Raw genomic sequence first — 115343 nt, 5'->3', positions numbered from 1 at the left:
GGAAGACGCTAATCGCGTGATTATTGTGCCGGGTTATGGCATGGCAGTCGCACAAGCGCAGCATTCATTAAAAGAGTTAATGGAGCTGTTAGAAGCGCGAGGTGTTGAAGTCAAATTTGCCATTCATCCCGTTGCCGGACGAATGCCCGGACACATGAATGTATTGCTTGCTGAAGCAGATATTCCGTATGACCGCGTATTAGAAATGGATGAAATCAATCCTGAATTTCCGAGCACTGATGTAGTGTTAGTTGTTGGTGCAAATGATGTCGTCAATCCGGCAGCTAAAGAAGATAAAAGCAGTCCCATTTACGGAATGCCAATTCTGGAAGCTGGTCGCGCTCGCCAAGTTTATTTCCTGAAGCGGTCAATGCGTCCGGGCTATTCTGGTGTTGATAACCTACTGTTTTATCAAGACAACACCTCGCTGGTGTTCGGTGATGCAAAAGATACCATTGATGGTATGAATAGCGCATTGAAAGGCAGTGGACACTAAGGTTTAGACGATGTTGTTATCGCTCCCCACTTGGTTTATTCATCTTTTTACAGTCACCGAGTGGGGCGCAGCAATTGGGTTGTTTTGGCATTATGGAACATTGATTCAACGGCGGGAATTACATGTTTTTGCAGTGTGCATGATGCCGCATTTAATTGGTGGGTTGTTGATTTTGCTATTTCATCTCAGCGGAGATACGCAACGAGTTTTACTCGATTTAGCGCGACTAATGACATTTTGCGGCAGCCTGCTGTTATTATTCGCAACTTTAACGATGGTGCTCAATCAATCGAGCCGTTGGCTTTGGCGTAGTGTTCCAATAGGGTTAATGGTTGGTGTGCTGGTGTTAATTTTAGACAACCACAGCACGATTTTATTGCAGGCAGCGAATTTGTGTTATCTGTTATTTTTATTAACGTTGCTGCTAGTTTATCGCAGCGATCAGCAGCTTTTTTCACTGCTTACGATTGCCGGTTTTTGGTTTCTGCTGGTATTCGTTGCGGCGACAATTTTTAGTATCCATATCGCAACAACGATTCAGGGTTTGCCCAGTTTATCTCACAACGATTTTTTACATGGGTTAAGTGAAAGTTTACTATCTTTAAGTAATTTATTGATTGCAACTGGTGTAGTGTTGCGCATTAGAACACACGGCAAAAATTAGGCGTCAATAACACAGTTGAATCGTGTTATGTTATTGGTCAAATGAGTACCAATAAACCATTCGATGATCGTCATCACATAGGTAAAGCATGGATAATTTTCGAGGTACAACAATTCTTTCAGTGCGGCGCGGTACTCAGGTAGTCATTGGTGGCGATGGTCAGGTTTCACTCGGATCAACCATAATGAAAGGCAATGCCCGCAAAGTGCGCCGTTTGTATCGGGGACAGGTATTGGCTGGCTTTGCTGGAGCAACTGCCGATGCGTTCACTCTCTTTGAACGATTCGAGGGTAAATTAGAAAAACATCAGGGACATCTCACGCGAGCAGCAGTGGAATTGGCAAAAGATTGGCGCACTGATCGTATGTTGCGACGATTAGAGGCGCTATTGTGTATTGCGGATGCCAGCACCTCGCTCATGATTTCCGGCACTGGTGATGTGATTGAACCTGAACATGATTTAATGGCAATTGGTTCTGGTGGTCCCTTTGCGCAAGCAGCAGCGCGAGCATTATTAGAAAATACCGATTTGAGCGCCCGTGAAATTGTCGAAAAAGGTCTGCATCTTGCCGCTGATATTTGCATTTATACCAATCACAATTTAGTGATTGAAGAATTGGAAGTAGCAATTTGAATGGCAGTGCTGATGCGCTCCATTAAGAATTTTCTGTTCGCCTTGCCATTATTGAATGGATGATTTATGTCAGAAATTACTCCCCAGCGTATCGTCGCAGAACTCAATAAACACATCGTCGGTCAAGATGATGCCAAACGCGCAGTGGCCATTGCGCTGCGCAATCGCTGGCGACGTTCGCAAATCGCCGAACCAATGCGCTCAGAAATCACGCCGAAAAATATCCTGATGATTGGTCCGACTGGCGTGGGTAAAACCGAGATTGCGCGGCGGTTGGCGCGATTAGCCAACGCACCATTTATTAAAGTGGAAGCGACCAAGTTTACTGAGGTTGGTTATGTCGGGCGCGATGTGGAGTCGATCATCCGTGATCTTGCTGACATCGGCGTCAAGATGGCGCGAGAGCAGGAAATGATCAAACTCGCCGATCAAGCCGAAGCTGCCGCCGAGGAGCGCATTCTCGACGCACTGTTGCCGCCGCTGTCTGGTTTTGAGGAAGACAGCAACGCTTCGGTGAGCAATGCCACGCGAGAAAAATTGCGCAATAAACTTCGCGCTGGTGCGTTGGATGAACGTGAGATTGAGATTCAGGTGGCTGCTGCGCCGGTTGGGGTCGAAATCATGGCACCGCCCGGCATGGAGGAAATGTCTAATCAACTCCAAGGCTTATTTCAAAATCTCGGTCAAGGGCGCACTAAACGCCGTAAGTTGCGCATCTGCGAGGCTCGGCAATTGCTCAAAGATGAAGAAGCGGCCAAGCGCGTCAATGATGATGAATTGAAGCTGCGAGCAATTGAAAACGTTGAACAAAATGGCATCGTGTTTCTGGACGAACTGGACAAAGTCACCAAACGCGGCGAAGGCATGGCGGGCGCGGATGTGTCACGCGAAGGTGTGCAGCGCGATTTGCTGCCAATTGTCGAAGGCAGCACGGTTTCGACCAAACACGGCGCAGTGCGCACCGATCACATTTTATTTATTGCCTCGGGTGCATTTCATTTATCTAAACCCTCAGATTTAATTCCCGAATTGCAGGGACGTTTGCCGATTCGCGTTGAATTAAAAGCTCTGACCACTGAGGATTTTGTGCGCATTTTAACCGAGCCGGATGCGTCATTAACCGATCAATATCAGGCACTCTTAAAAACGGAAGGAGTGACACTTGAGTTCACCGATGATGGTATTCGACGGCTGGCAGAAATTGCATGGCAAGTGAATGAACGGACTGAAAACATTGGCGCACGGCGACTGCATACGGTGATGGAGCGATTATTAGAAGATGTGTCTTATAACGCTTCTGAATTGGATCGCGTCACGGTGACAATTAATGCGGCTTATGTCGATCAGAATTTAGCGGGATTAGCCGCTGATGAAGATTTATCGCGGTATATTCTTTAACGCAAATAAGAGCACCGCCAAACGCGGTGCTCATTCAGGATTAATTAACGTTCCCAAGGCTGCCGCACTGCGCGATCACGACCATCAAAAGAATCTGGATTGCCGTGCCAGCGATCATTATAACGATCATTATCTGGTTGAAACCGGTCGCCACGATCATTATCGCGCATTGCTCTTTTCAATCGCCGATCAATGCGATCCAATCGTGAATCCAATACTTGCTGCCGTTCCATCCGCGATGCACCAGAATCACGCAAACTTCCTGCTATTTTTCGTAATTCGCGTTGTTCACGGCGAAAATCCTGCGCTTCGTGGCGCGTCAATGCCCCAGTTTCAAGACCGCGTTCAATCATCATCTGTTGACGTTCAATTCGATCACGAATGCCCTCTGCCTGCGCCGGCAACGTTGCAATTAGCCCGACCGCAGCTAACAATAATGCCGTCATGGTTTTTTTCATGCGCTTTGCTCCTAACAAATTGAATTATAAAAACATGCTCAACGCAAACGCGCTGGATATTGTTCAACACGCAATTGATCGTACCACAATTGCTTGCTGGCAATTCAGACCGCAGCCAGTTGATCGAGTAATGCAAATAACGCTGTTTCCATTTCTGCATAACAGACTGCATCTGCTGCCAATAACTGCGCTTCGGTTTGCACGAAACGCGCTGGCTGCAATTCATCAGCACAATGCGCAACAATTGCAGCAACAGTTGCGGGCGTCGATTCGAGATGACATTGCAAACCAATCACCCGCTCGCCGTATTGAAAAATCTGTTGTTCACACGCAGCACTGCGGCGATTTGAATGGCATTTTGTGGCAATTCAAAGGTATCGCCATGCCAGTGAAATACTGGCAATGTCGGTGGCATTCTGTTGAATAAGTGCGCCTGTTTTCCTGCGGCGGTTAATTCAATTGGAAACCAACCAATTTCTTTAACAGGATTGCGCCGGACTTGTGCTCCCAATGCGGCGGCGATCAATTGCGCACCTAAACACACGCCAACCACCGTTTTATTCGCAGCAATTGCCGCAGCGATCAATTGTTTTTCTACCGCTAACCAAGGATAAAGTGCCTCATCATTCACACTCATTGGTCCGCCCATGATCACCAGCCAATCAAACGTTGATAATTCTGGAACTGCTGCGCAGTGTAGAATGGTGTTAAATTCAATGTATGACCACGCTGCGCTGCCCAATCCGCAATTGCGGCAGGGTCTTCAAAAGGAACATGCGTAAACGCTTGGATTTGCATAATGAACAGCCTCAAATAAAATACCACTGATAACTTGAACTAATTTGGTTGCAGCTTCTATACTGTTTTACCCTTTCCACTATTCAATTGTGCGACTTGATTTTTATGTTTCAACATCAGCAATCCACCGTGTCATTTGGCGAACGTCTATTTGTCGCATTACAACATCTGCTTCCGCAACATCAGTTGTCATTATTGATGCACCGGCTGGCGCGAGTGCGATGGAAACCGCTAAAATCGTTGTTAATTCAAAACTTTGCGCGGATTTACCGTATTGAAATGTCGCTGGCAGTGGAACCGAATTTAGCTGCGTATCCGCATTTCAACGCTTTTTTTACCCGTGCTCTGCGTCCCGAAGTACGTCCGCTCGATTCCGATCCGCGAGCAGTGTTATGTCCAGTAGACGGCGCAATCAGTCAAATTGGGCGAATTAACGCTGGGCGCGTGATTCAAGCAAAAGGACAGGATTATGCCGTTGCCGAATTGCTGGGCTTGACGGCAGCGCAAGCGGCGACATTTGAGGGTGGCAGTTTCATTACAATCTATCTCTCGCCGCGTGATTATCATCGAATTCACATGCCGCTGGCTGGTGCATTAACTGCGATGACTTATGTGCCGGGGCGTTTATTCAGCGTCAATCACAGCACGGCAAAATTGGTTTCGGGATTATTTGCACGCAATGAGCGCGTGGTGTGTCACTTTGACACTGCGACGACGGAACTGGCGCTGGTATTGGTCGGCGCGATTTTTGTCGGTGGAATTGAAACGGTATGGGCTGGCGAAATCACACCGCCGCATTCGGGTCGCGTGTTACAACGCTGGGATTATGCGACCTCGCCGCTGGCGTTGGAACGCGGCGCAGAAATGGGACGTTTCAATCTCGGTTCTACCGTTATTCTGCTGCTGCCTCCGAACGCAGTGACTTGGGAAAGCGGATTGACCGCTGGTGATTCGGTACGTTTAGGACAACGTTTAGGTCGGCTGAGTTGAGGATCGCTGGGTGTTTGACCACGCCTTGCCGATCCCCAAATGGGTAAGTAACAGCTTGCAATAATCTATACATATCTACTATAATCTATTCTTATGGAAAAGAAATGAGTAAAGATAGGTGAAGCGGCAAAAATTTGGGAAACGTGTCTAAATACATTGCGTCGATGGGAGCGTCGGGCGAATGAGTCCCAACGCAAAAAACGCAAGGTGGAACACGTTACTACAGCGTTGCCAAATTGATGAACGTAGGTGAAATACGGTGTGTTACGCTCGTGTTTCAAGTCACGACCAAAAAGAAGATTTGCCGGCTACGTTGAATAAATTTTAGATGTGTTGATTGAGATTAGAAACCATGTTACTGGCACACAAAATTGAATTGCGCCCCACACCTGAACAGATGGTGTATTTGGATCAAGCCTGTGGCTCCAAACGCCATTGCTATAATCAATTGCTCGCGCATTTTTCAAAGCCAGAAAATAAATGGTCAAAAAACGAAGCATATCGGCATTACATTAACGTACTTCGTAAAGAATTTGACTGGTACAACGAAGTTTCCAGTCGTGTCACCCGCAATGCAATTGATGATTTAGATAACGCTTTTAAGCACTTTTTCAGGCGCGTCAAAGCCAAACAAAAAGCAGGTTTTCCACGCTTCAAAAAGAAAGATTTGCGTGATAGTTTTGCGTTGCGTGAATCGGCTAAATTTGATGTTATCGGTCGTGAATTGCGGATTGAAAAACTCAAAACTAAAATTGAACTGCGTCAACCGTTACGTTTTCAAGGCATCGCAAAACAAGTCACGATTTCTAAACGCGCTGGAAAGTATTTTGCTTCAATTTTAGTTGAAACAGAAGACTACAATCCCACGATGTTGATCGCCAACACTCAGTTGGTGTTGATTTTGGTATCAAATCACTTGCCGTTTTAAGCATAGGTAAAGTGTTTTCTGCCAATCAAAAGTTGAAAGCCAGTTTGAAAAAGTTGGTAAAACTTCAACGCAATTTAACCAAGAAAGTGCAGTGGTCAAACCGTCGAGCGAAAGCCAAGCTGGCAATTGTAAAACTTCATTTTCGTATTGCACGACAACGACAAGCCTTGTTGCATGAATTGTCGGATTATCTGACTAAAAACTTTGACGTGATTACGATTGAAGATTTAAACGTTAAAGGCATGTTAAAAAATCGAAAACTCAGTCGCGCTATCAGCGATGCTGGTGTTGGTTATTTACGGCAGATGATTGAATACAAGGCTCAATTGAGAAATTGTGTCGTTGTTGTCGCAAATCGATTTTTTCCCAGCAGTAAAACATGTTCATGTTGTGGAAAAGTTAAAACAAATTTATCACTTGCAGATCGAACTTTTACCTGTGAGTGTGGATTTAGCGCGGATAGAGATTTGAACGCCGCGCTCAATCTAAATCAATACGGTCTGGACACGTTACAGCCTGACCTTAAATGCACACCAGAGCAAAGTTAGACCATCGTTTCATCATGGCTTTTGCGTTGACGGTGTGAATATATCAAAGCTAGATTTGTACGCTTTTGTATAGATTTTGTATGGATATTTAGTAGCGGTTGCTAGATTAGCTGTCCTATTCTTCCTAATAGCGACTTACCAGTCACTGCACCAGCCGCATGTTTCACGCCATCATTGAGCGCCCAACGTTCCCTATTTCATTGAAGGTAATGACCTGATGTTTTTCCGACGTATTCGCGGGATGTTCTCGAACGATTTATCAATCGACTTGGGAACTGCCAACACTTTGATTTTCGCCCGCAATCAGGGAATTGTCCTGAATGAACCTTCAGTGGTTGCCATTCGCCATGAGCGCAGTGGCGGCGGTAAGTCGGTCGTCGCCATTGGTGAAGAAGCCAAGCAGATGCTGGGACGCACGCCGCAAAGCATTACCGCAATTCGTCCGCTGAAAGACGGCGTGATCGCTGACTTCACGGTGACTGAAAAGATGCTGCAATACTTTATTCACAAAGTGCACGAATCGCGGCTGCTGCAACCCAGTCCGCGAGTGCTGATTTGTGTGCCCTGCGGCTCCACGCAGGTCGAGCGGCGAGCGATTAAAGAATCTGCGGCAGGCGCTGGAGCGCGTGAGGTTTATTTAATTGAAGAACCGATGTCCGCCGCGATTGGCGCGGGATTACTGGTGCACGAGCCACGCGGCTGCATGGTCATTGACATCGGTGGCGGCACTTCGGAAGTCGCAGTGATTTCGCTCAACGGCATTGTTTATGCGCAATCGGTGCGCGTTGGCGGCGATACTTTTGATGACGCCATTGTCAATTACGTGCGCCGCAATTACGGCACACAAATCGGCGAAGTCACGGCCGAACGCATTAAACACACCATCGGCTCGGCATTCCCCGGCAATAAAGTCTTAGAAATTGAAGTGCGCGGACGCAGTCTCGCTGAAGGAGTGCCGCGCAGTTTCACCTTGAATAGCAATGAGATTTTAGAGGCACTGCAAGAACCGCTGGCGATGATCGTCCACGCCGTCAAGATGGCGCTGGAGCAAACACCGCCTGAACTCGGTTCCGATGTTGCCGAGCGCGGTATTGTGTTAACCGGCGGCGGAGCGTTGCTGCGCGATTTTGATCGGTTGATTGAAGAGGAAACGGGATTGCCCGCGCTGCTGGCAGAAGACCCGTTAACCTGCGTGGCGCGTGGTGGCGGCAAGGCATTGGATATGTTGGATGCACGAGACAGTGGTTTATTTGTCATGGAATAACGCAGCGGGCGCTGGGTTTGACCGTCAACACGATGAACGCTTTTTTTGAGGAATGCTGCTATCAAACCGCTGTTTGTTCGTGGTCCCTCTGCCACATTTCGCGTGATCATGGCGGTGATGCTGGCGCTGGGCTTGATGGTCGCAGATCACCGTTTTCATCATCTGGATGTCGTGCGGTCAACTCTCGAAGTGGTGATTTATCCGATGCAATATGTTGCGAGTCTGCCTGCGCAATGGCTGCGTTCAGCGCAGGGACATTTGGATAATGAAGTTGAGTTGCGCCGCGCTAACGATGATTTGCAGCATGAAAATCTCGTGCTGAAAGGACGGTTGCAGCAGTTTGAATCATTGCGGGCAGAGAATATGCGGCTGCGTGATTTGCTTGGTTCTTCATTCGATGTTGGCGAGCGGGTATTAATCGCCGAAATTCTCGCCATTGACCTCGATCCCTATCGCCAGCAAGTCATCATCAATAAAGGCACCAATTCCGGCGTATTTGTCGGACAACCGGTATTGGATGCGCAGGCAGTGATGGGACAAGTGATTCGCACCAACGCGCTGTCATCAACGGTGTTGCTGATTACCGACGCGAACCATGCACTGCCGGTAGAAGACAATCGCAACGGATTGCGCACCATCGCTGCGGGCAAAGGACCAAGCCAAGAACTTGAACTGCTTTACATTCCCAAAAATGCTGACATTCGTGCGGGCGATTTAATGGTGACTTCCGGCATGGACGAACGCTTTCCGCCCGGCTATCCCGTAGCGCGAGTCAAAACAGTGCGCCAAGACCCAGATAATCCGTTTACGACCGTGATTGCTGAACCCACTGCGCGGTTGGATCGCAGCCGCGAAGTGCTGCTGGTGTGGTCGCTCAATCTCAATCCGGTTCCGCCGACCACTCCGCCAGCACTTGCGGTCGATGCGCCAGCGCCAGCTGGCAATCATTGATGATTTCCCAGCAATCCATGCGTTGGATGGTTTTAATCAGCCTGATGTTGGCACTGTTTTTAACGATTGTGCCGCTGCCGCCCGTATGGGACGACTGGCGTCCGCAATGGGTAACGCTGCTGCTGATTTTTTGGTGCCTGACACTGCCTGAACGGATCGGCGTGTTCTGGGGTTTTGGTGCGGGTTTAATGCTCGACATGTTCACCAGTGGTTTGCTGGGACAACAGGCGCTGAGTTTGTCGTTAGTGGCTTATGTCACGATCACCCTTCATGCGCGAGTGCGGTTATTTCCACGCTGGCAACAGAGCTTTTTCGTGTGGATGCTGTTGTTGGCCGAGCGGCTGCTAACCCTGTGGATTCTCGGTGCAACCGGTCAACCGATGCCAACCTTGGCGTATTGGCTACCAACGCTCGTGGGTTTGGCGTTATGGCCTTGGTTATCAAGCAGTTTAACTTGGTTAGGACAGCGCACGGGGGCGTTATGAAGCCTCAGTTGACTGTCGGCTGGCAGCAAAAGCGCGTGCACGCAGTATTGCCAACTGACCACTTCTCATGCGTTTAACCAGTTTAGAAGAGCGCCAGCGCGAGCAGCGTTTGGTGGCAAGCCGCGCCTTGGTTGCTGGGGCGGTGGTTTCTATCGGACTGCTGCTGTTGAGTCTGCGTTTGCTGCATTTGCAAGTGGATCGTCACGAACACTTCTCTGTGTTATCAATGGAAAACCGCGTTAAAATTCAACCTGTTCCGCCCACGAGAGGGCTGATTTACGACGCCAAAGGCGTGCTGCTCGCCGACAATAATCCGACCTTTTCGCTGGAAATTACCATCGAAAAAGTTGACAACCTTCCCGCCACGATTGACGCGCTGGCGCAACTGCTGCCGATTGATGCCAACGACCGCGCCCGTTTTGAACGTCTCAAGCGCCAGCGGATGCGTTTTCAAAGTGTCCCGATTCGTCTGAACCTCACGCCGAAAGAAGTCGCCCGTTTTTCCGTCAATAGCTACCGTTTTCCCGGTGTCGATGTTCGCGCCGAATTGATTCGCACCTATCCGCTGGGCGCAGCCACTGCGCATGTACTCGGTTATGTCGGACGCATCAATGAACGCGAAATGACGCAGATTGACACCAGCAGTTACGCGGGAACCCATTTCATCGGCAAGGGCGGTTTGGAAAAAGCCCACGAGGCAGTGCTGCATGGCAAAGTTGGTTATCAGCAAGTTGAAGTGAATGCGCGTGGACGGATTTTGCGCACCTTAGAAAGTACGCCGCCGATTTCGGGTCAGGACGTATTTTTGTCGCTCGATTTGGGTTTGCAAAAAGCCGCACTGGAGGCACTTGGCGACCGCCGTGGCGCAGTCGTCGCCATCAATCCGCGTGACGGCAGCGTGTTGGCAATGGTCAGCAACCCCAGTTTTGATCCCAATCTGTTTGTTGAGGGCATTAGCGGCAAGGATTACAACGCACTGCTGCATTCACCCGACAAGCCGCTGTTTGACCGCGCCGCTCGTGGCCAATATCCGCCCGGCTCCACCGTCAAACCATTTATCGGGCTGGGCGGGCTGGCAACCGGCTTTACCAGCGCCCACAAAACCGTGTTCTGCTCCGGCGCATTCACCTTGCCCGGACAAAGTCATCGTTTTCGGTGCTGGCGCAAAGGCGGTCATGGCACAGTGGATTTGAGTGCCGCAATCACTGAATCCTGCGATGTTTATTTCTATTCACTGGCAAATCAAATGGGCATTGATCGGCTGCATGATTTTCTCAGTCAATTCAGTTTTGGCAGCCGCACTGGAATTGATGTCTCTGGTGAATTAGCAGGTTTATTGCCATCGCGGGAATGGAAACAACGGGTGCGGCGACAAACATGGTATCCGGGCGAAACGCTAATTGTCGGAATTGGTCAAGGCTCTTTTTAGCCACGCCATTGCAATTAGCCGTCGCCACCGCAGCAATGGCAAATCGTGGGCATTTCATTCAACCGCGTTTAGCACGAGCCAGTCGTTTTCCCGGCGCAGAGAGCGAAACATTATTTCCGATTATTTCACGGCAAATTAACGTTGGTGATTCCCACTATTGGAATCAAGTCATTGCAGCCATGACGCAGGTTGTTGAAAGTCCACGCGGAACCGCTAAACGCATTCGCAGTTCTGAATATCGTATTGCAGGAAAAACCGGCACATCGCAGGTTTTTACACTCGGACAAAAGCAAACCTATAACGCCGCCAAAACCCCAGAACGAATGCGCGATCACGCGCTGTTTATTGCGTTCGCACCAGTGGACGATCCACGCATTGCCGTTGCCGTGCTGGTCGAAAACGGCGGTCACGGCGGTTCGGATGCTGCACCAGTTGCTCGCCGCGTAATGGATGTGTATCTCGGCACCAAAACCACCTTGCCACCTGATGAGACCACTGATGGCGATTAAGCCTTATCGCCCAGCTCAATGCGGAAGCTGAAGCCGCAAATGTCGGATTATTTCAGCGGTTACATTTAGATGCGCCATTATTGCTGGCGCTGCTGATGCTGTGCGGTTTTGGGTTATTGGTGGTGTATAGCGCCGGCGATCAGATTTTGAAATTGTTGAACGTCAATCCGTCCGACTGCTGCTGGCATTTGGTTTAATGGGTGCAATTGCGCAGGTGCCACCGCGTATATTGCGGCAATGGTCGCTGGGACTGTATTTATTTGGCGTGGTCATGCTCATAGCAGTGCTGCTATTTGGCGACATTGGTAAAGGCGCACAACGCTGGCTTGATTTGGGCGTGCTGCGTTTTCAACCGTCGGAATTGCTCAAGCTGGCCGTGCCAATGACGATTGCGTGGCTATTATCACTGCGCCCATTGCCGCCGCGCCCCGCATGGATTTTATTAGCGGTCGTATTAACGCTCATTCCGGTGTTGTTAATTGCCAAACAACCGGATTTAGGTACGGCACTATTGGTCGTCAGTGCTGGCGTGTTAGTGATGTTCATGGCTGGATTAAGTTGGTGGATGATCGGCGGGCTGGCGCTGGTGGTCGCAGCAGTAACGCCAGTCATTTGGTTTTTAATGCACGATTATCAACGCAATCGCATCTTTACTTTTTTAAATCCAGAATCCGATCCGCTGGGTACCGGCTATCACATTATTCAATCGCAAATTGCGATTGGTTCCGGCGGTATTTCTGGCAAAGGCTGGTTGAATGGAACGCAATCACATTTAGAATTTTTACCGGAACGGCATACCGATTTTATTTTTGCAGTGATCGGTGAAGAATTTGGTTTTGCGGGAATTTTAGCGTTGTTGGCGCTGTATCTATTTATTATTATGCGCGGATTATTAATTGCCGTGCGCAGTCAAGACAATTACGGAAGGTTATTGGCTGGCGGATTAACGCTAGTATTTTTTGTTTATGTGTTTGTGAATACCGGCATGGTGACAGGTTTATTGCCAGTGGTCGGCGTTCCATTGCCGCTTATTAGTTACGGTGGAACCTCAATGGTCACATTATTAATTGGCTTCGGCATGATTATGGGCGTGGAAACGCATCTCAAAAAATCAACGCGCTAGAACTGAATTGTCACGGTTATTGCATTTTACTGGTTATTCACAACCTAAAAATGGCCAGACTACATCGTGTTTTATCATCACTTTCAATATCTTATCTCTAAATCTATTTTCCAGTCTGTCATTATTTTGACGCTGGCGCTGTTGGCTGGTTGCAGCAGCGAACCGCTGATTGACGGAATTCCGGCGCACATTGCCCGTATTCCAGACGCAGTGCCGAAGGTGGAACCGCTCGCTAAATCCGGCAATGCGCCCTCTTACGTGGTGCGTGGTCAGCAATATCATGTCAAATCAAATAGTCATGGTTATATCGAGCGCGGTCTGGCGTCGTGGTACGGCGAACCTTTTCACGGACGCAAAACCAGTTCCGGCGAAATCTACGATATGAATGGAATGAGTGCGGCGCATAAAACGTTGCCATTGCCAACTTATGCGCGAGTAACCAATCTTGCCAATAAACGCAGCATTGTGATTCGCATTAATGATCGCGGACCATTCACGAATCACGGTTAATTGATTTATCGTATACCGCCGCAGTCAAGCTCGGCGTGGATAAAAAGGGCACGGCATTGGTTGAAGTTCGAGCGATTGATCCACGTCCACCTGAAGATGAAAATGTATTTTTCGCTGCGCTTTCTAAAACCAAAGCCATTGCGCAGGCGCTGCTGCCGTGACGAATCAATTGCGATCCAATCGCGCTTATCTCGCGCTGGGTTCTAATATCAACGCTGAATACAACATTTCTCGCGCTTTAACCTTGTTGCAGCAGTTGCCGAATTGTACAGAGTGGGTGAGTTCTCATTGGTATCTAACGCGCCCATGGGGAATGACGGCACAAGCGGATTTTATTAACTTGGTGGTCGGCGTAACGACGCATTATTCTGCGCTAGAATTATTCGCAGAGATGCAGCGAATTGAATTGGCGTTGGCGCGGTGCGAGCAGAGAAAAATGGCCCGCGCACCATTGATCTTGATTTGCTGTTATTTGGCGATGCAGTACTCAATACGCCGAGGCTACAAATTCCGCATTTAGGATTAACGCAGCGTGATTTTATGTTGCTGCCGTTATTGGAAATTGCGCCAGAAGTGCAACATCCGGTATTGCGCATTCCGCTCGCTACGCTGGCACAGGATGTTATTGATCGCCAGATTATTCGGCGCTGCGACACTGAATAGAAATGACGCAGCTTTTTAGTTGTCAGTTATCAGCAGAAAACACGCTCGTCACTGACAACTGACAACTTCTTTCTAGGCGCTGGTTCCGCCGACCGTCAACGCATCAATGCGCAACGTCGGCTGCCCCACGCCAACCGGCACACTCTGCCTTCTTTGCCGCAAGTGCCCACGCCGTCATCCAGCCGCAAATCGTTCCCGATCATGCTGACGCGAGTGAGCACATCTGGGCCGTTGCCGATGAGCGTCGCGCCCTTCACCGGACGACCAATCTTTCCATTTTCAATGAGATAGGCTTCGCTGGCGGAAAACACGAATTTCCCCGAAGTGATGTCCACCTGACCGCCGCCGAAGTTGGCGGCATACAGCCCGTGCTCCACCGACGCGATGATTTCAGCGGGATCATGGCTGCCCGCGAGCATGTAGGTGTTGGTCATGCGCGGCATCGGCAAATGCGCATAGGATTCGCGCCGCCGTTGCCGGTGGACACCGTGCCCGTGAGCCGAGCGTTGAGTTTGTCCTGCATGTAGCCGCACAAAATTCCGTCTTCAATCAACACGTGTGCTGGGTCAACGTTCCCTCGTCGTCCATCGTGAGCGAACCGCGTCGCTCCGGCAGTGTGCCGTCATCAACGACGGTCACGCCCGCTGCGACCCGTTCGCCGATGCGCCCAGCAAATGCCGAACTGCCTTTGCGATTGAAATCACCTTCCAAACCGTGCCCAACTGCTTCGTGCAAGCAACACGCCGGCCAGCCAGAACCGAGCACCACCGTCATCGTGCCGCGGGCGCGTCTTCGGCATCCAGATTCACCAGCGCCAGCCGCACTGCTTCACGCGCATAGTTAAGCGCCCGTTCCTCGGCGAGGAAATAACCCAAATCGGTACGCGCTCCGCCGCCACTCGCGCCCTGCTCGCGGCGTCCGTCCTGCTCCACAATCACACTCACATTCAGGCGAATCAGCGGACGAATATCGGCATTCAATTGTCCATCGTCACCGAGCACCAGCACCGTGTCCTGCGCTGCCGCCAAACTCGCGGACACTTCACACACTCGCGGATCAAGCCGCCGCGCCTCCGCATTCACCTGATGCAATAACGCGACTTTTTCCATATCGCCGAGCGTGTCAATCGGATTGTTTGATCCGTAAAGCTGGCGCTGCGGCTGCGCCGAGCGAATACGCACCTGCGCCGATTGACCGCCACTGACGATGGAGCGCGCTGCCTGCGCTGCCTGCAACAGCATTGAAAATTCCAATTCATCGGAATACGCAAAGCCGGTTTTTTCACCGCTGACTGCGCGTAAACCCGCGCCCTTTTCAATACTGAAATTGCCGTCTTTAATAATGCCGTCTTCCAGCAGCCAAGATTGCAAACGACTGGATTGAAAATAGATGTCGGCAGCATCCACTGCCGAATTGGTTAAGCATTCCAATAGCTGTTCCAAACTGGAATCGGTCAAACCGGCTGGAGTCAAAATCGTGTCTCGCGCAATCGTGATCGGGTCATTCATCTAAAAATAGTCTCGGTGTGAGGAGCAAAAGTGCTGGGCAGAATGATGAGCAGTTTAGCGATGTTGGGCGTTGAGAAATGCCGTCAATTTGTTGTGTCAACGCGACTGGATTCGTGCTCAGTTTCCACGTTGGCGCAACGATCAACCCCGTGCTAACGTTGATCGGTCTTCATTTCATTGGTCAGTATTGTTAATCACTATATGCCGCATTTTACGACCGTCGGCATCATTGCCAAATCAGGCGACCCGCTGCCGGTGCGCAGCACGCTCAACCGACTCGACACCCATCTGCGTTCATACGCACTGGAGCGACTGTTTGATGCCGAAAGTGCCCGCCTGCTCGACGTACCGCCCACCACTACTGCATCACTTCCCGAACTTGCCGAACGCTGCGATCTCATCATCGTCGTGGGCGGTGATGGAACGCTGTTACAGGCAGCGCGGGAAACGGCAGCGCACGGCGTTCCGCTGCTCGGCATCAATCTCGGTCGGCTGGGTTTTCTGGTCGATGTCTCGCCCGAACACATTGAAACCGTGATTGATCAAATACTTGCCGGTGATTATCAAGCAGAAACGCGCAGCCTGCTGCGAGCGACGGTGATGACCGAACAGGGCGCTGGGCACACGGCAACGGCGTTCAACGATGTCGCCATTCATAAATGGAACACGGCGCGAATGATTGAATTTGAAACCTATCTTGATGGCGTGTTTATCAACGCCCAGCGTTCGGACGGGTTGATTGTTGCCACGCCAACCGGCTCCACCGCTTATGCGTTATCCGGCGGCGGTCCGCTGGTTGATCCGGCACTGGATGCGACTCTGCTCGTGCCGATTTGTCCCCACGATCTCAGCCAGCGCCCGCTGGTGATTCCTGCCGACCGCCGCGTCGATGTGCGTATTTGTGAATTAAATCAACAACAAGTGCAAATCACCTGCGACGGACAAACTGCGCTACCGCTGCCGGTGGATGCGTGGATTCGCATTGAGCGCGATTCCCATCGTGTGCGGCTGCTGCATCCAATCGGTCACAACCATTATCAAATCATGCGGGCCAAACTGCACTGGGGCGGGCCTCATGCCGCCATGCGAGCGCCAGCATGTTGACGCAATTACAAGTCCGCGATCTCGCCATCGTCAGCGAGCTGGAACTCGAATGCGCGGCGGGCATGACCGCGCTCACCGGCGAAACCGGCGCGGGAAATCCATTTTGATCGACGCGCTCAGTCTCGCGCTGGGCGACAAAGCTGAAGTCAGCATGATTCGTGCTGGCAGTGAACGCGCTGAAATCATTGCGATTTTCGACCTCAGCGCCAGCACTGAAGCGCGGGACTGGTTGCTGGCGCAGGAATTCGCCGATGATGAGCCGGAATGCGTGTTGCGCCGCGTGATTGTGCGCGAAGGACGGTCTCGCGCTTACATCAACGGACGCGCTGCAACCGGCGCTCAGTTGCGCGAACTCGGCAATCTGCTGGTCGATATTCACGGGCAACACGCGCATCAATCGCTGCTGCGCCCGATTGCCCAGCGCGATTTGCTCGACGCTTACGGCGACCATTTGCCGCTGGCGGGCGCAGTCGCTGGCGCATTTCGAGAATTTCACAAAATCGATCAACAGCTTAAAGCACTAGAAGCTGCCTGTGTGGAACGCGCTTCTCGCTTGGAATTGCTGCGGTTTCAGGTGCAGGAATTGGACGCGCTTGGCATGACTGCGGTTGAAATCGAGGCGCTCGATCAAGAGCAGCGGCGGTTGAGTCATCTCGGTCGTTTGCAGGAAACCGCAGCTCGCGTGTTGCAGCTGCTCGCAGAAACCGAGCCATCGCTGGAGGATCATCTGCGCGGCGCGACTGCCGACATTGCGGAATTGGCAGTGATTGACGCCGGATTGAGCGCCAGCCGCGAATTGCTCGAAACGGCGACGATTCACGTCGGCGAGGCAGCCGCCAGTTTGCGCCACTATCTCGACGGACTTGATCTTGATCCGGCGGCGCTGGCAGCGGTCGAAATCCGGCTGGCGCAGGTGCATGATTTAGGTCGGAAATATCGCGTATTCCGGTGCAATTGCCCGATGCGTTGGAAAACCGCCGCGCCGAATTGATCGCGCTGGAGCAGGCGGATGTGACGTTGGGCGATTTACACGCTGCCCGCGACGCAGCATGGCAACGGTTTCTCACGCTGGCGCAGCAGTTGAGCGCCGCTCGCGCAGTCACTGCCGAACGTCTGACGGCAACCGTCACTGCGCGATGCAGCAGCTCGGCATGGTCGGCGGACGATTTGCGGTAGACATTGAACCGCTGGCGCTGGAACGGGCGAACGGCGGCGGTTTGGACGGCTGAATTTTCTGGTCAGTGCCAATCCCGGACAGCCGCTGCAATCGCTGATTAAGGTCGCATCCGGTGGTGAATTGTCGCGGATTAGCCTTGGAATTCAAGTTGCTACTGCAGAATGCGGACGCATTCCGACGCTGGTGTTCGATGAAGTCGATGTTGGAATCGGCGGCGGCGTGGCGGAAATCGTCGGGCGCTTATTGCGACGGCTGGGCGCAGCGCGGCAGGTGCTGTGCGTGACGCATTTGCCGCAGGTCGCTGCGCAAGCGCATTGGCAATTGCGGGTGCGTAAAGAAGCAATTGATGGTCATACATACACGCGAATTGAACCCTTAAATGAAACGCGCGAATTGATGAAATTGCGCGAATGCTCGGCGGTACAGAAATCACCGTTCGCACTCGTGATCACGCCAGTGAAATGCTGAATTGGCGGCAGGGTTAAATGCAATACAACAGGAATTGAAATCAAGATGAATAACATTCGCATTGCGGTTGCTGGCGTTGGCGGACGAATGGGACGCACGCTCGTTCAGGCCGTCACCGAAACCACAGGTTTAACGCTCGGCGCAGCAACTGAACGCGCTGACAGTTCGCTGCTCGGCGCAGATGCCGGTGAACTTGCCGGAGTGGGGCGGTTGGGCGTGACCGTGGTCGCAGATTTGGCGACGTGAGCGCCGATTTTGACGTGCTGATTGATTTCACTGCGCCGGTTGCCACGCTCGCCATTTGGATTGTTGCCATCGCGCCGGAAAGCGCATGGTTATTGGCACGACGGGCTTAAATGACGCACAACGCGCCGCAATTTCAGCAGTGGCAGCCAACATCGGCATCGTGTTTGCGCCAAATATGAGCGTCGGTGTCAACCTGTGTTTCAAATTGCTGGACATCGCGGCGCGAGTGCTCGGCGACGAAGTGGATATTGAAATTATTGAAGCACATCATCGACATAAGGTTGACGCGCCGTCAGGAACTGCGCTGCACATGGGCGAAGTGATCGCCGCAGCGTTGGGGCGCGATCTCAATAAAGTAGCCGTGTATGGGCGCGAAGGACAGACCGGCGAACGACGCCAAACCATTGGTTTTGAAACGATTCGTGCTGGCGATGTCGTCGGCGAGCACAGCGTCTGGTTTGCGGCAGATGGCGAGCGGGTGGAAATTGCGCATAAAGCCTCCAGCCGAATGAACTTTGCGCGGGGAGCGGTTCGTGCTGCCGGTTGGATTGCTAAACAAGAATGCGGGTTATTCGATATGCAAGATGTCTTGGGATTGCGCTCGTATTAAATGCTGATTAAAACCTATTGCCATTAAAACCCATCGCCAATCCATGTCACCCATTCCACCATTTCCCATTCACGGCATTCGCCCGACATTAAAAGAATTGATTGCCTTGCGCGAACAAGCGCGGCTGCTTGATCTCGCGCCGCGTGGTCGCGTACTCGCCACGCGCAGCGGCGGGCATTTATCGCGGTTTCGTGGGCGCGGCATGGCGTTTGAAGAATCAAGGGTTTATCAGCCCGGCGACGATCCGCGTCGCATGGATTGGCGCGTCACGGCGCGAACCGGCACGCCGCACATCAAATTATTTCAGGAAGAGCGCGAGCGTCCGGTCTGGCTGCTCGTCGATCAAAGTGCGTCGATGCGTTTCGGCAGCCGCGTCGCGTTCAAATCGGTCATCGCAGCGCAGGCAGCAGCACTGCTCGGCTGGGCAGCAGTGGATCGTGGCGACTGCGTTGGCGGATTGGTGTTCGATGAAACCCATTATTTACAACAACATCCGCGCACCCGCAGCGCGGGATTATTGCCGTTGTTGGAGCGCCTGAGCACTGCGCCAGCGCCGTCCGAACGCAGCGGTTGTCCATCGCTGCCTCATGCCGCAATGCGCCTGTGTCGTCATTTGCGCCCCGGCAGTTTGATCGCAGTGATTAGCGATTTTGCCGGCATTCAGCGCGAACAGAGCGGCTGGCTGGCGCGACTGGCGACGGGTCAGGAACTGCTGTTGATTATGGTGAGCGACCCGCTGGAAGCAGAACCACCGCCGCCCGGCCAATATCCCGTGACCGACGGGCAACGCTGGCAGCGACTGAATTTAACCAATGAGAAACAACGCATTGTTTATCAAAGCGTGTTTCAACAACGCCTCGAAACCGTGCAGCGTTTGGCGCATCGGCATCACGCCCATTTATTGCGTTTGACCACGCCGCAGCCGGTGGGCGCGGCGCTGGCGCAGGGGCTCGGTGCACGACTCAGCGTCATGCCCGGTTGGATGCCGCGATGACCACGCCCGCAGTTCCGCTCAATCTGCGCGATTGGCATTTGCCTGATCCAGTGTCGTGGTGGCCGCCAGCGCCCGGCTGGTGGCTGCTCGGCGGAATCGTGCTGCTGACGTTACTGCTGTTTTATCTCGGCTGGCGGTGGTGGCGGAATCGCGCCAGCACTCGTGCGGCACTGCGCCAGCTCGCCGCGCTGCAAACCATTCTCGCGGCAGATGGCGATGTGCGGCAATTTGCGATTGGCGTGTCGCAACTGCTGCGCCGCTTGGCATTAACGCGCTTTCCACCCTTTGAAGTCGCCGGCTTGACCGGAACCGCTTGGCTGGCATTTCTCGATGCGACTGGTGGCAATGGCGGATTTACCGGCAGCGCTGCCGGACATTTACTGATTGAAGCTGCGTATCGAACCGACGCAACCGGCGATCCTGAACCATTGCGCCAGCTCGCCGCAGCGTGGATTCGGCAATCTCGGAAATCGCCACGATGATCACGTTTGAATGGCCGTGGATGTTGCTGGCATTACCGCTGCCGTTGCTGGCGCGACTATTACCACCAGCGCCGTCGTCCATTGGCGCGGCGTTGCACTTGCCGTTGATGGCGGAATTGCCGCTGGCAGCAGATGCGCCAGCAGTTCGCCCACATTGGCAACATCTGCTGATTGCAGTAGCAGCGTGGACGCTGTTGGTCATCGCGGCGGCGCGTCCGCAATGGCTGGGCGAGCCGATTGGTTTGCCGGTTGCTGGGCGCGATTTGATGTTGGCGCTCGATATTTCCGGCAGCATGGAGCAGGAGGATTACGAAGTGAACGGGCGAGCGGTATCGCGGCTGGCCGCAGTGCAGGCAGTGGCGACGCGGTTTGTGGAGCGCCGCAATCAGGATCGGCTGGGATTGATTGTGTTTGGCAGTCAAGCGTATGTGCAGACGCCACTGACCTTTGACGGCGCAACAGTGGCGACCATGCTCAATGAAGCAGTGATTGGATTGGCGGGGCGCGAAACCGCAATTGGTGACGCGATTGCGTTGGCGATCAAACGGTTGCGCGAGCAACCCGATGGGCAACGGGTGCTGATTTTGCTGACTGACGGACAAAACACTGCCGGAACGCTCGCGCCATTGGATGCCGCCAAACTCGCCGCTCAAGCCGGAGTCCGCATTCACACCATCGGCATCGGCGGCGGCGAAGTTGGCATTCGTACTCCATTCGGAATGCGGCTGCTGCGGCAAGGCAGCGATTTTGATCCGGCGACGCTCAAGCAGATTGCGGAATTGACTGGCGGACAATTTTTCACTGCAACCAACCGCGAGCAGTTGGAGGCGGTTTACGCCCAGCTCGATCAACTGGAACCGAATGAACGCGATCAACGCACTTTTCGCCCGCAACGTGAGTTATTCGTCTGGCCAGCCGCAGGCGCGTTGTTATTGACGGTTGGGCTGGCGCTGGCAGCACTGAGGCAGCAACGATGAAATGGATAATCGCCGTGATTGCGGCACTGACGGCGTGGCGGTTGAGCATCGCGGCGCTGCTGCCGGTGACACAGGATGAAGCCTATTACTTTGATTGGGCGCGACATTTGGCGTGGGGTTATTTCGACCATCCGCCGGGCGTGGCGCTGCTCGGCGTGACAACTTGGTTGGAATCGGGTTCGGCATTTGCGGCGCGGCTCGGTGGAATCAGCGCCGGATTGATCACGCTGCTGGTGCTGGCGCGGTTTTATCGCCGGTGCGGTTTGAGCGATGCGCGGGATGTGGCGCTGGCGCTGCTGCTGGCAGGAACGACATTGATCGGCTTGATCGGCGGCGTCATCACCACGCCAGATACGGCATTGATGCTGGGCTGGGCGCTGGCGTTGCACGAAAGCGAGCGGGCGCTGGCGGGTGATCGACGACGCTGGTTGACGGCGGGCGCAGCGATTGGGCTGGGGCTGCTCGGCAAATACACGATGGTGTTGATCGGTCCGGTGGTGCTGTGGGCGATTGTCCGCAGTGATTGGCGGGCGCTGCGTACGGTTTGGCCGTATTTGGGCGCGGTGCTGGCGCTGGTGGTGTTTGCGCCGAACATCATTTGGAACGCCAATCACGACTGGTTGACGATGCGCTTTCAATTGGGTCACGGGTTATCGACTGATGTCGGCGTGGTGGCAACGTTGCCGCCAGCGGCGATGGCGCTCGGTGAACGGTTCGCCAGTGTGACCGGATATTTGGCGACGCAATTGGCATTTTGGGGCTTGATCGCGCTGGCGCTGGTGGTGCGCTTAAATTCCAGTTTCTTTGATAAATCCCCCCAACCCCCCTTTTTCCAAAGGGGGGAAAAAGAACCGCCCTCCGGTGCAAAAGGAACGCTCGAAAAGCCCCCCTTTGCAAAAGGGAGGTTGGGGGGATTTAAGCGCCACGCCCAACCGCTGTTAATTACAGCAACGCTGTTTCCATTGGGATTTTTTGCAGTCATCGCCAGCTTCAGCGCAGTAGAAGCGAATTGGCCTGCGGTGTATTTGTTGACGGCTGCGCCATTGTTGTCGGCGTGGTTGCGAAACCAGCGGCGCTGGCTGATTGGCGCAGCGTTGGCGAATGTGCTGCTGGTGACGCTGTACGCAGCTCATGCCGCGACTGGTGCGTTGCCGCTGCCGGATGCGCTGAATCGGATTTTGCGCGAGACCCACGGGTTTGCGGAGTTGGCGCAGATTGTCAGCACGCTGGATGCGCCGGTGTACGCGGATCGCTATCAAACCACGGCACTGCTGCGTTTTTATCAACCACAACAAGAGATTAGCCAGTGGCCGGAGTTGAGTCGTCCGTCAGAATATCTGCGTGGAGAAATTGCGCCGCGAGTGGAACCGGCGACGATGCAGCAGCCATTTTGGTTGGTGACACGACGGATGACGCCACCAGCGTTGACAGGTTTTGGATGCACGACAGCACGTCAGATTTTTGATTGTGCAACGCTGCCAGTGCAGGAAGCGACGGTCGCGCCTTGTTCGCAACCGTTGCACATTTGGCAGTTGTATCGTTACGAGCCATCCGCAATCTCCGTGCCTTAGACGAAAAAAAAGGCGGTATCACCGCCTTTTTCAGACCGCTTGCGACGAATCTAATCCTTAACCCATTCACCAAAGTTCTCAGTGTTTTTTTCTTCGCCGTCGCCATAGCCCGCTTCATAGGCGTCGGTTAGACGTTGCTCTTCGCGTTTGGGATTCTGGAGAAAGCCACATTGCCAACCTTGGATGTATTCGTCATCGACACCGAGTTGCTCCATCTTGGTCACGGCGTCGTAGTAAAACTGGTTCATTTTCCGGTCTCCGCACAATTTTCGATTGTTGTATGTGATCGACGCATAAGAATACAGCGTTAATCTAATAGGCGACAAGCCGACTGCGGTCGCCGTCAATCCATATCAAAACGTTGCTTACGGAGCGCCACATGATTCTCAACGCCATTATCGACGACATCACCCATCAGATTCGCGTCCCAGATGCACTTCTCAATCAAGCGGAAGATTTTTACACGCAACTTGACCGCGATATGGCGGGCGGCTGGCAGATGAGCCGAACGTGGGTGAACACGCCCGCTGCGCACCAACGTGCGCAAATTGTGGCGGATAAGCTGTTGACTGCGCTGGAAGCGGGCAATGAAAAACTGGGTTTGTTAATGGCGGGTTATCTGCTGGCGCGACTGCCGGGCTTGGTCGCAGTGGCGTTCGATACGCAGGGCGACATGCACAATCATCAGTTTACGTTTGCAACGACGGATGAAATCACCGATGACGCGGTTGCGACGATGCCCGCTGCGCCAGAACGTCGCGCTGGATTAAGCAAAATCGAAGCGATGGCGCAGGCAGGACGTGAGGTGACACCGGTATTTCGCGTGGGACGCGGCTGGCGCTTTTCGGTATTCGATCACATAACGCAGTGTTGGCAAGATGCGCCGCTCACTGCGACCGAAATAGAAGCCAATACGCTGCGACAAACAGTATTTAAGGCGCGTTATGACACCTTATGTCAAGAATAAAAACGGATCGCAGAGATGACGTTTTCATTTTGGCAATGTTTCGTTTAATAACCAAAGTGCCATTTAGCGCATTGCTAATCAATACGAGTAAAATAACGTGATGATGTCAGTCAAGTTGATTTGGTCACCCGTTGTATTATTGATTCGGCAGTGAGTACTGATTATTCTGAACTAATTGAAGTGTTAACGGATAAAGTTAGAATTATCCGTATTGAAGCAGGTCCAGAAGGTTATATTCAAAAAGAATTACTTTGGGATCATCTCGACAGTTTTGTTGATCGCTTAACTGCCTTTTTACATGAACAAAAGCGTTGGCCAACAATTATTCACAGTCATTACGCTGATGCCGGTTATGTTGGCGTGAAACTCTCTAATCTCATTGGTGCGCCCTTGGTTCATACCGGACACTCTTTGGGACGTGATAAACGCCAGCGGTTATTGGCAATGGGATTAGAGAGTGATCAGATTGATACGCAGTACAATATGCTGCGACGAATTGATGCTGAAGAAACGGTATTAGCCAGTGCCGAATTGATTATTACCAGCGCTTATAATGAAATTGAAGAACAATATAGTTTATACGATTATTATTTACCTGAGCGCATGAAAGTCATTCCTCCGGGAACTGATTTACAGCAATTTTATCCTCCCAGCCCGCATGACCCGCCGATTGCTTTTGCCGCTGAAGTAGCGCGGTTTCTTGATGATCCTGATAAACCGCTCATTCTGGCGCTATCTCGCGCTGATCAACGTAAGAATATCTTGGCGGTATTAGAAGCCTATGGCAGTAATTCACGTTTGCGCGAATTGGCAAATGTATTAATTGTTGCTGGCAATCGGGATGACATCCGCGATCTCGATGAAGGAGCGCGTACCGTATTAACCGATATTCTTATTACATTGGATGCCTATGATCTTTATGGACAAGTCGCATTGCCAAAACATCATAGCGCGAATGAAGTCGCAGAGATTTATCGTTTAACAGCGCGTTCTGGCGGTGTATTTATTAATCCGGCTGTGACCGAACCATTTGGATTAACGCTATTGGAAGCTGCTGCCAGCGGGTTGCCAGTGGTCGCCACAGAAAACGGCGGTCCAGTCGATATTATTGGCAATTGCCATAATGGGTTATTGGTTGATCCGCTTGATCATCACGCAATTGCCACTGCGTTATTGCGCATTTTAGAAGATCGCGCTCTTTGGCAACGCTATGCAGCGCAGGGTTTAGCTGGTGTGCGCCAGCATTATGCGTGGGCTGCTCATGCTGCCACCTATCGCGCTTGCATCGCGCCACTGGCAGATCATCACGAAACTATTCCCGGCACTCCGCCAATGCGCCGCAGTTTGGTGTATAGCGATCGAGCATTATTTACGGATTTAGATCGCAGTTTATTGGGTGATGATGAAGGTTTAGCGCAATTGGTGGCATTGATGCGTCGGCATAAACGCTGCGCTAATTTCGGTATTGTCACTGGGCGTCGCCGCGATTCGGTATTAACTGAACTTAAGCGTTATGCGATTCCAGTGCCGGATGTACTCATTACCAGTTCCGGTACAGAAATTCATTACACCAGCCGACTTGTCCGTGATGATTATTGGGAAGATCACATTGATCATCTGTGGAAACCCAAAGCAGTGCGCCAAGCATTAGCCACTATTTCGGGATTGACATTGCAGCCGAAAAGCGAACAAAGCCGCTTCAAAATTTCCTATCACTACGATTCTAATATCGCGCCACCACTTGATGATCTCGCAGCATATTTACGCACCCGTGAATTAAGCGTCAATCTCACTTGTGCTTTTGGGCAATTCCTTGATGTCGTACCGATTCGCGCCAGCAAAGGATTAGCAGTGCGATACGTTACTCATCGTTTCGGCATTCCATTGGGACAGGTATTGGTAGTTGGCAGCTCGGGCGCAGATGAAGACATGCTGCGCGGTAATACTTTAGCCGTCGTGCTGGATAACGGGCGAGAAGAATTGGCATATCTCTCTGATTTAGAGCGTATCTATTTTGCTAAACAGGGATTTGCGCAAGGCATTTTAGAAGCCATTGCGCATTATGATTTTTTTCACACTTGCAGTGTTCCAGCACCTCAGCCATGAATACATCATTGTTATTGTGTACGGATTTAGATCGTACACTTATTCCGAATGGAGATGCACCGGAATCACCAGCGGCGCGGGGATGGTTTCATCAACTCGTCGCTTCACCAAACGTCATTCTCGCATATGTCAGCGGACGTCATCGCGCTCTTATTGAAGCAGCGATGATTGAATACGCTTTACCGCTGCCGCAATACGTCATTGCCGATGTTGGAACAACATTGTATTCCGTCACAAATGATGGCTGGCAATTGCTTTGCGCATGGACAGACCAACTCATTCCCAATTGGCCTGAACCGGCACTGCTGCAACAGTATGTGCAGTTTTTTCCTGCACTTACATTACAACCCACAGCCCAGCAAGCGCCGTATAAAGTGAGTTATCAGTTGCCTGCTGCCTCAGTAAACGATGCGGTATTTTGCCAAGCAGTTCAGGATTATTTAATCGCAAAGAACAGCAATGTTCGTCTCATCTGGAGCTGCGATGATGCCACCAATACCGGACTGCTAGATATTGTACCAATCGCTGCTTCTAAACGAACAGCAATTGAATTCTTACAGCAACTTCCCGGCGTAAACGCAACTAAAACTGTATTCGCTGGCGACAGTGGAAATGACCTCGATGTTTTAGTCAGTCCTATTCCTGCTGTACTGGTTGCCAATGCCACAGCAGCACTGCGCACCAGCGTACAGCAACAAGCCGCAGCATTACATTGGAATGCACAATTGTATTGTGCTCAAGGCGGTTGGGCTGGAATGAATGGAAATTACAGCGCAGGAATTATTGAAGGCGTGGCGCATTTTTATCCAGAAATGACCGCACATCTATGGTAATGATGCACTAAAGCGCCGCATTCAATTCAGGCGAATAACGACAGAGAATAGTATTATGACATCATCAACAGTAGCTATTTTTGGTGAAGTTTTATTCGATGTATTCAGTGACGAATGTCAAGTATTAGGTGGCGCACCATTTAATGTTGCTTGGCATTTATCCGCACTTGGCGTAGACCCGCAATTGATTAGTGCCGTGGGCGCTGATGCAGCTGGAGAACAAATTCGCACCCACATGACACATTGGGGTTTAAGCACTGCAACACTACAACTTGATCCTGTGCATCCAACCGGAACCGTGCACGTTGAATTACATAATGGTGAACCGCAATACACCATTACTCCAAATTGCGCTTATGATTTTATTCAATTCCCCAGTAATTACGCGCCAGTGCAATGGTTATATCATGGCACCTTAGCTGTGCGTAATTTAGTGTCTGCTACAACCTTACAGCACATAAAACACGGCGGAGTAGAGAACATTTTTTTAGATGTTAATTTGCGTGCGCCTTGGTGGTCACTTGGGAAAACTATTGCCCTACTTGAAGAAGCACATTGGGTTAAACTCAATCGTGATGAATTATTGAAATTATCAGCACTGACGCTCGATAACATTACCCCACCATTAGAAACTGTTGCGCAGCATTTTTTACAGCAACATCAACTCACAGGACTCATCGTTACACTAGGAAGTAAAGGTGTTTTAGGATTAAATCAAGATGGAGCTTGTATTCAAATTGAACCGCCACCAGCCTGCACTCTGGTTGATACTGTTGGAGCAGGTGATGCGTTTTCTGCCGTTGCCTTATTTGGTTTAATGCAGCAATGGGATTTCACCACGCTATTAAACCGCGCTCAACAATTTGCGACCCATATTGTGGAACAACGCGGCGCAATCAGTACTGAACGCACCTGGTATCAAACCATGCTAAATCAATGGAGTTCTCATTGATTCAAAGATAGCGATGAGTGCTCATATTTATTAGTGCTTTCATCGTTAGTTGCCACTTTTAATTGATAATTCCTGCCATGTATGAACAAGTTTCTCACGCTTTATTAAACGACATTCTTGATGATCTTAGCCATCAAGTGGTTTGCGCAGATTTGCGCCATTTTTATACACGTTTGGGGGCAAATTTTTACGCAATTCATTCACTTTTTTCCCGACTGTATGGTCAGCGCCCGGATTTCAAAGCGCAACTCACGCAATTAACGGAACGGCTAGCTCGCGCATATATTGCACGCCCTGAAGTATTGCGGGTAATTGATATGGAGCGTGAGGAAAATTATAACTGGTTTATGAGTCAAGAATGGGTTGGGATGGCATTCTATTTAGATGGTTTTGCTGGCGATCTTAAAAACCTATTGCAACGGCTGCCATATTTACAAGAACTCGGAATTAACATGATCCATATCATGCCAATTCTGCGTTGTCCTGATAACGCCAGCGATGGCGGTTATGCAGTGAGTGATTTTCGCAATCTCGATCCGCGTGTTGGTAATGTAGAAGACATTCGTCTTTTATCAGAAGCAATGCGTGCGCGTGGCATGTTATTAACGCTTGATGTAGTAGTGAATCACACATCAAACGAACATGAATGGGCACAAAAAGCGCAGGCAGGCAATAAAACGTATCAAAATTTTTACTATACCTTTCCTAATCGGGATATTCCCGATATGTTTGAAGAAACGCTATTAGAAGTTTTTCCAGAAACAGCGCCGGGTAATTTCACTTGGAATCCTAAAATGTCACAATGGGTAATGACCGTATTTAATCATTACCAATGGGATTTAAACTATTCTAATCCTAGTGTTTTTATTGAAATGCTAGACATTATTTTATTTTGGGCAAATCAGGGAGCAGATATTTTACGTCTTGATGCCGTCGCTTTTTTATGGAAAAAAATAGGAACGCGCTCACAAAATGAACGCGAAGCACATTTAATTCTACAGTTAATGAAAGATTGTTGTCAGGTGGTAGCGCCCGGCACATTATTTATTGCAGAAGCAATTGTTGCTCCTTCTGAAATCGTCAAGTATTTTGGTGAGGATGCAATTATCGCTAAAGAATGTGAGATTGCGTATAACGCCACTTTTATGGCGTTACTGTGGGATGCAGTAGCCACAAAAAACGCAAAATTACTTAATCGTGGGATTAAAAATTTACCCACTAAATTAGATCGCGCAACTTGGTTAAATTACATTCGTTGTCACGATGATATTGGACTGGGTTTTGATGATGCAGATATTCGTGCCTGTGATTATGATCCCTATGCCCACCGGCATTTTTTAATTGATTGGTTTACCGGAAACTTTAAGGATTCACCGGCACGAGGACGAACTTTTGGCTTTAATCATAAAACTGGAGATGCGCGAATCGCAGGCGCTTTAGCATCATTAGCCGGATTGGAAACAGCGTTAGAGGCAAATGATGAAATTGCAATAAAGATAACGATTGATCTTATTCTCATGCTGCACGGCATGATTCTTTCTTTCGGCGGTATTCCGCTAATTTGGTATGGAGATGAGGTAGGAACCTTAAACGATAATTCTTTTTTAAGTGATGAAAACAAAGCTGGTGATATGCGCTGGATTCATCGTCCCCATCTTGATTGGCAACGCCTTGCGCAACGGCATGAAAGTGGTAGCGTTGAACAACGACTATTTTATGGTCTTAAACGTATGATTATGGTGCGTAAAAATACGCCAGCATTTGCAGATTTTAATAACCGTGAATTAATTGATCTTATTAACCCACACTTATTTGTCTTTCTGCGTAGTCATCCAACAGCATTGTCAAGTTCAGTGTTAGTAGTAGCAAACTTTGATGCAACACCACAATATCTGGATTTAGAGGAAATTAGCGCAAATGCGCGAGGGATATTTCGTTACGGGCAAATTCAAGATTTGATTTCTGGTGAATCGCCAGCACTTTTTAATCAACGGATTGTCATCCCGCCCTATCACTTTTATTGGTTGAGTAATCAGTTTAACAACCATTGACTTTACAGTGATCAGTGCTTTTCAACCAAGAAGCGTCATCTCTTACAGTTGGAGATGACGCTTCAATTACTTAATAACTATGAAAACACCAAATCTGCCTGAATATCTGCGATTGCTTCCAAGCCAACGGCAATCCGAATTAATCCATCGCCAATACCCGCAGCAGCACGTTCAGCAGGAGTTAAACGTCCGTGCGTGGTGGTGGCTGGATGCGTAATTGTGGTTTTGGTGTCACCGAGATTAGCCGTAATTGATAGCATTCGCGTTGCATCAATTAATTTCCAAGCTGCTGCCTGACCACCGCGCACATCAAATGCAACAATACCGCCACCAGTACGCTGTTGATTGCCAATTAGTGAATGCTGCGGATGCGTCGCTAATCCCGGATAATACACGCGCTCAATTGCTGGTTGTTCATTCAACCATGCGGCAAGTTGAGCGGCATTCTGTGAATGCGCCAGCATCCGCAATTCCAACGTTTCCAAACCTTTTAGAAATACCCACGCATTAAATGGACTTAATGTTGGTCCCGCAGTACGCAATACACCATAAACCTCTTCACCAACCAATTTATGATTGCCGACTACTGCGCCGCCCACACAACGTCCTTGTCCATCAAGATATTTCGTTGCGGAATGAATAACAATATCTGCGCCCAATTCAAGCGGTCGTTGCAGCGCGGGAGTGCAAAAGCAATTGTCCACTACCAGCACACAATCGTGACGATGCGCAATTTCTGCTAATTGACGCAAATCAACCATTTCCGTCAGTGGATTCGATGGCGTTTCACAAAACAGCAGCTTTGTATGCGAATCAATCGCTGCTTCCCATGCAGTTAAATCACTTAACGGAACGTAAATGGTTTCAATACCAAATCGGGTTAAGTATTTATTAAATAACAGCGTAGTACTGCCAAATAGACTGCGCGAAGCAATAATCCGATCGCCGCTTTTTAATAGTCCCATACACACGGCTAGAATTGCGGCCATTCCCGATGCAGTAGCCACGCAGCGTTCGCCACTTTCTAATGCGGCTAATCGCTCTTCAAAAACGCGTACAGTGGGATTCGTAAAGCGTGAATAGATGTTGCCAATTTGTTCGCCAGAAAACCGCGCTGCGGCTTCGGCAGCACTGGCAAATACGTAACTGGAAGTATTGAAAATAGGTTCGCTGTGTTCGCCTTCAGCAGTACGCAAATGACCAGTACGAATTGCACGAGTTGCAAAACTAAAATCTTCCCTATTCAGTGATTCTAAAGAGACCATTTCTAATTCCTAATTGACGTTGTAAAAAAGTATTTTGCGCAGATGTAGCATCAGTCGGAGTTATAGAGATCAAGGGCGCTCTCACTACTGATTAAATGATGTTGTTTTGCACGATCATTACGTCGTGTTTCTAAAGCCTGTAGATATTCTGGCGTTACGTCACCAGTCACATAAACGCCGTCGAATACCGAGGTATCAAAGCGATCAACGTGACTTTTTCCTTTCTTTTGCACTGCGCTAATTAAATCGTTGAGGTCTTGAAAAATTAAACCATCAGTACCGAGTTCACGCCCGACTTCTTCTTCAGTACGTCCGTGCGCAATCAATTCGCTGGCGGCTGGCATATCAATACCGTAGACATTCGGATAACGCACTGGTGGCGCAGCAGAAGCAAAATAAACGCGATGTGCGCCAGCATCTCGTGCCATTTGAATGATTTGTTGCGAGGTGGTTCCGCGCACAATGGAGTCGTCAACTAATAACACGTTCTTTTTGCGAAATTCTAAATTGATGGCATTGAGTTTTTGGCGTACTGATTTCTTGCGCACTTTTTGCCCGGGCATAATAAAGGTGCGTCCGATGTAGCGGTTTTTAATAAATCCTTCAGCGTAGTTAATGCCGAGATGGTTGGCTAATTGCAATGCGGCAGTGCGACTAGTATCGGGTACTGGAATGACGACATCAATATCGTGATTTGACCATTCACGTTTGATTTTCGTGGCGAGTTTTTTACCCATGCGCGACCGCGCTTTATGTACTGAAATGTTATCAATAATTGAATCGGGACGGGCGAAATAAACGAATTCAAAAATGCAGGGTGAAAGCACGGGCTGGGTCGCGCATTGATGCGTGTAAAGTTGACCATCCACAGTAATTAACACTGCTTCACCAGGCGCGACATCAGCGATAATTTTAAATCCGATTGTATCAAGCGCGACGCTTTCAGAAGCAATCATGTATTCAGTGCCGTCAGCGGTTTCGCGGCGACCATAAACTAATGGACGAATACCATTGGGATCACGAAAACCGAATACACCGAAACCGGGAATCATTGCTACTGCTGCGTAACCGCCGCGACAACGCCGATGCACTCCAGAAACAGCATTAAATACATCTTTTTCATCAATACGCAATTTGCCCTGTTGTTGCAGTTCGTGGGCAAGGATATTCAATAGAATTTCCGAATCTGATTCGGTATTGAGATGACGTAAATCATCCACAAATAAATCACGTTTAAGCGCATCGGCATTGGTTAAATTACCGTTGTGCGCCAATACGATTCCATAAGGCGAATTGACATAAAACGGTTGCGCTTCGGCGGAACTCGCTGCGCCAGCGGTCGGATAACGCACATGTCCAACGCCGGTATTGCCGCGCAATTGAATCATGTGCCGCGTCTGAAAAACATCGCGGGCAAGCCCATTATCTTTGCGCAAAAACAAGCGTTCACCCAGACAGGTCACAATGCCAGCGGCATCTTGTCCGCGATGCTGTAACACCAGCAACGCATCATAAAGTGATTGATTGACGGGACTTTTACCAACGATACCAACAATGCCGCACATGGTTTCGGGTTCTCGCCATCAACGCGGCGTTGAGGTGCTGCCGACGCGATGGAGGTAGGTGATGGGAAACGAATCAAGGTAACGCAGAATTGTTAAGTGGGCAATTGAAGTGGAGGTGCGTTGATTTGCCAACGGCAACACCCGCACCTAGGATGACATCCAACCCGATTAAAACATAACGACATTCGGCGTGACTGGGTTTTATGAATGTGAAGCAATTGATCTTGTTATTTATTTTAGATGCAGTGCTCGCATTTTATGGTGGGCTATGGTCAGCATCTGCATTCGCCAGCTCATCTGTCACCCTCACTACCGAAGAACTGGCATTTATTCAAGCACATCCAATCATCACGCTTGGCACTGGCGATGCGTGGGAACCTTACGTCATCGTCGGTGATGATGGTCAAATAAGCGGTTATGATTTTGATATTATTAGTAAAATACAGAATTTAACCGGTCTTGAATTTCGCCTGCTGCCCGGTGATTGGCGGCTGCGTCAGGACCAAGCCCAACGGCGCGAAATCGACGGTCTTAGCACCGGCGCTATTCACCCTGAACGCCACGTTTATCTCAATTTTTCAGACCCTTACATTCGGCTTAACAAGTTTGTTCTCGTCACTAAAGGCAATCCGCTCAACATTCGCAGCCGCGCCGATTTAGATGGACGCACCATCGCTATTCATCGCGGCAATCTGTCCGATGAAAAGGTCGCACAAGGCTTTCCGCGCTCGCACATTATGCTACTTGACAGCGTAGATGCCGTGATTGAAGCCGTCTCTACTGGGCAAGCAGATGCGACTTTCGACAATGGTGCAATGCTGTATCGCGCCAATCGTATTGGTAGCCCTTATTTGCAATTTGCTTTATCTATTAACGAATCCCTTGATCTTGTATTTGGCGTTCGCAATGACTGGCCAGAAGCCATTAGCATTATTAATAAAGGATTACGCGCAATCACTGAAACAGAGCGCCAGCGTATTCAGGCGCGTTGGTTTCTCGCTCCGCTCACTAATAGCGAAGCAGCGAACTATCAACCATTGAGTCTCAGCACTGAAGAAAGTGATTTTCTGAATCGCATTGATCCAATTCGACTATGCCTTGATCCGAATTGGATGCCGTTTGAGTCATTAACGCTAGACGCTCATCCACAAGGGATTTTTATTGATTTTGTCGCCATACTCATGCAGCGACTAGGAAGCAATACCCAATTGATCTATACCGCGAATTGGAATGAATCGCTCGCTACGATTCGCGCTGGACGTTGCGACATGATTCTGGGTGCAGCAATCACACCAGAACGCAGCGAATATCTCAATTTTACTCGTCCACTGCTGAGTGAACCGCTCGTCGTTACCATCCGCACCGATAACACTTTTAATGGCGATCTCCATCACTATTCCGATCAAACCTTTATGATGGTTTCCGGTCATGCCGCTATTGAATTATTGCGTCGTCAATATCCAGCAATGCGCATCATTGAAGCCAGCGACATAGCGACCGCACTCCGCGCTGTTGCCGCGGGTAATGCGTTTGGTTATATCGACTTAATGCCAACGATTGCGTGGACGGCACAGCACGAAAACATTCTCAATATCAAAATTGCTGGCAATCTTAGTGAACGCTACGATTTGGCAATTGGAGTGCGCAAAGAATTACCACTATTGTTATCAAGTTTATCCAAAGCAGTAGTCAGTCTGCGCCCCGAAGAAATTAAAACTGTTCACGATCGTTGGACATCAGTGCGCTATGAACAAACAGTCGATTATCGTTGGCTGTGGCCATATTTTAGTGGCGGTATTTTGTTATTGCTTACAATGTTATTTTGGAATCATCGCCTCACGCGTTTTAATGAAGCGTTGCGCAACGCCAATGCGCGTATCGTATTATTAACGATTACTGACGAATTAACCGGATTATTTAATCGCCGTTATTTCCATGAAATTATGCCCCGTGAATGGCGACGCGCATTGCGCGAACAGCGTCCGTTACATTTGTTATTGATCGATATTGATTATTTCAAACTGTATAACGATGGTTACGGACATCCCGCAGGTGATGTAGTGCTTCAGCGGGTTGGTGCGCTATTACGCGAGCATACGCGCCGAGGCGGTGATTTTGCTTTTCGTGTAGGTGGCGAAGAATTCGCTGTGTTATTAACTGAAATCAATCATAGCAACGCACTCAAATTTGCGGAAGAATTACGCATTGCTACCGAACAACTTGCTATTCCGCATACAGGCAATGCAGTCGCGCCAGTGATCACGCTATCACTTGGTTTACTCTGTGTTCCAGCAAATGCGTTTGATCACGCCAATGCAATACCGTTAAGTTGGGAAAGCGTTTATCACCGCGCTGATGATTTATTGTATCAAGCTAAAAATGAAGGCCGCAATCGTGTTATCGTTGGCGATTGGCAACCACCCGCACTAGAAACATCAATTTAATTTAATCATCACTTGCCGAGGTTTATAATGGGCAAATTACTCCGCATTACCGGATTTTTATTTTATATCGTCATGATTTTTTTGAATGCTTTTGTGGATTTGGGGCATAAAATTATCATTCAAAATACGCTGTTCAAAACCTATGACGGTGACGCGCAAATCTTATTAACTGCCATTGTTAATGCGCTCATTCTGCTACCATTCGTTTTATTATTTACACCGTCGGGATTTCTCGCTGATCGCTTTCCGAAAAATAAAGTGATGCGTATTAGTGCATGGATCGCGGTTGCACTCACGCTGGCGATCACGCTATTTTATTATCTTGGTTGGTTTTGGCCGGCCTTTGCGATGACTTTTTTATTGGGTGCGCAGGCAGCAATCTATTCGCCAGCGAAATATGGCTACATCAAAGAATTGACCGGAAAAGAATCACTGGCTGCCGCGAATGGCTGGGTGCAAGCGACCACAACCACCGCCATTCTCGCGGGCATTTTCGTATTTTCCATTCTGTTTGAAAGCCAACTCACTGCTGCATCGTTTACCACACCCGGCGAAATCATGCACCTGATTGCACCGCTCGGTTGGCTATTGGTGCTGTGCTCATTGATTGAAGTCACGCTGGCGTATCAATTGCCGCAGTTGGCAACAGGTAATTTATTGGCATTTGATTGGGCAGCTTATCGCAGCGGACGTTATCTAACTGATAATTTTAGCGCCGCGTGGAATAGTCCAGTGATTTGGCGTTCAATTGTTGGCTTGGCGCTGTTTTGGTCAATTTCGCAAGTGTTGTTGGCAGTATTTCCCGCTTTTGCTAAAGATTCGCTTGGCGAAATGAATACGGTGGTGATTCAGGGTATTTTAGCCTGCGCCGGATTGGGTATCATTATTGGTTCAATGATTGCTGGGCGATTATCGCGGCAGCGCATTGAAACTGCATTAATTCCGGTTGGCGCAAGTGGAATTGCGCTGGCGTTATTCATTATGCCGACATTGCCCAGCGCCAGCGCACATGCTTTAAACTTTTTAGCACTTGGCGTATTGGCGGGATTGCTGCTCGTACCACTGAATGCGTTGATTCAACTAAATGCGCCAGCAGTTGAATTGGGGCGGATTCTTGCCGCCAATAACTTTGTTCAAAACAGTGCAATGCTGATCTTTCTCGCATTAACGGTGGCAGCCGCTTATTTTAATCTTGGCAGTTTATCACTCTTGCTGGCGCTGGCATTCATTGCGGGAATAGGCGCAATTTATAGCCTTGCGCAATTGCCGCAGCCGCTATTGCAATTCGTGATTGCGCGATTGATGGCTGCGCGGTATCAATTGACGATTATTGGAGCGCAGCATCTTCCGACGACCGGCGGCGTATTGCTGCTGGGCAATCATGTGAGTTGGATTGATTGGGCGATGTTGCAGATGGCCAGCCCGCGTCCGGTGCGGTTTGTGATGGAGCGGGCGATTTATCAACGTTGGTATCTGCGCTGGCTGCTCGACGCGGTTGGCGTGGTGCCGATTTCCCGCGACGGCAGTCGGCAGGCGATTCGCACCGTTGCGGCGTGGTTGGATGCGGGCGAAGTGGTGTGCGTGTTTCCAGAAGGAACGTTGAGTAAAAACGGGCAGTTAGGCGAATTTCGGCGTGGATTTGAATTGGCGGCGCAGGCGGCTAGCGCGGGCGTGATTGTGCCGCTGTATCACTACGGATTGTGGAGCAGTCGGTTTTCTGCTGCGAATCCGACGCTGCGACGCAATCGGCGCAGCATGGCGCGGCGCGAGGTGATTGTTGCTTTTGGACCACCGCTGCCATTGCACACCCGCGCCGCCGTGGTCAAACAGCGCGTGTTTGATTTGTCGGTGATCGCGTGGCAAATCCACGTCACGCGCTTGCCGACGCTGCCGCTGGCGTGGTTGACCACTGCGAAACGTCGTCTCGGCGCAGTGACGATTATCGATTCCAACGGGATGGTGTTGACCAATCGGCGACTCATTACCGCCGTCATGCTGTTTGCGGAGTGGATTCGGCAGCGAGTGCCAGAAACGCGGATCGGCATTTTGTTGCCGACGAGCAGTGCTGGCGCAATTGCCAATCTCGCGGGACTGCTCGCCGGAAAAACGGTGATCAATCTGAATTACAGCGCCAGCGCCGAGGCACTGCGGGCGAGCGTGGCGCAGTCAGGAATTGCGCATGTCATCACCGCCGAGCGGTTTATCAACAAGTTGGCGCAGCGCGGGATTGATGTACGGGTGATTTTGGCGGACGTGGCGCTGCATCCGATGGAAGACATTCGCGCCGGAATCAGTCGCGGTCGCGCCGTAACGATGCTGGCGCGAGTCAGTGTGTTGCCGACTTGGGCGTTATTGCGGCGGTTTAATCTGCCGAGCACGACGGAGGCGACGGCAGCGATTCTGTTTTCCAGTGGCAGCGAAGGCACGCCGAAGGGCATCGAACTCACGCATCGCAATCTCGTCGCCAACGTGCGCCAAGTGGCTGATGTGCTCAACGTCGAACACAACGATCGGATTTTAGCGAATCTGCCGTTATTTCATGCGTTTGGCTTAACCGTGACAACGTTTCTGCCACTGCTCGAAGGCATCCCGATGATTTGCCATCCTGATCCAACCGATGTCGTCGGCGCAGCCAAAGCGATTGCGCGGCATCGCGCCAGCGTGTTGTTTGGCACGGCGACTTTTTTACGGCTCTACGTTCGGCATCGTCGCGTCTATCCGCCAATGCTGGAATCATTGCGATTGGTGGTTGCTGGCGCAGAACGGCTGGGACCAGCGGTGCGCGAAGCCTTTGCGTTGAAATTTCACCAACCGATTTACGAAGGCTATGGCGTGACCGAAACCACGCCGGTTGCCAGCGTCAACGTGCCGGATGAACTGGACACGGAAAACCTGAAAATTCAAACCACTGCTCGCGTTGGCAGCGTCGGAATGCCGTTACCGGGAACCAGTTTCCGCATCGTCGATCCCGCCACTTTGGAACCGCTGCCGTTCGACACCGACGGGTTAATTTTGATCGGCGGGGTGCAGGTGATGCGCGGTTATCTCGATGCGCCAGAAAAAACAGCCGCAGCGATTCTCGAACGCGACGGAATACGTTGGTATAAAACTGGCGATAAAGGACATTTAGATGCAGACGGCTTTTTAACGATTGTGGATCGCTATTCACGCTTTGCGAAACTCGGCGGTGAAATGGTGAGTTTAAGCGCTATTGAAGAGCAGGTGCGGCGGGTATTAGAACAGCCGGATTTAGAATTGATTGCAGTGAATATGCCGGATGAACGCAAGGGTGAACGTATTTTATTACTCGTCGCTGGCGAAATTGATGCTGAAGAATTGCGGCGGCGCTTATTAGCCGCAGGCGTTCCGGCATTACAAATTCCTGCGTTTATAAAAACAGTGGCAGCAATTCCCAAACTCGGCAGCGGTAAAACTGATTTCGGCGCAGCGCGAATGTTGGCGGCTTCACTTTGAAATCGTCTTAATTCCTCTATTTCAAACACACCATATAACGCCATGAAACCAGAAAACACTGAAGAACTCTTTAATGCGCACCTTAAACAGGGTGAACAGGCTTTTGTGCAATTAAGAGTATGGCGAGTGATTGATACAACAGCGGAACATCATGCACATTTACGTTATCGACTGGCTTTAATTGTAGGTGGTGTTTGCGTATTGCATTTTAATAATGCGCCGGATAAGAAAGGCAGTAGGGATCGTCTCAACACTGCAGCTGATTCAATTCAGGATATTCCGGCGCTATTGACTGAATTCTGGCAACGTGTCGATGATTATCATGGAGAAAAACAATGAGTACAGTGACTATTGGCGTTCTCAGTCGAGATACGCTTAATTCCCGATTTTTGAATGCACTCAATGGTGAATTACAGGATAACTTTCGGGGATTTGAAACGCTTGAAGACCTGTGGCAAACCCTAACACCGCGCCGCTGGACAATTCTCGGTGCAATTACTGGATTGGGTCCAGTGAGCTTGTGCGAAATTGTGCGGCGTGTGGGTTGTCATGTCAAAGCAGTACACGAAGATGTTCATGTATTAGTCAATGCCGGTTTATTAAATCGGCGCGAAGATGGCGCAATTGAATTCCCATTTGATGCAGTGCACGTTGATTTTATGCTGCGTTCACCGCTGAAATGACAATAAAAAAGCCCCAGTTTCTGCGATGAGAAACTGGGGCTTTGCGGTTAACTAACGCAATCGTTACACGCGAATTCCACGCGATTTTAATTGCTCACGCAAAATCGGATCGGTGCGATTTTTCGAGGTCGCAGCCTTCATAAAAACCACCACGCGATCAATATCACGAATGACACCCAATAACGTTGCGTCATCTGGATACAACGTGACCAATGAATCGAAAGCAACTGTCATTAAATGTTCATCGGCGCGGGCAATGCCAATCGCATAAGCGATATTGCTACCCAGTCCCTGACGATGATGATGAACACGATCAGAAAAATTCCGCCACGCTTCAATCCAACCATTCCATTCCATAATAGAAATGCTGTCGTGGCTGGTGCGCAAGAATAAAATGAGTTTGACAATTTCACCTTGCCAATCCCAATCGGGACAATTCGATTGTTCACGCAGCCGCGCTACCGTGCGCCCATGATATTGATGACAATGGTCGCATTGATAATATAGCGCCAACGCATACGCAATATATTCACGATCCAGTTCACTCAAGGTAAACGGATCGGATTCTCCCGGAACACCGCTAAAAGTGTGCGCGTGTAATTCGTTTAGAACATCATTAAAGGGTTGTCCCTGAACTGATGAACGCAATGCTTTTTCCGCCACTTGAACCTCATTAAAAACTACTGTGATGATCTATCAATTCACAGAATAGCAGAATTGATATTTTATTGGGTTATTGCTGTCACGCCATTAACACTGTTTGGCTTAATGCCGCAAAATCATCGGCAGCGAGCAAGCGTTTGGTAGCAAATGCCCACAAATCAAAGTGTTCTGGACGCGAAATGACGCCAACGCGCCCATATCCCGCAGTCGTCAGCGCAGCGGCGAGACTGTCGCGGGTGAAACCGCTGCGCTGCGCCATGCCAGTGTCACCGGCAGCGATTGCGGCTTGATGACCGAACAGCAGATCAAGCGCAGTGATCGCGCCAGCGGTGGATTGATACAGCGGCTCAGTGGCGCGATTTGCTGCGATTAACCCGCAAATTGCCTGCAAATCGGCGCTGATGACGACAATAAATCCATCCGGTTTCAGGACGCGCCGCGCTGCTGCGAGCAGTCGCGCTGCATCGTGAAAAAATAGATGTTCGAGCGCGTGGCTGATGTACACCGCGTCAACCGTTGCATCGGTAATGTTGTTGATTGTACTGAGAATATCGGTTGAAGCAGCGTTGAGATGACACTGAATTTCGCGCCATTGCTCGCGCTGAAAAATCGGCAGCGTGTCGGTTTGATGCTGCGGTGCGCAGAACACGCGGAGAAATTGGCGCTCGCTGGTGGTCACGTCTGGCGTGATTTCCGGCAGCGCGTCTGCGCCCAACCGTTCATGCAGCGCCAGCCGATACAGCGTTTCCAGTTCGCGGGTGCGCGTGGGCATATCGAATAAATCCTGCTGGCGCAACGCAGCGACCTGTTGCCGCAGCGCCAGCCGCTGCTCTGGCGAATGCGCAAAACTGACCGCTTTCTCTTCATAATCATGCAGATCGGTGCTAATCAGCGCATCAAGTCCGGCAGCATGAAGCAGACTGCCGGCCATCCGCGAGGCAAAAGCGCGTCCGCTGTAAGTCAACACTGGCAATCCCATCCACAGCGCATCGTTGGCTGTCGTGCCTGCGTTGAACGGAAAAGTGTCTAAAAACAAATCCGCCAGCGCGTAACGGGCGAGATACACCGACGGCGCAACCCGTCCGGCAAAACGCAGTCGCGTTGGATCGATGCCGTACTGCGTGGCTTCTCGCGTCAGATTGAGCGGCACTTGCGGATTGTCCGCCAACAGCCACAACACGCTGTCCGGCACACGCTGCAAAATCCGCATCCACACCGCAAACACGTCGGGCGTGATTTTATAAGTGTTGTTAAAACAACAGAATACGATCGCCTCGTCCGGCAGTTGGTACGTTGCCCGCTGCAACGGCGCGGCTTCTTCGCGCTGGCGGTCGCTGACTTGAAAACAGCGCGGCATTCGCAGCGGTCGTTCGCTGTAGTGCACGTGCTCAGATTCCGGCAGCAGATAATCGTCGCCCAATAAATAGTCGAGCGCGGGATGACCGCTGGTGCCGGGGAATCCGAGATAACTGATTTGTACCGGCGCTGGGCGTTGCACCAAAATGTTGGGACGCGCTCCGCTGGTTAAGCCTTGTAAATCAATGAGAATGTCGATTTCTTGGGCGCGAATACACTGCGCCGCTGCTTCATCATCCACATTGCCGATCTGCGTAAATTGATCCATCGCGGCGATGATGCGCCGCCGCAGCAGCGAACCGTCATCTCGCGTCCAGCAAAACCCGTGCACGGTGAATTGCTCGCGGTCATGCAGTTCAAATAATTCCACCGTGAGCAGCGCGACCGGATGCAGACAGAAATCCGATGACAAATAACCAATGCGCAGTTTGCGATGACCATAACCGCCGATTGGCGCGAGTGGCTCCGTCAATGGCTTGACTTTTTCGGTCACGAATCGCTGCGCCACTGCTAACTGCTGCGCGGGATCGTCGGTCAACGCCAAAGTGGAAAGTGCCGAGGCAGCGGCGATCATTTGTGCTGGTGACACGCCGGGCAATTCGGCGCACAGCGGCCACGCGCATTGTTTTTGCCGCAGATGTAGCCAGTGTTGCAACGCTTTCGGTTGATTGGAATCGAGCGTGAGACTTTGCGCCAGCATCGCCTCCGCTTCGGGATATTCGCGTTCAATTTCGAGCAGCCGCCCGAGATTATTGAGCGTGAGTGTGTGCAGCGACAGATCGGCGAGCAGCACCGGTTGCTGCTGCGCGAGAATGTCGCGCCACTGCGTCAGCGCCAATTGATGTTGACCGAGTTGTTCTAATTGCGTGCCGAGATTGAACCGCGCTGGCACAAAATCGGCTTTAATGTCAATGGCTTGTCGATAAGCAGCAATTGCATCGTGAGGACGTTTTAAGCTCGCCAATTCCACGCCCAGATTGAACCAAACTGCATACGCCGTCGGCGAATTCGCTGCCTGCGCCAGCCAAACGCGATAACGGGCTAACGCAGCTTCGATGTGCCCAGCAGTTTTAAGCTGCTCAATGGCATTGAATAAATCAGTCAAAGGTTCAAGCTGGGACGTGGTCACAATGAATTACTCAGAATTGCGGACGTGGTGTCGTTGCAGTTTCTACTGGCAACATTGGATAACTGATGTTGGTCAATTTGCCGGTTAAAGAACCTAAAAAGGTGGCGATTTTGCCAGCTTCTGCATCATCAATTGCCACGCCAAGTTGTGCTGTGCCCATTATTGCGACCGCTTGTTTTAAATCCCAAACTTGACCGGAATGAAAATAAGGCGCAGTTAAAGCGATATTGCGCAATGGTCCAGCGCGGAAAACGTATTCATCGGCTGGCGCTTTGGTCACTTGAAAACGCCCTTTATCCGTTGGTGGCAAAATATCCGCGTCAGGACGTTTAATTAAACCAAAGGGGAAATACGCTTGACCACCGATATTAACGCCGTTATGACAAGACGCGCAGCCGCGTTGAATAAATAGCTCCAAACCTTCTTTTTGCTCGGCATTCATAGCCTTATTATTGCCGTTCATAAACCGGTCAAAAGGCGCAGAAGGAGTGGTCAATGTCACTTCAAAGGCTTCAATCGCTTTCGCCGTATTGTCGAAAGTCACTGGATCAGTTTCATTCGGGAAAGCACGTCCAAAGCGTTGCACATATTCAGGCATACTTTTTAATGTAGCGACGACCTGTTCCGGCTTATTATTCATTTCCACGCCAGCCTGCACCGGACCTTTTGCCTGCGCTTTTAAATCCTCGGCGCGACCATCCCAGAATTGCGCTTTATTAAACACAGCATTAAATACCGTTGGCGAATTACGCGGACCGCGCTGCCAGCCGTGACCAATTGAAGTTGGCAAATTATCATCGCCACCAGTGCCGATGTTGTGACAGGTGTTGCAGCTGATCACACCACTAGCCGATAAACGTGGATCAAAAAACAGTTTTTTTCCCAGCGCAATTTTTTCGGGATTCATGGGATTATTTGCTGGCGCGGGCGGTGCGGATGGCAACGCTTGTAAACCGGCAGCAGTCGCTTTAGCGCGTAACTCCTGATCGGTGACCGCAAACGCACTGGTTGAGGCAATCACTACCGCAACCGTGACGAGCATGAGAAATGATTTTGACATACGCGGATCGCTCTGAAATGCAGAAAAGGAATCATAATAGTAGCGCGTGAGTCACGGTGAGACTAGCGTTTGCTGGGCTAGATTTGCGATCAAACTAATTATTAAAGAATTTACATTAATAATACTGGCAATGACGCAATTAAAAATGACTGTCAGCAATCATGATTTTTTACTGACAACTGCGTCACACCTAAACATCTCATCATGTTAATGGAAATTTATGAATGAAAACAAATTATGTGTTTGTGGACTATGAAAACGTCCCACTAAAATCGCTTGAACGTTTGGAAAGTGAACAATTTAATGTGCGCATTTTTTTAGGTCCCAACAACACAAAATTGCCAATCGAAATAGTACTTGCTGTGCAGAAAATGAAAGAACGTGCAGAATATATTGTATTGGAAACACCCGGCGCAAATGCGCTGGATTTTCATATTGCTTATTATCTTGGGATTGCCATAACGACTGATCCTTCAGCGTTTTTTCATATCATTTCAAAAGATACCGGTTTTGATCCGTTAATTAAACATTTGAGAGCAAAAAAGATCAATGTTTTTCGCGCAGCATCCGTTGAAGAAATGTCGTGCTTTAAGCAGGCAGAAAAACCCGTGGTTGCGGTCGTTCCTGTCACTCCATCGCTAACTGATATGATTAAAATCGCGGTTAATTGGTTGGTTAAACAAAAGCTGGCCAAACCCAGCACTAAAAAAACGCTGCTCAATACACTGGAATCAATCACTAAAAGTTATCCGTTAATCCGTCCAGAACAAGTTTTTGAAGGGCTGTTAAAAGCAGGTTATATTAGCATTTCAAGCGATGAAAAAATCACCTACAAATTACCCAATCTATCTTAGTGCGTTCTGAGCCTTTTACTTGCAATCGCGGAGAAAACTAATGTTCTTTAAGTTCGGAAAGAAAAAAGCAGATGATGATGCAACAGAAACTGCGCCAGAGAATGAACTCCTAAAACACGGTCAACTCAGTGTGCTAATGAATTCATCCGGTCGGGTTAATTTACAAATTTTGGAGAGTTTAGCAACAAACTGTAGTCAAACCGATTTCGTGCGTTTTCTTCAGCATCCAGTTCTCGCGGGATCATCTATTCAAGCTGGTGAATTGGCACTGCGGCGTAATTTGAAAAATCAAGAGGTCAATCAAACGTTCATTTTTCAAAGCGATGTCAATGAAGAAGATACAACCGCATTGTCCGAAGCATTAAAACATGCGATTTATCCGCTGGTGAAAGAAGAGGGAACACATCAGGCACAGAATATCTTTACTGTCGGACGCATTAACGGCAATGATTTAATTATTCCCGACATCGCCATTTCTAAACGCCATGCCATATTGGAAATTAAGCAAGGCAGTTTTGCAATTCGTGATTGTGATTCGACCAATGGCACTTTAATCAATGGAGCGCGTATTGGCAATAAACTGCAACAAATCCGCGATGGCGACATTATTTCTTTCGCTCGTTATGAATTTACTTTTTTATCGCCGAGTTCGCTGTATAAACGTTTGACTGAAGACGAATAAATCGCCAAGGTTTAAATTAAAAATCCCCCGTTACTGGGGGATTTTCATTTCAAACAATAGACCATTAACGATTAAGCGGCTAAAGCACGTTGTAAATCACCCAGCGCATCATTGCCGGTCAGCCGTAAATCAAAACGCTGTTGCAGAATCGCAAACACGTTCGGCGTCACAAATGCTGGCGGATTAGGGCCGAGGGTAATTCCTTTCACGCCGAGACTCAGTAGCGTTAACAACACTGCCACTGCCTTTTGTTCAAACCAACTAATCACCAGCGTTAATGGTAAATCATTGACTCCGCAGTCAAAAGCCTTGGCTAAAGCCACTGCAACGGCAATTGCGCCATAGGCATCATTACATTGCCCCATATCCATTAAACGTGGCAGACCGAGGTGTTCACCGTAATCGTAATCACGAATACGGAATTTGCCACAGCCCAACGTTAAAATGAATGAATCTGGCGGAGTATTTTGCGCATAATCGGTGAAATAGTTACGACCTTTTTCTGCGCCGTCACAGCCGCCAATGACAAAGAAGCGGCTGATTTTTCCTGCTTTTACTGCATCAACAATCACTTGCGCATGATCAAGTAATACTGTGCGATGAAAACCAACAATTGATTGACCAGTAATACAGTCTTCACAGGGTGCACAACGCAATGCTTCGGCAATCACGGGTGCGAAATCTTCATCCAATCGTTGTCCACCAGGCACTGCAACGGTGCGCATCGTATACAGCCGTCCTTGATAACTTTCTGGCGGAATCAATACGCAATTGGTCGTCACAACCACTGGTCCTGGAAACGCGGCGAATTCCTTTTTTTGATTCTGCCATGCGCCGCCATAATGACCAACAAGATTGGGATGTTGTTGGAACTTTGTATACATGTGCGCTGGCAGCATTTCGCCATGCGTATACACTTTAATGTCAGTTCCCGCAACCTGTTCTAATAGATTCCATAAATCCAGTAAATCGTGACCAGAAACTAGAATTCCGTGACCTGCTTGTGTACCTTCTTTTACGGTAATCGGTGCTGGCTTGCCAAAATGTTCAATATGCCCTGCGTCGAGTAATTCCATGACTCGCAAATTCATTCTTCCGCATTCAAGACATAATTCAAGCAGGGTTTCAACGTCGAAATTGACATTGGTCATGGTAGCGAATAACGCTTCTTCAATAAACGCACTGACTTGTTCATCAAACTTGCCTAAACGTCGCGCATGATGCGCATAGGCTGCCATTCCCTTTAAACCAAATAACAAGGTTTCTTGCAGCGATTGAACATCAGCATTTTTACCGCAAACGCCGGGCGAATTAACGCAGGCAGTTTGATGAAAGGTTTGTTCACATTGATTGCAATACATAGTGACCTCAAATAAATGATACAACCGTGATTTAGTGTGAACGCAGCGGCGCGATTCAGCCTTGACTTGAGTCAAGGCGCTGTAGCGTTAGTGAAGCATATCGCTAGAATCTGCTAATCTCAGTTCACGTCTGAACTGGACGCAATTGCAGCATGAAACACGCTGCTTCTTCAAAGTCAACAGCTTAGAGAAATTTCATGTCCGAATTCAGCAACGTCAACGTGACCAAACGCGCTAATCTTTATTTTGATGGCAAGGTTTCTAGTCGTACCCTGAGTTTCCCGAATGGATCGACGAAAACACTTGGCATCATGCAGCCTGGCGATTTTGAATTCACCACTCAAGCACCAGAAAAAATGGAAATTATGAGTGGTGAATTGGATGTACTGCTTCCCGATTCGGATCAATGGCAACGGATTTGCAGCGGAGAATCATTTGAAGTGCCCGCTGAAGCACGATTCAGTGTGCGAGTTTTACAACTGACTGATTATTGCTGTTCATTTCTCGATTAAACCGTTTAGGCGCGACGCAGTTAATTTACGATGCGTGATTAAAAATTAGCGGTTTGTATTTTTAACTGCGTCACTTTTTATTCATTAAGGAATTCAACCATGAATACGACAACTCGAATGTTTGCGCGTAGTTTTGCGATCGCCACCATTTGCGCGACTGCGCCCGTATTAGCGCAACCGCCAATGTTTGGACCACCGCCATTTGCGGTTTTCGATCAAAACGGCGATGGCGCGATTACACCAGCGGAATTTGCCGCCACGCACCAGCAGCACATGACTGAACGCGCTGCCGCAGGAATGCCGATGCGCGGCGCAGCGAATCCACCCAATTTTGCGGACTTTGATACCAATGGTGATGGTCTTCTGCAACCTGATGAATTTGCGGCACTTGCGCAGATGCGGGGACGTGGCGGAATGCCAGCCAGCGGCGCACCTGCGGCGGATTTGACCGAGCCGGAATACAACGCACATCTCAACGCGCACCAAGCTGCGGGAACGGCGATGCGCGGCGCAGCGCAGCCACCTGCGTTTGCTGAGGTGGATAAAAACGGCGACGGTCATTTATCTCCTGATGAATTTGCGGCTGCGCATCAAATCCCAGTGCAGAATCGCCCCGGCATGGGCATGGGGCGCGGTATGGGACGCAATATGCCGAGTTTTGCTGACTTTGATCTTAATGGTGATGGCAGCTTAACGGAAAAGGAATTTTATGAAGCACGCGCCAATCGTATTAAAGAACGTTCTGAACAGGGCTATCAAATGCGCGGTCTCGCCAATGCACCCACTTTTGCCGAACTTGATCGCAATGGTGATGGGCGCGTTGATCCGCAAGAATTCGCTGCTGCGCAAATGCAACATCGTCAATCAATGCCACGTTAATCAATAAACTATTTTGTAACCGCTTGAACTGGTGACGCCATTGTGAACACTGCATCCAAATCTACTGCCAAGCAATCTTCTATTGAAACTGGGAACCTGCTGCGATTAGCAACCTATGCGTCAGTCGCAACTGCAAGCCTGTTAATTGTGGCAAAGTTAATTGCTTGGCTATTCACTGGTTCAGTGAGCGTATTGGCGTCACTGGTCGATTCCGCAATGGATGTTGCCGCCTCGTTAATTAACTTATTTGCGGTGCGTTGGTCATTATTGCCGCCAGATGCAGAGCACCGTTTTGGTCACGGTAAGGCGCAGGCGCTGGCGGCACTCGGTCAAGCGATGTTCATTGCAGGATCGGCATTATTTCTGGGTTTACAAGCCTTAGATCGACTGGTACATCCGCGCCCAGTAGCAGAAATCGGTATTGGTTTAATTGTCATCGGATTAGCGATGGTAGCAACCTTGCTGTTATTAGCAATTCAGCATTACGTCATTCGCCGCACCAATTCGCCAGCCATTCGCGCCGATGCGCTGCATTACGCCACTGATTTAATTACCAACGCTGCAACATTAGTGGCGCTGGTGCTGGCAAATGCCGGTTGGTCGGGATTTGACCCGTTATTTGGTTTGGCAATTGGCGGTTATATTTTGTATAGCGCCGCGCAAATTGGTCTTGAAGCAGTGCAATTGTTAATGGATCACGAAATCCCTGCCGAAGAACGTCAGCACATCGTCGCCACTGTACGTTCAGTTCCGCAGGTGCACGGTGTCCATGATTTGCGTACTCGCCAATCGGGGCAAACCCTGATTATTCAATTGCATTTGGAATTGGATGATCAATTGCCGCTGCTGTCTGCCCATGAAATCGCAGATGAAGTGGAAGAACGGTTGCGAGCAATTTATTCCGATCTTGACATCACTATTCATCAAGACCCAATCAGTTTGGTGGGACGTGAAACATCAGCGAATGGATTAACGCCGTGGTTGTCTGAATAATTTGCTCGCGCCGTTGTTCATTCGGCGATGTGCGCTTTTCGCATAACCATCGACATCGCAAATCTGTTGGCATTTCAAAATCACAATGGCTGGCTCCGTCAATGTGAATCACGCGAGCGAATGGATTCGCAGTAAATACTGACAGACCATTATTTTGTGCATTGCACGGTGAGGGATCACCGACTAAACCAATGAATGGCTGCTTAAAATCACGCGCTGCGGACACACCGAGATGCTCGGCATCCACCAAATCCAATGTCACTACTCCGACCGTATGTGCATCGCTCGCACCCGCAATTAACGCTGCCAGCGCCCCCGCAGAAAATCCCGCGTAAATCACTCGCTGCGCTTTAAGCGCCGTTGCCACTGCAATTAAATCCTGCGCATTACGGCGATGCGCACCATTCCACAGGCGCATATTGCAAAAATCCACAGTGACTGCATTCATTCCGGCGGCGGCAATTGCTTGCGCCAGTCCGTGCATTCGGGTTTGATTACGCAAAAAGCCGTGACCAATCACTACCCATTCATCTGTTGCAGCAATTGCAGCGCGAAACATTGTGTAATGAAGAATGCAGCCAGTTTCTGAATACAATCGTGTCATTCCTGCTGCGCAACCAGTAATGATTAGGCAGATAAATAAAACCAGACTGTGCTTAATTTTTTGATGTCCTGTCAATAGGATAAAATTAAAGCATTGCTATAATTGATTTGAAATTAACACGCCGTAATAAATTAACAACAGATATTCAGCATTGATCCTTGTTGATATAATTTTCCTGCCAGTTACTTACAGGGTAATCAATTTGATTTGGTTGTGGAATTGCTTTGGTTATTTTCCCGACTTCTAAAAAACTTAATCCGTATGCCACAGTTAGACGATCAAAGTCTTCACGCTGAAGACCCGGTGCGTTGAGCCTCTTGGGACATTCAATTCGGTGAGGAATTGCACTGAGCCAACTACAGCTGGGATCCGAATGTAATTGGTCATGTAGACGTTGATAGAAAGGCATACGCATTCCACCGCCACAGTAGAATACAGGAATTCCCTGCAATTCTGCCTGCTTTAGAAGCCGGCTCTTCCAAGTTTTCCAGTAAGTTTTTCCTTTTACCTGCTCACGAACTTTTCCGAAAAAAATATTATCTGGTGTTTGCTTATCATCAGCAAACCCAACGCTGATTCCCTTAAAATAATCCGAATAGTAATCAGGAATTGCGACCTCGCGGTCAGTTTGAAATTTTAGTTTTTCCAATGACTGGAAAAATCTAATATCGCCATTTTTTTGTAAAGCGGTCTGCCACCACTTGACACGATAGCGATGCAGATTCATAACGCCGAGAGGCTCAACAACTGACGTAAAAAATTCAAAGTCACAGCGTCCAGCTTTTGCAGACCTGACTTGAAAAAGTGATGAATCTACTGTGCCGGCACCAACATCCACCATCAGGTAAAGATTCAAGGCGCGTTTGTCGAATTGGTTGGATTTAACGAAGCCATAAATCTGCGCAGCAATTTCAGGCACTACTTCAATTTCAATATCTTCTTTGGTTGGCACATTACAAAGTACTCTGGCGGAATCAATAACAGCAGTTGTGATTTCTCCTTGTGTATTCGCTACAAGCCAAGCAATCAAACCACTCTGAGAAAAAACTTTTGAGAGTGATTGATCGAGATGATGCGCAACCGGAAGACCAATTTTTAGCTTCCAAAAAATGCGCGTGTTGCAGTATTTATCTGCATGTTCATGGAACAACCAAGAGCGTGTATAGCGGATGACAAAGGCGAGAAAAGCGATGACATTTTTCTGCAGTATTAAGTTTGTTGGATTGGCAATCAAGGATAGTTTGAGATCACGATAATCTTGCTCCCCTTGTTGCAGCGAGAAAACGCCTTTAGTTTCATAAACATGAGACGGGAGAAGATAACGCTTAATACCATTTTCTGCAGTGAATGGAACCGCAAATGCTATTCCTAAAGTAGAGTCGCCAATCACAACTTTCATGCTGGAAGTACCAAAATCCAAACCCAACACGATTTCGCGCTCATCATTTATTGCGCCATGACATTGAGTGGCATGACCTTGAATAAAATTAGCATTGAGCAAACAAGTTTGTTTCTGTTGATCATCCGCAAATATTAGTTTTGCTCCATGGGTTATATTCAAACGATAGTCATCTGTTGTCGGTTGCGATACTGGACAAGCCGTTGCTCTTAGCTTAGGTGACTGAATGGTTGGAACATCAATCAGTTCCTGCAGTATTTTGGATGACAGTATAGGATTTATTGGTTGATTAGTAGAACGACTAGACTTGGATTTACGAAATGGTTGTTTGTTTTGATGGTGAGGAGCATTTGGTTTGTTATTGGGTTTCGATGTTGGTTTAGCTAATGCAACATTCAAGTTTTTCTGTGTTGGCAACAATTCGCTGGGCGGATCATTAACCATGAGTTGGTTAATCTGATCCTTGGGCAAATTGTCGACCTGCAGGGCGTTTGGTTTGGGTTTCGAGCGTGGTTTGGCTGACGCAACATTCGAGTTTTTTTGTGTCGGTAACTCTAAACCTCGATTAGCGTATGCTTTACGCATAGCGTCCTGTATTGAATCGACCATATTTCACTTCCTTTTGTGTAAAGATTTAAATCACTCTAATAACGCCACCGGACACCATACTGTCATGCGCTGTAACACTTTCTTTGAGCTGTAGTTCCTTAATTTTTAACTCGATTTTTTGTTGCAGCTTATTCAATTGTCCTTGTAAAGCCGGAATAATACGTCGTTGTCGTTCGTTATTAGCTAACTGGCAGTTTTGAATACGTTCATTGAGTGCGCAGCGTTTTTGGTCGAGATGGTGCTGTAAGGTATTAACCATCAAATGAATTCGGTCATGATTTTCGCGTGATTGTGCTGCGTAAAAAGCATGAAAGCGGCGTTCCAATTCGGCACGACACTCGTCTAATATTGCAGCAGTTTGAATATGATTGAGGCTGGTCATAGCCCCCAACCAATCTTTTCCTTTCAGTGCAGCGGTATTCACAAGAAATTCAGCTTGTTCTCCGTCAAACATCGAATTATCACCGAGTCGCTGCACCAGATATTCAAGGCGTTCAATGTCTCGCGCTCCCGACACCGTCCATCTTACAATGACGTACACATAAACCCCAGATTCATAATGATCGATGACACTACCGAATAACTCTACTGCCGACACTGGATAATAAAGCGAACCATGACCAGCGAGTCGCAAACGCTCAGTTACAAAACGCACTAACGGGTGATCCTGATTGATACGCTCAACGTTCGCTGGATTTCGACCAAAGCAATTTTCAAAAAGTAAACGAAGCGGAGAGCTGTTGAGAATGCGCGTTCCTGATAAACGGTGAGCATTCAGAAATTCACTGAAAGCAACACGCGCATCAATTGAAAGTTCAAGTATTTGTTCTAATGGATTGTTATCCGCTTCCAGCAAGCGCGTACCCGGATAATCACGCTCCAAAAAATCCCGCACATAAGCCAGCAGGTCTTCACCTCGTACATAACGCCCCAACTCGCGGGCAGCGCGTACCTTATTCTGAATAAAATCGCCATGCGCAATGAGCTGGGTGGCTTCTTCTTCAAGTTGTATCTGTAATCGGTTGACGTTTTCAATCACTAGCCGCGCTTGTTCAATCTGTTCGTTTTCTTGTTCTGGCGTTAGCTTGTGTGATAGTAACTCATAGGTCAGTTTGTGTATCTCTTCGCCGAGAATTGCTTCTAAGCTACCCAACGCTTGGCGAAACACATCTAACCGTTGCAGCAGGCGTGTATAAATCCGTTCGTCGATAGTCTCGCTGTAAATGAAATTCCAGATCAAAATTTTTGGCGCTTTTTGACCGATACGGTCAATACGACCGATACGTTGTTCAATACGTGCTGGATTCCAAGGTAGATCGTAGTTAATAAGCAGGCTGGAGAATTGGAGGTCTACACCCTCCGCTGCTACTTCAGATGAAAGCAGGATATTTAATCCATTGTCTGACTTAAAACGTTGTAATGCAGCTTGTTTATCCATGCCGCCGTGAAGCGTTACAGCAGCAATGCCATCATCTTTAAGTCTTTTTTTAAGGTAATGCAGGGTATTACGATAAAAGGAAAAGAGAATAATTTTTTCACCGGGGTAGTCTTGCCAATAGCGTGTGAGATTCACTAGCAACCCTGCATATTTGCTGTCCTCGGCATGAAGTGTTTGATAATCACCAACCCGCCGTGCAATTCCAACCAGCGTGACCAAAAGTGGTCCTAAATTCGGTCGTTTAGTTGATTCGTCCATATCGCTTAACGATTCAAATAATATCTCTTCCAATTCGTCATCATTTAGTTCACCTGCTTTTTCAATCCAGCCTTGACACGCTGCCGCCAAACAACTCGACATCTGCCGTTGCGGGATAGTTAGCATAAAGCCTTCAGAGACGGTGAAGCGGGCACAAAAATCACGCACGGCTTCAGTCACTTGAAGATAAAACTCGCGTTCAATTGGTGTCATGTCTACTCGAATCGTTACCGGATCGCGCTTCACGCGATTTTCCTGCACATCACGCTTCAAAGTGCGAGTTATGACTTTTGCTAACGGATTGATTCGATCAAGTTGCTCACTGATTTCTGCTCGCCCGCGTGGTAACAACAATTCTTCATTGCTTGGCGGATGCTGGAGTAAATAATTGAGCTGCTCATTATCGCCAAAGATGCGTTGTTGGCTCGCGTCCTGTAGTGCCGCTATAAAATCTGCTTGGGTAACTTGTCCATTCAAAATGCGGTCACGCAACGCTACTACCGGCGCATTGGCACGCAAGGTGCGCTCAAATGAATTCTCATAAGGAAAAGCATCTTCATCGAGCAGGTGAAGCAAATTGAAAAGATCGCGGTTACGCAATTGGATTGGAGTTGCCGTCAGCATAACCAAGTTGTGAGTAACTGGTCGTAATAAACGCACGAAGCGATGCGTCAAGGTTTCCGCATTGCACAGATAGTGCGCTTCATCGACGATCACTAAATCAAGCAAAGCATCGTCCAGCATAGCTGTGGCAAGGAAACGTGCCAGTTGTGCAGTGGGAGCTTGGGAAGGTTCTGTAGCATCGTCGGGGTTCCAGTTTCGAGGTGGGCGTGTGCCCTGCATACTGGCAATTAAAGCGAATTGTTGCTGTGGTTGACGTTTTAGCGACTCCAGTTTATTCAGCAATGTTTGAGCATTCACGATTTCCGCTTGAATACCAAAACGATCAAGCAATTCTTGCTGCCATTTTTCCTGCAACATCGCCGGACAGATCACCAACAAACGGCGGGCATCGACTCGCGCTCGCAATTCCGTCCAAATTAAACCTGCTTCAATGGTTTTACCGAGACCCACTTCATCAGCAATTAAAAGTCCATTACAGGGCGATTCCAGAAATTGCAAAACTGGTTTAAATTGATAGGCATAAAATTCGGTGTTAGTGGTGTTGAGGCTATAAATTAAATTCGCTAGTCGTCCACTCAACCGGTAATGAGTAATCGCACCACGCAAATCAGCAATCCGACCATAACGACCCGCTTTCATTATGGCGTAAGCCCCAACGGGTTCTTGTTCCACCTTTTCCAGCGCTCCTTGCAGGATAAATTGCTCATCACCATCGAAAAAATGCACGAGTAAACGGGGGCGATGTAGTGGACCATCAGTTTCATTGCCGAGAATGCCTACGCGCCCCGGGTTTACTTTCAGTCTGATTTTATCGCCCGGCTTCATTGCCACACCTCAATCCGCGCTCGCCAATCAATTTCAAGTTGTGCAGACGTTATCGAGCCTATGAAATGCGACATGAGGAAATACTCAAGGCACCTTTTTCAGCTCTGGTTCTTCGTCGCCTTGATGCGCCAGCAGCATCGACGGTTGCGGATCATCTGGCGGCACGTTGAAAAAGCGTAACGCTCCTTCCATCACTTTTTGAAACACCGGCGCAGCCACCAAACCGCCGTAATAATCCTTGCCGCCCGGTTCGTCGATCATCACCACCATCACCAAACGCGGTTTACCGGCTGGCGCAAATCCCGCAAAAACAGATTGATAGCGTTTGACACCATAACCATGTGCGCTGGCTTTTTTCGCTGTGCCGGTTTTACCGCCGACGCGATAACCGGGAATTTTGGCTTTAACCGCAGTGCCTTGATCAGACACCACCGTTTCCATCATTGCCCGCAATTTGCGTGTGGTATCGACACCGAGTACGCGCACTGATTTTCGTTTCATCGCGGTTTTACCTGGTTCGCGTTTAATCAGCGTCACGGGATGCTTCATCCCATCTGCAGCCAACACGCCGTAAGCCTGCGCCAGTTGCAGCGCAGTAACAGAAAAACTGTAACCAAATGACATGGTTGCATGTTCAAACGGTCGCCAACGTGAATGATGCCGCAGTCGCCCAGTACTCTCACCGGGAAAACCCACGCCGGTTAAATGCCCAAAACCTAGCCGGTCGTATAAATCCCACAGCGCGGCGTAATCCATTTTTTGCGCAATTTTGACCGAGCCGACATTGCTGGATTTCGTAATGATTCCAGTCACATCGAGATTGCCGTAGTTGTGCGTATCGCGCACGATGTTTTTGCCGATTTTGAGCTCGCCACCACTGGTGTTAAAGCGCGTGGTCGGCGTGATGATTCCACGTTCCAGCGCAGCTGCGACGACAAAAGGTTTTGCTGTTGAACCGGGCTCCATCACATCGGTCAGAGCGCGATTGCGCCGACTGCCGCCATTTCCGCCGCGTTCGTGTTCCACATTGGGGTTGTAGCCGGGCTGATTAACCATCGCCAATACTTCGCTGGTGTTCACATCAAGCACCACCAACGTGCCACCTTTGGCTTGATTTTTTTTCACTGCGATCATCAGCTCGCGGTAAGCCAGAAACTGCAACCGCCGATCCAAACTGAGCACCAAATCTTGACCTTGACGCGGTGGACGAATTTGTTCGATTTCTTGGACGATGCGTTGGCGTCCGTCGTGGAGCACCTGCCGCAACCCCGGCTCTGCTTTCAACTGGGTGTCATACGCCAGCTCCAGCCCTTCCTGCCCGCGATCTTCGATATTGGTGAAACCAATGAGATGACTGAAAACTTCTGCGCCCGGATAAAAGCGCCGATATTCCGTTTCAAAATCAACGCCTTCAATTTTATGTTGCGCAATCGCCAGCCGCACTTCTCGCGCTTCATCGAAACTGACGCGCCGTTTGAGATACAGAAAACCGCGCTCTCGATTGGCGTTGATTTTCTCGCGCAATTCAGCGGGATTCAGTCCCAGCGCCTTCGCCAAATCCGGCAGCGCGTCGGGCTGCGTGACCAGTTTGCGCGGATCAGTCCACACCGTTTCAACTGGCGTACTCACTGCCAGCGGTTCGCCGTTGCGATCCATGATGACGCCGCGCCGCGCTGGGATTTCCGCCATGCGCAGATAACGCCGCTCGCCCTGCGTTTGCAGAAAATCAGTCTCAATCACTTGCCGATAAAACACTGCGCCGCACAGCAGCACGAAAGCGCCCGATAACACGCCAACAAGTAAACGGCGACGCAGTTGAAAATCGGGTTTAGCTGGCGGAGGCGGAGGTGCGGGGCGCACGCGGCGCGGTTTGGGTTTATCGGCCATGACTGCCATCCTCGATGAAAAGCACGTCGCTAAAGCGAGGTGCAAACATGTTGAGTTCATAACGCGCTTTGCGTTCAACGCGAACGTGCGTGGACAACGCAGCTTCTTCTAAACGCAGGCGGTTCCATTCAATGTCAATGGCATCGCGCTGGGCGCGTAAATCCTGTAACCGCCCGAAATGTAAGCGAGTTTCATATTTGATGTACACCATCGCCACCGCCGAGACGATCACCGCAAGCGTCAGCACTCCAACCAACCAAAAGCCGCTGCGCATCATGGCAACCGCTCCGCAATACGCATGATGGCGCTGCGGGCGCGAGGATTGGTGGCAAGTTCAGCTGGCGCAGGGCGAATAGGTTTACCTATAGCGCGTAACCGTCCTTGCGTTACAGCGTATTGAATTGGTAAGCCTTTCGGGAATACCGGACCTAATGCTTCACGACGAATAAACTGTTTCACAATGCGATCTTCCAGCGAATGAAAACTAATCACCACTAAACGTCCGCCCGCAGTTAATTGCGCAATACTCTGATCTAAACATTGCTGCAATTCATTTAATTCATCATTGATGTGAATACGCAGTGCTTGAAAGGTGCGTGTGGCTGGATGTTTGCCCGGCTCGCGGGTGGGCACGGCGCGAGCGACAATTCTGCCAATTGTCCTGTCGTTGACAACGGACGTTCTAAACGCGCTGCAATAATGGCGTTGGCGATGCGTTTGGCAAAGCGTTCTTCACCAAAATCCCGCAATACTTCAATGATTTGCGTCTGCGTTGCTCGCGCCAGCCATTGTGCAGCAGATTCGCCGCTGCTCGAATCCATGCGCATATCGAGCGGACCGTCTGCGCTAAAACTGAATCCGCGCTCGGCAGTGTCCAGTTGCGGCGATGACACACCCAGATCAAGCAAAACGCCGTCCACTGGTTGCGACAAATGCGTAGATAACGCACTGAATGGACTGTGAATTGCGGTGAAACGAGAATCGGTTGCAGCGAGCGTTTGTGCAGCAGCGATGGCTGCAGGATCGCGGTCAAATGCGAGCACACGTCCCGCTGCATTTAATTGCGCCAAAATTGCGCGGCTGTGACCGCCGCGCCCAAAGGTGCCGTCAACATAACAACCGGCGGGGTTGTGCACCAACGCGGTCACACTTTCTTCTAATAAAACAGGGAGGTGCATCGGTTTGTCCTAGTTTAGCGCGGGGTAGCGGGCAGCGGATGTTTGGCGTGATGTGAACCATGCCGGAATGGATTCCACGCCACAAATTCCGTATTGATGATGCGGTTTAATCGTGTCGTGGTGTGGATTGGAATCAATTAAAGAATACAGATGAGAAGAGGTGGCGGAAGCGAGAGTTTTCGTATGCCGGTTATCACTAACAGATTATTGGAATTTCGCACTGTTCCGATCAAGATGGTTAATCTCACATTTCTTTTAATGCGAGTTGTAGTATTACCGCAACATTAACGGCGATCTAGCGCCTCCAATGCTTCCATCATCGAAAACGCTTTCCAGCCATTGCTGCGTGCAATTTCAAGATCATTAACAGAAATCGCGACACCAAATTTTGTCGATGGCCAAGCAAGTTCGAGTTGCGCAACAACAATACCATTTGCATCTTGAATCGCGTAACCCACTATAGGTGGAGGTCTCTTTTTTGAGCGACACAAGTGTAGAACACCGTGAACACCGGTATCTGCCATATTAAAAATATTATCCCAACCTAGACCTTGGTTATCTTTTTTCTGTTCTTGACGCAATCGCGTAATCAACTGCATATCTTCATGGCGTACAAACATCTTCCCATGACTAGGTTGTTTTTTATGGCAATCAATACAAAGTGCTTGTAAATTAGAATAATGATTATCAGTTTTTACACCATTTTTATGGTGTGTATGAAGCAATCTTGTGTGATTAGAAAGATCGACACTACAAAACTCGCATTTAAATCCTTGTTTAGCCCGATATTGCTTTGAAATAACGAGCCAATCCGTCGTGTAATCGCCATCATCTTCGCCTGCTTTTCTTTTCGGCATATTAGAAAAAAAAGAGCTGTAAGTTACAAAAAAATCTGCAATTGAAAAATTAGAAAAAATTTCAGTTTTGTTACTCTGTTGATAACCTTTATAGTTTAGGTAGTGATCATATTTATAGGATAAAATTAAAATACCGCTATGTACTTCAGTTGGAGTTATTTTTATGCACTGTCCTAAATGCCACTCTCAATCTCTCGTCAAAAACGGTTTTAATGCTACCAATAAGCAAATGTACCGATGTAAAGACTGTGGACGGCAATTTGTATTAAACCCTGCTAAGGGCGAGATCTCTGATGAAAAGAAATCTTTGATTGATCGCTTACTTTTAGAGCGGGTTTCTTTAGCCGCTATTACTCGAATCGTTGGCGTCTCAAAATCTTGGTTGCAACGCTATGTCAATGAAAAATACGAATCAATTCCACGTCACGTTGAAGTGAGTAAAAAACGCAGGGGACGACTCACGATTGAGTGTGATGAAATGTGGTCATTTGTACATAAACTCAAGAATAAACAATGGCTTTGGTTGGCGATCGATACTCGCACACGTGAAATTGTTGGCGCGTACATTGGAGATAGAAGTGAAAAATCTGCACGTGGATTATGGAATTCTTTGCCTCCTATTTATCGCCAATGCGCAGTAAGTTATACCGATTTTTGGGCAGCTTATGGAATGATATTTCCATCAAAACGCCATCGTGCTGTTGGCAAAGAAAGCGGACGAACAAATCATATTGAGCGATTGAACTGTACGTTTCGGCAGCGCATCTCTCGATTAGTGAGAAAAACCCTATCATTTTCTAAAAAACTTACCAACCATATCGGAGCAATTTGGTATTTCATACATCACTATAATGCAACGCTATCAACCAGAAAATAGGTAGAGTTCGCAAATCTACCCTATAAATAGGATCACTACCAATCGGTATCACTGCCACCATTGGCATTAGCCGGGCGTATCTAACGGCAATGACACTCGCACGAGCGCAATCAGTCGGCTAGATTGCGCTTATGCCTTGAGCAGATTGAGCTGATCGTCGAGCGTCCGAATGACGCCATGGGTCGCCTGCGTTGCTGCTTCAGAGACCTTTGCCAGATGCGCCAAATCCTGCGCAGCATCGCCAATTGCGGTAATGCTGCGATTGATCTCTTCACTGACTTGGCTTTGCTCTTCAGCAGCGGTAGCCACCTGTAGCGCATGACTGTCAATTTGCCGGACATCCAGAACGGCACGATCAAGCAATTCGGAACTGCGATGCGTAAAGGTCAGGGTCTGCTCCATCTCGCTACGGCTGTCGTGGAGGAGCTGATCGGCACGTTTCACATCATTTTGCAGCCCTTTAATCAGGTCATCTACATCCTTAGTCGAGGCCTGAGTACGCATGGCCAGATGGCGGACTTCCTCAGCAACAACGGCAAATCCCCGCCCCTGTTCACCGGCTCGTGCTGCCTCGATTGCGGCATTGAGCGCCAGCAAATTGGTGCGCCCAGCGATTTCGCGGATTGTTACCAAAATGCCGTCAATTGCCTGACTGCGCTCGGCAACTTGCCGCATTTGGTTGGACGCATCTTCAACCGAGCGTGAGAGCAGTCCCACCTTGTCTTTCGTACCGTTAAGCGCTTGCTGGGTCAGATCAATATGTTCTGCCGCCGCCTGCGAGGTCTGTGCCGTCTGATGCGCAAGATTCGCCACTTCGCTGGCGGTGCTCGACATCTGGGTCATAGCGGTCGCGACGCTGTCGATCTGCGTATTCTGAGTCGCCGTGGCCTGTCCGACCTGGCAGGCATAGTCGCCCAAATCGGCGGAATGACCGGACAGGGTTCGGCTCTGCTCCTTCATGACCAGGATCATCTGGCGCAGCTTGTCGACGAAGCGATTGATGTTTTTGCTCAGTTCGATCAGTTCGACGTGATGACGCACCATGACCTTGGCGGTCAGGTCGCCTTCCGCCGAGGCCAGCGCCCGCATCCCCTGGGCAAGCTGCGCCAGCGGGTGGGTGATGGTGCGCATCAGGATCACCATGACCAGGAGCCCGAGCACGGTCATGAACGCGGCCCCGCCAGCCAGTTTCAGGAGCGACGTGCGCAAGTTAGCTTGGAGTTCCCCCCGCAGCGCGTTGGCGGCGGCGAGGATGTCGGCCTCCGGCACCGAAATGGACAGCGTCCAGGAGGCGTTGGCGATGGGGATCGCCAGGCTGTGGAGCCAGCGGTCGCCGCTTTTGCCCTGACCGGGAACCGCAACGGCGGTCGCCAGTTCCGGCGCGACCTCGCTCAGACGCTGGCCGAGCCGCTCAGGGAAGCGCGTCGAGGCGGCGATCAGCCCATCCTGACTGACCAGGATCAGATCGCCCTTGTCGCCAAACAGCCGCTTGGCGATCGCCTCGGCGGCGGTCTGGAGGGCCGAGAGATTGATGTCCATGCCGATCACACCGATGAACTGACCGGAGACGACGAGCGGCAGGGTCATGCTCGTCATCAATTCTTTGTGGCCCGGGCTGATCTCGAAAAGGTAGGGATTGACGATGCAGGTCTGCTGGCGCTCCTTCGGGCAGAGATACCACTCGGACTCGCGTTGACCGTAGGCGTTGCGCGTTTCGTCATATTTCCAGCTCGCGTCCGGGTTTTCGTGAAAGACGAACCGCTCGCCCTCGCGCGTGAAATAGATCTCGATGGTGCCGCTCTGCGAGCTGTGGGACAGATTCCCGGCATATTCGCTGTCTTTGCCGTCATAGCCGTTCGGCTCGAACTGCGCATAGGTGGCACTGACGAAGGGATTGCTCTCCAGGGTATTGAGCACCAGGCGTTTCAGTTGCTCCCGGTCGTAGGGGGGCATCTCGCCCGCGCCGAGCGCCGAGCGCGCGATCTGCTGCTGCATGACCGAGGCGCTCGCGAGGGTCACGGCCAAGAGCCGACGAACCTCCTGGCTGGTGCCGAGCGCCGTCTCGGTCATGATCCCGACGGCTTGTTGCGAGAGGTTGGCGGTCATGGAGTCGGTGGCGGTCTGGATCGTGTCGCGGAAGATCAGCGTGGCCACCGCGATGATGGTGCCCGCCGTGAGGATCAGGATGATCCCGGTGGCCAGCAGCAGTTTTAGGCGCAGGCTAAAGGTTCGCCCGTCCTGGGGATTTTTTGGCATAGAATTCCAACCACGAAATATTTGGCGCACTGTGTGTAAGCGCGGTTAACCGAACACAATCGGATTGACACTATTCTAAAGACCCCTGATGACCATCTAAATTCCTGATGACCAATTTTTGACGTGACGCTACGCAGTTTCAATCCTTGTTGTAATGGATTTAGCGTTGCAACCACCAGCTTGTTGATGTTGCTCCTAAACGCCGCCGGGTTTCAATCCTTGTTGTAATGTGTCATGAACCGTATGATTACTGACAACTTCTGCTCAGAAATTGCTATTTCCCCGGACGCACCAACGCACCCAGCCCAACGCTGTCCAGCGCATCCAGCAGCAATCGGCGCACCGAACCCGAATCTTCACATTGCAGCGCCACTTTCAACACTTCACGAGCGCGAGCGCGACTGATACTGCGAATCACGCGCTTGACCCGCAGCAGACTTCCCGCGCCCATGCTCAGGCTGTGCACGCCCATTCCGAGCAGCAGAAAGGTTGCCAGTGGATCGCCAGCCATTTCGCCGCAGACGCTCACTTCGCGCCCGTGCACGCGAGCGCCAGTGATGATTTGCAGCAGCGCCCGCAAAATCGCTGGGTGAAATTCATCATATAATTTAGCGACATGCGGATTATTGCGATCGACCGCCAGCAGATATTGCGTGAGATCATTCGTGCCGACGGATAGAAAATCGACGCGCCGCGCCAGCGCCTCTGCTTGATACACCGCTGCTGGCACTTCAATCATCACGCCCACTGGCGGCATTTTCACCTGATAACCTTCTTCCAATAATTCATCGTGTGCGCGATGAATTAACAGCAGTGCATCGTCTACTTCACCAACATTGCTAATCATTGGAATGAGAATTTGCAGATTATTTAATCCAATCGCTGCCCGCAAAATTGCGCGTACCTGCGTTAGGAAAATCTCAGGATGATCGAGCGTAATCCGAATGCCGCGCCAGCCGAGAAAGGGATTGGCTTCGTGCATGGGGAAATACGGCAGTGGTTTATCGCCGCCAATGTCGAGAGTACGAATCGTCACCGGACGCGGGGCAAATAGCTCCAATACGTGCCGATAATTCGACATCTGCGCTGCCTCACTCGGAAAACAGTCGCGCACAATGAATGGTAATTCGGTGCGATAAAGACCAACGCCCGCAGATTCTTCAATACCCAGCGGGCGATTTTCCGACACCAAGCCGGTGTTGAGAAATAGCGGCAGCAAGTAACCATCGGTGGTTTCGGCAGGCAGATGACAGAGCGTCTGCAATTCGTTGGTGAGTACGGCATCATCTTCGGCAAGGCGTTGATATTCCAACCGCACTGCCGGACCCGGCGAGACATAAACCCGCCCGCGATAGCCATCAACCACCATTTCGCGCCCTTCAGCGCGGCTCACCGGTAAATCGGCCACGCCCATCGCTGCCGGAACGCCCATGCCACGAGCCAAAATGCCGACGTGTGACGATCCCGATCCCGTCGTAGAAACAATGCCGAACAGCTTTTCACGCGGGACATCGGCAATCTGCATCGCGCTAATTTCTTCACCCACCAAAATGGTTTGCGCTGCGTACTGAATCGGCGCGGCAGTGAGATTTTGCAGGTGCATCAACACGCAGCGCCCCAGATCGCGCACGTCGGATGCGCGTTCGCGTAAATACGCATCTTCCATGCTGTCGAACACCTTGATGTGTTCTGAAATGGTTTCGCGCAGCGCACCCGGAGCCCAGTTACCCGCTCGAATGCGCGACACCGTGCCGTCAATCAGCGTGTCGCTTTCCAACATCATGCGCCACGCATCAAACAGCGCCATGTCCTCGCTGCTTAATAGTTTCTGGGTGCGAATGGAAAACCGATCCAAATCGGCGAGCACTGCGTTGACTGCTCGCTGAAAATCCAGTTCTTCCGCTTCGGAATTGTCAATACGCCGATCTGGGACTGCGTCCAAATCAGCGGGCGGATACACCACCACTGCTTGACCGATACCAATACCGGGTGAAGCGGGTAAACCCGGCAAAAACCGCTGCGGAATGCCGTCTTCTTGCAACCGCGCCAGCTCGCCACTGGTGCGGGCGAAAGTAATTGCGCCAGCCAATTGCGATGCCAGTGTCATGACAAAAGTGACTTCATCCTCCTCGAAATGTCGGCGCTGGCGCTGGCGCAACACCAACACGCCCAGCACTTTGCGGTTTTGAATAATTGGTGCACCGAGAAAACCGTGATAACGCTCTTCATTGGTATCGGTGATGTTTTCATAGCGCGGATGGGTCGCTGCATCATCGAGATTGATCGGCTCGGCGCGTTCACTCACCAAACCAATCAGCCCGCGACCCAGCTCCAGCCGCAGTCGCCCAACCACGTTGCCGCGCAGTCCCTCGGAAGCGTGGAGCACGTGGCGGCGATTATCGAGATCATTGAGATAGACCGAGCAGACATCCGCGCCAACTGCCTGTTTGACGCGGCGCACAATGATGGTGAGTGCTTGCTCAAGGTCTTGTGCATTATTGACTTCTTGAACAATGCGCCGGAGTGATTCCAGCATACTGACGCGAAGCGCAGAGGAACGATCAGACAAGCGAGTACCTCAATTGAATCAAGCGGTAGTAAGAGTTACGCAGTTACGAATACAAGCTGTTGATTTAGTTGTCTGTGTTTAGTAACAACGCTATTTTTTACTGACAACTGAAAATCGACAACTTTTTTTAACTGCGTCACTCCTAGATGGGTTAAAGAAATCAATGCAGAATTATTTAAGGATGGCGGTGTCTTAAAAAGTCGGCAACGCCACTGAAATAATCATCACGACGCGGAATGCCATCGGGATATAAAATTGGCGCCAATTCTTCTAATGCTTGTTGATAAACATGGCGCTTGAAATAGACTACTTCATGCAATGGTTGCCAATAACGTACCCAGCGCCAAGCGTCGAATTCCGGTCTATCAGTGCTATCTAAACAAAACGCATCTTCACCACAATCCACCCGCAGCATAAACCACACTTGTTTCTGACCGATGCAAGTTGGTCCGCAATGACGACGGATATAGCGTTTTGGTAGGTGATAACGCAGCCAGCCTCGCGTACAGCCGAGAATAGTAACTTGCAGCGATTGCAATCCAACTTCTTCCTCCAGTTCACGGTACATCGCCTGTTCCGGCGTTTCATTGTCGTTAATTCCACCTTGGGGGAATTGCCACGCATTCTGTCCAACGCGGCGTCCCCAGAATAGGCGACGATCCCGATTAGTCAGGATGATGCCGACGTTGGGTCTAAAGCCGTCGTGATCAATCAAGGAAGCGTTATCCTGTTATCAGGTCTGGAGTCATTCTTCCATATCCCGCTGATTGCGGGCAAGCGACCGCCTGTGTAAGCGATTGCTAATCAACAGTTTGTCCAGACGATTAGCGCATTGTTAATCTGCTGCCGCAAACAATGCGTTGTTTATTCGCTTTAACGCAGGAGCATTTTGCGATCATGGCTCTCACATTATTTGATTTGGATAACACGCTGCTGGCGGGTGATTCCGACTACCTTTGGGGTTGTTTTCTCGCGCAACAAGGCATCGTGGACAGTGCAACTTATGAACGCGAGAACGCGCAATTTTACCGCGATTATCACGCAGGATCGCTCGACATCACTGCATTTTTGCGCTTTTCGCTGCGCCCACTGCGCGAGCATTCGCGCTCGCTGCTTGAAACGCTGCGCCAGCAATTTGTGACCGAGCAGATTGAACCGATCATGCTGCCGGCAGCGCGGGCATTGATCGCTGCACATCAGGCTGCGGGCGATACGTTAGTTATCATCACCGCAACGAATGCGTTTGTGACTGCGCCCATTGCTGAACGTTTTGGCATCGCGCATTTGATCGCCACCGAACCTGCTGAAATCAATGGACAATATACTGGCGAAGTCGCAGGTATTCCGGCATTTCGTGACGGCAAGGTGACGCGGTTGGAGCAGTGGCTGGCAGCGAACGGCGGCGATTGGCACGACAGCACGTTTTACAGCGATTCGCACAACGATTTACCGTTATTAGAGCGAGTGACGCGCCCGATTGCCGTCGATCCTGATCCGCAACTCCGCGTCATTGCCACAGCGCGAGGCTGGCAGATGTTGTCGCTGCGCGGCAGCAATAATGCTTAATCACTCTGGGAGTGACGGAGTTGAAAAAGTTGTCGGTTGTCAGTTTCAGTAACAAATAGCGTTGTTATTGATAATCGCCAACCGAGAACTAAATCAATACGTTATACCAATTTTATATTGGCATGATGTTGAATAAATCCGTTGACGGCAGCGAGAAATGCGCTGGGCGTTTCTTCGTGCGGAATGTGACCGCAATCAGGAATCACGATCAATTCTGCACTCGGCAATTCATCCGCCAGCCGTTGACTTTCAGCGAGTTTGACTGCTCGGTCATGCTCGCCGCTAATGACCAATACCGGCAGCGTTAAATTGAGCAACTGCGCTTCCAAGTCCAAACGATGAGTCGCTAAAAAGGATTCCAAAAAGGCGCGATCCCATGAACCAATCATAAAATCAGCGCGATAGGCAGCGATGTCGTCATCGGTCAGGCGCTCCTGCTGATGCCACAGTGCCCGCAGTGCTTTGGTGTACAAACGTTGAATCATCACGCGCATTAGCTTTACAAACAATGGTTTAAGTGCCGTCATCATGCGATGCACTGGCGCAGGCAATTGGCTGGTGGCATAACCGCTGTAAATCATCGCGCCGACCAGCACCAACGCTTGCACCTTGTCGGGATGACGCAGCGCAGTGAGCAACGCCACGGTTCCGCCGGTGGAATGACCGATGAGAATGGCGCGTTGAAAACCAAGTTGTTCAATCAGAGCGGCGACCAAATCACTTTGTGCATCAGCACTATAGAGTGCTGCGCCGCCACTTTTAGGCACGGGACGCGAGGTGAATCCGCACACTGGTCGATCAATAGCAACAACGGTGGCGTGTGCGCTTAATTCCGCGAATACATGCCGCCACGAACGCAGACTTAAAAAGCTGCCGTGTAATAACACAATCAGCGTTGCACCGGAGCCAACACGTTGATAATGCACTCTAAATCCGTTGACATCGAGGAATTGGCTGGGTGTTGGAGAAGCGTTTGAATCTGTCATCGTCGATTACCGTGAAAATGAAAATTGTTATCAAGTTGAGCCGCAAAACCTCTGTCTCTTCAGATCGGGGGTGTAGCAACTCACGAGCGATAGCTTTCTATGTGCTTGGACGCAGTTGTTGTTCAATATACTGTAGGAGTTACGCAGTTGAGCATTGACTCGTGTTCAAATCCTAGAAATTCTCCTCTTAGCAGAAGGAGATTAGGGTGGATTTATCTTCGACACCAAAGACTTAAATCCACTTGTTCCCCTTTTACTAAGGGGAGAATTCGTGCCAACCGCGTAACCACTACTTTCAACAGCTTCAAAAAATCGGCAGACATGCTTGCAAAATTACAACCTCGACCTTCAAACAAACATCAGGCTTGAATAAAGCAATTATTGACCAAGGCAGGAAATGGTTGTCGATATATTGACGTACAAAAAATATTGGAACTGCGGAATAGTGATTAAAATACATCTGCATCACACCAATCAAAAATGTCCAAGTTGTCATTATGTTGCTAATGCAGTAATACTCAATCAAATCTCAAAATAAGGAGCGTATAGCATGGCGCGTGGAACAGAAATTGTTGCGGCAATCGCCCAACAGCCGTTTTGGTTAAATGACAATCAATTTGTAACGGTCAGACCAATCGCAGTGATTGAAAATGAACGCCTTGGTCCAGTAAGAGAAGGCGATTATCCCAATCGAGAATTATGCTGGTGGTTAATTCGTGGCATTTCGCCGCAACAGGAATTAGTTCCCGGTCGGCTAATTGTGGGGCGCGTCGAAGAAGCCGCACAATTTGACCCAAAAGATAGCGATAAAGATAAATTTCAATTTGAATGGGATTCGGTCAGACTCGGCGGTCTCCGAAACGTGATTGAAATCGTTGATGGACCAAAAAATTTAGATCGCCGTGATCTTATCAATCGTGCCAATGCACTTGAACTTGATCATCCGCCCACGTCATTGATTTTAGTCCGGCTTGGTGAACGCATCTATGGACCATTTAAGGCGGAATGGGAATATCGCGGTCGCTATCTCATTACGTTATTTAAACCGCAATCAAGTCTTGAAACCACCGTGTTTGATGCAGCACGAGTACAAAAAGACCCCGGTTTTATTACACGCCATCGCATTTTACTTTCTGCTTGCGATCAACCACTCAATAAATCAATTGATACCTTTTCGCCCAGTTATCACATTTTAACGTGGGAGCGGTTTGAAGCACTACAGCAAAATGAAGCCTTAGAACGAATTCGGTTGTATAGCGATGACGAAGTAGTGCGGCAAGTTGCCAAACAGGTTTTACCGCGTAAACGATTGCGCGATTTTATGCAGGAATGGAAAGATGTCAGCCAAGTTTATCTCACGACACAGGATCATTTAGGTCCGAATGATGTCGTTGATGTCTTTAAGTTTCTCAATACGCGCTTAACCGGACAAACTGAAGCAGTTGAAGAATTGGTTGAAAGTATTCTCGATTCTGGTGTGTTAGAAAATCAAATTGAAAGGGCAATTACCAACCGCGCACGGTTACATATTGAAACCCACACCGCAAAATTGAGCGCAGAAGTTGAAGAAAAAATCAACAATTTACGCCAACAGGAGCAAGATTTAATTCATCAGATTGGGCGCTTAACCAATGATTTGGAACGCCGCCGTCGTCAAGAAGAAGCGCAACTTGAAGCAGATTTGCAGCAGCAACGTTTAGGTTTTGAGCAATGGAAAGCCACTGAAAATACGTCGATTGAACAGGCGCGAGCCGATATTGCACAGCAGCGGCAAATACTGGAAGAAGGTTTAAAAGAAGTTGCGGCGCGTTTTGTGAATAATCGGCAGGAATTGCTTAAAGATTTTCTGTCGATGAGTCCATTTTTAACGCAAATTGGCGTATTAACTGCGAACGCTAATGAATACCACGCCAGCACTGCAACCGAAAAACCGTCAGCAATGACTGCTCCGCCGCCCTTATTGGAGCCGCCAGCGTTTCTTAAAGAAATTAGCAGTGTGCGCGGTTTGGAAAAAGAAGAAGCCTTTTTTAATCGTTTCAAAGAGCATGTAGCGAATGCGGGTTTTCGGTTTCGTCCACTTGATTTGGTGGCGTTTCATCTCAGCGTGAAATGTGGTGATTTAACCATTCTTGGCGGCTATTCGGGAACGGGTAAATCCTCATTGCCGGTGTTATACGCGCAGGCATTGGCGGGTGATGAATCACGTTATTTGGCGGTTGATGTCAGTCCATCGTGGTTAGAGCCGGGCGATTTATTGGGGCGTGCTAATTTGCTGGAAGAAAAGTTTCAGCCCGCTGCGACGGGTTTATTCGAGCATTTGGTCTGGGCGGCAATGGAAACCGAGCGCAATGGTCGTGATAGCGGGCTATGGATGATTTGCTTAGATGAAATGAATTTGGCGCAGCCTGAGCATTATTTTAGTGGCTTTTTACAGGCATTGCCGCGTGCTGGGCAGCAGCGTTCCGTCGGTGTTTTTTCACCTTCGGCAGTGTGTCGTGCTGATCCGTGGCGCGAATGGGCGCGTATTCCATTGAATAGCAATTTGCGTTTTATTGGCACGGTGAATTACGACGAAACGACGAAGCCATTAAGTCAACGTTTGCGCGACCGAGCGAATGAATTGCGTTTAGAAGCAGTGCCTTTTGGCAGTTTGCAGCGCACTGCGTCTACTTCATCGGTCACGCCGCCGAGTGGTGCGCCGGTGACGGTTGCCAGCTTCGATTCGTGGACGTGTGACATGACGCTGACTGGGCAAGCCGCGTCGGTGATTGATGCGATGCAGCAGCCGCTGGCAGTGCTCGGTAGTCCGTTGACGCCGCGCCGTTATCAAGCAATTGCGCGGTTTGTCGCCAGCGCCGGCAATCTGTGCTCGGCGGAGGAGGCGTTTGATATGCAGTTGCGCCAGCGGGTGCTCAGTCAGGTACGCGGTATTTTCCGGGCGGAATCGCGGCGGGCGCTCGACGACCTGCGCAGCATTTTAGAAAACCACGGCAGCACCTTTTCCGGGGCGCTGCAATTGTTGGAGCGGATCGCGGCCGAAAGCGCACAAGCAATTGATTTTGATGCGTTTGAAGTCGATGCTTGAACGTTGGCGAACTGCATGAGGGCGACGCGATGAGCAAACACGAGAACGACGATGTGCCGATGTTTGCGGTGTATCACCACGATGACTGCGTGGTGACCGTGCCTTTGGATAGCGTGATGGCTGGCGCTGCGCCCGCCTGTCAGGAAATGGATCGGTTGACCTTTGAAGTCAGTCCGAAAGAGCCGGAGTTGGAATATCGCATTCAAATTGGCGATGTCGCGCCAGCCACTGCCATCGGCAAAGCCTATCGGCGACACGTCGAATGGCCGGGCGAACGCTATTTAGAAAGCGCACGCGGTTTGGTGGACATCAAACTGTTTTCGCGGTTGGAACACGCGCCAGCCGCCGCATGGCAATTGCGCTTAACGCTGCTGCTGGCGGTGTCTGCATCGAAAGTAACGGAAGCAGTCTTTGCCGCCATGGTCGGCGATTTGGCGAGTTTATCCAGCGGCTTACTCTTTGATTTAGCATCAAAATCGTTCGCCGGAATCGCCAAAGGCAAACCGCAATCCCGCGCTGCCGTCAAACTCCCGCCGCAATCCGCGCAACTGGAATTGCGCGTGCTGGAGGCGCTGGTGCAGGAAGTCAGTTGCAGCCTGTTGGAAATCTCACGGCAGCCGGAGGTGTTCCTCCGTTCCGAGCGGCGCGTGGCGACGTGGACGGGATCGGAGCGCCTGACCAATGACGGGCTCTCGTGGTTTGTCGCTCGCGGGATTGATCCGCGTCGTCCGTCCACCGAGGGCGGAATTGTCGGACCGCGTTTGCGGATCATCGCGCACACCCAATGCGTCGAGCACGGCGTCATTCGCTGGTTTTTAGATTTGATCCGCGAGCGCACCAAGGATTGCGCCGGTCACGCCAGCGCCGAGCGCCAGCGCATCGTTGCCGATAAACCCTATCGTAATCATCGGTTTGGCGGTGAAGCGTCGCTGTATGAAGCGTTTGATCAACCCAAATTGGACAAACTGAACGAGGCCATCGCTCGCGCCCAGCGCATTGATCGGGCGCTGCGCGGCATGTTGGAACTGCCGTTTTTGCGCCAGCAACGCGCCATTGCGCCGCGAGAACCGACGCCAATTTTTCGTTACGTCTTGAATTACCATCGGTTTTGGCGGTCGATGCGCGAGTATTTGCAACGCTCCACGCTGCTGTTGGAACACAGTGTGGACGAGCGCAGCAAACCGACGTGGCGCATGTATGAACAATGGGTGTTTTTACAAATTGCCGCTGCCTGTGAAGACATTGGTTTGCGTCCGAGCAGCCATGACAGCCTATTCCGCCGTCTCGGTTCGCAATTGTTCACGGTCGATCTGCGCCGAGATACGCAGTTGGGATTTACTGCTGCCGACGGGCGACGGGTGTTGCTGCGTTATGAGCCGTGGATTGTGTCGCGGGAGCTGGCGCGGCGCAGCGGTGACAGCTTATTTCAGGGACGCGAAGGCGAAGTGCCGTGGTCGCCGGATGTCATCATGGAAATCTTTGACCCGCCGGTGCAAGGCAAACCGCCGCAGTTGGCACACGCGATTGTGATTGATGCGAAATACACCTCGCGGATCGAAATGCATCATTGGGAAGGCACGAGCAAATACCAAATGATTCGGGACACTGAATCGGGAGCGCAGATCGTGCGTCAAGTGTGGGTCGCCAGCCCGGTGAAACCAGAACGCGGCGCAGTGGTGCGGTTTCGTGATCCGTCGGTGACTTGGTCGCTGGATGGAGCGGATCGTCCGGTGGGAACGCTGGAGTTTTTGCAGGGCGCAGTGGCGATGGCTGCCGATCCGCAATCACCACGCGGAACGGTGTGTCCGGCAGCGCGAGAATTCATTACGGGCTTGCTGGCGTGGCTGCATTTCCCAGAAGCGCAGCGCCGTTTTCAGAATGATGAATTACAAATTGAAGCGGCGGCTTGAATCTTTATTGGCAGTTTTCAGTGCTCATCGTATTTTTACTGACAACTGAAAACTGACAACTTTTTTCAACGTTTCTTTGACACAAAAAAACCGCCGTCAACGAGCGGTTAATAAACTGCTTGGCTGCTCGGCACGAAAAAAATCTAACACCTTGCGCACATAATCTTGCGTTTCTGCATACGGCGGAATTTGCCGCCCATATTTAAGTACTGCGCCTTCACCAGCGTTATAACCCGCCAACGCCAACCGTAAATCCTGATCAAACATATTTAATAAATCCCGCAAATACGCAGCACCACCGCGCACATTTTCATGCGGATCAAAGCTATCAGAGACCTTATAACGCGCCGCCGTTCCGGGCATTAACTGCATCAATCCTTGCGCTCCAGCCGGTGATACCGCTGCTGGGTTATAACCCGATTCGGCGCGAATCACTGCGTGAATTAACCCCGGCGATAAACGATAACGTCGCGCATTTGCTAATACGACATTATGCACGGTCGCTCGGCGTTCAGTTTGATTGCCTGATAACGGGCGCGACGATTGGCGCTGCGGGCGCACACTCACAATCTGCGGCGCAGTGTCACGCACCAATTTATTTGCCTCACGATGCCATTCCAATTGATAGCGATTGCCTTTTAATGGCGTGTCAGTGAAATACACATTGCCCGACTGATCGACATATTTATAAACATCTGCGCCAGCAGGCAGCACCCAAAATGCTGCGCTCAATCCACTTAACATTGCCATGATGATCTTGCGCATCAAACTTCTCCTCAATTCAATAATAGCGATCAATAAAATCGCAGTTTACATTGCATTAAGTCAATTAACCTGAATAAAACCAGTCATACAGTCGTTACAATAAAGACATTAAGATGAAAGGCTTGGGTTTTTTATCTATTGTCAAGTCTCAACTGTGCACGAGAATCAACATCAGTAGAATGCACGATTGCTTTATCAGCACTTCCCCCTATAATCGCGCCCTTTGTAAACGTGACCAAATGTACCGGGGGGAACATGAATCGACGTTATTTTCTAGGTGCTTTATTGTCTGTCGCTGCCGCGCCTGCGCTAGCGAAATCAACCTTTGAACGTCCGCGCCAATTGTCTTTTCACCATCTGCATTCCGATGAACGCATCAGCGTGGTGTATCGCATCGGCGATTATTACCAACGCGATGCGCTGCAACGGCTCAACGTCTTTCTGCGCGATTACCGCACCGGCGATGTCATGCCCATCGACCCGCAGCTTTACGACCTGCTTTACGATGTCAAAAGTCATCTCGGCGATCCCGATGCGCGGTTTGAAGTGGTGAGCGCGTATCGTTCGCCCCAAACCAACGCCATGCTGCGCAACATGTCCGATGGCGTTGCCCGCAATAGTTTCCATCTGCGCGGGCAGGCGATGGATGTGCGCTTTCCAGACTTATCACTGCGTCATCTCCGCGACGCAGCATTGAATCTCAATCGTGGCGGTGTCGGTTATTACCCGCGCTCCGATTTTGTTCATCTCGACACCGGCAGCGTTCGGCACTGGAGTGCTTGATCTGGATTGAAGTGGCTGCGCTCCAGCCGTGATGCGATTTGCGGCGCAACCACTTCAACTCAGCACTCGAAAATTCACTGTTAAATCCGCAACATCAACTTCGCTCACGGCGAGCCGCAACACCTGATTCAGCGCCATGTCCTCACGCAGGCGGAGGCGCGTTTCCAACGCCAGCGCGGAATTAAACCACCGCTCTGCGTTCTTCCAAACCGACCACCACGCCTTCACCGCGCCAGTCAGGATTCGCCTGTAAATACAGCAATTTCCAATGTTGATTGGAAAACCGCTCGCTGCGCCGAATTGCCACTGTTGCCATATCCGCCTCACTACAGCGTTCCATAATCTGCCGCGCAGAAAGTGGTTCCTGTCCGTTCAACCAAGCGCGAAGTTGTTGATGTACCAGCAAATCTGAATAACGGCGCAGCGGACTGGTGGCGCGAGTGTATAGCGCCAGCCCAGAACCGGCGTGTGGCTCTGGTTCAATCGACAAGCGCGTCGGTTTGAAATAACGCCGTCGCGCAAACATGCCCGCTAAATCAGTCGCTTCCACGCCGCCATCGGGCGCGAGCTGGGTCGCAAACGGAATGGGCAGCGCCAGCTCAACACAGCGTCGCGCCACTGCTGCGCCAGCCATCAACATCGCATCCATCACCAGCCCCCGACTGGCGAGTTTTGACAGTGGACGAATGCAAATCTCGTCGTCGATCACTCGAATACTGACATCCGGCAGTTCCAAATTGGTCGCGCCAGCCGCTGTTCGCTGCGCTCGAAACTGCTGCGTCAGTGCCAACATTTCCGCAAATGGCGATTCATGCAGCCGCAATTCCGCAGCTTCATAACTCACGCGCTCCACCCGCACCCAACTGCGGCAAATCTCGATGTCGCTGATTTCGTTCTGCGCGTCGCAGTGAAATCCGAATGACAACGCAGGCGAAATCGGTTGCAGTCCCAATCCGAGTTGTTCGGTCACGACGGCTGGCAGCATGTTGATCACGCCTTCTGGCAAATACAGATTGCTGCCACGCGCTCGCGCCTCACGGTCAATGTCGCTATCGGGCGGAACCAGTGCTGCGACATCGGCGACATGCACCCACAGCCGTTCGCCGTCCATGCTGATCGCATCATCCGGGTCCTGATTGCCTTCGTCATCAATGGCATAGGCAGCAAGATGCCTGAGATCAACGCGCTCTTCGTCTGGCAATGGCGGCACTGGCAACGCTGGATCGCTCAATTGCACACCGCTGCGCAGCGGATGCGGATTGTGACGCGGCTGCCAATAACCGACCTTGAGCAACATTCGCTGGGCACCACTCGGCGTTTGCGCATATTTCAGCGTCGCCAACACGCGACTGTGTTCGATTTGTCCCAGCGCCATCCGCTCCACTTCAGCCAGTCGCGGCGCATCTTCCGCGCTCGGTTGCGCCGCAATCATCCGCGTTATAAAAGCGTGCCAATCGCGGTCGGCAGCAGCTTTGGCATCACGTTCTGCCGCTCACGTTCGATCAATTCACGGTGCGGACTTCAATTGCTTGCGGGCGACCGATGAAATGCAGCCCTTTCGTCACCCGTTGCCACGTTGCCCACGCTGTCGCTGGCGTAAATGCGTTAAACGCCAATTCTGTCAATTCCTGCAACGTAGTTTCAGTGCCTTCGAGCAATTCCCATGCCGCTTTAAATTCGCCAGTTTGTGGCTCCAGTTCCGCGAGACTGCGCAGCGGACCGGGATGCAGCAGTTCGACATCTTTGGGGCGAACGCGCTTGCAGCCGCCACTGAGTTCGATTTCGATCTTGTCGCCGAGGCTCACCACTCGCGCTGGGCGACTTTTATAGAGCACGAGACTATCGACGGGAGGATTGGCTTGATGTGTCAACAAAGCGGGAATTTCCTGTGGTGTAGTGGTCAAGATGAGACGTTGGCGCGAAAACACCGCACCTGTCGCCCAGCGCCGAATCGCTGAATTTCAGGATAGGCGCGAGCGCAGTCGGGCACGGCGTGGGGCAACGCGGATGAAAATGACAACCAGACGGTGGCTGGCGCGGTGATGGCATTTCGCCGTCAAGCCGAATAATCGTGCGCCGCTGCGCTGGGTCAATCACCGGCACTGCCGAGAGCAATGCTCGCGTGTACGGATGACGCGGATCAGTGAGCAATCGGCGACTGCGCCCTGTTCGACGATGCGCCCCAAATACATCACCGCACCGCGTCGGCAAGATAGGCAACCACCGATAAATTGTGCGTGATGAACAGATACGCCAGCCCCAGCCGCTCCTGCAAATCCTTCAATAAATTGAGAATTGCGCCTGCACCGAAACATCGAGCGCACTGGTCGGCTCGTCGCAAATCAGAATGCGCGGCTCCACCGCCAGCGCCCGCGCAATACAAATGCGCTGGCGCTGCCCACCGGAAAACTCGTGCGGATAACGGTTGGCGGCAGCGGGATCAAGCCCGACCAGCGTCAATAATTCGGCGATGCGGCGCTCGCGGTCGGCACGACGCGGCGCATGCCCAGCGCCAGCAACCCTTCGCCAATCACATCGCCAATCAGCAGACGCGGATTCATCGCTGCGAACGGGTCTTGAAAAATAATCTGCATTTCTTTGCGCAATGGGCGCAATTGCCGCTGCGTCAGTGCGCTCAAATCCTGCTCGCCGTAGCAAATCGTGCCGCCGGTCGGCGCGAGCAGTTGCAAAATTGCCTTGCCAACTGTGGTTTTTCCGCAACCAGATTCGCCAACCAGCGCCAGCGTTTGCCCAGCTGCGAGCGCGAGCGTCACGCCGTCCACCGCTTTGATCTGCCCAACGGTGCGTCGCAGCAAACCGCGCTGAATCGGAAAATGCACTTGTAAATCGGTCAGTTGCAGCAACGGCGCTGGCGCTGAAATTGCCGACGAGTCACTGCCAACTCCCAACTGCTGACCGTCAACTGTTGACTGCGCACTGTCAACAAAATGACATCGCGCTCCATGTTCTGCGTTGCGCATTTGCCACGGCGGTGGCGTGGTGTGACAGATTTCCTGCACTTCTGCGCAGCGATCCGCAAACCGGCAGCCGGTGAAATCGGTATCCAGCGGCGGCACTCGACCGGGAATCATCGCCAATCGGCGCTCGCGCTGCGCGGCGCTCGGCAAACTTTCCAGCAAGCGGCGACTGTACGGATGCGCGGGCGCAGCGAAAAACTCCGCAACTGGCGCGGTTTCGATGATTTGCCCGGCGTACATCACGGCAAGCCGATCCGCCGTTTCTGCGACCACGCCGAGATCGTGGGTAATCAGCAGCAGCGCCATGCCGGTATCGCGCTGCAACGTTTTTAGCAGCCGCAACACCTGCGCTTGAATCGTGACATCAAGTGCGGTCGTCGGTTCGTCAGCAATCAGCAGTTGCGGATTGCCCGCCAACGCCAGCGCAATCATCACGCGCTGTTTCATTCCGCCAGAAAGTTGATGCGGATAATCGTGCAGACGCAGCGCCGGATCGGGAATACCGACTGCTTGCAAGAGGTCAATCACTTGCGTTTCAAATCCCCCCCTGCCCCCCTTTGCTAAAGGGGGGAGAAAAAGCCCCTCTTTGGAAAATCCCTCCTGCCCCTTTTGAAAAAGTGAGAGAAAAGAAGAAGCCCCCCTTTGCAAAAGGGGGGTTGGGGGGGATTTCTGTAAAAGGGTGGTTGGGGATTTAAGCGCCTCAGCAATCTGCGCTCCAACTGTCAACACTGGATTGAGCGCGGTTTGCGGTTCCTGAAAAATCATCGCCATTTGACTGCCGCGCACGCCGCGCATCTCGGCTTCGGTCAAGCGCAATAAATCCATTCCGCCCAGCCGCACTGCGCCCGCCACAATCTGCGCCGCTGGCGGCAACAGCCGCATTAAAGACAATGCAGTCAACGATTTACCGCAGCCAGATTCGCCGACCAGCGCCAGCGTTTCGCCTGCGTTGACCGTCAAATCAATGCCCGCAACCACCCGCAACGGGGCGCTGGCGCTGCCGATGTCGGTGGTTAAGCCCTCAATCTGGAGCAGCGGCGCAGTCATGGCGTGGGCTGGCGCGGCAATTTGCGCCCCTGTGCGGCGGTCAAAATCCCGCGCAAGATGTTGATTTCAGTGCGATCTGGGCTGGCGCGATAAAACAGACGGCGCAGCCGCCGCATCAGTTTGTGCGACTGCGCGGGATCGCCGTAGCCGATAACGCCGAGCGTTTGCGCCAGATGTCCGTGAAAACTCTCCATTTCGTCGGCAGTCGCTAAATCACGTGGTGAATCAGTTAGTTGCGCACCATGCGCGGCGCGAGCAGTGCGGCGCAGTTCATATGCCAACACTTGCACCGCTGCTGCGAGATTGAGCGAGCTGAAATCGGGATTGGTCGGGATATGCACCAGCGCCTGACACCGCGCCAGCTCGACATTGGATAAACCAGAACTCTCACGTCCGAACACCAGCGCCACGTCACCATGCGCGGCTTCGGCGAGCAGTTGCTGGGCACAGTCGGGCGGTTCGAGCAGCGGCCATTCGACAGTACGCAGGCGGGCACTGGCACCAATCACCATCCGACAACCCAGCAGCGCGTCGGGCAGCGTGGCATGAATCCCAGCGCGTTCGAGCAAATCATCTGCGCCGGAAGCTCGCGCCAGCGCCTCGGCATCAATGGCGTGTTTGGGCGCGACCAATTCCAGCCGCGCCAGCCCCATCGTTTTCATTGCCCTCGCCACTGCGCCGATGTTGCCGGAGTGACTGGTTTCGACCAGCACGATGCGGATGCGTGCCAGTGCTGTGGTTATTTCGTCTATCATGTTTCGCAAATCATCACAAATTGCGCGGTATTGGCTCAATGATACCGCGACTGCTACGGACTCCCGTCAATGATGCACCCAAGTTTGAACATCGCCATCCGCGCTGCTCGCAGCGCCGGCAAATTGCTCATGCGCTACTCAGATCGCCTCGAGCAGATTCAAGTCGAATCGAAAAGTCGCAACGATTTTGTCAGTGAAATGGATCGCGCAGCCGAAGCGACCATTATTCAAGAATTGCGCAATCGTTTTCCCGATCACGCCATTCTCGCTGAAGAAAGCGGCGAACAAGGCGGCAATAGCGATTATCAATGGATTATTGATCCGCTTGATGGCACCACCAATTATTTACACGGCTTTCCGCAATTCTCAATTTCAATTGCCTTGAAACACAAAGGGCAATTGGAATGCGGCGTGGTTTACGATCCATCGCGTGAAGAATTATTTACGGCTGCTCGCGGTCAAGGTGCGCAATTAAATGATCGCAAATTGCGCGTCGCAACACGCCCGTCATTGGAAGGCGCGTTAATTGGCACGGGTTTTCCATTCCGCGATCAACGCCATATCGACGCTTATTTAGGCATGTTCAAAGCAATGACATTGGCAACTGCGGGCATTCGTCGCCCCGGCTCGGCGGCATTGGATTTGGCCTATGTCGCTGCTGGGCGCACCGATGGCTTTTGGGAATTGGGTTTATCAGCGTGGGATTGCGCAGCTGGCGCACTATTGATTTTAGAAGCAGGTGGAACGATCACTGATTTTGCAGGCAGCAATCGTTTTCTCGAAACTGGGAATATGGTCGCTGGCAACATTCGTATTCATCGCGCCATGTTAGAATTGATTACGCCACATTTAACCGATGGATTGCGGCGTAACATTCGATTTGCAATCGCAGTTCTCGCAATGAACAACACGATTGATTGAGTTGGCAGTTGACAGCAGAAAATACGCTAATTACCGAAAACTGCCAACTAATAACTTACTTCATTGCTTCCGGGCTGATACCGAGCAATCGCGCCAAATTGTTTTGATAATTAGCTTGTTGATCGCTAGAAGCAGTTTGGAAGCGATAATCTTGTTGCACCAAACCTTGCATGATTTGATTCACCGCAGCGCGGGCTTGATCGAGAAAATCTAATGCCGGTTGCTTGGCACTATCACTCAATTCACGGGCGAGCTTTCCAATCGTCTGCCCAGCAGGATTATTCAATTGCTGCGTTTGCTGATACTGCGCTACAGCACTAGTTTGTTCACTGCGACTCAAACGCAAACGCATTGATGATAATTGCGCATCATCAAACGCGATATTCGGCGCCTGCGCAAATGCCTGTTGCACATCGCCATTAAAAAACTGATTGGCAACCTGCCCCACATCACGCACCAAGTTTTGAATCGCGTCGATTTCTTCCGTACTCAAATTGCCCTCCACTTTGAATTGATAACCCGTACTTTCACTGCGATTCACGTCAAGTACTGCGGCTTGATTATTCGTGCCATCGGTTGAAATCCCCAAACTGGCTTGCGCATCCAGCGCCCGATTAAAACTGATTTTCACCGTATCGCCGTCTTTAGTTTGCAGCGTCAATTGGAAATCTTCGGCTTTTTGATAGCGTTGCGCGGCTGCGACGCTGGTGCTATTCATAGCAGTGAATGATGCCGATGAATTGCTCGGCGACAACTTGCGCAATGCCGCAAAAGTCTGGTCTTCAGTCGCCTGCACTTGCTCGCCAATGCTGCCATTAAGCAAATCGAGATTCTTCAAAATCTCTTTCGCATCCTTAAAACCTTTTTCCGCACCGCTCATTGCACTGTCATATAGCGATTGCACTTCAGCATCCGATTTGCCCTGCGCCCGTGCATTATTCAAACCACGCGCCACGAATTGACTAATCCGCTCGGCAATTTTATCCGGCGTGTAATCCTGCGCATTGAGCTTTTGCAGCGCGTTGACATTCATGCCGGGGATTTCTCGCGCCAGCGCATCCTGTACTCGCGCCAGTGCTTGTGCTGATTGACTGAAATGAGCGCGTTCATTCGCCGGCTTGTTGAACGCGTTGGTCGCTGCCTGAGCGACGGATTGAGGTGTTGATTGCAGAGTAAGCATGACAGACTCCGAAAGGTTAAAAGCGTGGTTATATTTTATCGGCTGTAATGATGTTAGCTTGAGGATTGCACTCGTTCCAACGCGATCATTCGATGCTGCGCATCAGCGGTCAGACAGAAATCGCCGTGCACACCGTCAGCGGTAATAAAACGGCGCAAATGCGCAGCAGGCAATGATAGATTTAACCCTGCGTGAGTTTTCACCACGACGCTGCTCGCTTTTCCCTGATAATAGCGTTGATATTGTGCTGCGGTAATTGCCAAACGAAAATAAAAACGGTGCATGGTGCTCTCCTATCATTCAAAGCGGTTACTTTATCAATTCATTACTTCCGTAACATCATGCTGCTTGTCGCCAATTGCGCAATGCGGTAAAACGTCGCCATTGTTCATTACGCCATGATCTTCATTCATCAATGACCATTCCAATTTCAGATGCGATTGCGCCCAGCGCCAGCGTGTTAAAACACCTGCATCGCTGGGCAAATGTTGGCGCGTTGCGCGTGATTGATGTCGTGCTGGCGGAATTCATTCTCGAACAACAGCCGAATACTCGTCCGCTGGTGTTGCTGGCAGTGGCGCTTGTCAGTGAGCGCAACGGGCGCGGTCATGTCTGTCTTGATCTTGCCGAAGCGCAGCAACAACCGTTATTACATGTCATCGCTGCGGAATTGGGCGCAGTGTTTGGCGCATTCACGGTGGCGAAGTGGTTGCGCGAACTCAGTGCCAGCGCCGCAGTGTGGGATTGTGTTCATGGAGCACCGGATGATGGTGCAACGCCGCTGGTGTTGGCGGGAACGCTGGCGCAGCCACTGTTGTATTTGCGACGCTATTGGCGCGACGAGCAGCGGATTATTCACGGCATCAACGCTCGCGTGCAGCAGGCGTTGCCGGTCGCGGAATTGGCGTTGCAGCAGTTGCTGGAGGCACTGTTTCCAGAAGAAAAATCCCCCCCAACCCCCCTTTTTCTAAGGGGGGAGAATGCGAGCTTTCCTTAGCAAATGAGAATGACACTCCCCCTTTAGTAAATGAAACCCCTTTTAGCAAAGGACAACATAAGCCCCCCTTTAGCAAAGGGGGGTTGGGGGGATTTGCCTTGGGAAAAAATCGCCTGCGCCCTCGCTGCTCGCAGTGCTTTTGCCATCATCACCGGCGGTCCCGGCACGGGCAAAACAACGACCGTCGTGCGTTTGCTGGCGCTGTTGCAAGGTTTGACGTTTGATGCCAAACAGCCGCCGTTGCGCATTCGGCTGGCAGCGCCGACCGGTAAAGCCGCAGCACGGTTGAATGCTTCCATCGCCGGACGAATTGCCGATTTGCCCCTCGCCGCACTTGCCAACGGCGAACAGATTCGCGCCGCCATTCCGACGAGCGTGACGACGCTGCATCGCTTATTGGAGCCGCTGCCGCACAGTCGGCATTTCCGTTATCACGCCGGAAATCCGTTGCCGGTAGATTTGGTTGTGGTCGATGAAGCGTCGATGGTGGACGTCGAAATGATGGCGCGATTACTAGAAGCGCTGCGCCCGGAAGCGCGGTTGATTCTGCTCGGTGACAAAGATCAGCTCGCATCGGTGGAAGCGGGCGCAGTGCTCGGCGATTTATGTGCGGGCGCAGCAGCGGCACATTACACGCCCGCCACTGGCGACTGGTTGCAGCGTGTCACCGGCGCAACGTTGCCAAATAAATACATTGACCCAGCAGGACTGGCGCTGGCGCAGGTGACGGTGATGCTGCGCCACAGTTATCGTTTTCGTGCGGATGGCGGCATCGGGGCGCTGGCTGCGGTGGTGAATGCCGAACCAACTACGTCAGAACAACTTGATCCAACTCAACGCTTTAACGCAGCGTTGCAGTTATTTCCAGAAAAATCATCATCCATTGCGCAGCAACCGAACGCAGCGAAACAGCTCACTGCGATTCAACTACCAAACACGCAAGCCAATGAATTTATTGATCTCGTGTGCGACGGTTATCGCGGCTATCTCGCTGCAATGCACGACGACGATCCGGGCGATAATGCCGCGCCGACTGCGATTGATGCGTGGGCGCACACCGTGTTGGCAGCACAGGCGGAGTTTCAATTGCTGGCAGTCTTACGCGAAGGCATCTGGGGCGTCACCGGCTTAAATCAGCACATCGTCACCTTGCTACAACAGAAAGGACTGTTGCGGATCGAAAATGCCACAGGCACTCCATCACAATGGTTTGCCGGGCGTCCGGTGTTGGTCACACGCAACGATGCGAATTTGCAACTGATGAACGGCGACATTGGCATCACGCTTGCCGTGCCGGTACGCAATGCCGAACCACCGCATCTGACGCGGCGCGTGTTGCGGGTCGCTTTTCCGCGCAGTGACGGCAGCAACGGCATTCGCTGGGTGTTGCCGAGTCGGTTGCAAGCGGTAGAAACCGTGTTTGCGATGACGGTGCACAAAGCGCAGGGATCGGAGTTCACGCACACGGCGCTGGTGCTGCCAGATGCAGTGAATCCGGTGCTCACGCAGGAACTGATTTACACTGCAATTACCCGCTCAAAACAACGCTTTACGTTGTTGTATACGCAATCATCAGTGCTGGGTGAAGCCTTATGCCGGCGCGTGGTGCGCAGCAGCGGAATTGCTAATTCTTTGAAGCGATTGAACATTTCAACTGAGAACGCCGCTAATGTCTGATGCTGTAAAACCAGTGCTTGCGCCTTCGATTTCGACGGAACGATAGTTTCACGATACTTTTTTGCCATTTTTATTCCGCGCTTGCGGGAAAATGCGCGTGGCAGCGGCACTGGCGCGATTGAGCGGAGAAGCAATGCGCGTGGGTTTGCGGCGCTCCAATCGGGATCAATTCAAACAGCGCCTGTTGATGCAGTTGTTAGCCGGCGACTCTGTAGCGCGTTTGCAACAAATTGGCGCAGAACACGCTGCGCAAGTGCTCGCCACACAATTGCGACCGGCAGCGCTGGCGCGGATTGCGTGGCATCGTGAGCGCGGTCATCAATTGATTATGGTGAGTGCCTCATTAGATTTTTATTTAGAAAAAATCGCCGCAGTATTGGGATTTAATCAATTGCTGTGCACGCGTGTTGCCGCAATTGATGATCGGTGTATCGGAGGAATTATTGGAATGAATTGTCGCGGTGCAGAAAAGGTGCGTCAATTGCAATTCTTATGCGGTGATTTAACGAATTCGGTGCTTTATGCTTATGGCGATTCAGCGGGCGATCAAGAATTATTGGCGGCAGCGGATTTTCCGCATTACCGCCCATTTTAAAAGTGTCATCATCGCATCGTTAAGAAATTGAGCATCACAATCCAGCCAGTGGAATACTGGCATCTCTGTTTTTGCGGGCGCACGACATAATTTTATTCACCGGCAAGATGTTTATGGAGTGGAAATCAATGATTAAAAAATCAATAGAAACATTGCGTTACGGAGTCATCGCGGTCGCGTTGACCACACTGATCAGCGGCTGTAGCGCCGAAGAATCACTCGGTCAACAATTGGCACGCGGTGAAGCAGCGTTAATGCACGGCGAGCTGAAAACTGCACTCATCGAATTGAAAAATGTGTTGCAGAAAGATTCGCAAAATCAACGCGCTCGCTTGTTGCTGGGACAGGCATATTTGCAGGCTGGTGATGCAGCAGCGGCCGAACAAGAATTACAAAAAGCGCAGAAGTTGGGCGCTAAAGACACCGAGTTACAACCTTGGTTGATGCAGGCATGGTTGCAGCAGGGCAAGCTCGATCAGGTGACGGCGTTGGCGATACCGGAAACCATCGCGCCACCATTACGGGCGCAACTGTTGGCGATTCAAGCTGATGCGTTGCAGAGTGGAAATAACCTCGCTGGTGCACAAGAAAAGGCAGCATTGGCGTTGAAAGTTGATCCTGAAGCGGTCGCGGCGCGGTTGGTGCTGGCGCGACTGCGGGCTGCGACCAATCAATTTGATGCAGCGCGGCAATTGGTGAATGAGGCGCTGCAACGTCAACCACAAAATGCGGCTGCGCTCAATTTACTCGGTGACATCGAACGCGCAGCGGGGCAATGGGCAGCAGCCGATGCCGCGTATACCAAAGCCATCGCCGATCCCATTGTCGGACGACAGGCGCACCTCAACCGGGCGATAGTGCGTATTCAAGCCAATCAACTTGACGCTGCTGCGCAGGACATCGCGCAATTGCGCCAGCAACTCAAAAAAAATCCGCAATTGGATTACGTTGAAGGTTTGCTGCTTTACACCAAAAAGGATTACGCCCAAGCCATTGAATACTTGCAAGCTGCACTCGGTGCTGCGCCGGATTTCTTGCCCGCATTGACGTTGGCGGGTGCGACACGGCTGGCGCTGGGCGAACCGGCATTGGCGCGGATTCATTTGGAGCGAGCAAGTGCAGCGCAACCTGATGATCAAACCATCCGTCGTTTATTAGCCACTGCATTGTTGCAGCAGGGCGAAACCAAAGAAGCCGAACGCTTGGCGCGGTCGATTTTGCAACGCCAACCAAACGATACGGCGACGATGGATTTGCTTGCGAATACGTTGATGGTTCAGGGTAAACGCAATGAAAGCATCAGCTATCTGCGCCAAGTGAAAGCTGAAATGCCGGATTCCGCCGCAGCCAATGCGCGACTGGGTGCGGCGTTGCTCAGTGACGGCGATGCACAGGAAGGACTGCGGGCTTTGCAAGCGGCACTCAATCAAGACCCGACTTTCCAAGGCGCAGCCGAACAGTTGGTGCTCGGTGCGATCAGCAGCAATAAATTGGATCAGGCGCTGGAAGCTGCCAAGGCGTATCAAACCCGCGAGCCGGGTTCAGCGCGAGCGCAGACGCTGCTTGGCATGGTGTATCTCCAGCGCAAAGAACTGGACGCAGCAAGCAAAGCGTTCAATAAAGCACTCGAACTTGACCCCGGCGATTTGACCGCAAGCGGCGCGTTGGCGGCGCTGGCGTTACAAAATAAGAATCTCGATCAAGCCAAAGGCTATTTGACCGCCAGCCTCAAACATCATCCCGACAGTGCGCAGTTGCTCATCATGCTGGCCAAAATCGCGCTGGCACAAAATGACGCAGTTGCGGCAAAGACGTATTTGGACACGGCGCAGCAACGCAATCCCAAGGCATTGGAACCGCAAATTTATCTCACTGCGTACTATTTGCAGCGCGGCGAACCAGCGCAAGCGATTGAAATCGTAAATAAAGCGTTGTTGGCATTTCCGAAAAATGCTGCATTGCTGGGCGTGTTAGCCGATGCGCAAGTGGCATCACGACAGTTCACGGTGGCGCAGACGACCTTGAATACCTTGCGCAGTCTGACTCCTGATGAACCGAAGATTCACGTTGCGCAGGGTATCGTCGCGGCGGGCTTGGGTGATCTCGCGCAGGCCAAACGTGAATTGGAACAGGCGCTGGCGCTTGATCCCAAATTTGCACCAGCAATCAACTTATTGGCGCGATTGGCGATTGCGGAAAAGAACGTTGCTGTCGCCCAGCGGCGGTTGCAGGAGCTGAAAAATCAACTCGGCAGTTCCAATCCCGATGTGTTGTTGTTGGAAGGACAATTGGCGCAATTAACCGGCAATTCGAGTGCGGCGAATGATGCGTTTCAAGAATTGATGACGGTGAAAGGCACGAGTTTTGACAGCGATCCGGCGTTGTGGGGCGCAGCAGAACAATTGGTGCTCGGTCATCTGCGCAATAAGCAACCGGAAGCGGCGGTGCAAGCGGCATTGGATTTGTGCCAGCGCCAGCCCAAATCAGCACGGGCGCAATTGCTGCTGGGGCTGTTGTATTTGCAGGATAAAAAAATTGATGACGCGACACGGGCGCTGCGCAAGACGCTCGAATTGGAGCCCGGCAATGTTGGCGCAGCCAATGGCTTGGCTGCAATTGCGCTGCAAACCAAGGATTTCGCTGGCGCTAAGACGTTTTACGAAAATAGTTTGAAGCGCAATCCGCGCAACGTGGAGCTGTTGGTGAATTTGGCGCGGCTGGCGCTGATGCAGAATGATCCGCCAGCGGCTGAGAATTACCTCGAACGGGCAGCCGAACTGAATCCGCAATTGTTGCAGCCGAAGCTGTATCTCGCGGCTTATCACCTCAAACAGGGCAATGCCGAGCAAGCATGGCGCGTGTTATCGGCAGCCCAGCGATAATCCGAATGATGTCAATCTGTTAGGTTTGATGGCGGAATCTGAGCTGGCGCTGCAACGCTACGCCGAGGCGAAACAGACATTGCAGCAGCTCGCCACGCTGACACCGAAAGATCCCAAAGTGTTGGTTGCCACTGCGCAGGCAGAACTGGGTTTGGAGCAGCCGGATGCGGCGAAAAAGGCGCTGGAGCGGGCGCTGGAAATGGATTCCAAATCGACTGCGGCATTGATCGGTTTGACACGTTTAGCGATTGCGCAGAAGTCGCCGACGCAGGCGCAGGTGCGGCTTGATGCACTTTCCACCTTGGTTGGCGCAGAAAATGCGGATGTGCTGCTGTTAACCGGCAATCTCGCGGAAAGCAAAAATGATTGGCGGTCGGCGCGAACTGCGTATCAAAAATTGTTCGACCAAACGCCTTCAACGGTCAGCTTGATTTGGCTCACGCGGGCGCTGGCGAAACTGGACGATGTGGCCGGTGCACGGCGACTGATGACGGAATGGGTGGCGCAGCATCCCAAAGATGGACTGGTGCATTTCCAACTGGCGCAGGTGGAGATGACTGCGGGGCACAATGATCAAGCAATCACGCATTTTCAACGCACTTTGGAGACCAATCCGAAAAATGCGGTGGCGATGAATAATTTAGCGTGGCTGCTGCAAGATCGTGATCCGGCGCAGGCGTTGAAATATGCCCAGCAAGCCTTCGCTGCTGCGCCTAAATCGGCAGAAATTGTGGACACGCTGGCGATGGTGTTGTTGCGCAACGGACAAATCCGCGACGCGCTGCGCACCATTGATAAGGCGTTAGCACTCAGCGCCGATAATGGCAGTCTGTTGTTTCATAAGGCGCAAATTCTGCAAAAGAGCGGTGATCGGGCGCAGGCGCAGCAGGTGCTAGAAACGGCATTGCAATCAACGCAGACGTTTGCGGAGCGGTCTGAAGCAGAAGCGTTGCTGAAATTATTGCGCGGAAATTAAGCGGCTGGTCGTACAGTAGACAAAAGAAAACCGGAGCGTTAATGCTCCGGTTTTTTCAGTTCAACCAAAAAGATAGAAAATTTAACCCATGAAGCTGGCTTGACTGCCGTACTGCCGCAGACAGGTTTGCAACAGGCAGCGGTAAACATTCGCCAACACTTTTTCGCGGAAAGTTGCCGGATTGCTCAGGAGGCTTAATTCCTGTTCGTAGTAATCAATGCGGTCTTGAATAGCGAGCTGATGAATGTCGATCTGAGTGGCAGCGTGATTCATGTGATGTCCCCATAGTATCTGCAATTTATGGTGCGATTGTGTGTGAGAAGATGGTGATATTCCTAACTTGCGCATCATCGTTGGAGCGCGGTTGATTCATCAAACCATCTCGTGCGGTGCAGACTACAAAAAGGAGTCGGCAGTTATTGTGAACCAATCGACAAATTTGCAGCTCATCAAGCAACCTGAGACTGCATCGAAATCAGGTTGCATCTGTCACCATTACGTGTCGAATTGATCCTAAAAAAAGTCTGGTAATTTATTATGTACGAACGTTTTTATGGTTTGAATGCTGATCCTTTCCGGTTAAGTCCAGACCACCGTTTTTGCTTTAATCACGATAACTTCGCCAAAGCCAAAGCCTATATTGATTATGCGCTCCATCGCGCGAGGGCTTTGTAATGATTACCGGCAGACCGGGTACGGGCAAAACGACACTGGTGCACGATTTGCTCGACCGTCTCACTGGACAAGATGTCAAGGTCGCCACGCTGATGAGCACTCGACTCGGTGCAGAAGATTTGTTGCGGATGACTGCTTATGCTTTCGGACTGGATACGCGAGCGCAAAATAAAGCGATGGTGTTGCAGGGTCTGCTCGATTTCCTCAGTCAGCAATATCAGTATGGCAAACGCTCGCTGTTAATCATTGATGAATCACAAGATTTATCCGCTGCCGCACTCGAAGAATTGCGGCTGTTGACTAATTTGCAACACGCTGGACAACCGCTGCTGCAAATCGTGCTCATCGGTCAGGAATCGCTGCGCGATCTGGTGCGCAGTCGAGAATTAGAACAGCTTCATCAGCGTTTGCTTGCCGCATGGCATTTGGAAGCGTTGAGTCCGCAAGAACTCATTGGCTACATTCAACACCGTTTAATTAAAGCGGCTGGCGCGGCGATCCCGAAATTAAACCCGGCGTGATGGAGGCGATTTATCGTTTCAGCGGCGGCGTTCCGCGCATGATTAATCTCGTCAGCAGTCGTTTGTTATTACACAGTTTTATTGAAGAAGCGCACGTCGTCACGCTTGCCGATGTTGAATTCGTGCTCGGCGAACTGCGTCAAGAAGAATTAACGCCGCAGCAATTCGTCGCGGATAACGAAGCGCCCGCAGAACCCAGTGCGAGCGAACTCGCAGCAGCAAAAGTGGATTGGGCACAAATTGACTGCGGTCTGTCTGCCGCAATGCTGCCACCAGTCAAAACTGCGCCTGCGCCATTCGTCTCCACACCGCCACCGCCCGCAGCGCGACGCGACGATTCACCGCCTCCGCCGAAAAATCCGTTTCACGATGAAGCTCCGCACTGGGAAGCACCACCTGCTGCGCCAGCCCGCGTTGCGACCAACAATGCACCGTCAGAATCGTTGGCATCCGCGCAGTTGTTATTGGCAAAACATTGGCGGCTGGCGCTGTTATTCAGCCTGATTTTATTTGGCGCAGGCGCAGCGTTGTATTTGCGCCAGTTTGTTGCGTGGCGTCCGCTGCTTGACCATGCACAACAATGGATTAGCTCTAGCACAACGACGCTGTTGACCTATTTGGACGCTCCGCCAGCGCCAGCATTCACGCCGGTTATTCCAGAAACGCCGCCGCCAGTCATTACTCCCGCACCTGCTCCGCCGCTACAAACTGCGCCACCCGCACCTGTTGTATTGCTGCCACCAGCGCCAGAAGAAACCAACGCCGAATCTACGAGAACGATTGGTACTATTGATCCCGTTGCGCCAGCCATTGCAGCGCCACCAGCTTTTGCCAGCACGACTGAAACGGATTTATCTGCTGCCGAACCCAGCGCCGCACCGCCACCACCATTAACCGTTTCCGTGTCGTTTGCCCGCAACAGCACCATTGTTGAAAAACAGTTTTTTGCTCCACTCGCGGAGGTTGTAGCACGATTGACGCAGTTCCCAACTGCTCGCGGCACGATCACCGGTTATTCGGATCGCTACGGAAACGCTGCGTATAACTTGGAATTATCGCGGCGACGCGCCAATGCTGTGGCGGATTATCTGGTTGCGCAGGGCATCACCCGAGCGCGACTCGATGTCAGTGGACTGGGACCGCGTGATCAACCAGACACGAGCGCAGATACAACGGGTCGCGTGGTGGAATTGACCGTTAACGCGCCGACGCTCTAATTTATACAAGACGGTAATTCTAGCAATGAGCATTGGATTCTTCAGTTATTTCATTGCGTTGCTGGCGTATTTGCTGCTGACGTTATTACTGGTCACGGCCTGGCGCGGGCGATTGATGGGATTGATCGCAGTGCTGGCAACGGGCACAACAGCGGTTTGGGCAACAGTCAATATGCTGGTATTCGTTGGAGTACCAATACCGACGCTTTTATTAATGCTCACCGAGTTGGCGCGGACGGCAAGTTGGCTATTGTTTTTGGTACACATTTTAATTCCTGATCTTCAATGCAGCAGCAGTCGTTATTGGCTGAGTATGGTGTGGTGGTTAATTGGCGGAAGTGCGCTGTTAATGCTGGTGCTACCAATAGCACTGAGGTTGCTCAATCAGCCACCGCTGCCTGCTAACATCCTATTTCTGTTATGGACACTGCTGGCAATTATTGGCGTGTTATTAATTGAACAGGTATTTCGCAATCGAAAACCGCAACAGCGCGGGGAAATTAAACATCTATGTTTAGGACTCGGCGCAATTTTTATTTACGACCTGTTTTTTTACGCTGATGCACTGTTGATGCAACAACTTGATGCGCAATTATGGGAAGCGCGAGGTCTTGTGAATGCGCTAATTGTGCCTTTAATTACCGTATCCGCAGCACGCAATCCGAGTTGGTCGCTAGAAGTACATGTTTCGCGCCATGTCGTTTTTCATTCCGCAACCCTGACTGCCGCAGGAATTTATTTAATGGCAATGGCGGCGGCTGGTTATTACATCCGCTATTTTGGTGGCACTTGGGGCGCACTGCTGCAAATTACCTTTTTATTCGCAGCAGGAACTTTATTAGTGTTATTGCTGTTTTCAGTGCAATTACGTGCTCGACTGCGCGTATTGGTTAATCGCCATTTTTTCAGTCTTAAATATGATTATCGAGAAGAATGGCTGCGCTTTACCGAAGCATTATCACGTCCGGGCGTTAATGTTCCAGAAGCAGTCGTGACCGCACTCGGTGCAATTGTGAATAGTGGCGGCGGAATGCTGTGGGTTGGCAACGAACAGGGCGCATTCGTATTGGTAGAACGAATTAACATACCACCAATTGATACGCTAATGCAGCCAAGCAATCATCCAATGGTGCAGTTTATGATTCGTCGCGGCTGGATTATTGATCTCGCAGAATATCGCAGCCAGCCTGATTTTTATGATGGATTTGAATCACCAAGCTGGTTGGAGCAATTACCGGAAGCATGGTTAATTATTCCGCTATTTTTCCGCGAACAAGTCGGCGGTTTTGTGGTATTGATGAATGCCGATCCGGTGCAATCCCTGAATTGGGAAGACCGCTCTTTACTGAAAACTGCCGCACATCAAGCGGCGAGTTACGTTGCTCAATATCGGCTTGATCAAGCATTAATGCGGGCGCGACAATTTGAAGCCTTTAGCCAACTTTCAGCATACGTCGCACATGATTTGAAAAATTTGTTAGCGCAGCAATCGCTACTGCTTTCCAATGCAGAAAAGCACAAGCATAATCCGGCATTTGTTGAAGATATGATTACCACTATTAAAAGTTCGGTAGATCGAATGCAACGGCTTATGGCGCAATTACGCAGCGGTATTCGCGGTGCACCGCCAAGCAGTGTCATACTCGATGAAGTGATTGCAGAAGTAATTGCTATTCATACTAAACGCGATCCCAAACCACAATTCACGACCCACTGCGCGGGCTACAAATCAATGCAGATCGAGAGCGATTATGTACGGTGTTAAGTCATTTAATTCAAAACGCTCAGGATGCAACGCCGCCAGAGGGTGAATTACAGATTCGACTACAACAAGAAGGTAGCAATGCAATTATTGAAATAGAAGACACTGGCACAGGAATGTCACCAGAATTTGTGCGCGAGCGCCTTTTTCGCCCATTTGATTCAACAAAAGGATTAACAGGCATGGGCATCGGGGCATTTGAAAGCCTTGAATTTGTGCGCTCACTTGGTGGTGATTTGAATGTACAAACTGAATTGGCACAGGGGACGTTAATTCGTGTGATATTACCCAATGCGCTCAAGTTATCAGCAATTTAATAGCACACTGAGAAATCTATGAAAAAAAAATTGCTTAAACCGCTATTAGTTGTTGAAGACGATCCGGGGTTGCAAAGTCAATTGCGCTGGTGTTTTGACGGCTTTGAAGTGCAGATTGCGGGTAATCGCACTGAAGCAATGATCTTGATGCGCCGCTTTCGTCCTCGTGTCGTAACACTTGATTTAGGATTACCACCCGATCCCGGTGGTGTGACTGAAGGATTAGCGACATTGACCGAGATTCTTCAATTTGCACCAGAAACCAAAGTAATTATGGTCACGGGTAATGATGATCGCCGCAATGCAGTCGCTGCTATTGGTCTTGGCGCCTATGATTTTTATCTCAAACCCATTGATGCCGAAGTATTGACACTGGTGGTAGAGCGAGCGCATCGTTTATCAGAATTGGAGTCAGAAAATCGTCATTTACAACAACAAATTCGAGGTGATTTGCCATTGCGCGGTGTTATTGCCGCCAGTCCGCAAATGTTAAAAGTGTGTCAAACCGTTGAAAAAGTTGCGGGAACTAACGCTAGCGTTCTTATTCTTGGCGAAAGTGGTACTGGCAAAGAACTTTTTGCACGCGCATTGCATGAAATGAGTCAATATGCGCAGGGAGCATTAGTTGCAATCAATTGTGCAGCAATTCCAGAAAATTTACTGGAAAGCGAACTATTTGGCTATGAAAAAGGCGCATTTACTGGCGCGTCCAAACAGACTCGTGGCAAAATTGAATACGCTGACAGCGGCACATTATTTTTAGATGAAATTGGCGATTTACCGTTATCATTACAAGCAAAATTATTACGTTTTCTTCAAGAACGTGTTATTGAACGTGTCGGTGGACGCGAAACTATCGCTGTGGATTTGCGTATCATTTGCGCCACGCATCAAAATCTACAGGCGCGGATTAGTGAAGGATTGTTTCGTGAAGATTTGTTTTATCGCATTAGCGAAATCACCATTACCCTTCCGCCATTGCGTGAGCGAGAAGGTGACGCGATTTTACTTGCTAAGGCATTTTTGAATAAATTTAACGAAGAGCTGGGTAAATCGCTAAGAGGTTTTACTAAAGATGCAATTGAAGAGATTGAAAAATACCATTGGCCTGGCAATGTGCGCGAAATTGAAAGCCGTGTAAAACGGGCAGCAATTATGGCGGAAGGGCAGCACATTACAATTTCTGATCTTGATTTGAATCTTGTGGATGATGAGATACAGTCTGCACCTGCAACCTTACAAGAAGCGCGATTACGTGCAGAATCGCAAGTTATTCGTCGTGCTTTGATTCAATTTGATGGAAATATCTCACTCGCTGCAAAAGAACTGGGTGTTACACGCCCTACGCTTTACGGTCTACTTGAAAAGTATCATCTTAAAGCAGTTTCCAAAGAGTGATGACTGATGCAATTTAGGAGCGTACTTTGAACACTCATTTTTTATTCAAAAAAAGCCTTAGCTTTTTGTTGATTTCTTCACTTTTAGTGATAACAAGTTGCTCATTTATTAAGAAAAAAGCATTACCACCAGTACCGCCAGAACAACGCGAAACAACTGTACAAGACGGCTATTTTTATCAAATTGCACCGGGCGATACAGTGAATATCTTTGTTTGGGGATTAGCAGAATTATCAGGCAGCGTTCCAGTGCGTCCTGATGGTATGTTAACAACGCCTCTTATTGAAGACATGCAGGCCAGCGGCAAAACACCATCACAGTTGGCACGAGACCTTGAAAAACAATTTGCAACTTATGTGCGTTCGCCGATTGTAACGGTCATTGTTAATGGTTTTGTTGGTTTGCCAACGCAGCAAGTGCGTATTATTGGCGAAGCATTAAAGCCAGCTGCTGTGCCTTTTCGTAAACACATGACAATCCTTGATCTAATGATTGAAGTTGGCGGTCTTACCGAATTTGCATCTGGAAACAAATCAGTATTGGTGCGTTATCAAAACGGCAAACAACAACAATACTCAGTACGACTGGACGATTTGATTCGTCATGGTGATATTTTGCAAAATGTCAGCCTCTTACCCGGCGATATTTTAATTATTCCAGAAGCATGGTTTTAGGATAACTTAACAAAATTAAGTTGCCTTTAATCTCCTAGTCATCTTTGTAAGTGACTTATTATGCATGAAGTTTTAGCACAGATTTTAGGTTATGCCCGTGGCATGTGGCGTCATCGCTGGCTGGCGCTAATTGCTGCATGGTTAGTAGCGATTGGTGGTTGGATTTTCGTTGCAAAAATACCCGATCAGTTTGGTGCTTCAGCACGAGTTTTTGTCGATACTAATAGTGTATTGCGCCCGCTCTTACAAGGTTTAACTGTTCAACCTGATTTAGTGCAGCGTGTTTCTTTAATGAGCAAGATGTTACTGAGTAGACCAAATTTAGAAAAAGTTGTTGCTATGAGTGATCTTGATCTTACGAGTGGTAGCGAGCAAGATAAAGAGAAACTTATTTCAGATTTAAGCACAAAAATTCGTATTATGGGTGATCGCGCGAATCCTTCACTGTATTCAGTTTCTTTTGAACATCGCAATCCTGAAAGTGCAAAAAAAGCTGTGCAGTCGCTTGTTTCTATTTTTATTGATGAAGCCCTTGTTGGCGATCAACGTGCATCAACCACAGCAAAGGATTTTTTAGATCAAGAAATTGATGAATATGAATCAAGATTAAAACAATCTGAACAACAACTTGCTGATTTTCAGCGTAAATATGCAGGAGTGTTATCAGCCGATCAAGGCGGATATTACAAAAATTTAGAAGCTGCGAAGGCAGGGCTAAAAGATTCTGAATTAGCGTTACGCGAAGCAAACTGGCGACGTGATGAATTGAGCTTTCAACTTGAATCACAAGACCAAGCATTCATTTCTAATATCGATAGCACTTCGGATCAACAAATTGAAGACCCACGTGTTATGGCATTGCAAAACAAACTCGACGATTTGTTGCTGCGTTATACAGAAAAACATCCTGATATTATTGAGCTGCGGCGGCAAATTGCAGAAAGTCAAATGCGTAACAAACAAAGAGCCATTGCCAGTCGTAATAATCAGGACTCAGGGAATGTACAGGCTGATACGGTTTACGGCAGTTTGAAAGTCGCACTGAGTGAAGCTGACACACAAATCGCCGCAATGAAAGCACGCGTCGAAGATTATGGAAAAAGAGTAGCGGAGCTTGAAAGTCAGATTGATAGCATTCCACGAATTGAAGCAGAATTAAAACAACTCACTCGTAATTACACAACTGTTGCTGAACAACATAAAGCAATGCTCCAACGTCGTGAAACAGCACGGCTTTCAACACAGGTTGAAAAAACATCGGAAGGGGTCAAATTTCGTGTTATTGACCCACCATTTGCCCCATTAAAACCGACAGCACCTAATCGTTTAATCCTTTCTGGTGGCGTGTTATTGCTCGCAATTGGTGTCGGTCTAGTATTAGCCCTAATAATGGATTTGCTACGCCCTGTTTTTGATGATCGCAATCAACTTTATCATATCACTGGTTTACCCGTACTCGGTACTGTCGCATTGGTTCGTAACTACAATGACAAACGTAGAGAGCATTTAATGCTCATTCCATTCATTACAATGAGCATTGGATTGATTATAGCGTTTGCTTTTGTTGTTTTTGGTTTGCCAATTTTGCGTGAATTGATACCGCAAATTCTAAAATAGGTAAAATACTTGTGAGCACCATTGAAAAAGCACTTGCTAAATTCGCACAGCAAGAACCATTATCTGCGGAATCTAACACGTCGCTTCAGATACAAAATGCTGCTGCGGATACCACCATTGTTGCTGATCAAAAGCAACTTTTGGCAGATGATACTATTATTCAAAATCACCTTTTAAATGATGCGCTTGTTGAAATATCAACAACTGAGAAAAATACTCCACTAGAAGATATATCAATTGATCCAACGCAAATTCATCAAGATAATTGGAATAGTAATGCTTTACTGCAAGCGGACGGCTCGCAAACACAGATTCATCGACTTGCTTTTGATCAACTGCGACAAATTGGTGTCTTAACGCCAGATGCTAAACGCTCACCTTTAGCTGAAGAATACCGTTTAATTAAAAGACCGCTGCTCATCAATGTTGATAAAAAAGGTGCAGATATTGTTGAAAATGCCAATCTTATAATGATTACCAGTGCATTACCTGGAGAAGGCAAAACGTTTACTGCTATTAATTTAGCAATGAGCATAGCAATGGAGCAGGATCGAACAGTTTTATTGGTTGATGGTGACGTTGCTAAACCCGCAGCGGCTAAACGATTAGGTTTAAAAGCCAACCAAGGTTAATTGATCTACTTGCTGGTTCACATTTATCAGTTGCTGATGTTTTAGTGCGCACTAATGTACCAAATATGCGAATAATGACAGCAGGAAGACACCATGAACGCGCAACTGAACTACTTGCGAGTGAACGAATGCTCAGTGTCATGGATGAGCTTTCTTCTCGCTATCGAGATCGTATTGTCATTTTTGATTCACCGCCATTACTGCTTGCAAGTGAGAGCGCAGTTCTTGCTGAAATGATGGGACAAATTGTTCTCGTTATTGCTGCGGAACACACTGTACAACATGCCGTTATTGATGCGTTAACACGACTTGGACAAAACAAAATTAAAGGATTGGTTTTAAACAAATATCGTCCCAGTCTTGGTAATCGCTATGGCACTGGATACGGATACGGTTATGGATACAATTATGGCGAAAATCCATCATCTGATGATAAATACAAATCTGTTAAGTAGTATTCAAGGTAAGAAAAAATGTTATTGCTAAAAAAATTGACTAAAACTCGATTTTTGGCAGCAATGCTGTCTTACGTTTTGATTCTATTTGTAAGTTCTACTTTGGCGGCAGATTGGAAAGTATCTAAGCAAATGAGCACACAAGTAATTTATAGCGACAACCTACAACTTAATAATACACAAATCATTACTACTAGTGATAAAAAAAGTGAAAGTGATTTTTTTGTTGATGTGACGCCTGGTTTGGTTGTTACTGGTAAAGGTCGGCGCATTAATCTTGACTTTGCTTATTCACCTCAATACATTCGTTACCTATCAAATAGTTCAAACGATACATTTAATCATCGATTACAGGCAAATATGCAATCAGAGCTGTATGAAGAGCACATTTTTTTTGATCTAACTGCTACAGCACAGCAAGAAGTTATAGATTCTCTTGCTCCTTCTAGTGGCGATGCCATCAATCCTACTGGTAATACGCAAACAACCTATACTTATCGAATCGCTCCGAGTTACAAAAATCGTTTCGGGCGTTTTGTGAATCTGGGCATTAATTTTGAAACCAATGGCGTTTTTTATTCCGATCAAGGTGGTGATAGCATTGGCTATCTCAGTCAAATTGAATTATCAAATGGCTCTGCTCTAAATGCGTTAATATGGGAAATTAATGCTGAAAATGAACGAGTTGAATTTACACAAAATAACGGAACTGAAAATACGCTAATTACAGAGAAGCCAACAACAGAAACAAATGACATAAGCACTTCTCTTGGTTATAAATTTAGTGAACGTTGGCAATTGATGACGCGATTTGGTTATGAAAAAAATAACTATGTTGCATTAAATGAAAATAACAGCGAACACTGGCAATTTTCAGGTACATGGACACCAACAACGCGAACAACGCTTCAATTAGGGATGGGCTATCGTTATTTTGGCTGGTCACCAATTTTGGAATTAAATCATCGTCATAAACATTCGGCATGGACTGTAAGTTTTTCTCGAGATATTTCCAGTGCGCGAAACGAACGTTTGCAAAATAATGTGTACGCCTTTAAAGATGCTTTTGGCGAAACAGTTATTCCTGATACAGGTGACCAATTAGTGGTTCGTCCTAATACAGCAATACCAACATCTGCTACTTTTATCAGCAGTCACTTTCAAACCAGTTACGCATTTCAAATGCGGCGCAATACACTTGGAACAACCATCCGCTATACACTACGCGAATATGAAGAGGCAGGACAAAATGACGAAACTTTTGGTGCAAGCCTGTTTTGGACACGTAAACTAACAGGATTAACAAGTAGCCATTTAGCATTGAGTTGGGATCAAAATAAGCGTGATGCGGGTATTAATTTTATTCAGCCAACGCTCATTGCTCAATCAACGTTAACGAATGAAGTGACTAACTTTACAGTTGATGCAGGATTAAGCCGTCAGTTATCTGCACATACTAATTTAGATTTGCAATATCGTTTTCTTGATAGCGATAAATACACTGAAAACCGTGTGACACTTGGATTACGTATGACGTGGTCAAATTAGTTCAGGCAACCTTAATGATAAACAAAAAAACATTTTGTAATGCATTTACTGTAGATGTTGAAGATTATTTTCAAGTTTCTGCTTTTGAAAAGTATATTCACCGTGACGATTGGGAAAGGTTACCATGTCGAATTGAAAAAAATATGGAGTGTATTTTAGCTCTTTTGGATCAGTATAAAATTAAAGCAACTTTTTTTACTCTCGGTTGGATTGCTGAACGTTATCCAAAATTAATCCAAGAATTAGTTGCTTGCGGGCATGAATTAGCAAGCCACGGTTATTCACATATCAGAGTTACGCAACAGAATCATAACAGTTTTTTTGATGATGTTTACCGTACCAAAGCACTACTTGAAGATATTGGCGGTGTTGAAGTACGCGGTTATCGTGCAGCGAGTTATTCAATTGATCGCACTTGTCTATGGGCACATTCTGCATTATGTGAAGCCGGTTATTTTTATAGTTCAAGCATTTATCCAGTTCACCATGATTTGTACGGCATACCCGATGCGCCCCGTTTTGTTTATCAACCTATTTTAGATCATCCTGAATTTATTGAAATTCCAATTACAACTACTGATTTTTTTGGGTATCGCATTCCCGCTGGTGGTGGTGGTTATTTTAGATTTTACCCTTATTGGTTCTCTCGCTGGGCAATAAAACGAGTGAACGAATATGATAAGCAATCAGCATTGTTTTATTTTCATCCTTGGGAACTTGATCCTGAACAGCCTAAACAAACTGGATTAAATCTAAAAACACGTTTTCGCCATTACTTAAATTTGCATCGTACTGAATCAAGGTTGCGACAATTATTTGTTGATTTTCAGTGGGATCGAATGGATCGCATTTTTTTAGATAATGCTGTTATTAGTGGAGAACATCATGAATAATTTAGCAACGTCAGTGCATATTCGACAGCTTTCCGCTAAGGACATGACGCGCTGGGATGCGTTTATTGAACAACAATTGAATGCGACATTTTTTCATCGTGCAGGTTGGAAAACGGTTTTAGAGCAATCATTCGGACACACTGCCTATTATCTATTTGCAGAATCGGCTCAAGGTGACATATTAGGTATTTTGCCGCTTGCACATATAAAAAGCCGTTTATTTGGAAATACGCTTATTTCAACACCGTTTTGCGTCTATGGCGGGAGCATTGCGATTTCCAATGAAATTGTTCAACAATTAGATGCTGCTGCTTGTCATTTAGCTGAAGAACTACAGGTTGATTGTTTGGAATTACGTCAACGTAGTTTTTGTCATACTGATTGGCCTTCTAAAAATTTATACGTTACTTTCCGCAAACCAATTGATGCTGATCCAGAAAAAAATCTACTAGCAATTCCACGTAAACAACGGGCGATGGTGCGTAAAGGAATTCAAGCTGGTTTAGTAAGTTGTTTTGATGATGATATTGATACTGCACATCAGGTTTATTCAGAGAGTGTCCGTAATTTAGGAACCCCAGTTTTTTCTAAGCGTTATTTTCGTATTTTAAAAAATGTGTTTAAAAAGGATTGTGAAGCATTAACTGTGCGTCATGGTGATACCGTAGTTGCAGGAGTAGTTAATTTCTATTTTCGTGATGAAGTTTTACCCTACTATGGTGGCGGAACAACAGCATCGCGAGAACTAAAAGCCAATGATTTTATGTATTGGGAAGTAATGCGTAATGCCAGTGAACGTGGTTGTCGATTATTTGATTTTGGACGTAGTAAACAGGGCACTGGTTCTTTTGATTTTAAGCGTAATTGGGGATTTGAGCCGGAGCCAATAAACTATGAATATCATTTAGTAAAAGCTAAACAAATACCTGATGTGAATCCTTTAAATCCAAAATATCGGTTATTTATTGCGGCATGGAAGCGATTGCCATTACCAGTTAGTCGGTTAATTGGTCCTTTATTATCGCGTAATCTTGGTTAGGGTGATACACATGGAAGACCTACTTTTTTTAGTTCATCGTATTCCTTACCCGCCAAATAAAGGCGATAAAATTCGCTCTTTTCATTTATTACAATATCTCAGTCGCTATTACCGAATTCATCTCGGAACTTTTATTGATCAACCCACTGATCAACAGTACTGCGAAACAGTGCAGTCATATTGTACGAGCACTTGGTTTGGAAAGTTATCACCACACTACGCTAAAATTAACAGTATTATTGGTTTATTAAACGGTGAAGCCTTAACACTTCCTTATTATTATCAGCGTGGACTTGAAAAATGGGTTAAAGCGCAATGCGCTAAATATGATATTACACGAGTTTTAGTGTATTCATCAGCAATGGCGCAATACGTACTTGATGCTGAATTTTCAACAATGCAACGAATCATAGATTTCGTTGATGTTGATTCTGAAAAGTGGCGTCAATACAGCATGACTAAACGATTCCCAATGCGTTGGGTTTATCGGCGCGAGGCAGAGCGCTTAGGTCAATTTGAATGCAAGGTTGCTAAAACTTTTGATGCCAGCATATTTGTATCAGATGCAGAAGCATCTTTATTTCGGCAGCAATTAGGAGTCAATACGGCGAAGATAGTTGCTATTAACAATGGCGTTGATTCCGAGTTTTTTGCACCAGATTCTAATCGTTTATCGCCTTTTCATGGCACTGCGCCACGACTGGTTTTTACTGGTGCAATGGACTATTGGGCAAATGAAGAAGGTGCGAATTGGTTTGCCCAACATATTTTACCGATGATACGTCAATCATTTCCGACCTGCGAATTCTATATCGTGGGTATGAATCCTACGGCAGGTGTGCGGCAATTAGCGGATTTACCGGGCGTAATAGTGACAGGTGCTGTCGCAGATATACGCCCGTATGTGCAATACGCCGATGTGGTAGTTGTGCCATTGCGGATTGCAAGAGGTATTCAAAATAAAGTATTAGAGGCAATGGCGATGGCGCGACCAGTGGTAACGACACGCACAGCACTAGAAGGTATTTCTGCTGAAATAGGACGCGAAATACAGGTTGCTGATACTGCGCTGGCATTTGTAAAGCAAGTAATTAATATTCTTAATGGCAACGATGCAGCATTGGGCATTCATGCCCGGAATTTTGTGGAAGCACATTTTTCTTGGGCAGCAAGTTTGCCAAAAGTTCTCACTCTATTAGAGGGATCGAGATGAATAACACAATAAAAGCAGTAAATTACCAATCTATTGCTTGGATAAAATTAATTGAATTAAACCTATTGCTTGCTATTTTGTTAACGCTGTTATGGTCAAGTTACGCTGACATCGTGCACATTTGGTGGCGCTCACAAACATTTACACATGGTTTTTTAGTAGTTCCTATTGCAATTTATCTTATTTGGCGTAAACGCTTAGAAATTAAAAAAATAACATTAAAAACAGAACCACTGGCGATCCCTTTAATTGCTTTAACCGGATTGACTTGGTTGCTGGCACGATTAACTGAAGTTGCCGTTGTTGAACAATTCACAGCAGTTGCGTTAATTCCGTTGATTTTTTGGTTAACCCTAGGGACAGCCGCTGCGCGTGTATTGACATTTCCGTTGGGATTTTTGATTTTTGCAGTACCTATGGGTGAAGCATTAGTTGATCCGCTAATGCAATTTACAGCAGCATTTACTGTTATGTTACTGCGTTTAACCGGTTTACCAGTGTTTTGGGATGGTACTTTTTTTAGTATTCCTAGTGGTGATTGGTCAGTGGTTGCTGCGTGCAGCGGAATTCGCTATCTCATTGCGTCATTATTTCTTGGTACGCTTTACGCTTATATCAATTATCGCACACTATGGCGACGCCTGTTATTCATTATTTTATCAGGAATCGTGCCGATTTTCGCAAATGGATTTCGTGCTTATTTAATTGTAATGATTGGGCATCTTAGCGGTATGAAATTAGCGGTTGGTGTCGATCATTTGATTTATGGCTGGGTCTTTTTTGGCGTTATCATGTTTTTACTTTCTGCGCTCGGAAATTTATGGATGGAGCCACCATTATCTGCCACTCCTAATAACACTAATCTTGATTCAGAATTGCCGTTAACAATTACAGCAGAGCCGTTAAAACGCAGCGCAGCGTTATTAGTTATTGGATTAATCTCCTTTGCGGTGTGGCCATTACTTGATACATGGTTACAACGCCCTCAATCCGCACCAACTGACTTCGCGTTTACATTGCCTGTAGGTCAAGATCATTGGCAACCACGCACCGACGCATTTACTGATTGGACACCACGTTATCTCGACGCGACCTTAGAAATGCGGCGCGATTTTGAAGATCAAACGAATACCACTGCTGCACCAGTTGGGTGTTATTTCGCTTTTTATAGCAATGTACAGGGTGAATTGGTTAATTCAGAAAATGTGATGGTATCTCAAAATCATCCACTGTGGCGAATGCCCTCACATCGAACTATTCAGGTTTCCATCGCTGGGAATGATATGACGGTCATTGAATCGCGGGTGCATTCTGATTCTCAAACGCTATTAGTGTGGAATTGGCATTGGATTGATGGCTATGTTACTGCGAATGACTATGTGGCAAAAATCTATCAATTATTTGCAATAGTTACAGGACATGCGTATCGACAAGTTGGCGTAGTTTTTTACACCACAATTACCGATAACAAACAGGATGCAGCGCATCAACAGTTACAACGGTTTGCAAATGATATGTTGCCAGTCATTAATGCGCGTTTGCATGAAATACCCTGAAATAACGCCACGAAATAATCGGCTTTGATGGAATAGATAAGGGGATGATTTAGATGTGCGGAATTGCTGGAATCTTTGATACTCAAGAACGCCGCCCTATTAACGCCGAGCAATTGGCGCAAATGAATCAGACGCTATTTCATCGCGGACCCGATGACGGTGGACTGCATCTGGAGCCGGGTGTAGGTTTAGCACATCGGCGATTATCAATTATTGATTTATCCGGCGGACATCAGCCATTATTTAATGAAGATGAATCTGTGGTCGTAGTGTTTAATGGTGAAATTTATAATTTTCAGGAATTGATTGCTGAATTGCGTACTGCTGGGCATCAATTCAAAACGCATTGCGATACAGAAGTCATTGTTCATGCGTGGGAAGAATGGGGCGAACGCTGCGTTAATCGCTTTCGTGGAATGTTTGCGTTTGCGTTGTGGGATCGTAACCGCGAGACGTTGTTTTTAGCGCGAGATCGGCTGGGGGTTAAGCCGCTGCATTACGCGCTTACTGCTGACGGATTATTGCTTTTTGGTTCTGAAATCAAGGCATTGCTTGTTGATCCAACGTTGTCGCGGGAAATCGATCCGCTGGCGGTGGAAGAGTATTTCGCTTACGGCTATATCCCTGATCCGCGTAGTATTTTTAAATCTGTGCATAAGTTGCCGCCCGCTCACACGCTGACGTTGCAGCGCGGTAATGGTACATTGCCTGCGCCGCGTGAATACTGGGAAATATCGTTTCAATCCAATGGCATAACCGATGTACGCGAGGCAACCGAGCAGGTGATTGAACGCCTGCGCGAGGCAGTGCGCATTCGTTTGGTGGCAGAGGTGCCGCTGGGCGCATTTTTGTCTGGCGGCGTCGATTCGAGCGCAGTTGTGGCGATGATGGCTGGGCTGTCGGAGCGTCCGGTCAACACCTGTTCGATTTCTTTCGGCGACCCGCGTTTTAATGAAAGTGCGTTTGCCGAGCGGGTGGCGCAACGTTACCGGACTGCGCATCACGTCGAAGCCGTTGATCCTGATGACTTTAATTTAATTGACCAACTTGCAGCACTGTACGATGAACCTTACGCCGACAGTTCCGCAATGCCGACATATCGAGTATGCGAGCTGGCGCGGCAACGGGTGACGGTCTGTTTATCTGGCGATGGCGGTGACGAAAGTTTTGCCGGTTATCGCCGCCACCGCTGGCATGTGCACGAGGAGCAGGTGCGCGGGCGTTTACCGCAATGGTTGCGCGGACCGCTATTTGGCACGCTCGGCGCGTTATATCCGAAAGCAGATTGGGCGCCGCAGGTATTGCGAGCAAAATCAACGTTTTTGGCGCTGGCGAGGGATTCAGTTGATGGCTATTTCGATAGCGTGTCAATTCTCGACGCGACGACGCGAGAAGCGTTATTTTCGCCGCAATTCAAACGAGATCGTCAAGGTTATCAGGCAGTTGAAGTGTTGCGCCGCTATGCTGCCCGTGCGCCAGAGCATCCGTTATCACGGGTGCAGTATTTGGATATGAAAACCTATTTACCCGGCGACATTTTGACGAAAGTAGATCGCGCCAGCATGGCACACGCATTAGAAGTGCGCGTACCATTTCTTGATCACCAATTTATTGATTGGGTGTCGGGATTACCGCCCGAATTAAAATTGCAGGGACGCGAAGGAAAACATGTATTGAAAAAGGCATTAGAACCGTATTTAGGTGATGATATTCTATACCGTCCTAAAATGGGTTTTGCCGTACCATTAGCGAATTGGTTTCGTGGACCGCTGCGGGAACGAGTACGACAAAGCGTATTGGGTGAACGTTTGAATGACACCGGATTATTTGATGCCCAGCAATTGCAATGGATGGTGGAACAACATCAATCAGGAATGCGTGATTTTAGTCCAGCAATTTGGAGTTTATTGATGTTTGAAGCGTTTTGTGCGCAGCAAAATTTGTAACTGAATTTTGGTCGTACTCGAAGCATTATTTGATATAAAAAAGCCCTGTAAATGCAGGGCTTTTTATTAGAGCGTTATCGCTAATAACGCAATTAAAGGTTAGAACGGAATATCGTCATCAAAATTACTGCTACCGCCGTGGCTTCCAGATGACGATGGTGCAGACGCAGCAGATTGCGGTCGGCTGCTACTGCTACTTTGAGGTGCATATGATGGCTCATCATCAAACGGTACTGAAGAGCCGCTACTCTGTTCTTGGCGACCGCCGAGCATCTGCATTGTTCCAGCTAAATCAACCACAACTTCAGTAGTGTAATGATCTTGACCCTCTTTTTGCCATTTGCGTGTACGCAACTTGCCTTCAACATAAATCTGTGATCCTTTGCGCAGATACTGCTTGACCACTTCAGCGATTTTGCCAAAGAAAACAACACGATGCCATTCAGTGCGCTCCTGTTTTTCGCCAGTGTTACGATCTTTCCACGTCTCCTTAGTGGCGAGTGAAACATTCGCCACAGGATCACCGTTGGCCATGTATCGCACTTCAGGATCGGCACCGAGATTTCCGATCAAAATCACACGATTAACACCTGCCATCTGCTTCTTCTCCCACCCCGCAGGGCGTTGTTCATGGTTCAAAAATCAATCATAACAGCCCCGCCAAACGGAGCGCAGTTGCTATTTGTGCGTTAGTGGCTACAAACAGATTTTATCTAGGGTTTTTCTAATGAAAAACTAATCAGAATTGCTGACATTTACTCAGCACTATTTGTTCTGCGCCGCAGCAAATAAATATCCATCAGCCAGCCCTTTTCATCCCGCACTTGGGATTTAATACGCAGTAAATCATCGCGTACTTCATCTATTGCTCCAGCCATTAACACCTCATCGGCGCAACCAAGATAACCTCCCCAATAAACATCCATATTTTGCCCAGTGAAGCGTTGAAATGACGCATTATAATCCAGCATCACCACTGCGTTATTGATTTCAGTTGGATCGCAAGTTTCAACATGGCGTCCAGTGGTAATGGTGATGCTTTCACCGACACGATTGAGTGGGATTTTATGTTTTGCGGTTAATACTTGTATCGAGGTGATGCCGGGAATGATTGTAAATTCTAATTGTCCCGCAGAATGCGCAGTTAAATCAGCAATTAACGAGACCGTTTGATCATAAAGCGATGGATCGCCCCATAATAAAAATGCACCAATTTGACCGTCGGTCAATTCGTCCGCGACCAGTTGCGCAAATAGCGCCCGTTTTTCATCGTGCCAAACTTGCACATCATTTTGATAATCAACGGTTTTAGCGCGAGCCGGACTGGTCGCCATTACCACCCGATACCCGGTATTGCCGAGATAATGCGTCAGGATGGTTTGGCGCATTTCCAGCAGTTCTGCCTTGCCGCGCCCCTCCTTTTCCAGCATAAAAAACACGTTCACCTGCTTGAGCGCGTTGATCGCCTGCATCGTGAGATATTCTGGGCTACCCGGTCCCATGCCAATTAAATACAGTGTTTTCATCGTGATCCGTGTTTACTCTGCTGCGATTCCAAACCGATCAGTTGACTTCGTATAGCGATTTGGAAGTGTGGTTGCTATGATCATCCGCCTAGTCCGAATTCCACTTTAAGTTGGTGCGCCCCTTGCTTTGATACCACGTTATCACCACTTTTCGATGGCTTTTCTTACTGTTTTTCACTCATTCGGAGCCAACAATGCGAATCCTTTTTGTCCACCCAAATTATAGCGCCGGTGCTGCTGACATCGCAGGTAACTGGTCGCCAGCATGGGTCGCCTATCTGGCAGGTTATCTCAAAGCAGGTGGTTATCAAGATTATCAGTTCATCGACGCACTGGTAGATAAATTGGACGATGAGCAATTGCGCGTGGCTATCCGTAATGCCAAGCCCGACATCGTTGCAACTACTGCGATGACCCCGATGATTTACACTGCGCAGCGCGTATTACAAATTGCGAAAGAAGAACATCCAAATGTCATTACCATGCTGGGCGGTATTCATGCGACTTTCATGTATGCGCAAGTATTCAATGAAGCGCCATGGATTGATGTCGTGGTGCGCGGTGAAGGTGAAGCCGTTACGCTCAATTTAATTCGCGCCATTGATGAAGGACGCTGGCTGACTGAACGCGAGAACATTAAAGGCATTGCTTATGTCGATGACAATAAACAAGTCATCGCCACTCCCGTCGAACCATCAATTAAAGATGTCGATTCGATTTGGCCAGATTGGAGCGTGTTGGAGTGGAAAAAGTACATTTACATTCCGCTCGGCGTGCCAGTAGCAACGCCGAATATGGCACGCGGTTGTCCGTTTACATGCAGCTTCTGCTCGCAATGGAAATTCTGGCGTGATTATCGCGTGCGCAGCCCCAAGCGCATGGTCGATGAGATTGAAGAATTGGTGAAGGTTCACGGCATTGGCTTCTTCATTCTCGCTGATGAAGAACCGATGATTAACAAGAATATGTTTGTCGAATTCTGTCAGGAATTGATTGACCGCAAACTTGGGATTTTATGGGGCATTAACACCCGCGTCACCGATGTGATGCGCGATGAAGATTTACTGCCGTTTTATCGTAAAGCCGGCTTGGTGCATATTTCACTCGGCACCGAAGCGGCAGCGCAGTTGAATTTGGATCGTTTCGTGAAAGAAACGACGGTCGCGCAGAATAAACGCGCCATTCAATTGTTGCAGCAGAACGGGATTGTGACCGAGGCGCAGTTCATCGTTGGGTTGGAGAATGAAACCCGTGCCACACTGGAAGAAACCTATGAGATGGTGATGGATTGGGGCGCAGATATGGCCAATTGGTCGATGTTCACGCCGTGGCCGTTCTCCGATATGTTTACGGAAATGGGCGACAAGGTGGAGGTGCATGATTATTCTAAATACAACTTCGTGTCGCCGATTATGAAGCCCGACAACATTGATCGCGCTGAATTATTGGATGGCGTGATGGCGAATTATCGGCGCTTTTATATGCGCAAGATGTTTTTCCAATATCCTTGGGTGAAAGACCCAGTGCGCCGTCGTTATTTGCTGGGCTGTATTAAGGCGTTTTTGAAGAGCGCCTATGAACGCCGCTTCTATCAATTGGGGCAGCAGAATTATTGGGGCCCGCTGTTGAAAAAGCTCATTCGCTTTGATTATGACAAGAGCAGATCGAAGATTGTTGAGCCAGATCATAATGCGTGGAAACAAGCGCCAGCCGCGAAACGTCCGGCGATCAGTGTGATTGGCGCTGCGCCACAAACGTGCAGCAACGGTGCGCCGAAAGCCTGCGGTGGCGGCAATGAGCAGATGACTGAGGAACAGATCAAGCAATACGAGCGCCATTGATTTTGATGTGGGCGCTGCCGGTGGTGTTGCCGGAAGTGCCGCGGTGAACTCTGAGCCTGCATTTACCGCAACTGCGGTTTTGATGCAGGCTTTTTCTATTGATTTTCTGAGAATTAACGCATGACCGATTCTGCACCGCCAATCACGTTGATTTTGCCGCCGTTGCTCGCACACGGCCCGCGTCGCGCCCGTACTTTGATGATTCAGGGCACGGCCTCTGATGTCGGTAAGAGCTTGTTTGTCGCGGGATTATGTCGGGCGTACACGCGACGCGGGCTGGTGGTGCGACCGTTCAAAGCGCAAAACATGAGCAATAACGCGGCAGTAACGGCGGACGGTGATGCGCCAGCAGATGTTGCTGGCGAGCAACCACGCGGTGAAATCGGTCGTGCGCAGGCGTTGCAGGCTCGCGCTTGTGGCGTCGCGCCATCAATTCACATGAACCCCGTATTATTAAAACCACAAAGCAACGTCGGTTCGCAGGTCGTGTTGCGCGGACGCTCGCTCGGCAATTGTCCAGCGCGGGTCTATCACGAAATGCGCCAAGGCTTGATGCCAGCGGTGTTGGACAGTTTCGAGCGCCTCTGTGCCGAGGCCGATTTGGTGTTGGTGGAGGGCGCGGGCAGCGGCGCGGAGGTGTATTTACGCCACTGCGACATTACCAACATGCACTTTGCCGAACGCGCCAAGGTGCCGGTCATCGTGCTCGGCGATTTGGACAAAGGCGGCACGATGGCGTCATTAGTCGGCACGTGGCTGCTGCTCGATCAAGCGGATCGTGACCGCGTGGTCGGCTACATCGTCAACAAATTTCGCGGCGATTTTTCGCTGTTTGAACCGGCCTGCGCGACGATTACTGCGCACACCAACTGGCCATTTTTGGGCATGGTGCGCTGGTTTGAAGGCGCGGCGCGACTGCCAGCGGAGGATTCGCTGGCGCTGGAACGACCGGCGGAAACCAGCGGCGGCACCTTAAATATCGTGATTCCACGCCTGTCGCGGGTCGCCAATTTTGACGACATGGACCCGCTGGCCGCCGAGCCGAGCGTCAATCTGCGCTGGCTCAACTCCGGCGAACCGCTGCCGGCAAATACCGATGTCGTGATTTTGCCCGGCTCGAAAGCGACCCGCGCTGATTTGGAGGTGCTGCGGCGCGAAGGTTGGGACATCGACATCCTTGCACACGTTCGGCGCGGCGGGCGCGTGGTCGGATTATGTGCGGGATTTCAAATGCTTGGGCGCGTCGTGCGCGATCCGCTGGGCATCGAAGGTGTGCCGGGCGAGACCGCCGGTTTGGGACTGCTTGACCTTGAAACCGAGATCAGCGGCGATAAACGCCTGATTGAAATTGTGGCGCAAGAACAACAGAGTGGCTGCCGCGTCACAGGCTATGAAATGCACATGGGGCGGACGACTGGCGCGGGGCTGGCGCGACCTTGGTTGCTGCTGGATGACGGCGCGGGCGACATACGAGCGGAAGGCGCGATGACGGCGGACGGGCGCGTGATGGGCGGTTATGTACACGGCATTTTCGGCGCGGATGCGTTTCGGGCGCATTGGCTAGCGCAGGTTGGCGTGCAAGCGGCGCAAATTGATTTTGAAGCGCGAATTGAATCTGCATTAAATGCGCTCGCCGATCACGTTGAAAGCTGTTTAGATTTAGATGCGTTGCTGGCGCTGGCAAAATGAATAATGAATGTCGCTGCATCTTTCCAAGGATTTACCAATACCGCCTGTGCATTTTATCCCTGTCACAGCGGTATTCACCGAGAATTTAACTGCTTATTCTGCTATTGCCCGTTATATGCTTACAATTGCCCCGGCACTTATTCAATGTTGATTGATCGTCATGGTCAACCGCGCAAAGATTGTTCTCAGTGCCGCTTGCCGCATGATGGTTATGCGGCATCATGGCAGTTCATTCAAAAGTGGTTAGAACAACCGACGCTGTGGTCAACAGATCAATTTAAGGATACTCATAATGCTTAATTCAACCTCACGCTTAAAAAATCGCCTTGCGCAAACAATTTTAATTCTGGATGGTGCAATGGGCACTATGATTCAGCGTCACAGTTTAACCGAAGCAGATTATCGCGGCGCACGGTTTGCGGACTGGCCGAGCGATGTAAAAGGCAATAACGATTTATTGGTCTTAACGCGCCCCGATGTGATTGCTGGAATTCATCGCGCTTATTTAGAAGCGGGCGCAGATATTATTGAAACTAACAGCTTCAATGCCACGCGCATTGCAATGGCTGATTACGGCATGGAAGCGTTATCTTATGAAATCAACGTGGCAGCGGCGCGATTAGCGCGAGAATCTGCAGATGCGTATTCAACACCAGATAAACCACGTTTTGTTGCTGGCGTTCTCGGCCCCACCAATCGCACTGCATCTATTTCACCCGATGTAAATGATCCTGGTCATCGCAATGTTGATTTTGATACGCTGGTTGCGGCTTATACCGAATCAACTCGCGGTTTAATTGTGGGTGGCGCAGACATCATTTTAATTGAAACCATTTTCGACACCTTGAATGCAAAAGCGGCCGTATTTGCAGTGCGCCAAGTTTTTGATGAAGATGGGATTGAATATCCAATCATGCTGTCTGGGACAATTACCGATCAATCCGGGCGCACATTAACAGGTCAAACGACTGAAGCATTTTTCAATTCGCTGCGCCATGCTGATCCAATTAGCATTGGCTTAAATTGCGCTCTCGGTCCGTATGAATTGCGCCCCTATGTACAGGAATTAGCACGAATTGCCGACTGCATGGTTTCTGCACATCCTAATGCCGGATTACCGAATGAACTTGGCGGTTATGATCTCAGTCCTGAACAAATGGCAACTGAAGTTGCGAATTGGGCGCAAAGTGGTTTTCTTAATATCATCGGCGGCTGTTGCGGCACGACGCCCGATCATATTCGCGCAATGGCTCAGGCGGTTGCTGGAATGCCACCGCGCCAGCGTCCAAATATCGCGCCAGCGTGTCGGTTATCGGGGTTGGAACCATTTAATATCGGTGCAGAATCGCTGTTTGTGAATATCGGTGAACGCACCAATGTTACTGGCTCGGCACGCTTTAAGCGGTTAATTAAAGACGGTGATTACGATACCGCATTGAGTGTGGCGCAAGAGCAAGTTGAAAACGGCGCACAAGTCATTGATGTGAATATGGATGAAGGGCTGCTTGATGCAGTTGCGGCGATGCGGCGGTTTCTCAATTTAGTGGCTGCGGAACCAGAAATTGCTCGCGTACCGGTGATGATTGATTCCTCAAAATGGGAAGTGATTGAAACCGGATTGAAATGTGTTCAAGGCAAGTCCATCGTCAACTCAATTTCAATGAAAGAAGGTGAAGCAAAGTTTTTACAGCAAGCGCGATTATGTCGGCGTTATGGCGCAGCAGTGATCGTGATGGCATTTGATGAAGTTGGGCAAGCGGATACGCAAGCCCGCAAAATTGAAATTTGCACTCGCGCTTATCGGCTTTTGACGGAACAAGTTGGTTTTCCGGCAGAAGATATTATTTTTGATCCGAATATCTTTGCGGTCGCTACCGGAATTGAAGAGCATAACAATTATGCAGTCGATTTCATTGAAGCCACTCGTGAAATTAAACGCAGCTTGCCTCATGCCAAAATCTCCGGCGGCGTTTCCAATGTCTCGTTTTCATTTCGTGGCAATAACCCAGTACGCGAAGCAATTCACGCTGTATTCCTCTATCACGCCATTCGTGCTGGCATGGATATGGGTATTGTTAATGCCGGTCAATTAGCCATTTATGATGATTTATCTGCTGAATTACGCGATGCAGTTGAGGACGTGATTCTCAATCGTCGCGCTGATAGCACTGAACGGTTATTGGATATTGCACCGCGTTATCAAGGAGATGGCACTGCCGAAGTGCGTCCAGAAGAACAAGAATGGCGCAGTTGGCCAATTGAAAAACGCTTAACCCATTCTCTCGTTAAAGGCATCACTGATTACATTGATGAAGATACAGAAGCAGCGCGGCAATTATTAGGACGACCATTGCTGGTGATTGAAGGGCCGTTAATGGCGGGCATGAATTATGTCGGCGATCTATTCGGCGCAGGCAAGATGTTTTTACCGCAGGTGGTGAAATCAGCGCGAGTGATGAAAAAAGCGGTTGCTTATTTATTTCCGTATTTAGAAGCGGAAAAAGCTGCTGCTGGTGATATGGCGAAAAATAACGGACGCATTTTAATGGCAACCGTAAAAGGCGATGTGCATGATATTGGTAAAAATATCGTTGGCGTTGTTTTGCAATGCAATAATTATGAAGTGATTGATCTTGGCGTGATGGTTTCCGCAGAAACTATTTTTCAACGGGCGCTTGAGGAGCAGGTCGATATTATTGGTTTATCGGGATTGATTACGCCGTCATTAGAAGAAATGGTGCATGTTGCGCAAGAAATGCCACGACAAGGTTTGGATATTCCGCTGTTAATTGGCGGTGCGACGACTTCTAAATTACACACCGCATTAAAAATTGCGCCGCAACGCACTGCGCCCGTGATTTATGTGCCAGATGCGTCGCGGGCAGTTGGCGTTGCGTCTAAATTACTCAGTGATGAAATGCGCGGCGATTACATTGCCGCAATCAATACAGAATACGCGGCAATTCGCGCTGCGCGTGAAAGCAAAGATAATACGCGCAAAGCGATGTTAATTGCGGATGCTCGCGCCAATCGGACGCGGATTGATTGGGCGAATGAGCAACCACCGCGTCCGGCAATGCTCACGCCGGAATTGACTAATGACGCTGGATTTAATTTACAGATTGAACGCGACGGCGACCGCGTGATTGGTGTGATTGAAGATTTCCCGCTCACTGAATTGGTGGATTGCATTGATTGGCTGCCGTTTTTTAATGCGTGGGAATTGGCGGGGAAATTCCCTGCTATTCTGGATGATGAAATCGTCGGTACAGAAGCGCGGGCATTATTTGCAGATGCGCAAACCTTTTTAGCGCAATTAGTGAATGAACGCTGGCTAACGGCGCGTTGTGTTTTTGGGTTTTTCCCCGCCAATCGTGTTGCCGATGATGATCTTGCGCTCTATACCGATGACACGCGCCAAACCGAATTAACGCGATTGCATCATTTACGTCAGCAAATGTTGCGCAGCGCCGAACGTAGTCAATTCAATCTCTGTTTAAGTGATTTTATTGCACCGCTTGAAGCGCAGCAGCGCGATTATCTTGGTGCGTTTGCATTAACCACTGGCATCGGTATTGACGCGCATTTAGCGCGTTTTGAAGCCGATCACGATGATTACAACGCCATTATGTTAAAGGCGCTGGCGGATCGTTTAGCGGAAGCATTTGCGGAACGGCTGCATCAATTGATTAGAACGCATTATTGGGGTTATGCGCCTAATGAGGCGCTTAATAATGCAGAATTGATTGCCGAACAATATCAAGGCATTCGTCCCGCACCGGGTTATGCAGCCTGTCCCGATCACACTGAAAAAGGGACGTTGTGGCAATTATTAGAACCGGAGCGGCGAATTGGTTTGCAACTCACTGAAAACTTCGCCATGTTGCCAACTGCTGCCGTTTCCGGTTGGTATTTTTCACATCCGCAAGCCCGCTATTTTGGTACGGGTAAAATTCAAAAAGATCAAGTTGAAGATTACGCCAAGCGTAAAGGAATGACGCTGGCAGAGGCAGAACGATGGTTAGCGCCAGTATTGGGTTATGAATAAATCCCCCCAGCCCCCTTTGCCAAAGGGGGAGCAAGAAAGTCTCTCCGTATTAAAAAGCCCCCCTTTGGAAAAGGGGGTTGGGGGGATTTCTCAACGATTCTAATTACTGGTCCAGCGCGGAGTGGTAAAAGTGAATGGGCGGAAAGGTTAGCGCATGAATCACAACGGCAAGTGATTTATTGCGCAACCGCACTTGAAAATGCCGATGATGCAGAATGGACAGCACGAATTGCTGCCCATCGCACCCGACGTCCGGCAACATGGGCAACGGTTTGCGCTCCAATTGAATTGTCGGCAACGCTTGCCGCTTATCAAAATGCGCAGTATTGTCTATTGGTTGATTCACTCGGCACTTGGACGGCGAATTTAATTGAACTGAATGACGCGGATTGGCAATTTCAGGTTACGCAATTGTTTGAACAATTGAAAACGCATCCCGCGTTAATTATTTTTGTTGCCGAAGAAACCGGCTGGGGTGTCATTCCCGCATATCCGATGGGGCGGTTATTTCGTGATCGTTTGGGTGGATTAATTCGTCATCTCGGCGGGCAATGCGCAGCGACCTATTTGGTGACTGGCGGTTATGCGTTGGAATTAAATCGTTTGGGTGTGCGGATTGAATAATGCAGCAGATTGGTGTATTCATCAGCCTATTGTTATTGACGTTATCGACGTTGGCAGATTCATTGCCAACGGTTGCTAGCACCAATTTATGTGCTGATTTGTTATTGCTGCAAATTGCTGATCCAGCGCAAATTATTTCGGTGTCTCGCGCCAGCCACAATCCGCAACTTTCGCCGCTCGCCGCCACTGCTGCGCGTTATCCGACGAATCGCGGCAGCGTGGAGGAAATGTTGGCGCTTAAACCGAATATCGCGCTGGTGTACAGTGGTTGGACGGGGCGGCGTCATGCGGAACTATTGGCAAATCAAGGAATTGAAGTGATTGCGCTGCCGTATCCGAAACATTGGGACGATGCGCTCAACGCGGCGCGGCAACTTGCCGCTCGGCTGGGACGCGGTGCGGAAACTGAGGCCAAAATTGCTGCGATTGCGCAACGGATGGAGGCGCTGGCAATAGCTGCTCGACCTGCATATAACGTGTTGTATTTGCGACCAAATGGCGGGACGGCTGGCGCGAAAACTTATGTTGATGACGTGTTGCAGCGGCTGCATCTGCGCAACGCTGCGGCGCGTCGTTCGGGTTGGAGTCGGTTTCCGCTGGAGCAGTTGGTGCAAACGCCGCCGGACGTGCTGCTACTCGGTTATTTCGAGCAGAATCAATCACTCACCGCTGCGGCTTACGGGCGGCATCCGCTATTCCAAACGCTGCTGGCGCGACTGCCGACACTCCGAGTGCCGGGCAATGCGTGGGGTTGTGGCGGTTTGGAATTGGTGGACGCTGCCGAACAGATTGCCGCGCAAATCGACCGGCTCGCGCCAATTGAAACTGACAATTCACCGCCAAGTCCGTACCAT

The 115343-nt window shown here is 49.6% G+C and carries 91 protein-coding genes and 9 pseudogenes (2 of these 100 cut by a window edge); 67 read left to right on the top strand and 33 right to left on the bottom strand.

What is annotated here, in order from left to right; all coding sequences use genetic code 11:
• The 4 genes from CXB77_RS04105 to hslU all read left to right on the top strand — a co-directional run.
• On the top strand, positions 1–496 hold the end of the coding sequence (locus tag CXB77_RS04105; protein WP_105072891.1) for an NAD(P)(+) transhydrogenase (Re/Si-specific) subunit beta. Its footprint begins 905 nt before the window's first position; 496 of the gene's 1401 nt are visible here — the last part of the coding sequence; its start codon lies beyond the left edge, outside the window; its stop codon occupies positions 494–496.
• A gap of 10 nt (positions 497–506) precedes the next feature.
• Positions 507–1160, top strand: a complete 654-nt coding sequence (locus tag CXB77_RS04100) for a DUF2499 domain-containing protein (RefSeq protein WP_105072890.1) — start codon at positions 507–509, stop codon at positions 1158–1160.
• Positions 1161–1248: 88 nt separating this feature from the next.
• Positions 1249–1794: an ATP-dependent protease subunit HslV gene (gene hslV / locus CXB77_RS04095; protein ID WP_105072889.1), complete on the top strand. Its 546-nt coding sequence runs from the start codon at positions 1249–1251 to the stop codon at positions 1792–1794.
• 66 nt (positions 1795–1860) lie between these two features.
• A complete protein-coding gene (gene hslU / locus CXB77_RS04090) occupies positions 1861–3192 on the top strand; it encodes an ATP-dependent protease ATPase subunit HslU (protein ID WP_105072888.1) in 1332 nt (443 codons plus the stop codon).
• Positions 3193–3236: 44 nt separating this feature from the next.
• Here the strand turns inward: hslU and CXB77_RS04085 are convergent, their stop codons facing one another.
• The 4 genes from CXB77_RS04085 to CXB77_RS21065 form a co-directional block, all read right to left on the bottom strand.
• Positions 3237–3650, bottom strand: coding sequence for a hypothetical protein (locus tag CXB77_RS04085; protein WP_105072887.1), 414 nt, complete (start codon positions 3648–3650; stop codon positions 3237–3239).
• 104 nt (positions 3651–3754) lie between these two features.
• Positions 3755–3946: a hypothetical protein gene (locus CXB77_RS21075; protein ID WP_242445416.1), complete on the bottom strand. Its 192-nt coding sequence runs from the start codon at positions 3944–3946 to the stop codon at positions 3755–3757.
• On the bottom strand, positions 3943–4299 hold the full coding sequence (locus CXB77_RS21070; RefSeq protein ID WP_242445415.1) for a type 1 glutamine amidotransferase: 357 nt from the start codon (positions 4297–4299) through the stop codon (positions 3943–3945). Before CXB77_RS21070 ends, CXB77_RS21075 begins: the two co-directional genes overlap by 4 nt.
• A 2-nt stretch (positions 4300–4301) precedes the next feature.
• Positions 4302–4448 carry a hypothetical protein gene (locus tag CXB77_RS21065; RefSeq protein WP_242445414.1) on the bottom strand — a complete coding sequence of 49 codons (147 nt, stop codon included), beginning with the start codon at positions 4446–4448 and terminating at the stop codon, positions 4302–4304.
• 105 nt (positions 4449–4553) lie between these two features.
• Between CXB77_RS21065 and asd the strand changes: the two genes are divergently transcribed.
• The 10 genes and pseudogenes from asd (at position 4554) to folK (ending at position 13848) form a co-directional block, all read left to right on the top strand.
• The gene (gene asd / locus CXB77_RS04075) at positions 4554–5438 is read left to right on the top strand and encodes an archaetidylserine decarboxylase (RefSeq protein ID WP_105072886.1); all 885 of its coding nucleotides are present in this window, start codon (positions 4554–4556) and stop codon (positions 5436–5438) included.
• 352 nt (positions 5439–5790) lie between these two features.
• Positions 5791–6366 carry an RNA-guided endonuclease InsQ/TnpB family protein gene (locus CXB77_RS21060; RefSeq protein ID WP_242445413.1) on the top strand — a complete coding sequence of 192 codons (576 nt, stop codon included), beginning with the start codon at positions 5791–5793 and terminating at the stop codon, positions 6364–6366.
• The gene (locus CXB77_RS21055; protein ID WP_347338050.1) at positions 6345–6914 is read left to right on the top strand and encodes an RNA-guided endonuclease InsQ/TnpB family protein; all 570 of its coding nucleotides are present in this window, start codon (positions 6345–6347) and stop codon (positions 6912–6914) included. The genes CXB77_RS21060 and CXB77_RS21055 overlap by 22 nt, the downstream gene beginning before the upstream one ends.
• A gap of 217 nt (positions 6915–7131) precedes the next feature.
• Entirely contained in the window at positions 7132–8178 is a 1047-nt protein-coding gene (locus tag CXB77_RS04065; protein ID WP_105072885.1) for a rod shape-determining protein, read from the top strand.
• A 45-nt stretch (positions 8179–8223) separates the two neighbouring features.
• Complete coding sequence (mreC, locus tag CXB77_RS04060) at positions 8224–9129, top strand: rod shape-determining protein MreC (protein WP_242445412.1); 906 nt, start codon at positions 8224–8226, stop codon at positions 9127–9129.
• The gene (gene mreD, locus CXB77_RS04055; protein WP_172452517.1) at positions 9129–9614 is read left to right on the top strand and encodes a rod shape-determining protein MreD; all 486 of its coding nucleotides are present in this window, start codon (positions 9129–9131) and stop codon (positions 9612–9614) included. Before mreC ends, mreD begins: the two co-directional genes overlap by 1 nt.
• 67 nt (positions 9615–9681) lie before the next feature.
• Positions 9682–11552 (top strand): annotated as a pseudogene (gene mrdA, locus CXB77_RS04050) (penicillin-binding protein 2).
• 5 nt (positions 11553–11557) lie between these two features.
• Positions 11558–12675: pseudogene (gene rodA, locus CXB77_RS04045) on the top strand (rod shape-determining protein RodA).
• A 66-nt stretch (positions 12676–12741) separates the two neighbouring features.
• Entirely contained in the window at positions 12742–13185 is a 444-nt protein-coding gene (locus tag CXB77_RS04040) for a septal ring lytic transglycosylase RlpA family protein (RefSeq protein ID WP_347338046.1), read from the top strand.
• Between the two features lie 157 nt (positions 13186–13342).
• Positions 13343–13848, top strand: a pseudogene (folK, locus tag CXB77_RS24380) (2-amino-4-hydroxy-6-hydroxymethyldihydropteridine diphosphokinase).
• A 72-nt stretch (positions 13849–13920) separates the two neighbouring features.
• Here the strand turns inward: folK and tldD are convergent.
• A pseudogene (gene tldD / locus CXB77_RS22850) lies at positions 13921–15356 on the bottom strand (metalloprotease TldD).
• 201 nt (positions 15357–15557) lie between these two features.
• Here tldD and CXB77_RS04020 point away from each other — a divergent pair.
• The 7 genes and pseudogenes from CXB77_RS04020 (at position 15558) to CXB77_RS03990 (ending at position 22985) form a co-directional block, all read left to right on the top strand.
• A complete protein-coding gene (locus CXB77_RS04020; RefSeq protein ID WP_105072881.1) occupies positions 15558–16460 on the top strand; it encodes an NAD(+) kinase in 903 nt (300 codons plus the stop codon).
• Positions 16454–18122 (top strand): annotated as a pseudogene (gene recN, locus CXB77_RS04015) (DNA repair protein RecN). Before CXB77_RS04020 ends, recN begins: the two are co-directional and overlap by 7 nt.
• 28 nt (positions 18123–18150) lie before the next feature.
• Positions 18151–18961, top strand: a pseudogene (gene dapB, locus CXB77_RS04010) (4-hydroxy-tetrahydrodipicolinate reductase).
• A 43-nt stretch (positions 18962–19004) separates the two neighbouring features.
• Positions 19005–19955, top strand: a complete 951-nt coding sequence (locus CXB77_RS04005) for a DUF58 domain-containing protein (RefSeq protein WP_105072880.1) — start codon at positions 19005–19007, stop codon at positions 19953–19955.
• Positions 19952–20437: a DUF4381 domain-containing protein gene (locus CXB77_RS04000; protein WP_105072879.1), complete on the top strand. Its 486-nt coding sequence runs from the start codon at positions 19952–19954 to the stop codon at positions 20435–20437. The genes CXB77_RS04005 and CXB77_RS04000 overlap by 4 nt, the downstream gene beginning before the upstream one ends.
• The gene (locus tag CXB77_RS03995) at positions 20434–21414 is read left to right on the top strand and encodes a VWA domain-containing protein (RefSeq protein ID WP_105072878.1); all 981 of its coding nucleotides are present in this window, start codon (positions 20434–20436) and stop codon (positions 21412–21414) included. The genes CXB77_RS04000 and CXB77_RS03995 overlap by 4 nt, the downstream gene beginning before the upstream one ends.
• On the top strand, positions 21411–22985 hold the full coding sequence (locus tag CXB77_RS03990) for an ArnT family glycosyltransferase (RefSeq protein WP_105072877.1): 1575 nt from the start codon (positions 21411–21413) through the stop codon (positions 22983–22985). The genes CXB77_RS03995 and CXB77_RS03990 overlap by 4 nt, the downstream gene beginning before the upstream one ends.
• A gap of 50 nt (positions 22986–23035) precedes the next feature.
• Here CXB77_RS03990 and CXB77_RS03985 read toward each other — a convergent pair whose 3' ends face one another.
• Positions 23036–23233 (bottom strand): Alvin_2107 family globule sulfur oxidation protein, encoded by a 198-nt coding sequence (locus tag CXB77_RS03985; protein WP_105072964.1) that lies wholly within the window; start codon positions 23231–23233, stop codon positions 23036–23038.
• A gap of 131 nt (positions 23234–23364) precedes the next feature.
• Here CXB77_RS03985 and CXB77_RS03980 point away from each other — a divergent pair, with 131 nt between their 5' ends.
• The 5 genes from CXB77_RS03980 (at position 23365) to CXB77_RS03960 (ending at position 29894) form a co-directional block, all read left to right on the top strand.
• On the top strand, positions 23365–23952 hold the full coding sequence (locus CXB77_RS03980) for a hypothetical protein (protein ID WP_105072876.1): 588 nt from the start codon (positions 23365–23367) through the stop codon (positions 23950–23952).
• 150 nt (positions 23953–24102) lie between these two features.
• On the top strand, positions 24103–26058 hold the full coding sequence (locus tag CXB77_RS03975; RefSeq protein ID WP_242445409.1) for an HAD-IIB family hydrolase: 1956 nt from the start codon (positions 24103–24105) through the stop codon (positions 26056–26058).
• On the top strand, positions 26055–26891 hold the full coding sequence (locus CXB77_RS03970; RefSeq protein WP_105072874.1) for an HAD-IIB family hydrolase: 837 nt from the start codon (positions 26055–26057) through the stop codon (positions 26889–26891). Before CXB77_RS03975 ends, CXB77_RS03970 begins: the two co-directional genes overlap by 4 nt.
• 55 nt (positions 26892–26946) lie before the next feature.
• Positions 26947–27843 carry a carbohydrate kinase family protein gene (locus CXB77_RS03965; RefSeq protein WP_105072873.1) on the top strand — a complete coding sequence of 299 codons (897 nt, stop codon included), beginning with the start codon at positions 26947–26949 and terminating at the stop codon, positions 27841–27843.
• Between the two features lie 77 nt (positions 27844–27920).
• Positions 27921–29894, top strand: a complete 1974-nt coding sequence (locus tag CXB77_RS03960; RefSeq protein WP_105072872.1) for an alpha-amylase family glycosyl hydrolase — start codon at positions 27921–27923, stop codon at positions 29892–29894.
• 77 nt (positions 29895–29971) lie between these two features.
• Here the strand turns inward: CXB77_RS03960 and CXB77_RS03955 are convergent, their stop codons facing one another.
• Both CXB77_RS03955 and purF read right to left on the bottom strand, forming a co-directional pair.
• Positions 29972–31159: an O-succinylhomoserine sulfhydrylase gene (locus tag CXB77_RS03955; protein WP_105072871.1), complete on the bottom strand. Its 1188-nt coding sequence runs from the start codon at positions 31157–31159 to the stop codon at positions 29972–29974.
• A gap of 50 nt (positions 31160–31209) precedes the next feature.
• Positions 31210–32724 (bottom strand): amidophosphoribosyltransferase, encoded by a 1515-nt coding sequence (gene purF / locus CXB77_RS03950; RefSeq protein ID WP_105072870.1) that lies wholly within the window; start codon positions 32722–32724, stop codon positions 31210–31212.
• A 209-nt stretch (positions 32725–32933) separates the two neighbouring features.
• On the opposite strand from purF, the gene CXB77_RS03945 reads away from it, so the two are divergent.
• The 4 genes from CXB77_RS03945 to CXB77_RS03930 are packed head-to-tail and all read left to right on the top strand — an operon-like array spanning position 32934 to position 39325.
• Complete coding sequence (locus CXB77_RS03945) at positions 32934–35168, top strand: diguanylate cyclase (protein WP_172452516.1); 2235 nt, start codon at positions 32934–32936, stop codon at positions 35166–35168.
• A gap of 27 nt (positions 35169–35195) precedes the next feature.
• Positions 35196–38642 (top strand): acyl-[ACP]--phospholipid O-acyltransferase, encoded by a 3447-nt coding sequence (locus tag CXB77_RS03940; protein ID WP_105072868.1) that lies wholly within the window; start codon positions 35196–35198, stop codon positions 38640–38642.
• Between the two features lie 42 nt (positions 38643–38684).
• Positions 38685–38981, top strand: a complete 297-nt coding sequence (locus CXB77_RS03935; RefSeq protein ID WP_105072867.1) for a hypothetical protein — start codon at positions 38685–38687, stop codon at positions 38979–38981.
• On the top strand, positions 38978–39325 hold the full coding sequence (locus CXB77_RS03930) for a transcriptional regulator (RefSeq protein ID WP_105072866.1): 348 nt from the start codon (positions 38978–38980) through the stop codon (positions 39323–39325). Before CXB77_RS03935 ends, CXB77_RS03930 begins: the two co-directional genes overlap by 4 nt.
• A 63-nt stretch (positions 39326–39388) precedes the next feature.
• Here the strand turns inward: CXB77_RS03930 and CXB77_RS03925 are convergent, their stop codons facing one another.
• From CXB77_RS03925 to CXB77_RS03915, 3 genes are all read right to left on the bottom strand, one after another.
• A complete protein-coding gene (locus tag CXB77_RS03925; RefSeq protein ID WP_242445408.1) occupies positions 39389–39973 on the bottom strand; it encodes a hypothetical protein in 585 nt (194 codons plus the stop codon).
• A 94-nt stretch (positions 39974–40067) separates the two neighbouring features.
• Positions 40068–42473, bottom strand: coding sequence for a methyltransferase domain-containing protein (locus CXB77_RS03920; RefSeq protein WP_105072864.1), 2406 nt, complete (start codon positions 42471–42473; stop codon positions 40068–40070).
• Positions 42474–42483: 10 nt separating this feature from the next.
• Positions 42484–43533, bottom strand: a complete 1050-nt coding sequence (locus CXB77_RS03915) for a cytochrome-c peroxidase (RefSeq protein WP_105072863.1) — start codon at positions 43531–43533, stop codon at positions 42484–42486.
• A gap of 224 nt (positions 43534–43757) precedes the next feature.
• Between CXB77_RS03915 and CXB77_RS03910 the strand changes: the two genes are divergently transcribed.
• Both CXB77_RS03910 and CXB77_RS03905 read left to right on the top strand, forming a co-directional pair.
• On the top strand, positions 43758–44387 hold the full coding sequence (locus CXB77_RS03910) for a PIN domain-containing protein (protein ID WP_105072862.1): 630 nt from the start codon (positions 43758–43760) through the stop codon (positions 44385–44387).
• Between the two features lie 40 nt (positions 44388–44427).
• Positions 44428–45069: an FHA domain-containing protein gene (locus CXB77_RS03905; RefSeq protein ID WP_105072861.1), complete on the top strand. Its 642-nt coding sequence runs from the start codon at positions 44428–44430 to the stop codon at positions 45067–45069.
• A gap of 71 nt (positions 45070–45140) precedes the next feature.
• On the opposite strand, the gene hcp is transcribed toward CXB77_RS03905, so the two are convergent.
• Complete coding sequence (hcp, locus tag CXB77_RS03900; RefSeq protein WP_105072860.1) at positions 45141–46430, bottom strand: hydroxylamine reductase; 1290 nt, start codon at positions 46428–46430, stop codon at positions 45141–45143.
• Between the two features lie 197 nt (positions 46431–46627).
• Here hcp and CXB77_RS03895 point away from each other — a divergent pair, with 197 nt between their 5' ends.
• The 3 genes from CXB77_RS03895 to CXB77_RS03885 all read left to right on the top strand — a co-directional run bounded on the left by CXB77_RS03895 (position 46628) and on the right by CXB77_RS03885 (position 48814).
• The gene (locus CXB77_RS03895; RefSeq protein ID WP_105072859.1) at positions 46628–46942 is read left to right on the top strand and encodes a pyrimidine/purine nucleoside phosphorylase; all 315 of its coding nucleotides are present in this window, start codon (positions 46628–46630) and stop codon (positions 46940–46942) included.
• Positions 46943–47041: 99 nt separating this feature from the next.
• Positions 47042–47821 (top strand): EF-hand domain-containing protein, encoded by a 780-nt coding sequence (locus CXB77_RS03890; protein WP_105072858.1) that lies wholly within the window; start codon positions 47042–47044, stop codon positions 47819–47821.
• 42 nt (positions 47822–47863) lie between these two features.
• Positions 47864–48814, top strand: a complete 951-nt coding sequence (locus CXB77_RS03885) for a cation diffusion facilitator family transporter (protein ID WP_347338045.1) — start codon at positions 47864–47866, stop codon at positions 48812–48814.
• Here the strand turns inward: CXB77_RS03885 and CXB77_RS03880 are convergent.
• The 7 genes and pseudogenes from CXB77_RS03880 to CXB77_RS19030 all read right to left on the bottom strand — a co-directional run bounded on the left by CXB77_RS03880 (position 48756) and on the right by CXB77_RS19030 (position 58493).
• Entirely contained in the window at positions 48756–49418 is a 663-nt protein-coding gene (locus CXB77_RS03880; RefSeq protein WP_146108674.1) for an alpha/beta hydrolase, read from the bottom strand. The genes CXB77_RS03885 and CXB77_RS03880 overlap by 59 nt on opposite strands.
• A 145-nt stretch (positions 49419–49563) precedes the next feature.
• Positions 49564–51426: a hypothetical protein gene (locus CXB77_RS03875; protein ID WP_146108673.1), complete on the bottom strand. Its 1863-nt coding sequence runs from the start codon at positions 51424–51426 to the stop codon at positions 49564–49566.
• Positions 51427–51451: 25 nt separating this feature from the next.
• The gene (locus tag CXB77_RS03870) at positions 51452–54571 is read right to left on the bottom strand and encodes an SNF2-related protein (protein WP_105072855.1); all 3120 of its coding nucleotides are present in this window, start codon (positions 54569–54571) and stop codon (positions 51452–51454) included.
• Between the two features lie 84 nt (positions 54572–54655).
• Positions 54656–56458, bottom strand: a complete 1803-nt coding sequence (locus CXB77_RS03865) for a peptidoglycan D,D-transpeptidase FtsI family protein (protein WP_105072962.1) — start codon at positions 56456–56458, stop codon at positions 54656–54658.
• Positions 56448–56735: a cell division protein FtsL gene (gene ftsL / locus CXB77_RS03860; protein WP_105072854.1), complete on the bottom strand. Its 288-nt coding sequence runs from the start codon at positions 56733–56735 to the stop codon at positions 56448–56450. Before ftsL ends, CXB77_RS03865 begins: the two co-directional genes overlap by 11 nt.
• Positions 56732–57636 (bottom strand): annotated as a pseudogene (gene rsmH, locus CXB77_RS03855) (16S rRNA (cytosine(1402)-N(4))-methyltransferase RsmH). The gene ftsL and the pseudogene rsmH overlap by 4 nt, the downstream one beginning before the upstream one ends.
• 284 nt (positions 57637–57920) lie before the next feature.
• Positions 57921–58493 (bottom strand): HNH endonuclease, encoded by a 573-nt coding sequence (locus CXB77_RS19030; protein WP_146108672.1) that lies wholly within the window; start codon positions 58491–58493, stop codon positions 57921–57923.
• Positions 58494–58656: 163 nt separating this feature from the next.
• Between CXB77_RS19030 and CXB77_RS03845 the strand changes: the two genes are divergently transcribed.
• Positions 58657–59370: an IS1 family transposase gene (locus tag CXB77_RS03845; protein WP_105072852.1), complete on the top strand. Its 714-nt coding sequence runs from the start codon at positions 58657–58659 to the stop codon at positions 59368–59370.
• A 129-nt stretch (positions 59371–59499) separates the two neighbouring features.
• On the opposite strand, the gene CXB77_RS03840 is transcribed toward CXB77_RS03845, so the two are convergent.
• The 3 genes from CXB77_RS03840 to CXB77_RS03830 all read right to left on the bottom strand — a co-directional run bounded on the left by CXB77_RS03840 (position 59500) and on the right by CXB77_RS03830 (position 64910).
• Positions 59500–61626, bottom strand: coding sequence for a methyl-accepting chemotaxis protein (locus tag CXB77_RS03840; RefSeq protein WP_105072851.1), 2127 nt, complete (start codon positions 61624–61626; stop codon positions 59500–59502).
• A gap of 274 nt (positions 61627–61900) precedes the next feature.
• On the bottom strand, positions 61901–64162 hold the full coding sequence (gene ptsP / locus CXB77_RS03835) for a phosphoenolpyruvate--protein phosphotransferase (protein WP_105072961.1): 2262 nt from the start codon (positions 64160–64162) through the stop codon (positions 61901–61903).
• Positions 64163–64370: 208 nt separating this feature from the next.
• Entirely contained in the window at positions 64371–64910 is a 540-nt protein-coding gene (locus CXB77_RS03830) for an RNA pyrophosphohydrolase (RefSeq protein ID WP_105072850.1), read from the bottom strand.
• 182 nt (positions 64911–65092) lie between these two features.
• Here CXB77_RS03830 and CXB77_RS03825 point away from each other — a divergent pair, with 182 nt between their 5' ends.
• Complete coding sequence (locus CXB77_RS03825; protein WP_105072960.1) at positions 65093–65761, top strand: HAD family hydrolase; 669 nt, start codon at positions 65093–65095, stop codon at positions 65759–65761.
• Between the two features lie 101 nt (positions 65762–65862).
• Here the strand turns inward: CXB77_RS03825 and CXB77_RS03820 are convergent, their stop codons facing one another.
• Positions 65863–66747: an alpha/beta fold hydrolase gene (locus CXB77_RS03820; RefSeq protein WP_105072849.1), complete on the bottom strand. Its 885-nt coding sequence runs from the start codon at positions 66745–66747 to the stop codon at positions 65863–65865.
• 550 nt (positions 66748–67297) lie between these two features.
• On the opposite strand from CXB77_RS03820, the gene CXB77_RS03815 reads away from it, so the two are divergent.
• On the top strand, positions 67298–69832 hold the full coding sequence (locus CXB77_RS03815; protein WP_105072848.1) for a hypothetical protein: 2535 nt from the start codon (positions 67298–67300) through the stop codon (positions 69830–69832).
• A 29-nt stretch (positions 69833–69861) separates the two neighbouring features.
• Complete coding sequence (locus tag CXB77_RS03810) at positions 69862–71742, top strand: nuclease domain-containing protein (protein ID WP_146108671.1); 1881 nt, start codon at positions 69862–69864, stop codon at positions 71740–71742.
• Positions 71743–71838: 96 nt separating this feature from the next.
• Here the strand turns inward: CXB77_RS03810 and CXB77_RS03805 are convergent, their stop codons facing one another.
• Entirely contained in the window at positions 71839–72507 is a 669-nt protein-coding gene (locus tag CXB77_RS03805; RefSeq protein WP_242445407.1) for a lytic transglycosylase domain-containing protein, read from the bottom strand.
• Between the two features lie 255 nt (positions 72508–72762).
• Between CXB77_RS03805 and CXB77_RS03800 the strand changes: the two genes are divergently transcribed.
• Positions 72763–73290, top strand: a complete 528-nt coding sequence (locus tag CXB77_RS03800) for a DUF882 domain-containing protein (RefSeq protein WP_105072846.1) — start codon at positions 72763–72765, stop codon at positions 73288–73290.
• Between the two features lie 181 nt (positions 73291–73471).
• Here CXB77_RS03800 and CXB77_RS03795 read toward each other — a convergent pair whose 3' ends face one another.
• The 4 genes and pseudogenes from CXB77_RS03795 to CXB77_RS03785 all read right to left on the bottom strand — a co-directional run bounded on the left by CXB77_RS03795 (position 73472) and on the right by CXB77_RS03785 (position 78070).
• Positions 73472–74722 carry a ribonuclease catalytic domain-containing protein gene (locus tag CXB77_RS03795; RefSeq protein WP_242445406.1) on the bottom strand — a complete coding sequence of 417 codons (1251 nt, stop codon included), beginning with the start codon at positions 74720–74722 and terminating at the stop codon, positions 73472–73474.
• 70 nt (positions 74723–74792) lie between these two features.
• A complete protein-coding gene (locus CXB77_RS21040) occupies positions 74793–75194 on the bottom strand; it encodes a hypothetical protein (protein WP_242445405.1) in 402 nt (133 codons plus the stop codon).
• Positions 75191–77315, bottom strand: a pseudogene (locus CXB77_RS22845) (ABC transporter ATP-binding protein). Before CXB77_RS22845 ends, CXB77_RS21040 begins: the two are co-directional and overlap by 4 nt.
• Positions 77312–78070 carry an RNA methyltransferase gene (locus tag CXB77_RS03785; protein WP_105072958.1) on the bottom strand — a complete coding sequence of 253 codons (759 nt, stop codon included), beginning with the start codon at positions 78068–78070 and terminating at the stop codon, positions 77312–77314. The pseudogene CXB77_RS22845 and the gene CXB77_RS03785 overlap by 4 nt, the downstream one beginning before the upstream one ends.
• Positions 78071–78142: 72 nt before the next feature.
• On the opposite strand from CXB77_RS03785, the gene CXB77_RS03780 reads away from it, so the two are divergent.
• Complete coding sequence (locus CXB77_RS03780; RefSeq protein ID WP_105072957.1) at positions 78143–78991, top strand: inositol monophosphatase family protein; 849 nt, start codon at positions 78143–78145, stop codon at positions 78989–78991.
• A 55-nt stretch (positions 78992–79046) separates the two neighbouring features.
• On the opposite strand, the gene CXB77_RS03775 is transcribed toward CXB77_RS03780, so the two are convergent.
• Both CXB77_RS03775 and CXB77_RS03770 read right to left on the bottom strand, forming a co-directional pair.
• The gene (locus CXB77_RS03775) at positions 79047–80171 is read right to left on the bottom strand and encodes a DUF5610 domain-containing protein (protein WP_105072845.1); all 1125 of its coding nucleotides are present in this window, start codon (positions 80169–80171) and stop codon (positions 79047–79049) included.
• Between the two features lie 53 nt (positions 80172–80224).
• Complete coding sequence (locus CXB77_RS03770) at positions 80225–80455, bottom strand: DUF2835 domain-containing protein (RefSeq protein ID WP_105072844.1); 231 nt, start codon at positions 80453–80455, stop codon at positions 80225–80227.
• 131 nt (positions 80456–80586) lie between these two features.
• Between CXB77_RS03770 and CXB77_RS03765 the strand changes: the two genes are divergently transcribed.
• The 5 genes from CXB77_RS03765 (at position 80587) to CXB77_RS03745 (ending at position 87298) form a co-directional block, all read left to right on the top strand.
• Positions 80587–81168 (top strand): hypothetical protein, encoded by a 582-nt coding sequence (locus CXB77_RS03765; RefSeq protein ID WP_105072843.1) that lies wholly within the window; start codon positions 80587–80589, stop codon positions 81166–81168.
• Positions 81169–81198: 30 nt separating this feature from the next.
• Positions 81199–82845 (top strand): exodeoxyribonuclease V subunit alpha, encoded by a 1647-nt coding sequence (gene recD, locus CXB77_RS03760; protein WP_105072842.1) that lies wholly within the window; start codon positions 81199–81201, stop codon positions 82843–82845.
• 91 nt (positions 82846–82936) lie between these two features.
• The gene (locus CXB77_RS03755; RefSeq protein WP_105072841.1) at positions 82937–83440 is read left to right on the top strand and encodes an HAD-IB family hydrolase; all 504 of its coding nucleotides are present in this window, start codon (positions 82937–82939) and stop codon (positions 83438–83440) included.
• 128 nt (positions 83441–83568) lie between these two features.
• A complete protein-coding gene (prsT, locus tag CXB77_RS03750) occupies positions 83569–86322 on the top strand; it encodes an XrtA/PEP-CTERM system TPR-repeat protein PrsT (protein WP_172452514.1) in 2754 nt (917 codons plus the stop codon).
• Entirely contained in the window at positions 86279–87298 is a 1020-nt protein-coding gene (locus tag CXB77_RS03745) for a tetratricopeptide repeat protein (RefSeq protein ID WP_105072839.1), read from the top strand. Before prsT ends, CXB77_RS03745 begins: the two co-directional genes overlap by 44 nt.
• Before the next feature lie 81 nt (positions 87299–87379).
• On the opposite strand, the gene CXB77_RS03740 is transcribed toward CXB77_RS03745, so the two are convergent.
• On the bottom strand, positions 87380–87571 hold the full coding sequence (locus CXB77_RS03740) for a hypothetical protein (RefSeq protein ID WP_105072838.1): 192 nt from the start codon (positions 87569–87571) through the stop codon (positions 87380–87382).
• 395 nt (positions 87572–87966) lie between these two features.
• Between CXB77_RS03740 and CXB77_RS03735 the strand changes: the two are divergent.
• The 15 genes and pseudogenes from CXB77_RS03735 to CXB77_RS03675 form a co-directional block, all read left to right on the top strand.
• Positions 87967–88494, top strand: a pseudogene (locus CXB77_RS03735) (ExeA family protein); the annotation flags it as partial.
• A complete protein-coding gene (locus tag CXB77_RS20210; RefSeq protein ID WP_197710986.1) occupies positions 88494–89711 on the top strand; it encodes an OmpA family protein in 1218 nt (405 codons plus the stop codon). The pseudogene CXB77_RS03735 and the gene CXB77_RS20210, both read left to right, overlap by 1 nt.
• A gap of 25 nt (positions 89712–89736) precedes the next feature.
• A complete protein-coding gene (gene prsK / locus CXB77_RS03725) occupies positions 89737–91476 on the top strand; it encodes an XrtA/PEP-CTERM system histidine kinase PrsK (RefSeq protein ID WP_242445404.1) in 1740 nt (579 codons plus the stop codon).
• Complete coding sequence (locus CXB77_RS21025; RefSeq protein WP_242445403.1) at positions 91470–91790, top strand: ATP-binding protein; 321 nt, start codon at positions 91470–91472, stop codon at positions 91788–91790. Before prsK ends, CXB77_RS21025 begins: the two co-directional genes overlap by 7 nt.
• 18 nt (positions 91791–91808) lie before the next feature.
• The gene (gene prsR / locus CXB77_RS03720; protein WP_172452513.1) at positions 91809–93188 is read left to right on the top strand and encodes a PEP-CTERM-box response regulator transcription factor; all 1380 of its coding nucleotides are present in this window, start codon (positions 91809–91811) and stop codon (positions 93186–93188) included.
• A 26-nt stretch (positions 93189–93214) separates the two neighbouring features.
• A complete protein-coding gene (locus tag CXB77_RS03715; protein ID WP_172452512.1) occupies positions 93215–93862 on the top strand; it encodes an XrtA/PEP-CTERM system exopolysaccharide export protein in 648 nt (215 codons plus the stop codon).
• A 60-nt stretch (positions 93863–93922) separates the two neighbouring features.
• A complete protein-coding gene (locus CXB77_RS03710; RefSeq protein WP_105072835.1) occupies positions 93923–95479 on the top strand; it encodes an XrtA system polysaccharide chain length determinant in 1557 nt (518 codons plus the stop codon).
• Positions 95480–95490: 11 nt separating this feature from the next.
• A complete protein-coding gene (locus tag CXB77_RS21020) occupies positions 95491–96111 on the top strand; it encodes a hypothetical protein (protein ID WP_242445402.1) in 621 nt (206 codons plus the stop codon).
• Positions 96112–96239: 128 nt separating this feature from the next.
• The gene (locus CXB77_RS21015; protein WP_242445401.1) at positions 96240–96566 is read left to right on the top strand and encodes a hypothetical protein; all 327 of its coding nucleotides are present in this window, start codon (positions 96240–96242) and stop codon (positions 96564–96566) included.
• An 18-nt stretch (positions 96567–96584) separates the two neighbouring features.
• Positions 96585–98114: a TIGR03016 family PEP-CTERM system-associated outer membrane protein gene (locus CXB77_RS03700; protein WP_105072834.1), complete on the top strand. Its 1530-nt coding sequence runs from the start codon at positions 96585–96587 to the stop codon at positions 98112–98114.
• A 14-nt stretch (positions 98115–98128) separates the two neighbouring features.
• The gene (locus CXB77_RS03695; protein ID WP_105072954.1) at positions 98129–99007 is read left to right on the top strand and encodes an XrtA system polysaccharide deacetylase; all 879 of its coding nucleotides are present in this window, start codon (positions 98129–98131) and stop codon (positions 99005–99007) included.
• On the top strand, positions 99000–100046 hold the full coding sequence (locus CXB77_RS03690; RefSeq protein ID WP_105072833.1) for a FemAB family XrtA/PEP-CTERM system-associated protein: 1047 nt from the start codon (positions 99000–99002) through the stop codon (positions 100044–100046). Before CXB77_RS03695 ends, CXB77_RS03690 begins: the two co-directional genes overlap by 8 nt.
• A 10-nt stretch (positions 100047–100056) precedes the next feature.
• Complete coding sequence (locus tag CXB77_RS03685) at positions 100057–101259, top strand: TIGR03087 family PEP-CTERM/XrtA system glycosyltransferase (protein WP_105072832.1); 1203 nt, start codon at positions 100057–100059, stop codon at positions 101257–101259.
• A complete protein-coding gene (gene xrtA / locus CXB77_RS03680; RefSeq protein ID WP_105072831.1) occupies positions 101256–102815 on the top strand; it encodes an exosortase A in 1560 nt (519 codons plus the stop codon). The genes CXB77_RS03685 and xrtA overlap by 4 nt, the downstream gene beginning before the upstream one ends.
• Before the next feature lie 53 nt (positions 102816–102868).
• Positions 102869–104761: an XrtA/PEP-CTERM system amidotransferase gene (locus tag CXB77_RS03675; protein ID WP_105072830.1), complete on the top strand. Its 1893-nt coding sequence runs from the start codon at positions 102869–102871 to the stop codon at positions 104759–104761.
• 99 nt (positions 104762–104860) lie between these two features.
• Here CXB77_RS03675 and ssb read toward each other — a convergent pair whose 3' ends face one another.
• Positions 104861–105358, bottom strand: a complete 498-nt coding sequence (gene ssb / locus CXB77_RS03670) for a single-stranded DNA-binding protein (protein ID WP_105072829.1) — start codon at positions 105356–105358, stop codon at positions 104861–104863.
• A 158-nt stretch (positions 105359–105516) separates the two neighbouring features.
• Positions 105517–106287 (bottom strand): precorrin-6A synthase (deacetylating), encoded by a 771-nt coding sequence (gene cobF / locus CXB77_RS03665; RefSeq protein ID WP_105072828.1) that lies wholly within the window; start codon positions 106285–106287, stop codon positions 105517–105519.
• Positions 106288–106481: 194 nt separating this feature from the next.
• Here cobF and bchE point away from each other — a divergent pair, with 194 nt between their 5' ends.
• The 6 genes from bchE to CXB77_RS03635 all read left to right on the top strand — a co-directional run.
• On the top strand, positions 106482–108128 hold the full coding sequence (gene bchE, locus CXB77_RS03660; RefSeq protein ID WP_105072827.1) for a magnesium-protoporphyrin IX monomethyl ester anaerobic oxidative cyclase: 1647 nt from the start codon (positions 106482–106484) through the stop codon (positions 108126–108128).
• Between the two features lie 120 nt (positions 108129–108248).
• Positions 108249–109817: a cobyric acid synthase gene (locus CXB77_RS03655; protein ID WP_105072826.1), complete on the top strand. Its 1569-nt coding sequence runs from the start codon at positions 108249–108251 to the stop codon at positions 109815–109817.
• A gap of 3 nt (positions 109818–109820) precedes the next feature.
• A complete protein-coding gene (locus tag CXB77_RS03650; protein ID WP_105072825.1) occupies positions 109821–110117 on the top strand; it encodes a cysteine-rich small domain-containing protein in 297 nt (98 codons plus the stop codon).
• Positions 110110–113865, top strand: a complete 3756-nt coding sequence (gene metH / locus CXB77_RS03645; RefSeq protein WP_105072824.1) for a methionine synthase — start codon at positions 110110–110112, stop codon at positions 113863–113865. The genes CXB77_RS03650 and metH overlap by 8 nt, the downstream gene beginning before the upstream one ends.
• 48 nt (positions 113866–113913) lie before the next feature.
• Positions 113914–114489, top strand: coding sequence for a bifunctional adenosylcobinamide kinase/adenosylcobinamide-phosphate guanylyltransferase (cobU, locus tag CXB77_RS03640; protein ID WP_172452524.1), 576 nt, complete (start codon positions 113914–113916; stop codon positions 114487–114489).
• A protein-coding gene (locus CXB77_RS03635) for an ABC transporter substrate-binding protein (protein ID WP_105072822.1) crosses the window boundary here: on the top strand, positions 114489–115343 show its 5' portion. The gene runs 27 nt beyond the window's last position; the window shows 855 of its 882 coding nt (coding positions 1–855); the start codon lies at positions 114489–114491; its stop codon lies off the right edge, out of view. Before cobU ends, CXB77_RS03635 begins: the two co-directional genes overlap by 1 nt.

It is taken from the genome of Chromatium okenii (genome assembly GCF_002958735.1).
Classification (GTDB): Bacteria; Pseudomonadota; Gammaproteobacteria; order Chromatiales; family Chromatiaceae; genus Chromatium; species Chromatium okenii_A.
Note: the sequence above shows the minus strand (reverse complement) of the source record. Positions and strands in the feature narration are given on the sequence as shown.

Bases quoted from the DNA above. Each gene is read 5' to 3' on its own strand.
- CXB77_RS04100 (WP_105072890.1), top strand. From the start codon at position 507: ATGTTGTTATCGCTCCCCACTTGGTTTATTCATCTTTTTACAGTCACC.
- hslV (WP_105072889.1), top strand. From the start codon at position 1,249: ATGGATAATTTTCGAGGTACAACAATTCTTTCAGTGCGGCGCGGTACT.
- hslU (WP_105072888.1), top strand. From the start codon at position 1,861: ATGTCAGAAATTACTCCCCAGCGTATCGTCGCAGAACTCAATAAACAC.
- CXB77_RS04085 (WP_105072887.1), bottom strand. From the start codon at position 3,650: ATGAAAAAAACCATGACGGCATTATTGTTAGCTGCGGTCGGGCTAATT.
- CXB77_RS21070 (WP_242445415.1), bottom strand. From the start codon at position 4,299: ATGGGCGGACCAATGAGTGTGAATGATGAGGCACTTTATCCTTGGTTA.
- CXB77_RS21065 (WP_242445414.1), bottom strand. From the start codon at position 4,448: ATGCAAATCCAAGCGTTTACGCATGTTCCTTTTGAAGACCCTGCCGCA.
- asd (WP_105072886.1), top strand. From the start codon at position 4,554: ATGTTTCAACATCAGCAATCCACCGTGTCATTTGGCGAACGTCTATTT.
- CXB77_RS21060 (WP_242445413.1), top strand. From the start codon at position 5,791: ATGTTACTGGCACACAAAATTGAATTGCGCCCCACACCTGAACAGATG.
- CXB77_RS04065 (WP_105072885.1), top strand. From the start codon at position 7,132: ATGTTTTTCCGACGTATTCGCGGGATGTTCTCGAACGATTTATCAATC.
- mreD (WP_172452517.1), top strand. From the start codon at position 9,129: ATGATTTCCCAGCAATCCATGCGTTGGATGGTTTTAATCAGCCTGATG.
- CXB77_RS04020 (WP_105072881.1), top strand. From the start codon at position 15,558: ATGCCGCATTTTACGACCGTCGGCATCATTGCCAAATCAGGCGACCCG.
- CXB77_RS04005 (WP_105072880.1), top strand. From the start codon at position 19,005: ATGTCACCCATTCCACCATTTCCCATTCACGGCATTCGCCCGACATTA.
- CXB77_RS04000 (WP_105072879.1), top strand. From the start codon at position 19,952: ATGACCACGCCCGCAGTTCCGCTCAATCTGCGCGATTGGCATTTGCCT.
- CXB77_RS03995 (WP_105072878.1), top strand. From the start codon at position 20,434: ATGATCACGTTTGAATGGCCGTGGATGTTGCTGGCATTACCGCTGCCG.
- CXB77_RS03990 (WP_105072877.1), top strand. From the start codon at position 21,411: ATGAAATGGATAATCGCCGTGATTGCGGCACTGACGGCGTGGCGGTTG.
- CXB77_RS03985 (WP_105072964.1), bottom strand. From the start codon at position 23,233: ATGAACCAGTTTTACTACGACGCCGTGACCAAGATGGAGCAACTCGGT.
- CXB77_RS03980 (WP_105072876.1), top strand. From the start codon at position 23,365: ATGATTCTCAACGCCATTATCGACGACATCACCCATCAGATTCGCGTC.
- CXB77_RS03970 (WP_105072874.1), top strand. From the start codon at position 26,055: ATGAATACATCATTGTTATTGTGTACGGATTTAGATCGTACACTTATT.
- CXB77_RS03965 (WP_105072873.1), top strand. From the start codon at position 26,947: ATGACATCATCAACAGTAGCTATTTTTGGTGAAGTTTTATTCGATGTA.
- CXB77_RS03960 (WP_105072872.1), top strand. From the start codon at position 27,921: ATGTATGAACAAGTTTCTCACGCTTTATTAAACGACATTCTTGATGAT.
- CXB77_RS03955 (WP_105072871.1), bottom strand. From the start codon at position 31,159: ATGGTCTCTTTAGAATCACTGAATAGGGAAGATTTTAGTTTTGCAACT.
- purF (WP_105072870.1), bottom strand. From the start codon at position 32,724: ATGTGCGGCATTGTTGGTATCGTTGGTAAAAGTCCCGTCAATCAATCA.
- CXB77_RS03940 (WP_105072868.1), top strand. From the start codon at position 35,196: ATGGGCAAATTACTCCGCATTACCGGATTTTTATTTTATATCGTCATG.
- CXB77_RS03935 (WP_105072867.1), top strand. From the start codon at position 38,685: ATGAAACCAGAAAACACTGAAGAACTCTTTAATGCGCACCTTAAACAG.
- CXB77_RS03930 (WP_105072866.1), top strand. From the start codon at position 38,978: ATGAGTACAGTGACTATTGGCGTTCTCAGTCGAGATACGCTTAATTCC.
- CXB77_RS03915 (WP_105072863.1), bottom strand. From the start codon at position 43,533: ATGTCAAAATCATTTCTCATGCTCGTCACGGTTGCGGTAGTGATTGCC.
- CXB77_RS03910 (WP_105072862.1), top strand. From the start codon at position 43,758: ATGAAAACAAATTATGTGTTTGTGGACTATGAAAACGTCCCACTAAAA.
- CXB77_RS03905 (WP_105072861.1), top strand. From the start codon at position 44,428: ATGTTCTTTAAGTTCGGAAAGAAAAAAGCAGATGATGATGCAACAGAA.
- hcp (WP_105072860.1), bottom strand. From the start codon at position 46,430: ATGTATTGCAATCAATGTGAACAAACCTTTCATCAAACTGCCTGCGTT.
- CXB77_RS03895 (WP_105072859.1), top strand. From the start codon at position 46,628: ATGTCCGAATTCAGCAACGTCAACGTGACCAAACGCGCTAATCTTTAT.
- CXB77_RS03890 (WP_105072858.1), top strand. From the start codon at position 47,042: ATGAATACGACAACTCGAATGTTTGCGCGTAGTTTTGCGATCGCCACC.
- CXB77_RS03880 (WP_146108674.1), bottom strand. From the start codon at position 49,418: ATGACACGATTGTATTCAGAAACTGGCTGCATTCTTCATTACACAATG.
- CXB77_RS03875 (WP_146108673.1), bottom strand. From the start codon at position 51,426: ATGGTCGATTCAATACAGGACGCTATGCGTAAAGCATACGCTAATCGA.
- CXB77_RS03870 (WP_105072855.1), bottom strand. From the start codon at position 54,571: ATGAAGCCGGGCGATAAAATCAGACTGAAAGTAAACCCGGGGCGCGTA.
- CXB77_RS03865 (WP_105072962.1), bottom strand. From the start codon at position 56,458: ATGGCCGATAAACCCAAACCGCGCCGCGTGCGCCCCGCACCTCCGCCT.
- ftsL (WP_105072854.1), bottom strand. From the start codon at position 56,735: ATGATGCGCAGCGGCTTTTGGTTGGTTGGAGTGCTGACGCTTGCGGTG.
- CXB77_RS19030 (WP_146108672.1), bottom strand. From the start codon at position 58,493: ATGCCGAAAAGAAAAGCAGGCGAAGATGATGGCGATTACACGACGGAT.
- CXB77_RS03845 (WP_105072852.1), top strand. From the start codon at position 58,657: ATGCACTGTCCTAAATGCCACTCTCAATCTCTCGTCAAAAACGGTTTT.
- CXB77_RS03840 (WP_105072851.1), bottom strand. From the start codon at position 61,626: ATGCCAAAAAATCCCCAGGACGGGCGAACCTTTAGCCTGCGCCTAAAA.
- ptsP (WP_105072961.1), bottom strand. From the start codon at position 64,162: ATGCTGGAATCACTCCGGCGCATTGTTCAAGAAGTCAATAATGCACAA.
- CXB77_RS03825 (WP_105072960.1), top strand. From the start codon at position 65,093: ATGGCTCTCACATTATTTGATTTGGATAACACGCTGCTGGCGGGTGAT.
- CXB77_RS03820 (WP_105072849.1), bottom strand. From the start codon at position 66,747: ATGACAGATTCAAACGCTTCTCCAACACCCAGCCAATTCCTCGATGTC.
- CXB77_RS03815 (WP_105072848.1), top strand. From the start codon at position 67,298: ATGGCGCGTGGAACAGAAATTGTTGCGGCAATCGCCCAACAGCCGTTT.
- CXB77_RS03810 (WP_146108671.1), top strand. From the start codon at position 69,862: ATGAGCAAACACGAGAACGACGATGTGCCGATGTTTGCGGTGTATCAC.
- CXB77_RS03805 (WP_242445407.1), bottom strand. From the start codon at position 72,507: ATGCGCAAGATCATCATGGCAATGTTAAGTGGATTGAGCGCAGCATTT.
- CXB77_RS03800 (WP_105072846.1), top strand. From the start codon at position 72,763: ATGAATCGACGTTATTTTCTAGGTGCTTTATTGTCTGTCGCTGCCGCG.
- CXB77_RS03795 (WP_242445406.1), bottom strand. From the start codon at position 74,722: ATGATTGCGGCGCAACCGAGCGCGGAAGATGCGCCGCGACTGGCTGAA.
- CXB77_RS03785 (WP_105072958.1), bottom strand. From the start codon at position 78,070: ATGATAGACGAAATAACCACAGCACTGGCACGCATCCGCATCGTGCTG.
- CXB77_RS03780 (WP_105072957.1), top strand. From the start codon at position 78,143: ATGCACCCAAGTTTGAACATCGCCATCCGCGCTGCTCGCAGCGCCGGC.
- CXB77_RS03775 (WP_105072845.1), bottom strand. From the start codon at position 80,171: ATGCTTACTCTGCAATCAACACCTCAATCCGTCGCTCAGGCAGCGACC.
- CXB77_RS03770 (WP_105072844.1), bottom strand. From the start codon at position 80,455: ATGCACCGTTTTTATTTTCGTTTGGCAATTACCGCAGCACAATATCAA.
- CXB77_RS03765 (WP_105072843.1), top strand. From the start codon at position 80,587: ATGACCATTCCAATTTCAGATGCGATTGCGCCCAGCGCCAGCGTGTTA.
- recD (WP_105072842.1), top strand. From the start codon at position 81,199: ATGAAACCCCTTTTAGCAAAGGACAACATAAGCCCCCCTTTAGCAAAG.
- CXB77_RS03755 (WP_105072841.1), top strand. From the start codon at position 82,937: ATGCGCGTGGCAGCGGCACTGGCGCGATTGAGCGGAGAAGCAATGCGC.
- prsT (WP_172452514.1), top strand. From the start codon at position 83,569: ATGATTAAAAAATCAATAGAAACATTGCGTTACGGAGTCATCGCGGTC.
- CXB77_RS03745 (WP_105072839.1), top strand. From the start codon at position 86,279: ATGCCGAGCAAGCATGGCGCGTGTTATCGGCAGCCCAGCGATAATCCG.
- CXB77_RS03740 (WP_105072838.1), bottom strand. From the start codon at position 87,571: ATGAATCACGCTGCCACTCAGATCGACATTCATCAGCTCGCTATTCAA.
- CXB77_RS20210 (WP_197710986.1), top strand. From the start codon at position 88,494: ATGGAGGCGATTTATCGTTTCAGCGGCGGCGTTCCGCGCATGATTAAT.
- prsK (WP_242445404.1), top strand. From the start codon at position 89,737: ATGAGCATTGGATTCTTCAGTTATTTCATTGCGTTGCTGGCGTATTTG.
- prsR (WP_172452513.1), top strand. From the start codon at position 91,809: ATGAAAAAAAAATTGCTTAAACCGCTATTAGTTGTTGAAGACGATCCG.
- CXB77_RS03710 (WP_105072835.1), top strand. From the start codon at position 93,923: ATGCATGAAGTTTTAGCACAGATTTTAGGTTATGCCCGTGGCATGTGG.
- CXB77_RS21015 (WP_242445401.1), top strand. From the start codon at position 96,240: ATGCTCAGTGTCATGGATGAGCTTTCTTCTCGCTATCGAGATCGTATT.
- CXB77_RS03700 (WP_105072834.1), top strand. From the start codon at position 96,585: ATGTTATTGCTAAAAAAATTGACTAAAACTCGATTTTTGGCAGCAATG.
- CXB77_RS03695 (WP_105072954.1), top strand. From the start codon at position 98,129: ATGATAAACAAAAAAACATTTTGTAATGCATTTACTGTAGATGTTGAA.
- CXB77_RS03690 (WP_105072833.1), top strand. From the start codon at position 99,000: ATGAATAATTTAGCAACGTCAGTGCATATTCGACAGCTTTCCGCTAAG.
- CXB77_RS03685 (WP_105072832.1), top strand. From the start codon at position 100,057: ATGGAAGACCTACTTTTTTTAGTTCATCGTATTCCTTACCCGCCAAAT.
- xrtA (WP_105072831.1), top strand. From the start codon at position 101,256: ATGAATAACACAATAAAAGCAGTAAATTACCAATCTATTGCTTGGATA.
- CXB77_RS03675 (WP_105072830.1), top strand. From the start codon at position 102,869: ATGTGCGGAATTGCTGGAATCTTTGATACTCAAGAACGCCGCCCTATT.
- ssb (WP_105072829.1), bottom strand. From the start codon at position 105,358: ATGGCAGGTGTTAATCGTGTGATTTTGATCGGAAATCTCGGTGCCGAT.
- cobF (WP_105072828.1), bottom strand. From the start codon at position 106,287: ATGAAAACACTGTATTTAATTGGCATGGGACCGGGTAGCCCAGAATAT.
- bchE (WP_105072827.1), top strand. From the start codon at position 106,482: ATGCGAATCCTTTTTGTCCACCCAAATTATAGCGCCGGTGCTGCTGAC.
- CXB77_RS03655 (WP_105072826.1), top strand. From the start codon at position 108,249: ATGACCGATTCTGCACCGCCAATCACGTTGATTTTGCCGCCGTTGCTC.
- CXB77_RS03650 (WP_105072825.1), top strand. From the start codon at position 109,821: ATGAATGTCGCTGCATCTTTCCAAGGATTTACCAATACCGCCTGTGCA.
- metH (WP_105072824.1), top strand. From the start codon at position 110,110: ATGCTTAATTCAACCTCACGCTTAAAAAATCGCCTTGCGCAAACAATT.